A 111,252-nucleotide genomic window follows, 5' to 3' on the forward strand; every position below is an offset into this window, starting at 1 on the left:
CTACAGCCTGGACGGCTATGCCTCGGGCGGTGCGGCTCCGTCGCCCTCGCCGAATGCCTTCACGGAGGTTGGCACGGTCACGGGCCTCGGACGCAATCCGACCTCGATCGCGACGTCCAAGGCTGAGCCGACCAACACCAGCAGCAGCAGCATCGATCCGCTGTCGCAGCAGGTGCTGGTGAGTTCGCGCGGCGACCGCAAGATCTCGTGGGTGCGCTTTGCGTCCAACGGCAACAGCGGCACGATCAAGCGCACCCTGCAGGACACGCGCATGGTCGACCCGATCTCGATCGAGGACGCGGACAACTTCGCCAACTCGAACAACATCGTGAGCGTGGCCGACTACGCCGGCAAGGCCATCAGGAACTACCGCTACGGCCCGGTGATCTTCATCGACGGCAAGGCCTGCCCCGCGCCCGGCGGCTGCCCCGTGACGCCCACGGGCGACATCGGCATCGAGTACGGCGGCTCCATGGCCCTGCCTGGCAAGCCGTTCCACCTCAAGACGGCCAACGTGCCCTGATCCCGTAGAAAGAACGGCCGGCACACCGGCACGCATCGAACGGCCCGCTTCACGCGGGCCGTTTGTCTTGTGCGCTACGCAGGCTTTCCCGGTTCATTCAGCGCCGTGAGACGTTCCGGCGTTCCGACATCGGTCCACGGCCCTGCGTAGAGCTCGGCGCTGATGGCGCCGGCGGCCATGCCGGCACGCAACAGCGGCGCCAAGGCCGCCTTCGTCCCGCAGGCGTTGCCCGACGGTATCGCGCAGAACGGTGGCGCGAACAGGCCGGCCCGATACAGCGCGATGGTCGAGAAGGTGTGTTTTTGCGCCGATTCCGTCAATGCGCTGCCATCGGCGGCGATGCCGAAATCCCCGGATGGGTTGTGCGGCGGATTCGGCACCAGCCAAAGGTGCGCCAGTCGCCCGCTCGCCGCGAAGCGATCGACCGCCTGCCGGGTGAAGGTGAAGTCCGGTGCAAACACGTCGCCCGCGACCACCCAGAACACCTCGCCCAGCGCCGGCAGTGCGCGCACGATGCCGCCCGCGGTCTCGAGCGCGCCGCCGAAGTCGCGGCTTTCGTGCGAGTAGCGCAGCGTGGCCGCGCCATGCCGGCTGCCGAAGCGCGCCTCGATCTGCCCGCCCAGCCAGGCCGTGTTCACGACCAGGTCGGTGAAGCCGCCAGCGGCCAGCGCTTCCATCGGCCACTGCATCAGCGGCTTGCCGCGCACCTCGAGCAGCGGCTTCGGCGTGTGGTCGGTCAGCGGCCGCATGCGCTCGCCGCGGCCGGCCGCGAGGATCATTGCCGGGATACCGCTCATGCCACCACCGCCCCGATCTCGCCGCGCTGCAGGGCATTCCGCTGTGCATGACCGGGCACGAAGAGCGCCTCCAGTGCCGCCATCAGCGCCCGCGCCTTGGCCGAGTGATCGGCGCCGAAGTTGCAGACATAGACGTCGATCGTCACGCCGCGCTGCTCCGGCCAGGTGTGGACGCACAGGTGCGACTCGGCCAGCAGCACGGTGGCCGTCACGCCGCCGGGGCCCTCCGGCGTGGCCGGGAAAGCATGGAACAGCTGGCCGACCACCTGCAAGCCAGCGGCTTCGGCATGCGCGACACAGGCGGCGCCGAGCATGTCGGCGTCGACCAGCCAGGGCGCATCGCAGCGGCAATCGAGGAGGTCGGCGGTGAGGTGAAGGCCCTGCATGGAGCGGCACTCTAGCAGCCCCTTCGGGCCCGTTTCGAGGCCCCTCCACCCCGCCCGTTAAAATACCGGGTTCCCCCTAACCTGCCCCCAGAAAGCCACAGATGGCCAACCAAGCCTTGATGGCCAACGCGATTCGCGCGTTGGCAATGGATGCCGTTCAACTCGCCAACTCCGGGCATCCGGGCGCGCCGATGGGCATGGCCGACATGGCGGTCGCGCTTTGGGGCGACCACCTGCGGCACAACCCGGCCAATCCGCAGTGGTTCGACCGCGACCGCTTCGTGCTGTCGAACGGCCACGCGTCGATGCTGATCTATTCGGTGCTGCACCTCACGGGCTATGCGCTGCCGATCGAGGAACTCAAGCACTTCCGCCAACTGCACAGCAAGACGGCCGGCCACCCCGAGGTCGGCATCACGCCCGGCGTCGAGACCACCACCGGCCCGCTGGGCCAGGGCATCACCAACGCGGTCGGCTTCGCGCTGGCCGAGAAGCTGCTCGCGGCCGAGTTCAACCGCAAGGGCCACGAGATCGTCGACCACCACACCTACGCCTTCCTGGGCGACGGATGTCTGATGGAAGGCATCAGCCACGAAGCCGCCGCGCTGGCCGGGGCCTGGAAGCTCGACAAGCTGGTCGCGCTGTACGACGACAACGGCATCTCGATCGACGGACCCGTCAAGCCCTGGTTCGTCGACGACACCGAGCAGCGCTTCAAGGCCTACGACTGGAACGTGATCGGCCCGATCGACGGCAATGATGCCAAGGAGGTGTCCAAAGCCATCGAAAAGGCGAAGAAGCACACCGGGCAGCCGACCCTGATCATCTGCAAGACGCAGATCGGCAAGGGCAGCCCGAACCGCGCCAACACCGCCAAGGCGCATGGCGAGCCGCTGGGGGCCGACGAGATCGGCCTCACGCGCAGCGCGCTGAACTGGACGCACTCGCCCTTCGAGCTGCCGGTGGCGGTCTACGAGGAATGGGACGCCAAGGCGGCCGGCGCGAAGAACGAGGCGGCCTGGAACGACAAGTTCGCTGCCTACTCGCAGGCCTTCCCCGACCTGGCCGCGGAATTCACGCGCCGCATGAAGGGCGAGCTGCCGAAGAACTTCCACCAGACCGCCTTCGACACCGTGGTGGCCGCTCACACCAAGGCCGAGACCGTGGCTTCGCGCAAGGCCTCGCAGCTGGCGCTGGAAGCCTTCACCGCCGCCCTGCCCGAGCTGCTCGGCGGCAGTGCCGACCTGACCGGCTCCAACCTCACCAACACCAAGAGCACGCCCAGCCTGCGCTTCGACGACCGCGGCGCCGTGGTGCGCAGCGAAGGCAACGAACAGTTCCCGGACGGCCTGCTCGGCCGCCACATCAACTACGGCGTGCGCGAGTTCGGCATGGCGGCCATCATGAACGGCGTCGCGCTGCATGGCGGCTTCATCCCCTACGGCGGCACCTTCCTGACCTTCAGCGACTACAGCCGCAATGCGATCCGCATGGCGGCGCTGATGAAGCAGCGCGTGATCCACGTCTTCACGCACGACTCCATCGGCCTCGGCGAGGACGGCCCGACCCACCAGTCGATCGAGCACGCGGCGTCGCTGCGGCTGATCCCGAACCTCGACGTCTGGCGTCCGGGCGACACCGCCGAGACCGCCGTGGCCTGGGCCGTCGCGCTGCAGAACGCCGATCGCCCGACCGCGCTGCTGCTGTCGCGCCAGAACCTGCCCTACGCGCCCAAGAAGGACCTGAGCGACATCAGCAAGGGCGCCTACGTGCTGTCGGAGCCCGAGGCGGTCGGCCTGAAGAACAAGAAGGTCAAGGCGGTCATCATCGCCACCGGCTCCGAGGTGCAGCTGGCGCTGCGCGCCCAGGAACTGCTGGCGGCCAGGAAGATCGGCGTGCGCGTCGTCTCCATGCCGTCCACCACCACCTTCGACCGCCAGGACGTGGCCTACAAGAAGAGCGTGCTGCCCAAGGGCACGCCGCGCATCGCGGTCGAGATGGGCTGCACCGACGGCTGGTGGAAGTACGGCGTCGCGGCGGTCGTCGGCATCGACAGCTACGGCGAGTCGGCACCCGCGGGCGTGCTGTTCAAGCATTTCGGATTCACGGCAGAGAACGTCGCTGCCACGGTCGAAGCGGCGCTCGCGCGCTGAATTCGGTCGCACCTTCAAGTTTTCAACCATCCAGGAGCATCAGACATGGCTATCAAACTCGGCATCAACGGCTTCGGCCGCATCGGGCGCAACGTCCTTCGCGCGGCGGTTCAGAACTTCAAGAACGACATCGAGGTGGTCGCGATCAATGACCTGCTCGAGCCCGAGTACCTCGCGTACATGCTGCAATACGACTCGGTGCACGGCCGCTTCCAGGGCGAGATCACGGTCGAGGGCAACACCCTCGTCGTGAACGGCAAGAAGATCCGCCTGACCCAGGAACGCGACCCGGCCAAGCTCAACTGGAGCGACGTCGGCGCCGACATCGTGCTCGAATCGACCGGCCTCTTCCTGACCAAGGACACGGCGCAGAAGCACATCGACGCCGGCGCCAAGAAGGTGCTGCTGTCGGCCCCCAGCAAGGACGACACGCCGATGTTCGTCTACGGCGTCAACGACAAGAAGTACGCCGGCGAAGCCATCATCAGCAACGCCAGCTGCACCACCAACTGCCTGGCGCCGCTGGCCAAGGTGCTGAACGACAAGTGGGGCATCAAGCGCGGCCTGATGACCACGGTGCATGCCGCCACGGCGACCCAGAAGACCGTCGACGGCCCGAGCAACAAGGACTGGCGCGGCGGCCGCGGCATCCTGGAAAACATCATTCCGTCGAGCACCGGCGCCGCCAAGGCCGTGGGCGTGGTGATCCCCGAGCTCAACAAGAAGCTCACCGGCATGAGCTTCCGCGTGCCGACCTCCGACGTGTCGGTGGTCGACCTCACGGTCGAGCTGGTCAAGGAAGCCACCTACAAGGAAATCTGCGCCGAAATGAAGGCGCAGAGCGAAGGCGCAATGAAGGGCGTGCTCGGCTACACCGAAGACAAGGTGGTCGCCACCGACTTCCGCGGCGACCCGCGCACCTCGATCTTCGATGCCGAGGCCGGCATCGCCCTGGACGGCACCTTCGTCAAGCTCGTGAGCTGGTACGACAACGAATGGGGCTACTCGAACAAGTGCCTCGAGATGGTTCGGGTGATGGCGAAGTAAGCATCGCCAGACCATGAAAAAACGCGCCCGAGGGCGCGTTTTTCTTTGGCCCGGCCGGGTCAGACGGGTTCAAGCACGTGGATGAGGCGGCTCTCGGTCCAGTCCTTCACCTTGGCGCCGTAGGCCGCCATGTGCGGTGCCGCGGCGTGCGCCTGCAGCGCGGCCAGCGTTTCCCATTTCTCGACCACGACCAGGGTGTCGGGTCCGAAGGAGCCGCGCGAGGCCGGCAAGCCGGCGGCATCCACGGTCGCCGTGTACTCGATGCAACCCTCTTCGGCGAGCACGGCCGGTCGATTGGCGCGGTAGGCCTCGAGGATCAGATCGCGTTGGCCGGGCTTGGCCGTGATGACGGCGACGACGTGAATCATGTTCGGATGCTCCTTTGAAATGAAGCGCCGAATTTAAGAGCAAAGCGCCGTGCCTGCCTGTCGCGTCGGTGCGTGGGGGCTCAGGCCGACGCCGGGCCGGCTGCGGCCCCTCGGGGGGGGCGCGACCCCATTCACATGGGCGCTGGCACCTGCACCATCCATGAGATGCCGAAGCGGTCTTCCACCATGCCGAAGGCCGGCGACCAGAAGGTCTTGCCGAGCGGCATCTGCACCTGGCCACCCTCGCCCAGCGCGGTGAACAGGCGCTGGGCCTCGGCTTCGTCGGCCGCCATCAGCGACAAGGAGAAGCCCTTGAACGTCGGCTGGCCCGAGGCGCGCCCGTCGGACGCCATCAGCGTGGACTCGCCCACGGTGAAACTCGCGTGCATCACCTTGTTCTCGGAGCCCGGCGGGACCATCCCGGGGGGCGCCGGCTCGGGGCTGTCCTTCATGCGCATCAACATCGTGATTTCTGCGCCGACCGCCTTGCGGTAGAACTCGAGCGCCTCCTCGCAGCGGCCTTCGAAGAACAGGTAGGACTGGACTTGCATGACGATCTCCTGGAGTGAGTGAGTGAGTGAGTGGGAGGGTGTGGGGCCGCCTCAGTTCGCGGGCGGCATCGCGTTCGCATCCATGTGCACCAGCTCCCACAGGTGGCCATCGAGGTCCTGGAAGCCGTGCTGGTACATGAAGCCGAGGTCCTGTGGCCGGTTCGGCGTCGTGGCGCCGGCGGCCACCGCCTTCGCGACCATGTCGTCGACCCCGGAGCGGCTGTCGCGGGACAGGCTCAGCAGCACCTCGGTGGTCTGCGTCGCGTCGGCGATCGGCTTGTGCGTGAAGGTCTTGAAGAAGCTCTCGACCAGCAGCATCACGTAGATGTCCTCGCCGACGATCATGCAGGTGGCGTTCTCGTCGGTGAACTGCGGGTTGAATGCGAAGCCGAGCTGCGTGAAGAACGCAACCGACCGGTCGAGGTTCTTGACGGGCAGGTTGACGTAGATCTGGGTCGCCATGGGATTCCTTTGCGAGACTTGTTGTGTACGACGTCCACAAAAATAGCAGAGATAATGGACGCTGTCCACATGAAAGAACCGATGACCGCTCCGCCCGCCACCAGCCCGACCGCGCGCAGCACCTACCGCCATGGCGATCTGCGGCGCGCGCTGCTCGAAGCCGGTGTCGAACTGGCGCGCAACGGCGGCCCGGATGCGGTGGTCCTGCGCGAAGCGACACGGCGCGCGGGCGTGGTTCCGAATGCGGCCTACCGGCATTTCGCAAGCCGGCTGGCGCTGCTGCAAGCGGTGCGCGCCGCGGCCCTGTCGGCCGTCGCACGAGCCATGGAGGCCGAACTGGCGACCTTGAGTCCGTCGCGCCAGCCGGCCGACTACGCCCGCGCCAGCGTGCGCGCGGTGGGCGCCGGCTACCTGCGGTTCGCGCAGGCCGAGACCGGCCTTTTCCGCACCGCCTTCGCCACCCCGGTGGACGTCGATGACGCGCCCGACGAAGCCAAGGGCGGCCAAAGCGGCCTCAACCCCTTCGAATTGCTGGGCGCGGCCCTCGACCGGCTGGTCGCTGCGGGCGCGATGCCGCCGGAGCATCGGCCGGGGGCCGAGTTTCTGGCCTGGTCGGCGGTGCACGGCCTGGCCTTGCTGATCATCGACGGGCCCCTGCGCGGGCTGCCACCGGCGCAGGTGGACGCCTTGGCGCAGCGGCTCCTGGACATGGTCGAAAAAGGACTGTGAAAAACGGGATGTAACCGTCCGGCGCTTGTACTTTGCCTGGCGAGTGGCTACCTTCGATCGCCTCACGGAGCGTTCACGAATGGCGATGCTGATCCTGATGACACCGACCGGCCTGACCACGCAGGTGCCGGTGTCCGAGCCCGGCATGACCATCGGCCGCGCCGAACACAATCACGTGGTGCTGGCCTCGCCGCGGGTGAGCCGCTTCCACGCCAAGCTGAGCACCGAGGGGCCGCTGGTGATCCTGCGCGACCTGGACAGCCGCAACGGCACCTTCGTGAACGGCAAGCGTGTCGTGATGCAGGTGCTCGCCAATGGCGACAACATCGACATCGCCGGCTACTGGATGCGCTTCCTGGCCCCGGAGCAGGAAGTGATCGGCGACGACAGCGTGCGCCTGTTGAGCGAGCGCGGCGGGGTGGTCTGAACCTGCCGGGTGCCTTCAACGCGCATGGTGCACCGGCGCGAGTCCGTGCACAGGTGTCGAAAGGCCCTCCATGCGCGCCTTCAACTGCAGCGCCAGGAACTGCGAGTAGTGGCGCGACTGGTGCAGGTTGCCGCCATGAATCCACAGCTGGGGCACCTGTGTCGGCTTCCACATGTTGCGCAACTCTCCTTCCCAGGGCCCCGGGTCCTTGGGCGTGTCGGAACCCAGGCCCCAGACCTTGCCGACGCGGTCGGCCACCTCCGGCGAGATCAGGTCGGTCAGCCAGCCGTTCATCGAGCCGTAGCCGGTGGCGTAGACGATCAGGTCGGCCGGCAGCTCGCTGCCGTCGCTCAAGGTCACCGACTTCGGGTGGATGCGCTCGATGGTGACACCGCTGCGCAGCTTGATGCTGCCGTTGGCGACCAGTTCCGAGGCGCCGACGTCGATGTAGTAGCCCGAGCCGCGCCGCAGGTACTTCATGAACAGGCCCGAGCCGTCGACCCCGAAGTCGAGCAGGAAACCCGCCTTCTCGAGCCGCGCGTACAGGTCGGCGTCGCGCCGCTTCATCTCGTCGTACACCGGCACCTGCATCGGCGCCATGATCTTGTAGGGCACCGAGGCGAAGATCAGGTCGGCCTTGTCGGTCGTCACGCCGGCCTTGAGCGCGGCCTCGGAATAGAGGCCGCCCAGCGCCAGCTCCATCAGCGAATCCGAGGGCGCGATGTGGGTCGAGCTGCGCTGGATCATCGTCACGTCGGCGCCGTTCTCCCACAGCGCGGCGCAGATGTCGTGGGCCGAGTTGTTGGAGCCGAGCACCACGCACTTCTTGCCGCGCCAGGCCTCCGGCCCCGGGTGCGCGCTCGAGTGATGCTGCTCGCCCTGGAAGGTCTCGGCGCCCGGAATCTTCGGCAGGCTCGGATAGCCCGAGACGCCGAGCGCGAACACCAGCTGCTTGGGCCGCAGCGTGATCTCCTTGCCGTCGCGCTCGACGACCACTTCCCATTCCTGCTTCGCCTCGTCGAAGCGGGCCTTCTTCGCGGTGGTGGAGCCCCAGTAGTTGAGCTCCATCACCCGCGTGTACATCTCGAGCCAGTCGCCGATCTTGTCCTTGGGCGAGAACACCGGCCAGTCCTCGGGGAACGGCAGGTACGGCAGATGGTCGTACCAGACCGGGTCGTGCAGGCACAGGCTCTTGTAGCGCTTGCGCCAGGAATCGCCGGCGCGCGCGTTCTTCTCGACAATGATGGTCGGCACCCCCAGCCGCCGCAGGCGGGCGCCGAGCGCGATCCCGCCCTGGCCGCCGCCGACGATCAGCACGTAAGGCTGCTCGGAATGGCCCAGCGTCTCGGCCTCCTGCTGGCGCCGTTCGAGCCAGGTCTTGCGCTGCGGGTTCGCGCCATGCTCCGCGCCCTTGATGCGCCGCTCGCCCTTGCGTTCCTCGAAGCCCTTGAGTTCGGTCATCGTCGTGAGCAGCGTCCAGGCCTTGCCGCTGCGCAGCCGGAGGTGGCCGCGGCCGCGCGCCACCGCGGTCTCGAAGGTGAACCAGGCGTCGACCACGCCATCGGCCTCCGTCGCGTCGCCCTCGACCGCGAAGGCGGTCGGCCGGGTGTCGGCCAGCCGCGCCTCGAGCATCGCGCGGATCGCTTCGGGGCCTTCCTGCGTGCGGATGTTCCAGGTGAAGGCGACCAGGTCGCGCCAGTAGCAGTCGGGCTCGAACAGCGCCAGCACGGCGTCGATGTCCCGGCGTTCGAGCGCGGATTGGAAATCGGCCAGCCAGGCGCCGGCAACCTGCGTCGGATGGGTGGACAGGTCGGTCATCGTCTTTGTCTCCTTCGTTCGCGTCCCGCGGGCGGGCCGGGCGGCAACCGTACGCCCATCGCCGGCGGACGTCAAACGCCCGGCCACCGGGCCGCGGGAGGCGCGCCTTGACATCCAGGCACCCGGCCTGATCTCATCTTTCCCCGTGCTGCAAGACTTCCACCCCGCCGTCGCGAACTGGTTCCGCGCGACCTTCCCGGGCCCCACCGAGGCCCAGGCCGCCGCGTGGCCGGCGATCGGCGCCGGCCGCCACACGCTGATCGCGGCGCCGACCGGTTCCGGCAAGACGCTCACCGCCTTCCTCGCGGCCCTCGATGGCCTGGTGCGCGAGGGGCTGGCGCCGGCCGGGCTGGCCGATGAAACCACCGTGGTCTACGTCTCGCCATTGAAGGCGCTGTCGAACGACATCGGCCTCAACCTGCAGGCCCCGCTGGCCGGCATCCGGGCCGAACTCGCGAAGCTGGGCCTGCCCGACGTCGATATCCGCACCGCGGTGCGCACCGGCGACACGCCGGCGCGCGAACGCCTGCAGGCGCTGCGCAGGCCGCCGCACGTGCTGGTCAGCACGCCGGAGTCGCTGTATGTGCTGCTGGGCTCGGTGTCGGGCCGCAAGATGCTGTCGACGGTACGCACCGTGATCGTCGACGAGATCCACGCCATCGTCGGCAGCAAGCGCGGCAGCCATCTGGCGCTGTCGCTCGAGCGGCTGCAGTCGATCTGCGCGCAGCCCTTGATTCGCATCGGCGTCTCGGCGACCCAGAAGCCGATCGACGAGATCGCGCGCTTCCTGGTCGGTGCCGGCGCGGTGGTCGAGGGCGTGGCCGACTGCGAGATCGTCGACATCGGCTACGCCAGGCAGCGCGACCTCGCGCTCGCGCTGCCGCCGACGCCGCTGGCCGCCGTGATGTCGAACGAGCAGTGGGAGCAGGTGTATGCGCGCGTCGCCGGGTTGGTGCAGGCGCACCGCACCACGCTCGTGTTCGTCAACACGCGCCGGATGGCCGAACGCGCGGCGCGGCACTTGGGCGAGAGCCTCGGCAAGGAGGTGGTGGCCGCGCACCACGGCAGTCTCGCGAAGGAGACGCGCCTCGATGCCGAGCAGCGCCTGAAACGCGGCGACCTGAAGGTGTTGGTGGCCACGGCCTCGCTCGAGCTGGGCCTGGACATCGGCGACGTCGACCTGGTCTGCCAGCTCGGCTCGCCGCGCTCGATCGCGACCTTCCTGCAGCGCGCCGGACGCTCCGGCCACGCGGTCGGCGGCGTGCCGAAGGCGCGGCTGTTCCCGCAATCGCGCGACGAGCTGGTCGAGTGCGCGGCCCTGCTCGACTGCGTGCGGCGCGGCGAGCTCGACGCGCTCAGCGTGCTGCCGGCGCCGCTCGATGTGCTGGCGCAGCAGATCGTGGCCGAGACCGCCTGCCGGGAATGCGGGGAAGACGAACTCTTCGCGCTGGTGCGGCGCGCCTGGCCCTATGCCGAGCTGAAGCGCGAGGATTTCGCCGCCGTCGTCAGGATGCTGTCCGAGGGTTTCACCACGCGGCAGGGGCCGCGCGCGGCCTACGTGCATCGCGACGCCGTCCATCGCCTGCTGCGCGAGCGCAAGGGCGCACGGATGACCGCGCTGACCTCCGGCGGCACCATCCCCGAGGCTGGCGACTACACCGTGATGCTCGAGCCGCAGGCGCACAAGATCGGCACGGTCAACGAGGACTTCGCGGTCGAGAGCCTGGCGGGCGACGTGTTCCAGCTCGGCAATGCGAGCTACCGGATCCTGAAGATCGAGCCGGGCCGGGTGCGGGTGGAGGACGCGCGCGGCGCCGCGCCCAACATTCCGTTCTGGCTCGGCGAAGCGCCGGGGCGCACCGACGAGCTGTCGTTCGGCGTGTCGCGGCTGCGCGCGGAGATCGAGGAGACGCTGAAGACGAGCGGCGTCGACGGCACGGTCGGCTGGCTGGTGCGCACAGTCGGCCTCGACGCCGAAGCCGCGCGCCAGATCGTCGAGCATCTGGCCCGCTGCGTGCGGGTGCTCGGCGCATTGCCGACCCGGCAGCGGATCGTCATGGAGCGCTTCTTCGACGCCTCCGGCGGCATGCAGCTGGTGATCCACTCGGCGTACGGCAGCCGGCTGAATCGCGCCTGGGGGCTGGCGCTGCGAAAGCGCTTCTGCCGCCAGTTCAATTTCGAGCTGCAGGCGGCGGCCACCGAGGATGCGATCGTGCTGTCGCTGTCGACCAGCCACAGCTTTCCGCTCGAGGAAGTGATGCGCTACCTGCACCCGGCCTCGGCGCTCGACGTGCTGGTGCAGGCGCTGCTCGACGCCCCGCTGTTCGGCGTCCGCTGGCGCTGGAACGCGACCACGGCGCTGGCGCTGCCGCGCTTCGTGGGCGGGCGCAAGGTGGCGCCGCAGCTGCAGCGCATGAAGTCCGAGGACCTGCTGGCGGCGGTCTTCCCGGACCAGGTCGCCTGCGCCGAGAACCTGAGCGGCGCCCGCGAGATCCCGGACCACCCGCTGGTCGCCCAGACCCTGCGCGACTGCCTCTACGAGGCGATGGATGCCGAGGGCTGGCTGCAATTGCTGCGCCGCCTCGAGGCCGGCGAGATCGAGGTCGTGGCGCGCGACCTGCCGGCGCCATCGCCGCTCGCGGCCGAGGCGCTGAACGCGCGACCCTATGCCTTCCTCGACGACGCGCCGCTGGAGGAGCGCCGCACCCAGGCCGTGCAGAACCGGCGCTATGTCGACCCCGAAAGCACGGACGATCTCGGCCAGCTCGATGCGGAGGCGATCGCCAGCGTTCGAGAGGAGGCCTGGCCGCGCGCCCGCAACGCCGACGAGATGCACGAGGCGCTGAACGGCCTCGGTGTCGTCGGCGCCGACGAGCTGCCGGCCAACGCCGGGTGGGCCGACTGGCTGGCTGCGCTGGCGCAGGCGGGCCGGGCCACGCGGCTGATGCCCACGGGTGGCGCGCCCGATGGCGGGCTGTGGGTCGCGGCCGAGCGGCTGGCGCAAATCCGGGTGTTGTATCCCGCTGCCGCGATGCAGCCGGCGATCGAGCCGCCGACCGACTGCGCGCGGGTGCCGGACAGCCCCGAGCAGGCCTTGCGCGAACTGCTTCGCTCGCGGCTGGGCGGCCTGGGGCCGGTGCCGGCGCCTGAACTGGCGGCGCAGCTGAAATTGCCGCGCGCCGACATCGAGGCCGCGTTGTCCGCGCTGCAGGCCGAAGGCTCGGTGCTCCAGGGCCGGTTCACGCCGGGCGCGGAGGCCATCGAATGGTGCGAGAGGCATCTGCTGGCCCGCATCCATCGCTACACCCTGAAGCGCCTGCGGCGCGAGATCGAACCGGTCGAGCCGCGCGACTTCGCCCGCTTCCTGTTCGAATGGCAGCACGTCGGCGCCGCCAGCCGTGTCAGCGGCCCCGAGGCGCTGGCCGGCATCCTGGCGCAGCTCGAGGGCTACGAGGCGCCGGCTGCGCTCTGGGAGGCCGAACTGCTGGCGGCCCGCGTCAAGGACTACGCACCGGCCTGGCTCGACGACCTGTGCACCGCCGGACGGACGCTGTGGACCCGTCTGCGTCCGGCGGCCGCCGAGGGACGGCCGGGGCCGGGCGGCACCTCGCTGCGGTCGACGCCGATCCTGCTGCTGCCGCGCCGCAGCGCTTCGCTGTGGACCGGCCTTGCCCCCGCGCCCGCCGGCGACGCGGCGCTCGGCACGCGCGCCCAGCGCCTGGCGGCCTTCCTGGCCGGGCATGGGGCTTCCTTCTTCGACGAGATGTTGCACGGCACGCGGCTGCTCGGCACCGAGCTCGAGGACGCGCTGTCCGAACTGGTGATGCGCGGCCGCGCGCACTGCGACAGCTACGCGGGGCTGCGCGCGCTGCTGATCCCGCCTTCGAAGCGCTCGTCGGCGTCTGCCGGCCGGCGCCGGCGCAGTCCGTTGTTCGGCATCGAGGATGCCGGGCGCTGGTCGCTGGTGCGCCAGCGCGTCGAGGCCGACGGGCCGCCGGGGCTTGCCGGCGAGGCGATCGAGCAGGTCGCGCGGATCCTGCTGCGCCGCTATGGCGTGGTGTGCTGGCGCCTGCTCGAGCGCGAGGCCGGGTGGCTGCCGCCCTGGAGCGATCTGCTGCGCGCCTGGCGCCGGCTCGAAGCCCGCGGCGACATCCGCGGCGGCCGCTTCATCGAGGGTGTGGCCGGCGAGCAGTTCGCCCTGCCCGAAGCCATCGGCCTGATGCGGCAGGTGCGACGCCAGCCGGCCGACGGCAGCCTGGTGGCCCTGTCGGCCGCGGACCCCGCGAACCTGCTCGGCTCGGTCGTGCCGGGGCCGCGCGTGGCGCGCGTGGCCGGCTCGCGCGTGCTGTTCCGCGATGGCGTTCCGATCGCCACGCTGGCGGCCGGGCAGGTCGAGCTGCTGGAGTCGCTGACGCCGGCAGAGGCGCAAGTGGCTCGACGCGTGCTGATGGATCCCTTGACGCCATGGACATCGACACCCTCGACCATCGCCTGATCGCCCTGCTGCGCCACGATGCGCGCCTGCCCGCGGCCACGCTGGCGCGCAAGCTCGGGGTCTCGCGCGGCACGGTGACCAATCGCCTGCGCAAGCTCGAGGACGGCGGCGTGATCGTCGGCTACGGGGTGCAGCTTCGGCCCGAGAGCCGCAGCGACGAGATCCGGGCCTGGATGGGCATCCTGGTCGAAGGCAACCAGACCCGGCTGGTGATCGCCAGCCTGCTCGGCGAGCCCGGGGTGGCTGCGCTGCACGACACCAATGGCCGCTGGGACCTGCTGGCCGAACTGCGCGCCGCCTCGATGGCGGAGCTGTCGCGGGTGCTGGAGCGGATCCGGTTGCTCAAGGGTATCCGGAGCACCGAGACCAGCATCCATCTGGCGACGTACCGTTGAGCCTGCGCGACCTTCGTTCGATGACTAAGAACCTGTTTGCGATCTCCCTGGGGTCGCGCAGGCGTCTTTTCGGGAGGGGATGCAAGGCGCAGTGCGCCGCCCATAGCATTGCTATGGGCAAGCGCTGCAACGCCGCAGACCGCCCGAAAAGACGCCTGCCCTTCGGGTTGGGGCGAAATCGGGCGATTTTTGCGTGCCGCTGCTTGCATGGGCACCAGCCCATGCGGCGCAACGCCACTTCGAACTCATCCCGATTGCGCCCCAACGCGACCCCAGGGAGATCGCAAACAGGTTCTAAGATGCTCGACTGCCCAGCAAAGTACGGAGCCCTCCCATGAGCATCCCCACCACCCGTCTCGGCCGCACCGGCCTCACCGTCTCGCGGCTCGCGCTCGGCACCATGACCTTCGGCCTGCAGACCGACGAGGCGGTGTCGCACCGGATCCTCGACCGCGCGGCCGAGGGCGGCATCAACTTCCTCGACACCGCCGACGTCTATCCGCTCGGCGGCACCCTCGAGACCGCGGGCCGCACCGAAGAGATCATCGGCCGCTGGCTGCGCGCCAAAGGCGCGAGCCGGCGCGGACAGTTCATCGTCGCGACCAAGGCGGCGAACAAGGTCGGCCCCCAGAGCTGGGACCAGGGCAACTCGCGCAAGCATCTGCTCGATGCGATCGATGCCTCGCTCAAGCGGCTGCAGACGGACCATGTCGATCTCTACCAGCTGCACCATGACGACCGCGAGACGCCGCTCGACGAGAGCCTCGAGGCGCTTGACGTGATCGTCCGCTCGGGGCGCGCGCGCTACATCGGGGTGTCGAACTTCCTGGCCTACCGGCTGGCCCGCGCGATCGGCCGCGCCGAGCTGCACAAGCTCACGCGGCTGGTCTCGGTTCAGCCGCGCTACAGCCTGCTGTTCCGCGAGATCGAGCGCGAGCTGCTGCCGCTGGCCGGGGAAGAAGGCCTGGGCGTGGTCCCCTACAACCCGCTCGCGGGCGGCCTGCTGACCGGCAAGTACAAGCCGGAGGCGAAGCCCGAGGACAACACGCGCTTCACGCTCGGCACTGCCGGCTCGATGTACCAGGACCGCTACTGGAACGAGCGCAGCTTCGCGACCGTGGCGCAGTTGCATCAGCTGGCCGGCGAGGCCGGCGTGCCGCTCGCAACCCTGGCGGTGGCCTGGGTGATGGCGAATCCGCTGATCACCGCGCCGCTGCTCGGCGCCAGCCGGCCCGAGCAGCTCGACGCGACCCTGGCCGCGGCCGAGTACAAGCTCGACGCCGGGCTCAAGCAGCGGCTCGACGAGCTCACCGCCGACTATCGCAAGGGCGATGCTCCGCGCTGAGCGCAGCCGTCAGGCGGCGCTCTTGACCGTCTCGACCTCGGCCACGGCCGGGTCGGCGCGGCGGCGCGCATAGCGCTGCGCCAGCACCGCGCAGACCATCAGCTGCATCTGGTGGAACAGCATCAGCGGCAGCACGATGGCGCCGACCGCATGCGAGGCGAACAGCACCTTGGCCATCGGGATGCCGCTGGCCAGGCTCTTCTTGGAGCCGCAGAACACGATCGTGATCTCGTCGGCCTTGTCGAAGCCCAACGCGCGGCTGGCCCAGGCGGTGATGCACAGCGCGAGCGCCAGCAGCACCGCGCAGACCGCCAGCAGGCCCGCCAACGCGGACATCGGCACCTGCTTCCACAGGCCCTCGATCACGGCCGCGCTGAAGGCGGTGTAGACCACCAGCAGGATCGAGCCGCGGTCGACCAGGGTCAGCACCGAGCCGCGGCGCTTCATCCAGCCGCCGATCCACGGCCGCAGCAGGTGGCCGGCGACGAACGGCACCATCAATTGCAGCAGGATGCGGCCGATGGCGTCGAGCGAGGCGCCGGCGGCGCCGTGCTGCACCACGATCAGGTTGACCAGCAGCGGCGTGACGAAGACGCCGAGCAGCGTCGACGCGGAGGCGCTGCAGACGGCCGCCGGGATGTTGCCGCGTGCCATCGAGGTGAAGGCGATGGCCGACTGCACGGTGGCCGGCAGCACGCACAGGAACAGCACGCCCGTGTAGAGCTCGGGCGTGACCAGCGGCGTCAGCACCGGCTTGAGCGCCAGCCCCAGCAGCGGAAACATCACGAAGGTGGCGGCGAACACCAGCAGGTGCAGCCGCCAGTGCGTGATGCCGCCCAGGATGGCCTCGCGCGACAGCTTGGCGCCGTGCAGGAAGAACAGCAGGCCGATCGCGACCGTGGTCAGGCGCTCGAAGAACTGGGCGGTGGCGCCGCTGGCCGGCCACAGGCTGGCCAGCGTGACGGTGGCGACCAGGGCCAGCGTGAAGTTGTCGGGGAGGTAGCGTGAACGTGCCATGGACCCGATTGGACCGCGCCGACATTCAAAAGAGAAATGGATTTATCTGATAGATATATGATTCTGGCGCATGAATGTGAGCCTGCGCCAGCTGCGCGTCTTCCGCGCCATCGCCGATGGCCGCAACTTCAGCCGGGCCGGCGACCAGATCGGCCTGTCGCAGCCGGCGGTCAGCCGCTCGATCCACGAGCTCGAAGCCCAGCTGGGCCTGAAGCTGCTCGACCGCACCACGCGCGAGGTGGTGCTGACCGAGGCCGGCCAGTCGCTTTCGGTGCGGCTGGCGCGGCTGCTCGATGAACTCGACCAGGCACTGGCCGAGGTCCATGGCATGGCCGGCGCGCGGCGCGGCAAGGTGCGGGTGGCCAGCAGCCCGACGCTGTCGGCCAACCTGATGCCGGCCTGCATCGCCGAATGCGCGCGGCGCGATCCCGAGATCGAGGTCGTGCTGCTCGACCGCATCCAGCAGGACGTGCTCGACAGCGTGCGCGCCGGCGAGGTCGACTTCGGCGTGGTGGTCGAGCCCTCCGACACCGACGACCTGCACTGCGAAGCCATCCTCGACGATCCCTTCTGCCTCGTGATGCCGCCGGGCCATCGGCTGGCGGCCAGGCGCTCCGTGCGCTGGTCGGCGCTCGCGGGCGAGGCGCTGGTGCTGCTCGACCATGCCTCGGGCAGCCGGCGCCTGATCGACGAGGCGCTGGCGCGGCACGGCGTGCGCTGCGAGGTGCGCCAGCAGGTGGGCCATCCGACCACCGCCTTTCGCATGGTCGAGCAGGGCATCGGCATCAGCGTGATGCCGGCGCTGGCGGTGCCGCCGACCGGCTTGCCGGTGCTGGTCATGCGGCCGCTGCTGCCCAGGGTGCAGCGCTCGATCATGCTGGTGCACCGCCGCAACCGCGCGCCGGCGCCGCTGGCGCAGCGGGTCTGGGGCCTGATCAGGGAGATGGCCGCGCAGCGCGTCGTCGCCAGGCGGTAGGCTCTTCATCTTTGCCCTCTGCTGCGATGTCCCTCTTCCCATCTTCTGTCGATTGCGTGGTCGTGGGTGCCGGCGCCGCGGGCCTGTCTGCGGCACGGCGGCTGCAGGCGCTGGGCCGGTCCGTGTGCGTGCTGGAAGCGGGCGCGCGCGTGGGAGGCCGCGCGTGGACCGACGTCCACACCTTCGCGGTCCCGGTCGACCGCGGCTGCTCCTGGCTGCACCAGGCGGATCGCAATCCCTTCACCGCCATGGCGCGGGCGCAGGGACTCACGCTGGTGGACCATGAAGACGCGCCCTGGTCGGTGTATTCCCAAGGGCGGCCCATGCCGCCGTCCGAGCTGCAATCCGTCTCCGCCGCGGTCGACGAACTGAATCGACGCATCGCGCAGCATGCGGGCGCCGATCGCTCGCTGGCAGCGCTGGGCGCTGGCGACTGGGCCATGCAGTGGGCTTGCGACACGATCGGCCCGCTCGACGCCGGCGCCGACAGTGCGCAGCTGTCGGTGCATGGGCTGCAGCAGCAGGGCACGACCGAGCCCAACTGGCTGCTGCGCGAAGGCTTCGGCACGCTGGTGGCCCGGCTCGCCGACGGCGTTCCGGTGGCGCTGGGCGAGCAGGTGCGCGAGATCGACTGCCGGGGGGCGCGCGTTCGGGTGCACACCACGGGCGGTGTGGTGGAGGCGCGTGACTGCATCGTCACCGTGTCCACCGGCGTGCTGCGCGCCGAAGCGATCCGATTCCGGCCCGCCCTGCCGACCGGCACGCTGCGGGCGCTCGAGGCATTGCCGATGGGGCATTTCAACAAGGTGATCCTCGAGTTCGATGCCTGCATTCCCGGGCTGTCGCCGATGGGCTGGGCGACCGAGGCCAGGCCGCCCGCCGGCCGGGCCTTGACCTTTCTCTGCCACCCCTTCGACTCGACGCTGGTCGTGGCCCTGGCCGGCGGGGCCTATGGCGAGGCGCTGTCACGCATGCCGGAATCCGAGGCGGTGCACGAGGTCCTGGGGCGGCTCGATGACTGCATCGGCGGATTGCATGGCAGGCGCGTGGTGCGCAGCGCCGTGACCGGCTGGGCCGCCGACCCGCTGTTCCAGGGCAGCTATGCCTACCTGAAGCCGGGCGGCGGCGAAGCGCGCGCGGCGCTCGCCACGGCCGTCGACGAGCAACTGCATTTCGCCGGCGAGGCGACCTCGCTGGCGCTGGCGCAGACCTGCGGCGGCGCCTTCCTGTCCGGGCAGCGTGCGGCCGACGAGGTGGCCGGGCGAGGGGCTTGAGCCCAGCCGTCGGTCAGGCGCGGCGGGTTTCGCGGTCCTGCGGCTTTTCTTCGCGCCCGCCCGGATGCCGCGCAAAGCGCGCCGGATCCCGCCCATGCACCGGCGCCTGGTCGGGCCAGGGCCAGCCGCCGAACTGCGTGCGGCGGTAGTCGGCCATGGTTTGCGCGATCTCGGCCTGGGTGTTCATCACGAAGGGGCCGTACTGCACCACCGGCTCGCCGATCGGACGACCCTGCAGCACCAGGAACTCGCTCGGCGCGTCGCCATTGACCAGCTCGACCGCTGCGTCGGCGCGCAGCTCGATCGCCGCGTGGCCGTCGATCGACTGTCCCGCGACCGCCACCGAGCGACCCTTGAAGAAGTAGAGGCTGCGGCGCGTGCCCTCGCCGCTGGCCGCCGGCAGCGTCCAGCGCGCATGAGGCTCCATGCGGATCGTCCAGATGGCGACGTCCGCATCGGGTTGCGACGCCCAGGAGTCCGGCGGCGGCGCCAGCGGGCCGCCGGCACCGGGCTCGCCGTCGATCGGCTCGATCCGCCCCGCGATGCTCGCGACCTCGGTCTTGCGGCCCTCGGCATCGGTGGCGGTGAAGCCCGGGATGTCTTCGGCCCAGAACATCGTGAAATGCGGCTCGGCCATCTTGCTGCGCGCCGGCAGGTTGAGCCAGATCTGGAACAGCTCCAGCGGATTGGGCGCCGCCGTATCGAGCAGCGGGAACATCTCGGAATGCACGATGCCCTTGCCGGCCGTGAGCCACTGGACGTCGCCGCCGCCGAAGCGCGCGGCCGCTCCGAGCGAATCGGAATGATCGATCAGGCCCTTGCGCACAATGGTCACGGTCTCGAAGCCGCGGTGCGGATGTCCCGGGAAGCCCGGTACGGGATGGCCGTGGTACATGCTCCAGCCGTCCTTGCGGCTGAAGTCCTGGCCCAGGTCACGGCCCGCAAGCGGGGCGTCCGGGCCCATCTGCGCGTTGGCCTGCGGGTAGGCGTCGTCGTGGTAGACGCAGAACAGGAAGGGGTCGATCGTCTCCCACGGGAAGCCGAGGGCCTTGATCTGGACGATGGGGCTGGTGTTCATGATGGCGCTTTCGTGTGGGCCTGCGAGCGGGCGAATCCCTGGCATATGGGGGTGCGGCCTCGCCGCGAAAGGCCCGGCCATGGGACGCTGTGGCGCGGTCGATGGAACGACCGGAGAAAGACAGTGGCTGCGGGAAATGCGAGCTTTCAGCCTACATGCCGCACTCCATGGTGTCCAGAAAATCGCCGGCTTGTTCCACCCGGACGGATACTTGAATGAACGCCTCGTTCGACGCTGAAGTGAGCACCCTGAGGCACGCCGCGGCCACTGCAACCGACACGCGCCACCTGGCGCAGGAGCGGATCGTCGCGGCCTTTCGCCAGCAACTGCAGGGCGAAGGCCCCGGGCCCTCGGACGCAGACCTGCAGAGCTTCGCGCGCCTGGTGCTGGTCGAAAACGCGTTGCTGAAGGAGCTCGGAGCGGCCGTGGTGCTGGCGGCCTCCCGCCCGCTCAGTGATGGTGCCCGTGATCGCCGTGCACATGGCGATGAGCAATCTCTTCCTCGGTAGCGGCGCGCACGCCGGTCACGGTCACGCTGAATTTCAGCGCCTTGCCCGCGAGCGGGTGGTTGCCGTCGAGGATCACCTGGGGGCCCTTGATCTTCATGACGGTGAAGGCCTGGGGCTCGCCCTGGTCGTTGCGGCCTTCGAGCTGCCCGCCCACCTTGACGCCGGGCGGGAACTCGCTTTTGGGAATGGTGCGCACCAGCGATTCGTCGCGGGCGCCGAAGGCGTCCTCGGGCTGCAGGTTGAGCGTGGTCTGGAAGCCCGCCTCCTTGCCGTCGAGCGCCGCCTCGATCTTGGGGAAGGTGTTGTCGTAGCCGCCGTGCAGATACACCATCGGGTCGCTGCTCTGTTCGATCAGCTTGTGGGTGGTGGCGTCCGCGACTTTGAAGCGGAGGGTGACGACGGAGTCTTTCTGGATTTTCATGGGATGGGTGCTGTAGCCGAGTGATCGCGATGCGCAGCATAAGGGAAGGGCGCGCAGCGGCGCCACGGCGCTGTATATTCATCCAGCCCCATGGCCACCCCGCCCTCCACCTCTTCTGCCGCGCCGTTCACGGTCTCGGTCCGAACGCTGTGCGCGTTCGCCGCCAAGGCAGGCGATCTCGACCTGCGCTTCGTGCCGGCCCCCAGCGCCCAGGAAGGCCAGGCCGGCCACCGGCTGGTGCAATCCCGCCGCGGGCTGGACTACGAAAGCGAGGTCGGGCTGTCGTCGTGTTTCGGTCCACTGCGGGTGCGCGGCCGCGCCGACGGCCATGACCCGCGGCGCCGGCGGGTGGAGGAGATCAAGACCTTCCGCGGCGATTTCGATCGCATCAAGGCCAACCATCGCGCGCTCCATTGGGCCCAGGCCCGCTGCTACGCGTGGATGCTGTGCGAGCGCGACGCGCTGCCCGCCCTCGACGTGGCCCTGGTCTACCTCGACCTCGGCACCGAGAAGGAAGTGGTGCTCGAAGAATCAGCCACGCGCGAAGACTTGCGCCAGCACTTCGAGATGCTCTGCGGCCGCTACCTCGCCTGGGCCGAACAGGAGGCGAGCCACCGCACCGGCATCGACGCGGCTCTCGGCGCGCTGGGCTTCCCGCACGGCGAATTCCGGTCGGGCCAGCGCGAGTTGGCGGAGTCCGTCTACCGCTCGGCGACGTCGGGCCGCCCTCTGCTCGCCCAGGCGCCCACGGGCATCGGAAAGACCGTCGCGACACTTTTCCCGCTGCTCAAGGCGCGGCCGGCGCAGAAGCTCGACAAGATCTTCTTCCTGACCGCGAAGACCTCGGGCCGCGCGGTCGCGCTGGGCGCGCTGCACACCCTGGACCGCGAGCGCGCCCCGTTGCGCGTGCTGGAACTGGCGGCGCGCGAGAAGGTCTGCGAGAACCCGGGCCGGGCCTGCAACGGCGACGATTGCCCGCTGGCACGGGGTTTCTACGACCGCTTGCCCTCCGCCCGCAGCGAAGCCGTGCAGGCCGCCTGGCTCGACCGCGAGGCGCTGCGCGGCATCGCGCTCACGCACCAGGTCTGTCCCTATTTCCTGGCGCAGGAGCTGGTGCGCTGGTGCGATGTGGTGGTGGGCGACTACAACTACTACTTCGACGGCAGCGCCTTCCTGTACGCGCTCACGAAGGACGAGGAATGGCGTGTCGGCCTGCTGGTCGACGAGGCGCACAACCTGCTGGACCGCGCCCGCGGCATGTACTCGGCCGAGCTCGAGGCGCCAGCGCTCGAGGCGGTGCGGGCCAAGGCGCCGCCGACGATCCGGAAATCGCTGGGCAACCTGGAGCGCGAATGGCGCCTGCTGCAACGCGAGCAGGTCGCCGCGTACCAGCCCCACGACCAGATCCCCGAGCGCTTCGCGCGGGCGCTGCAGGAGGCGGTCTCGCTCATGGCCGAGCACTTCGCGGCGCGGCCCGACGAGCCGCCGGGCGCGCTGCAGCAGTGCTTCTTCGACCTGCTCCAGTTCGCCCGGCTGGCCGACAGCTTCGGCAAGCACTCGGTCTTCGAGGCGACGCTCGGCGTCGGCGGCACGCGCGCCCTGGCGATCCGCAACCTGGTGCCCGCGCCCTTCCTCCAGAGCCGTTTCGCCGATGCCGTCTCGGCCGCCTGCTTCTCGGGCACGCTGGCGCCCTTTTCCTTCTACCGCGACACGCTGGGCCTGCCCGAGGACACGGCGACGCTGGACGTCGGCTCGCCCTTTCGCAGCGAGCAGCTCACGGTCCGGGTGGCGATGGACCTGTCGACGCGCTTTCGCGACCGCGACCGGTCGCTGGAGGCGCTCGTGGACATCATCGCGGCGCAGTTCGCGCAGCGCCCGGGCAACTACCTGGCCTTCTTCAGCAGCTTCGACTACCTGGCCAGCGCCTCGGCCGCCTTCGAGGCGCGGCACCCGGCCGTGCCGGCCTGGAGCCAGTCGCGCGGCATGCGCGAAGCCGAGCGCGATGCCTTCCTGGCGCGCTTCGCGCCGGGCGGCCAAGGGGTCGGCTTCGCGGTGCTCGGGGGCGCCTTCGGCGAAGGCGTCGACCTGCCTGGCGACCGCCTGGTCGGCGCCTTCGTCGCCAGCCTGGGCCTGCCGCAGCACAACGAGCCGAACGAAGTGATGCGCGAGCGCATGGACGCGATGTTCGGCGACGGCTACGAATACACCTACGTCTACCCGGGCCTGCAGAAGGTGGTGCAGGCGGCCGGTCGCGTGATCCGCAGCGAGACCGATGCGGGCGTGCTCTACCTGCTGGACGACCGTTTCGCGCGGCAGGAGATCCGCGCGCTGCTGCCGGCCTGGTGGCAGGTGCAGCCGGTGTTCGCCACCCCCCAGGGGGGAAGTCGCAGGCCGCCGGCCTGAAAGCCCCGGCGGATCAGATCACCGGACCGCGCACAGCGGCGCTGCGGCCGATTTTCCTGAGCTTGGCCGACAGTTGCGCCTGGGTCTCGAGCTCGCGTTGCCAGAGCTCGTAGCCGGCGTCGCTCGGATGCAGGCCGTCGCGGGCATTGAGCCGTGCCGGATGGCGCGCGAAAGGGTCGTCCCCCCGTTCCATGAAGAGCGACACATGGCGGGCGCCGTTGGCTTCGGCCACCTCGGCGACGATGGCCTGGAGCCGGCGTGCCCGGTAGGTCATCCACCAGTTCCAGGGCGGCAGGAAGAAGCGCAGGTTGCCGAGGTTGCCGGGCGGCATGAAGACCACCAGCTCCGAGCGCACCCGCGCGCGCTGCGCCACGCGCCGCACGCTGTCGCGCAAGGCGGCGTCGCGCGTGGCGCGGAGCACGTCGCCGGCGCCGCCGAGGATCAGCACCGCGTCGAAGCGCTCGTCACCGTCGAGTTGCGTCAGCATGTCCTCGTAGCGCCCCGCCGGCACGGCCCTGTTGACCACGGTGAGCGACGGGTTGGCACGTGACAGCAGGCCCGGCAGGCTGCGCTCCGGGTCGCTGGCGCCGGCACCTCCCGCCGTGCTGTCGCCAACCACCAGCAGGCGCGCGCCCTCCGGCTCGGCGCAGCGCTCGAACGGATGGGCCCGTCGTGCCAGCCGGTTCGACGCCCGCAGCCGCAGCGCCGCATAGCCCGCGGTGGCAGCCGCGAAGCCGACCAGGATGGAAAGGCCGGCACAGGCGGCCATGTGCTTTCGGTTCACGCTCGCTCCTCGATACGTCGGCTAGCTTAAAGGTAGCCGATCGCGGTCGTTGTAGGAAGCGGCCGAACGGCTTGGCTCACCCCCCGGGTTGGTTCACCCCCAGGTTGGCTCACTTCGTGTAGCCGCCCACCCCCTTCCGGGGGCAACACCAGCGGCCCGGCAAAGCCGGTTCCGCGGTGTTCCTGGTTTGGACACGCCCCTCAGGCCGCGTCGGCGCGCTTGGCGAGCTCGTTGAGCTGCAGTTCGATGCAGAACAGCCGTTCGTTGAGGATCGCGGTCTGCAGCCGCAGCGCCTCGATGATGGCGCGTGTCGGGGCATCGGGGGCGTTGGTCGACAGCTCCTGCAGTTCGTGCAGCTTGTTGCGCAGTTCGTTGCTCATGTCCGGGCTCCATCGGGTCGATGCAACGCATCGTAGTCGGCCTGCGCCAGGACGCGCTGCTATCGTTTTCTCGTAGCTGCTTCAGCCCTCCGCCCGGATGGGCCGCCGTGGCCGGGGCGTCGGCGCGCTAGCCGTGCGGGCTCGGCGGCAGGCTCTTCAGGTACAGGTACAGCGCCCGCACGTCCACGTCATTCATCTCGCGCAGCGATCCGAAGGGCATCACCAGCACCGGCGTGCCGTCGGGGCGGCTGCCGCTCTTGAACAGCTTCTGGAAGGCATCCGCGTCGGCATAGCGCGCCATGGCCGTGCCCTCGCCGGGCGTGAGATTGGCTGCGGCCGGCCAATCGGGCGGGCCGCCGGGGATCTTGCCGCCGTTGAGCTTCTCGCCGTGGCAGCCCAGGCACATGTTCGCGACATAGGCGCCGTGCTTGAGCGTCACGCCTTCGGGCACCGGCTGCTCGGGTGGCCGCGTGTGGTCGATCTTGGCAGCGGCGTCCTGCATCAGGCCGAAGCCGTAGAAGGCCCGCAGCGGCAGCGGCAGGGCGACCACCGGCCCACCGCCGGTCGCGGGCGCCATGTGGCGCAAGTGCGCGACCAGCGCGGCCAGGTCGTCGTCGGTCAGGCGGTTGTAGTCCTCGCTCGGCATCACCATCAGCGCCCGGCCCACGGGATTCACGCCGTGGCGGATCGAGCGCTCCCAGTCGGCCGCCGTGTAGCCGGCCACGACGTTGCCGGGGCCGGGGCTGATGTTGGGCCCCTTGATGAGCATGCCCTTGCCGTCGTCGAGGAACACCTTGCCGCCGCCATGCGCGCCGTGGCAGTCGACGCAGCCGCGCGAGGCGAAGAGGTAGCGCCCGCGTTCGACGGCCGCAGCGTCGTCGCGGAAGGCCACGCCCTTCACTGCGACCTCGACCTTGCGCTGCATTTTCTGGCGGGCGAGCTGGTCGCCGGCGAACAGCGCTGCCGCGGCGAGCGCGACCAGCACCGCCAGCGCCAGCACGATGCGCTTCAGCCAGCGCTTGCTTGCCGCGGTCATCGGGCAACCTGCGCGCCGCGCACGGCGGACGCCATCCTGTGTGGAGGACGGTGCACTTTGAAGACCGGATGAACAAGGCGGAGATCAAGAGGCATGGCAAGTGGCCCATCCAACTAAAAATGGATGATGGCGTAAGTTTCGGCCTACCGTCCATATCACCTTTGCCCGAGGACCTGGCCAAAGGTGTGTGGCGCCCTCCGCATCCCGGCGACTTCGCTCAGGCGCGGCGGACGCTGAGCCGGCCTACGCTGCGCCGGGCTCGCCGAGCGGCGGGCATGGCCAGCCCAGCAGCTCGGCCAGTCGCAGCACGATCCAGCGCGCCTCGCCGCCGGAGACGCCGGCATCGGCCGAATTCAGGCCGTCGTGGATGCGCCGCAGGATCTCGTCTTCCGACGGCACCTCGACGTGGTGCAGCACCTGAGCGTGCTGCACCAGGTGGTTGGCGAGGTCCTCGCAGACCTCGTAGCGCGCGCGCACCACCGCGATCGGTTCGGCCAGGCGCTGCCTGGCGTCGGTGTAGACCGCGAAGAACGAAGGCGGGATGTCGATCTGGTAGTCGTCGGACATGGTTCAGCAAGGCGCCCATGAAAAACGCGCCCGGAGGCGCGTTTCGGCGAGGGGACGGCGCAAGGCGCGCGGCCCGCTCAGGAGGCGTTTCAGCCGCCCTTCTTGGCCCGCTTGCCCGGGTTCTTCTTGCTGCGGGTCGCGGTGCCGCGCTCCAGGCTGACCTTCTGGCCGCCGCCCGACTTGGGGACGTTGTAGCCAGGTTGCGGGACGGGCTTGGGGGTGGCAATGCGGTCTGCCTCGGTGCGGATTTTCTTGGGCATGGAAAGCTCGGATAAAAAGAAATCGAAGGACGTGATTAAGCCACATCGTCGAGCAGCCGCACTTTGACGGTCTTGCCCTTGACGCGGCCGGTGGAAAGCTTGTGCACGGCCTCGCGCGCGATGCGCCGGTCGACCGCCACGTAAGTGGAGAACTCGTTGACGTTGATCTTGCCGACCTGCTCCTTCGCGAAGCCGGCCTCGCCGGTCAGCGCGCCCAGCACGTCGCCGGCGCGGATCTTCTCCTTGCGCCCGCCAATGATCTGCAGCGTGGCCATCGGCGGCTGCAGCGGCGCGGCGCTGTCGGCCGTGAGCTCGGCCAGCGGATGCCATTCGGACTCGCGGCCCTGAAGCTGCTCGATCTTGCCGACGCTGCCCATTTCGTCGAGGCTGGCGAGGTTCAGGGCCAGGCCTTCAGCATCGCCGCGGCCGGTGCGGCCGATGCGGTGGATGTGAATCTCGGAGTCGGGCGTGACGTCGACGTTGATCACCGCCTCGAGGTCGGCGATGTCGAGCCCGCGCGCAGCGACGTCGGTCGCCACCAGCACCGAGCAGCTGCGGTTGGCGAACTGCACCAGCACCTGGTCGCGTTCGCGCTGCTCGAGCTCGCCGAACAGGGCCAGCGCGCTGAAGCCCTGGGCCTGCAGCACCTGGACCAGGTCGCGGCACTGCTGCTTGGTGTTGCAGAAGGCCAGCGTGCTCTGCGGCCGGAAGTGGTTCAGCAGCAGGCTCACGGCGTGCAGGCGCTCGGTGTTCTTCACCTGGTACCAGCGCTGGCGGATCTTGCCTTCCTCGTGCTGGGCCTGCACCGTGATCTGCTGCGGGTTCTTCATGAACTGCGCGCTGAGCTTGGCGATGCCTTCGGGGTAGGTGGCCGAGAACAGCAGCGTCTGGCGCTCCTTGGGGCACAGCCGCGCGACCTTGGCGATGTCGTCGAAGAAGCCCATGTCGAGCATGCGGTCGGCTTCGTCGAGCACCAGCGTGTTGAGGGCCGAGAGGTCCAGGCTGGCGCGCTCGAGGTGATCCATGATCCGGCCCGGCGTGCCGACCACGATGTGGGCGCCGTGCTCCAGGCTCGCGAGCTGCCCGCGCAGCGCGACGCCGCCGCAGAGCGTGACGACCTTGACGTTTTCCTCGGCCCGCGCCAGGCGGCGGATCTCGGTCGTCACCTGGTCGGCGAGTTCGCGCGTCGGGCACAGCACCATGGCCTGCACCGCGAAGCGCCGGGGATTCAGGTTGGCCAGCAAGGCCAGCGCGAAGGCCGCGGTCTTGCCGCTGCCGGTCTTGGCTTGCGCGATCAGGTCCTTGCCGAGCAGCGCCACCGGCAGGCTGGCCGCCTGGATCGGCGTCATCTGCAGGTAGCCGAGCTGCGTCAGGTTCGCCAGCGCCTGCGGCGAGAGCGGCAGCGTGGCGAAGTCGGTGGCGGGACCGGTCACGGAGCGGGTCAGCGGCGCTGCGAGTTGTTGCCGCCGACCGGCGGGGGACCGCGACGTTCCAGGTGGCGGAACGTGATGCGGCCCTTGGTCAGGTCGTAGGGCGACAGCTCGAGCGACACCTTGTCGCCGGCCAGAATGCGGATGTGGTGCTTGCGCATCTTGCCGCCGCTGTAGGCGATCAGCTGGTGGCCGTTGTCGAGCGTGACCCGGTAGCGCGAGTCAGGCAGCACTTCGGTCACTGCGCCGTTCATTTCGATCAGTTCTTCCTTGGGCATGAATTACCTTTTGAATGGGTTGTCGTGATTGGATAGGAAATCGGTGTGCCGAATCAAGCGGCGCAATGCGTGCGCGGCGCGCTGCGCTCGCGAATCCAGCCCAGGCCCTGGTCGACCGCGTAGCGGACTGCGGCGGCGTGGCTGGCAAAACTGGGCGTGAAACGCATCACGCGGTCGTGCGTGCCGCTGCCGCGGCCGGAGCGGATCGAGACCGATGCCGCAAAGCGGCCGTCGTCCAGATCCTTGATGAGCGGCGAGACAAGGTACTTGCCCACTGCGATGCTGTGTTGAATGATGTCCATCGAAAGCCTTGGCATCCCGCGACGCCGCGGAATGCTGAAATTGAGATTGAGTAAAACGAGCGCGGGCCGGCCGGATATGGCGCCCACCGGAGCGGACAGCGCGCTGTTCGCTTCAACAAAGTACGAAGGCAGTGGTGGCAAATCTTGGGCGCCCGGTCTGGCGCTCCAACACACTGTGGGTGCCGGCTTTCAATGTGGGGCCTGGAGATTCCAGGCCGGCCGGCAAGTGACGAAAGTGCTTCGTCGTTAAATCGAAACGAACCCCGGATTCTAACCGATCTGGCACGACAGTTGCTATTTCATCTTTATGACAGGGCTGCGGGTGGCTTCCGCGCCACGTGTCGCCGGGCTTGCGACCGGGTCGCTTGCGGCGCACCATGGCGGGACCACCGTTCCAAGGAGCGCGGCCATGCAAGTCACAGCGCCATCTGCCCGATCGCCGCGTTTCCCATGGCTGACGCCCGCCCGGCTGCGAGCCTTGCTGGGTGCCGCCGCGCTGCTCCTGGCCTTGCCGACACCGCCGGCGGCGACCGCGGCGACCCCTTCCGCTGCCGCCGCGTCCAGCGCCCAGGTGCAGGCCCTCAGTCGCGCCGGCGATGCGGTCGTCGCGCTGAGGGTCGCCGCCACCGAGGGCGCGACTTCGGCCGACAGCCTGGGCCAGCAGCGCTGGGGTTCGGGCGTGGTGATCGGGGCCGACGGGCTCATCCTCACCATCGGCTACCTGCTGCTGGAGGCCGAGACCATCGAGATCGTGACGCAGGACGACCGCACGCTGCCGGCCCGCCAGGTGGCCTATGACCTTGCCACCGGCTTCGCGCTGGTGCGGCCGCTGGTGCCGCTGCGCGGCATCGAGCCGGTGCCGCTGGCGGGTGTCGCGACCCTGAAGGCCGGGGAGCCGCTGCTGGTCGCCACCGGCAGCAACAGCGGCACCGAGGTGGGATTCACGCGCCTGGTCGGGACACGCCCGTTCTCGGGCTACTGGGAGTACCACATCGACGCCGCGATCTTCACCAGCCCGCCGGTCGCCAACCACAGCGGCGCCTCGCTCTTCAATCGCAATGGCGAGCTGCTGGGCATCGGCAGCCTGTTCGTGCTCGAGGCGGCCGGCCCCGAGCGCACCCTGCCGGGCAACATGTTCGTGCCGGTCGATCTGCTGCGCCCGGTGCTGGCCGAAATGCAGTCCACCGGCCGCACGCGCGCCAGCGTGCGGCCCTGGCTCGGGGTTTCCTCCTCGGAGCGCGGCGGCCATGTGGAGATCGTGCGCGTCGATCGCTCGGGACCGGCGCTCGCCGCCGGCCTGCAGCCCGGCGACGTGGTGCTGGAGATCGACGGCGTGCAGGTCACGACGCTCGAGGCCTTCTACAAGCAGCTCTGGACCCGGCCGGACGCCGAGGCGGACGTGGAGCTCACGGTGCAGCAGGGCTCGGAGATCCGGAAGGTCAAGGTGCATGCGGTCGACCGCATGCAGACGCTGCGCAAGCCGCAGGGGATCTAGTGGCTGCTCACGCGGAGACCGCCCCTTTGGCCCGGTCTCGGATCGGCGCTTCGGAATGGGTCGACACCGCATCGCTGAACAGCCGGATCGCGGGCGCGATCCGTTCGGCGGGCGTGTTGCCGAATCCAAAGACAAAGCCTGTCCTGACCGGGTCGGTCATGCAATAGCTGGACATCGCCGGCACGTCGATTCGGTGCTGCAGGAGCGTTTGCGAGACTGCAAGGTCGTCGATCGGTGTCTTCGCGACGGCGGACAGGTGCAGGCCGGCGCCGGTCGTGGACAGCTCGAATGCACTTCCCGCCAGCGTCTTGAGGCAGTGGACGAGCAGGTGGGCGCGTTCGCGGTAGCGGCTGCCCATTCGCCGGATGTGGGCGGCCAGTTGCCCGCTCTCCATGAAATCGGCCACCACGCCCTGCGTCGGGACGGACGCGTGAAAGGAGAAGATCTGGTGCGCCCGCGCGAAGGCGTCGATGAGGCCGGGTGGGACTATGGCGTAGGCGATGTTCAGCGCCGGCGAGATCGAGCGATTGAAGTTCCCGATGTAGACCACCCGGCCGCTGCGATCCAGCGCCGCCAGGGGCGGCAGCGGTCGGCCGCCGAAATGGAAGGCGTTGTTGAAGTCGTATTCGATCACCCACGCATCCCTGGTCTGTGCCCATTGCAGCAGCGAAAGCCGCCGCTCGAGCGGCATCGTGCTGCCGAACGGAAACTGATTCGTCGGCGAGGCGATGACCATCTTCGCGCCCGGCGCGTAGCCGTCGAAGCGGCTGCTGTCCAGACCGTCCAGGTCGATGGGGACGTGCACCAGCTCGGCGCCGGCGCCGATCAGTGCCGCGTGGCGCGTGACATAGCCCGGATCCTCGACGATCACCTGGTCGCCGTGGTCGGTCAGCACGTGCGCAGCCAGCATGAAGCCCTGCGTGGTGCCGCTGACGACAAGGACCTGCTCGGCCAGGCACGGCACCCCGTGCGCTTCGCCCAGGTAGGACGCGATCTGCCGGCGCAGGTCCGGCAAGCCCTGGCTCCCGCCATAGCCCAGATCCGCCGCGGGCGCGGAGCGCCAGTAGTGCGCCGACACCTTGGCGAACTGATCGAACGGCAACTGGTCCAGCGCGGGCACGGTGGGGCTGAGATCGAGCGACCCGCTGCGTTCGGACGGCAGGCGCAGGGGCCGCACCGCCTGCGCACGGCGCGACACGCTGCCCGTGGCGGCCGGACTCGGCGGGGCCGTGGGAAGGGCCTCCTTCGGAGGGTGTCGTTCCTCGGGCAATACCGATGCAATGTAGGTTCCGGCGCCGACGCGGCCACTCACGTAGCCTTCGGCCAGCAGGCGTTCATAGACCTGCACGATCGTGTTGCGCGACACCGCCAGCTCGGCCGCCAGTTGCCGGGTCGGCGGCAGCCGCGAGCTCTTGGAAATCCGGCCCTGGACGATCGCCTGGCGGATCTGGTCGAAGACCTGCACGTGCAGCGGCATCGAGTTGCCCCGGTCCAGGGACAAGGCGCTCCAGGTGGGGTAGTTGAATTTGCGTGCCATGCCCGACTGTCGCACGGCCCGGCGCGCCGGCGGTCAGGCGCCGGCGAGGATGCGCAGCGCCTCCGCGTGTCGCTCGGGACTGCCTGCCGCGATCAGCCGGTTGCCGGAATGGATCGTCAGCGGACGGCCCTCCCAATCCGTGATCATGCCGCCCGCGCCTTCGATGACGGGAACCAGCGCGCAGTAGTCGACCTCCCGATGGCGACCGCAATCGATCGCGATGTCGATCGTGCCGCTCGCGACACATCCGTAGGCATAGCAGCTCGATCCGTAGACGCACCACTTGACCGCCCCACGCAGCGTTTCGAAGGCTTCGCGCTCCCTGGGGCCGAAGGGCTCGGGGTTGCTGCACGAGATGAGCGCACTGGACAGGGAGGCGCACTGGCGGCTGTGGATGCGCTGCCCGTTGAAGGTCGACGGCTGGCCACGCGCGCCGGCCCAGCGATCGTTCGTGACCGGATGGTCGATGATGCCCACGATCGGCTCGCCCCGCCGGGCCAGCGCGATCAGCGTTCCGTAGATCGGAATGCCCGTGATGAACGCCTTGGTCCCGTCGATGGGATCGATGACCCACACGTACTCGGCGTCGAGGTTCTGGCCGTCGAATTCCTCGCCCAGGAGGCCGTGCTCGGGGTAGCGGTGCCGGATCAGGGTCCGAAGCGTCTCCTCGACGTGCTTGTCGGTGTCGGTCACGGGGCTGTCGTCGTCCTTGGATTCGAAGCCCCGCCTGCTGTGCAGGTTTTCCCGCAGGATGGCGCCGCTGGCATCCGCCAGCCCGTGCGCAAAGGCAAGGAATTCGTGGGTCAGCGTGTCGGGAATGGCAGACGTGGGCACTTTTTCTCCGCAATCAGGTGGGCATGGCGTCGCCGACCGGGTGCTTGGCCTCGGCAGCGCGCATGTGGCGTGACATCCGGTGCTCGAGCAGCCGGATCAGGTGGTTGGCCGCGAACGCGAATCCCAGATAGATCAGGGCCGCGGCGACGAAGATTTCGTACGGCGCGAAGGTGCGCGCCACCAGCGTGTTGGCGACCCCGGTCAGGTCGGAGATCGTGATCGCGCTGGCCAGCGAGGTCCGCTTCACGGTCTTGATCACCTCATTGCCGTAGGACGGCAGCGCCAGCAGCACCGCACGCGGCAGGATGATGCTTTGATAGAGCGCCCTGGAGGACAGGCCGAACGCCTGGCCGGCCTCGATCTCTCCGCGCGGCACGGCCTGGATCGCTCCGCGCAGGATGTGCACGGTGTAGGCGGCGGTGTTGAGGGTGAACGTGACGACGGCGCACCAATAGGGCTTGCGCAGATAGGCCCAGGCCCAGCTTTCGCGGACGAATTCGAGCTGCGAGAGGCCGTAGTACACGATGAAGATCTGCACCAGCAGCGGTGTGCCGCGGAAGACCTGGGCGAAGAGCTCGACCGGCCAGCGCAGCCACCAGGCCTTTTGCACTCTGGCGATGGCGAGCGGGAAGGCCAGCAACGTCGCCAGCACCATGGTGATCGCGAAGAGCTCCAGCGTGACCAGGGCGCCGCCCAGCAGCAACGGCAAGCTGTCGCGCATGAGTTGGAGATCCATGGTCAGGCCATCCTTTCGCCGCGCGCGCTGCGCTGTTCGAGCTTGTGCAGGATCAGCGAGCTGACCAGCGTGAGCGCCAGGTAGATCGCGCCGGCGGTCAGATAGAAGAACAGTGCGCGCCGGGTGTCGCTGGTGGCCAGCTCGGACGCCTTCATGAGCTCGCTCAAGCCCACGATGGAGATCAGCGACGTGTCCTTGAGCGTCGAAATCCAGATGTTGCCCAGGCCTGGAAGGGCGAGCCGAAGCATCTGCGGGCACTTGATCGTGAGGAAGATCTGGCGCGCGCTCATGCCGACCGCCTTGCCCGCCTCGATCTGACCGACGGGGATCGCCACCAGCGCCCCGCGAAACACCTCGGCGGCATAGCCGCCGAAGATCAGCGACAGGGCGAAGACGCCCGCGGGGTACGGCGCAATCTCGACCGTGCCGGTCGTGAGACCGATCATCGACATGAGGCGGGTCAAGGCCACCGTGCTGCCGAAATACACCAGCAGGATCAGAAGGAGCTGGGGGGTGCCCCGGATGGCCGTGACGTAGGTGTTGGCCAGGACACGCACCGCGCGCAGCCTGGACAGGCATGCGCTGGCGCCGATGATGCCCAGCAGCGTGCCGAAGACGGCGGAAAGCAGCGCCACCTCGACGGTGGTCCATGCGCCCCTGGCGATCGTCGGTCCCCAACCGCTGAACAGGTCCATGGCATTGCCTTCGGGCATGTCACTTCCAGACGGCCGGAAGCACGCTGAAGCTCCAGTAGTTCTTGTTGATGGCCTTGAAGGTGCCGTCATCGAACATCCCCCGGAGGGCCGCGTTGATCTCGTCGCGTGCCGGGTCGCCCTTGCGCAGGCCGACGGCGACACCGTCGCCGAAGTACTTGGGCATTTCGAGTTCGGGGCTCACGAACTCGTAGTTCTTGCCTTCGGGCTTGTCGAGGAAGTCCATCTGGACCTTGATCGGACTCACCAGCACCAGATCGACCCGACCGGCGACGAGGTCGAGCAGCATGTTTTCCGCCGAGTCGTAGCGGGCGATCTCGACCTCCGGAAGCTCGCCCGCGAGGAAGTTGTCGTTCGTCGTCGCGCGCTGCACCCCCACCGTCTTGCCTTTGAGCGCGGCGGGGTTCGCCTTGTTGTCCGCCGTGACGGGATGCAGGCCGGCGCCCTTTCTGCCGACGAACCTGGCGGTCGAAGCGCGGTATGGGACGGAGAAGTCGATGCTCTTCTTGCGCGCCTCGGTGATCGACAGGCTCGATGCAATGATGTCGATCTTCTTCGAAAGCAGGGCCGGAATGAGCCCGTCGAATCCCAGGCACACGAACTGCATGTCGGCTTTCATGCGCTTGCCGACTTCCCTCGCGATGTCGATCTCGAAGCCCTTGAGCGTCCCGGACGCATCGCGATAGTTGAACGGCGGGTAGGTGCATTGCACACCGACCTTGATCTCTCGTCCGGCGGCGGCCATCGAGCACAGCGCCAATACCCCGGCCAACATCCATTTCGTCATGACAACTCCAGTTTCAACTACAAGACACTCTCAATGAATTTTCGGCAGCGCTCGGTCTCCGGACTGCCGAAAAGCTTTGCCGGCGCGCCGCGTTCCTCGATCCTTCCCTTGTGAAGGAACAGGACGTCGGTCGAGACCTCTCGCGCAAACGCCATCTCGTGCGTGACCAGGACCATGGTCCTGCCCTCTTCGGCGAGCAGCCTGATGACTTTCAGCACTTCGCCCACCAGCTCGGGATCGAGCGCAGACGTCGGCTCGTCGAACAACAGCAGCTTGGGCTCCATGGCCAGTGCCCGCGCGATGGCGCACCGCTGCTGCTGGCCGCCCGAGATGTGCGCCGGATAGTGGTGCATGCGGTCGTGCAGGCCGACTTTCGCGAGCAGCGCCTGGGCTCTCTCCGTGGCCTCGCGGCGCGTCAGGCCCAGCACTTTCATCGGCGGCATGATGACGTTCTCGATCACCGTCATGTGGGTCCAGAGATTGAAGTTCTGGAACACCATGCCGATGCCCGCGCGCAGCCGGTTGACCTGCTTCGAACTGCAGGGCACCGTCTGGCCATCGCGCGTCTTCCTCAGCCCGATGCGCTCGCCATCGATGGCGATGGAACCCGCGTCCGGTACTTCGAGCAGATTGAGACAGCGCAGGAACGTGCTCTTGCCCGAACCGCTGGCACCGATGAGCGTGACCACGTCGTGCTCATGGGCGCTGAGATCGAGGCCGCGCAAGACCTCGAGCGCGCCGAAGCGTTTCTCGATGCCTCTGGCCGCCACGATCTCCCTCGGCTTGGCTCGTTCGAGTTCGCTCAATTGAGTTCTCCTTGTCGCCGCATCCGCGTCAGAACGTGCCCGGATAGGCGCCGCCGTCGAGCAGCAGGTTCTGTCCGGTGATGTAGCCGGCATGCGCGCTGCACAGGAACGCGCAGGCCCGGCCGAATTCCATCGGGTCGCCGAAACGGCCCGCGGGCGTCCGGCTCCGCCATTCGGCCTCCACGGTCTCGAAGGTCCGGCCCGACATGCTCGCCGCGGCCTGCAGGGTCGCGCTCAGGCGGTCGGTGGCGAACGAACCCGGCAACAGGTTGTTGATGGTGACGTTCCGGCCGACGGTCTTGCGCGCCAGGCCGGCGACGAACCCCGTCAAGCCGCTGCGCGCGCCATTGGAAAGGCCCAGGACGTCGATCGGCGCCTTCACGGACGAGGACGTGATGTTGACGATGCGCCCGAACTTGCGCGCCATCATCGCGTCCACGGTCGCTTTGATCATCTCGATCGGTGCGAGCATGCTGGCATCGAGCGCCGCGATCCAGTCCTCTCGCGTCCAGTCCCGGAAGTCGCCGGGCGGGGGGCCGCCCGCATTGTTGACCAGGATGTCCGGCGTGGGGCACGCTGCGAGCGCCAGCGCGCGACCTTCCGCAGTCGTGACGTCCGCCGCCACCGTCTGCACGGCGGCACCCGTCGCGGCGCGAATCTCCTCTGCCGCGGTTTCCAGCGCATCGCGTTGCCGCGCCACAATCGTCAGCGCGGCGCCGTCTTCCGCCAGCGCCAGCGCGCAGGCCCGCCCCAGCCCCTTGCTGGCCGCGCAAACCAGCGCCCGCTTCCCCTTGATGTCCAGATTCATGGTGTGCTTCGCCGCCTCAGAGAAAGCTGGCCTGGACCGAGCCGAAGCGGCCGAACGAGGCGCTCACCCGGGTTCCGATCGAGGCCGGATATTGTTTGGTGAACGAGCCCGACATGACCTGCATGCCGGCGTCCAGCGACAGGTCGAACTCGGCCAGCTTGTTGGCCAGCCAGACGATCGACAGCAGTCCGCCCCCGTCCATGACCGCGGAGCCCGGCGCACTGCCGCTCGGCGTGCCGTCGATTTCGACGGCCACGGTGGCGCGCGCCAGGTCGCGATTCTCCGCCGTGAGCGGGACCGCCGCTCCGGTGACATAGGCTTTCTGCTGGGCGTTGTCGGCCATGGCCAGAGGCAGGTTGCCGGCAAAGGGACCTCGGACCTCCACGATCTCGAGCGCCGGTGCGGCGTGAGTGACGGCATCGACCGCGTCCTCGAAGCTCACGCCCGGTCCGCGCAGGGTCTTGCCCACGGTCAGGCACAACTCGTTCTCGAAACCCGGGGCGATCAACTCGTCGAAGCGATACGCCTTGCCGCTGGCATGCCGTCCGCTTTCGAGCAGGTAGCCGAAGCAGGGCTCGTGCACCTGCTGCTGCACCCGCATCGCCTCGGAGGTCAGGCCGACCTTCCAGCCTGTCTGGCGATCGCCGCTCGCGATGTGCCGGCGCAGCAGTGCCAGTTGCACCGCATAGCCTTGCTGCATGGTGAGCCTGCCGGCCCATTCGGCCGGCATGTGACGGCCTTGCCGCATGGCATCCCAGAGTGCATCGGCAATGGTTTCAATGTCCATGGGGTCCTCGGTGATCAGGTCGGGTGTCTTCGAGATATCGCGCCAGTCGGCGCACGCCCTCGTCGAGACGCTCCGTGCTGCTGGCGTAGCACCAGCGCAGGAAGCCCTCGCCTTCGGGGCCGAACGCCATCCCGGGCGCCAGGCCCAGACCGCCTTCGGCCACCAGCCGCTTGCAGAACGCGAGGCTGTCCGATACGCCGTCGATTCGAAAGAAGGTGTACATGGCGCCGCCGGACGGCGCCGCCAGTTCGATGCCGGCGATGGCCTGGAGGCGCGCAGCCAGGTGGTCTCGACCCCGCCGCAGGCGATCGACCGTTCGCGCGATGGTACTTTCGCCCTGCTCGAGCGCGGCCAGTCCTGCCAGCTGAACGAAAGGCGGTGCGCAGGTGGTGCTGTACTCGATCAGCTTGCCGATGTCGGCAAGCAGCGCGGGCGGCACCACGATCCAGCCCAGTCGCCAGCCCGTCATCAGCCACGCCTTCGAGAACGAGTTGCAGCTGATCACCCGGTCGGTCTCGCCGGCGATGTCGAGAAACGAGGGCGCGCACGGGCCTTCGTAGCAGATGCGCTCGTAGACGTCGTCGCTCACGATCCAGATGCCGTGACGCCGGCAATGGTCGAGGATCGCCTGCTGCGTCTCGCGCGCCAGGGTCCACCCGGTCGGGTTGTTCGGCGCGTTCACCAGCAGTGCGCGGGTGCCGGGTTTCAAGGCATCGAGCAGGCATTGCAGGTCCAGCGCCCAGCCTGTGGACGCGAACGACAGCGGAACGGTCACCACCTCGGCGCCCAGAACCTTGGGCATCTCCACCAGGTTGGGCCACAGCGGCGTCACGGCGACGACGCGGTCGCCGGGGCTTACCAGGGCCTGCACGGCCAGCATCAGGGCACTGGTTCCCGAACTCGTGATGGCGATGCGGTCGGTGGCGATCGGCTGGTGCAGGCGCGACAGATAGTCGGCCACGCCAGTGCGCAGACGGGGGTGGCCCAGGGTCTGCGTGTAGAAGGTCTGGCTGGCTTCGAGCGCCGCGATGGCCGCCGCGCGCACGTAGCCCGGAGTGGCCTCGTCCGGCTCGCCGAACCAGAACGGCAGGACGTCCTCCTGACCCATCCCGGCATTGGCGACCTCGCGAATCTTGGACGAGCGAAGCGCCCGCACTGCGGCGCGCGCGTCTGTCGGAAAGCCAGGCTCGATCTGCACGGTGTCTCCATTCGGTGGCCGGTACGTCGGAATGGAGGCAGTATTGGCCTGCGGCCCTGCTGCAACAAGAACCAATATTGCGATTCGACAGGGACCAATCCGCCGAGCCGCGGCGGCCGGATCACGGGCGCGGCATCGCTGGGGCCGATCAGTCGATGCCGAGCATCTTCCTGTTGGCCGCCGTGTCGGCGCCGCCGCCGCCGGCGAAGTCATCGAAGGCGCGCTCGGCGACGCGGATGATGTGCCGGGCGATGAACTCGGCGCCCTCGCGCGCGCCGTCCTCGGGGTGCTTGAGGCAGCATTCCCATTCGAGCACCGCCCAGCCCGGAAAGTCGTAGGCCGCCATCTTCGAGAAGATGGCCCCGAAGTCGACCTGCCCGTCGCCCAGCGAGCGGAAGCGCCCGGCGCGGTTCAGCCACGACTGGAAGCCGCCGTAGACGCCCTGCTTGCCGGTCGGATTGAACTCGGCGTCCTTCACGTGGAAGATCTTGATGCGCTCGTGGTAGTGGTCGATGTAGTCCAGGTAGTTCAGCTGCTGCAGCACGAAGTGGCTCGGGTCGTACAGCAGGCAGGCGCGCGGATGGTTGCCCACGCGTTCGAGGAACATCTCGTAGGTCACGCCGTCGTGCAGGTCCTCGCCCGGATGGATCTCGTAGCAGACATCCACGCCGGCCTCGTCGAACGCGTCGAGGATCGGCCTCCAGCGCCGCGCCAGTTCGTCGAAGGCCTCTTCGATCAGCCCGGCCGGGCGCGGCGGCCATGCGTAAAGGTACGGCCAGGCCAGCGCGCCCGAAAAGGTCGCGTGCGCGGTCAATCCGAGGTGCGCCGAGGCCTGCGCCGCGTAGCGCAGCTGTTCGACCGCCCACTGCTGCCGCTTGACCGGATCGTTGCGGACTTCGGGCGCCGCGAAGCCGTCGAAGCCCGCGTCGTAGGCCGGATGCACCGCCACCAGCTGGCCCTGCAGGTGCGTCGACAGCTCGGTGATCTCGAGGCCGTGGCCGGCCAGCGTGCCCTTCACTTCGTCGCAGTAGGTCTTGCTCTGCGCGGCCTTCCGGAGATCGAAGATGCGGCTGTCCCAGCTCGGTATCTGCACCCCCTTGTAGCCGAGGCCCGAAGCCCAGCCGGCGATGGCGTCCAGCGAGTTGAAGGGGGCTTCATCGCCGGTGAACTGGGCCAGGAAGATGGCCGGGCCCTTGATGGTCTTCATGCGGGGTCTCCTGGGTCATGAGCGGATGCCGACGATGCTATCGCGGCGTGCGGTCGGACGTCGCGGCCGCTTTGCCGTCGCCATGCACGGGCCTTCGGAACGCTCCACAATGGCCGCTTCAGTTCAACCGAGGGGTGACGCGGCGTGCGCAGCCCCGAACGCGATGTCACAAACCGTTTCCGGACGACTCAAGATCGGCCTGTCGGCCTGCTTTTCCCACGCCGACCCGACGCGCTCGCTGTTCACCAACAAGACGTTGCAGTATGTCGAGCAGTCGATCGCGCACTGGCTGATGTCGGCCGGCGCGATGGTGGTCATGGTGCCCTGCCCGACCGGCGAGACCGCGCGCGGCGACACCAAGCTCTCGCACTACGCCGAATGGCTCGACGGCGTCGTGATGCACGGCGGTGCCGATGTCTGGCCCGGCAGCTACGGCGAGGTGCCGCTCAAGGACGCCTGGATCGGCGACCGGATCCGCGACCTCTACGACCTGGCGCTGGTCGAGGCCTTCGAGCAGGCCGGCAAGCCGATCTTCGGCGTCTGCCGCGGCCTGCAGCTGATCAACGTGGCCTTCGGCGGCACGCTCTACCAGGACATCGAGGCCCAGCATCCCGACGGCCTGCAGCACCGCGACGCCGTGGCCTACGACCGGAACTACCACGAGATCAGCATCACGCCCGGCTCCAGGCTGTCGAAGCTCTATCCGGACATGGAGCGCGCGCGCGTCAACAGCATCCATCACCAGGGCGTGAAGGATCTCGCGCCCGGCTTCGAGGTCGACGCCTGGAGCATCCCCGACCGCATCCCCGAAGCCATCCGGCGCAAGGCCGACCGCGGCCGCAGCTACATCGCCGCCACCCAGTGGCACCCGGAGTTCCACACCTACGGCGCCACCGACACGGTGGACGACACCGCCATCCTGCAGGACTTCCTGTGGGCCTGCGCCACCGCCAAGGTCAGCCCGAAGGGGCCGCTGCGCAGTGCGCCAGGGCGCATCCGCAACCGGGCGGCGCGGCTGCTGCGGCAGGCGCTGCTGATGCGCTGAGCGGCTGCCCGCTTCCGCCTCAGCGGCTCTGGTTCTTGTAGTTGCTGACGCCGGCGTCGATCGTGCCGAACACGGTGATGCCGCTGCCGCCGGTATTGGCCGTGCCGGCGCTGCCGTCCGTGCCGCGCGAGGCGCAGCCTGCCAGCAGGCACACGCTGGCTGCGAACAGGATGGCGATGGTCTTCTTCATGCGAATCTCCTTCATGCGCTCAGGTGCTTGCCGACGATGCCGGCCAGCTCGAACATCGTGACCTGGTCCTTGCCGAACACCGGCTTGAGCTTGGCGTCGGCATTGATGGCGCGCTTGTTGGCCGCGTCCTGCAGGCCGTTGGCCTTGATGTAGTCCCACAGCTTCTTGATGACCTCGGTGCGCGCCACCGGTTCGGCGCCGATCACCGCGGCCAGCGCGTCGCTGGGCTTGAGGCCGGCACCGGGCTTGCGCGGCGCCTTCGGTGCCGCGGCTTTCTTGGCCGCCACCTTCTTCGCCGCCGGGGCCTTCGCGGCCGCCTTCTTCGCCGCGGCTGGCGCCGCCTTGGCGAAGGTCTTGCGCGGCGGGAACTTGCTGGTGCGCGGCTCGAACTCGAACGCCACCTTGCCCTCGTCCTTGTTCCAGGCCAGGAAGGCCTTGAAGGGGCGGCGCGTGCGCATCGAGACGAACTTGTCGAGCAGGTCGGTCTTGCCGGTGGCCAGCAGCTTCTCGACCTGGGCCCGCTCGATCGGCTGCTGCAGGATGATCTTGCCGGTCTTGAAGGTGCAGCTCGGCGTCGGCTGCGCGTTGGTCGGCACCGACTTCTCGCAGACGTAGTTGCTGCCGTGCTCGAACACCGGGGCGCCGCAGACCGGGCACGGGCCCACGGTGTCCTGCTGGCCGAAGTCGACGATCTCGCCGCTCTCGGCGTTCTTGTCGTCGCCGAAGTCGAACTCCAGCTTCCAGTTCTTCGCTTCCTCGTCGAACTTGAGCACGATCTCGGAGGTGAACGGCCAGCCGGCCTTCGAGCGGAAACCTTCCAGCGGTCCGATCTGCTTGTCGCGCAGCAGCGCCTCGGCCTCGGCCACTTCGAAGGTGCGGCCGGCCGGCGACTTGCCGAACGAAAACCCGCAAGGCTCCTGGCCCGGCTTGCCGGTGCAGGTGTAGCGGCGGTAGTTCTCCTTCACCACGCCGCCGCAGTTCGGGCAGGGAGTCGCCAGCGTGGCGTAGTCGCCGGGCACGGTGTCGCGGTCGTATTCCTTGGCCTTCTTGACGATGTGCTCCGTCATCTCGGCGATCTCGCGCATGAAGGCTTCGCGGCTCAGCTTGCCGTGCTCCATCTGAGCGAGCTTGTACTCCCACTCGCCGGTCAGTTCGGCCTTGGAGAGTTCCTCCACGCCGAGCCCGCGCAAGAGCGTCATGAGCTGGAAGGCCTTGGCGGTCGGGATCAGCTCGCGGCCTTCGCGGATCATGTACTTCTCGGCCAGCAGGCCTTCGATCGTGGCCGCCCGCGTGGCCGGCGTGCCGAGACCCTTTTCCTGCATCGCCTCGCGCAGCTCGTCGTCGTCGATGGTCTTGCCCGCGCCTTCCATCGCGCCGAGCAGTGTGGCTTCGGAATAGCGCGCCGGCGGCCGGGTCTTCAGGCCCTTGGGATCGGCCGATTCGACCTTGACCATCTCGCCGGGCTTGACCGGCACCAGGCGCTTGCCGTCCTTGTCGTCTTCCTTCTCGTCGTCCTCGGCTTCCTTGCCCCAGATCGCGAGCCAGCCGGCCTTCACGAGGACCTTGCCGTCGGTGCGGAACGGGTACTTCTTGCCGCCCTGCTCCACCGTGCTGATGCGTGTCGTGACCTGGTATTCGGCGCTCGGGAAGAACACCGACAGGAAGCGCCGCACCACGAAGTCGTAGAGCTTCTGCTCGGCGTCGGACAGGCCGCTCGGGGCTTGCAGGGTCGGGATGATCGCGAAGTGATCGCTGACCTTGGCGTTGTCGAAGATGCGCTTCGACGGCTTCACGTAGTTGTTGTCGATCGCCTGCCGGGCGAAGGGCGCCAGGTGCTTCATGCCGCTGTTGGCCAGCATGCCCATGGTGTCCTTGACCACCGGCAGGTAGTCCTCGGGCAGCGCGCGCGAATCGGTCCGCGGGTAGGTCAGCGCCTTGTGGCGTTCGTACAGGCTCTGCGCCAGCGCCAGCGTGGTCTTGGCGCTGAAGCCGAAGCGGCCATTGGCCTCGCGCTGCAGCGAGGTCAGGTCGAACAGCAGCGGCGAGGCGCTGGTGGTGGGCTTGCTTTCCTCGGTGACGCTGGCCGGCTTGCCACGCGCGGCGTCGGCGATCTCGCGCGCCTCGCGCTCGTTCCAGACCCGGTCGGCGCGCTGCTCGGGGTCGGGCACGCCGTCGGGGCCGGGCGGGGGCTTCTTCCAGTTCGGGTCGAACCATTTGCCCGGGTAGGCACCGGCCTCGGCCAGGAAGCTGCCGTGCACCTCCCAGTAGTCGCGGCTTACGAACTTGCGGATCTTCTCCTCGCGCTCGACCACCACGGACAGCGTCGGCGTCTGCACCCGGCCGACGGTGGTCAGGAAGAAGCCGCCGTCGCGCGAGTTGAAGGCGGTCATGGCGCGCGTGCCGTTGATGCCGACCAGCCAGTCGGCCTCGGAGCGCGAGCGCGCCGCATCGGCCAGGCCCTGCATCTGTTGTTCAGTGCGCAGCTGGTCGAAGCCGTCGCGGATCGCCTGCGGCGTCATCGACTGCAGCCAGAGCCGCTTGACCGGCTTGCCCAGCGGCGCCTTGCCGCCGGCGTACTGCTCGATCAGGCGGAAGATCAGCTCGCCCTCGCGGCCCGCGTCGCAGGCGTTGACGAGCTGGGTCACGTCCTTGCGCTTGGCCTGCTTCACGACCGCGTTGAGCCGGGTCTTGGTCTTGTCGACCGGCTTCAGGTCGAAGCGCGGGGGGATCACCGGCAGGTTCGCGAAGCTCCACTTGCCGCGCTTGACGTCGAACTCCTCGGGCGCCTGGATCTCCACCAAGTGGCCGACGGCGCTCGTGACGACGTATTTTTCGTTCTCGAAGTGCTCGTCGTGCTTGTCGAACTTGCCGGCCACCGGCGTGAGCGCGCGCACGATGTCCTGGGCCACCGAAGGTTTTTCTGCAATCACCAAAGTTTTCATCTGCGAATCCTATTCATTCTTTTCACCCGCCCGCGCCAGACCCTGGCCACCCCGCTCCCCTTGCCGTATGGCAAGGCGGGCACGGGGGGCCAGGCCGCCGCCGGGCCGCCAGCGCGGCGAAGTCCGCGCTTCGCACGTTCGGGCGGCCTGCCGTTCCCCCTCGGGGGGCAGCGAACCACACGAAGTGGGGAGCGTGGGGGCCATCTCTTTACAATCTGGCGCTTCTCGCGTGCGTACGCGCACGCGCATGCGTACATATTCAAACTAACAGACTTCGGCGATGCCATCCAAATCCCCCACTTCCGGCGGCCGCCGAATCCAGACCCGGCGTTCCAGCGTCCATGGCAACGGCGTCTTTGCCGTGCAGGATATTGCGGAAGGCGAAACGCTCATCGAATACAAGGGCGAGGTCATCTCCTGGGAGGAAGCGCTGCGCCGCCACCCGCACGACCCCGCCCAGCCCCACCACACCTTCTACTTCCACATCGATGACGACCGCGTGATCGACGGCAACGTCGACGGCAACGCCTCGCGCTGGATCAATCATTCGTGCGATCCGAGCTGCGAGGCCGACGAGCAGGACGGCCGCGTCTTCATCAAGGCGCTGCGCAACATCGCCGCCGGCGAAGAGCTCAGCTACGACTACGGCCTGGTCATCGACGAGCCCTACACGAAGAAGCTGAAGGCCGATTTCCCGTGCTGGTGCGGCTCGGAGGATTGCCGCGGGACCCTGCTGGCGCCCAAGGACGACGACGAGGGCAAGAAGGGCAAGAAGAAGAAAAGCAAGAAGAAGGACAAGAAGGGCGGGAAGAAGTCCGTGAAGAAGTCCGAAAAGAAGGCCGGAAAGAAAAAGGCCGAAACCGACAAGCACTGAACATGGCCGCACCCTGGTTCGAGGACGAGATCGCGCAGAGCCTGGCACCGTTGCTGCCCGGCCTCCGCGTCGAGGTGGTGGCCGAAATCGACTCGACGAACAGTGAGCTGATGCGCCGTTCGCGCGATGGCGAGACCGCTCCGGTGCTGCTCGTGGCCGAGCGCCAGACCGCCGGGCGCGGCCGGCTCGGCCGGCCCTGGCAGAGCGCGCAGGACGCCGGGGAACCCCCTTCGCTGACCTTCTCGCTCGGCCTGTCGCTGGCGCCGCGGGACTGGTCGGGCCTTTCGCTCGCGGTCGGTGCCAGCGTCGCCCAGAGCCTGGACCCGTCGCGCAGCGCCGGCGTTGCGCTCAAGTGGCCCAACGACCTGTGGGTGCAGGAGCGCAAGCTCGGCGGCATCCTGATCGAGACCGCCCTGCTCCAGCCGGATGCGCTCGAGCGCTACCTGGTGATCGGCATCGGCATCAACATCGGCCCGCGCGAAGCCGCGGGCATGAGCACGCCGCCGGCCTGGCTGAAGGAATGGCGCCCGGCCGCGACGCCCGGCGAGGTGCTGCGCGAGATCGTCGGGCCGCTGGTGCACGACGTGCAGCTCTTCAACGAACGCGGATTCGTGCCCTTCGCGGCCCGTTTCGCCGAGCGCGACCTCCTGCGCGGCCGCGACGTGCGGCTCAGCGACGGCACCGAGGGCCACTGCGAAGGCGTCGGCTGGGGCGGCGAGCTGCTGGTGCGCACCGCCACCGGCGTGAAGACCATCAGCAGCGCCGAGGTCAGCGTCCGCCCGGTGCGCATGCCGCCATGATCCTGCGGCTGGTCGTCGTCGCCCTGCTGGTCGCCAACCTGGGCTATTTCGCCTGGACTCGCGGCGCGCTCGCCCTGTTCGGCGCCGAGCCCGCGCGCTTCAGCGAGACCGAGCCGCAGCGCCTCCAGCAGCAGGTCCGGCCGCAGATGCTGCAGATCCGCAAGACGCCCCCTGCCAAACCCTAGCCGGACCCTACGCGGTCCCGGGCGTGCGGATTGGCATCGATGCGCAGGCTCACCAGGGTCCCCGGCGGCTGCTGGCCCGGGTGCGCGTCTTCCAGCCGCACGACCGCGAAGTGCTGGCGCGCGATCTCGCGCACGATCGGCAGCCCCAGGCCGGAGCCGTCGGCCTCGTTGCCGAGCACCCGGTAGAAGGGCTCGAACACCAGCTCGCGCTCGTGCTCCGCGATGCCGGGGCCGTTGTCCTCGACCTGCAGCACGAGGATGTGGCCGAAGGGGTCGGCCAGCACCCGCGCGGTGATCACGCCGGGCCGCTCGGGCACCGATGGCGTGTAGTTGATCGCGTTGTCGACCAGGTTGCGCACCAGTTCCTTCAGCAGCGTCGGGTTGCCTTCGAACACCACGCCGGGCGAGCCCGCCTCCGCGCCCTCGTAGCCCAGGTCGATGCGCTTGTCGATGGCTCGCGGCACGGCCTCGCGCACCACCTCGATCGTGAGGCGGGCCAGGTCGCAGGGCTGGCGCCCGATGTTGGCGCCGCTGCCCTCCGCGCGGGCCAGCGAGAGCAGCTGGTTGACCGTGTGCGTGGCGCGCACGCTGGCGCGGCCGATCTGCTTGAGTGACTGCTTGAGTTCGTCGGCATTGGCGCCCTCGCGCTGCGCCAGGTCGGCCTGCATGCGCAGGCCCGCCAGCGGCGTCTTGAGCTGGTGCGCGGCATCGGCCAGGAAGCGTTTCTGGGTGCCGATCGAGTCGTTGAGCTTGCTCAGCAGGTCATTGACCGACAGCACCAGCGGCACCACCTCGAGCGGCACCGAGGATTCGTCGAGCGGGCTCAGGTCGCCGGGCTTGCGCTCGCGGATGCGCGCCTCCACCACCGACAGCGGCTTGATGCCGCGCACCAGCGCCAGCCAGATCAGCAGCACCGCCAACGGCAGGATCGCGAATTGCGGCAGCAGCACGCCCTTGATGATCTCGGTGGCCAGCACCGACTGCTTCTCGCGCGTCTCGGCCACCTGCAGCAGCGCGAACGGCGCATCGGGCGTGCTGCCGGCGACCCAGAGCGACGCGATCCGCACCTTGCGGCCGTGCATCTGGCCGTCGCGCAGGTAGACCACGCCCGGTACAGGCGGGTCGTCCGAGCCCGGGAACGGCACATCGCGCTCGCCGCTCAGCAGCGTGCCGTGGCCGTCGAGCAGCTGGTAGTAGACCTGGTCGATATCGTCGCTGCCGAGGATCTCGCGCGCCGGTTGCGGCAGCACGAACTTGATCTGGCCGTTGTCCGCGTCGACCAGCCGGGCCAGGGTCTGGATGTTGGACTCCAGTGCGCGGTCGAAAGGCGCGTTGGCGATGCCCTGCGCCACCAGCCAGGTGACGCCGATGCTGACCGGCACCAGCAGCAGCAGCGGCGTGAGCATCCAATCGAGGATCTCGCCGAAGAGAGAGCGCTGCGCGCGCTGAAAGAGTTTTACCAAGCGTCTGGCCGGACGAAGCGGGACCGGCTACGAGGGAATCTTCTCGAGGCAATAGCCGAGCCCGCGCACCGTGGCGATGCGCACCGGCCCCTTCTCGATCTTCTTGCGCAGGCGGTGGATGTAGACCTCGATCGCGTTGAGGCTCACCTCCTCGCCCCATTCGCACAGGCGCTCGACCAGCTGGTCCTTGCTCACCAGCCGTCCGGCGCGCTGCAGCAGCACCTCGAGCAGGCCGAGCTCGCGCGCCGACAGTTCGAGCATCTTGCCGTCGAAGGTCGCGACCCGCCCGGCCTGGTCGTAGACCAGCGGGCCGTGCTTGATCGCGTTGCTGGTGCCGCCCATGCCGCGCCGCGTGAGGGCGCGCACCCGCGCCTCGAGTTCCTGCAGCGAGAAGGGCTTGGCCATGTAGTCGTCGGCACCGTAGTCCAGACCCTTGACCCGTTCCTCGACGCTGTCGGCCGCGGTCAGCACCAGCACCGGCAGTTGCGAGCCGCGGGCGCGTAGCCGCTTGAGGATCTCGAGGCCGTGCATGTTGGGCAGGCCGAGGTCGAGGATCAGCAGGTCGAACTCCCTGTTGGTCATCAGCGCGGCATCGGCCTGCGAGCCGGTCGCCACGTGGTCGACCGCCGAACCCGAGGTGCGCAGGCTGCGCAGCAGGGCATCGGCCAGAACCTGGTCATCTTCCGCAATCAGAATTCGCATACTAGGCTCACCCCCAGCCTCGCCCACTTCGTGTGGCTCTGCACCCCCTCTCCGGGGGCAACCCCAGCGGCCCGGCGGAGCCGGTTCCGCGGGGTTCCTGGACTTGGTCGCGCCAAGCCCCTTCAGATTCTAGGCCGCCGTGTACGCCTCGAGTCCAATGGTTACCACGGTGGCGATCTCGCTGCCGACGCTGGCGCGGAACTCATCCTCGGCCTGCGCGACGGCATTGCGGAAGGCCTCGAGCCAAGCCAGGCCGTCGGTGGTGAATAGCACCTGCCGCGCCCTCGCATCGAGCGGATCGGGCCCGCGCTGCACCAGTCCCCAGGCCTCGCATTGGTCGACCAGTGCGCCCATCGCCTGCTTGGTCATGCCGGCCCGCTCGGCCAGTTCGGTCAGCCGCGAGCCGTCGCGGGCCAGATGGCGCGTGATGTGGATGTGGGCGGCGCTCACCTGCGCGCGCGCCGCGAGGTTCGACAGCGCCAGCGGCACCTCGGCGTCGTGCGCCATCAACGCCAGCACCCGCTCGTCGAAGCGCCGCATCGCGTGGCCCAGCAGGCGGCCCAGGTGGGTCTGGCGCCAGGCGTCGTGGTCGATCGGAAATTGCGTGCCGGTCATGGGGGTCGATAGTAAAGCAAACTGACTAAAAATGAGGTTTGCCTGGGCCAATACGCCTCTACACTACTGTTCAAGCATCCAGCCTGTAATTAAAAGCAGCGGGATGAATTTCCCGCAACCCGTTGATATTCAAGGAGTTCTCACATGGACGCACTCGTCAAAGGCACCAGCATCTCGGTCCCCAACAGCGAAAAGGCCAAGGCCTTGCAGGCCGCGCTGGCCCAGATCGAAAAGCAGTTCGGCAAGGGCACGATCATGCGACTGGGCGAGGGCGAGGCGCTCGAAGACATCCAGGTGGTCTCCACCGGCTCGCTGGGCCTGGACATCGCGCTCGGCGTCGGCGGCCTGCCGCGCGGCCGCGTGATCGAAATCTACGGCCCGGAATCCTCGGGCAAGACCACGCTCACCTTGCAGGTCATCGCCGAGATGCAGCGCCAGGCCGGCACCTGCGCCTTCGTCGATGCCGAGCACGCGCTCGACGTGCAATACGCCCAGAAGCTCGGCGTCAACCTCTCCGACCTGCTGATCAGCCAGCCCGACACCGGTGAGCAGGCCCTCGAAATCGTCGATTCGCTGGTGCGTTCCGGTGCGGTCGACCTGATCGTCGTCGACTCGGTCGCCGCGCTCACCCCCAAGGCCGAAATCGAAGGCGAGATGGGCGACTCGCTGCCCGGCCTGCAGGCCCGCCTGATGAGCCAGGCGCTGCGCAAGCTCACCGCCACCATCAAGAAGACCAACTGCATGGTCATCTTCATCAACCAGATCCGCATGAAGATCGGCGTGATGTTCGGCTCGCCCGAAACCACCACCGGCGGCAACGCGCTGAAGTTCTACGCCTCGGTGCGGCTGGACATCCGCCGCATCGGCACCATCAAGAAGGGCGACGAGGCGATCGGCAACGAGACCAAGGTCAAGGTGGTCAAGAACAAGGTCAGCCCGCCCTTCAAGACGGCCGAGTTCGACATCCTGTTCGGCGAGGGCATCAGCCGCGAGGGCGAGATCATCGACATGGGCGTCAATGCCAAGATCGTCGACAAGTCCGGCGCCTGGTACGCCTACAACGGCGAGAAGATCGGCCAGGGCCGCGACAACGCGCGCGAATTCCTGCGCGAGAACCCCGGGCTGTCGCGCGAAATCGAGAACAAGGTGCGCGAATCGCTGGGCATTCCGCTGCTGGCCGAGGCGATCGAAAACGCCAACGCACCGGTCGAGAAGGCCGACAAGCCGGAGAAGGCCGACAAGGCCGACAAGAAGTAAACCGGGTGCCATGGCCTTCAGTGCCCCGTCCCTCAAAGGCCGTGCCCTTCGTCTCCTGAGCCAGCGCGAGCACTCGCGCGCCGAACTCGAGCGCAAGCTCAAGAAATACGAGGAAGAGCCCGGCACCCTGGCCCACGCCCTCGACGAACTCGCCGCCAAGGATTTCATCAGCGAGGCGAGGGTGGTGCAGTCAGTGCTGCACCAGCGCGCGGCCCGCATGGGCGCCGCCCGGGTCCGCCAGGAACTGCTGCACAAGGGCATCGCGCCCGAGGCGGTGGCCGAGGCGGTGGCGGGGCTGCAGGAGAGCGAATCGGCGCGCGCCCTCGAGGTGTGGCGCCGTCGTTTCACGGCATCGCCCGCGGATGCGAAGGAATGGGCCCGCCAGTCGCGCTTTCTGCTGTCGCGCGGTTTCTCCAGCGCGATCGTCGCGAAGATCCTGCGCGGAGCCGTCGATGCCGGCAACGAGGCCGACTGAGCCCCCCACGCCTGGCTTCAGACGGGCACTTCGGTGCGGCCCTTCTCGCGCGAGATGAACACCAGCACCAGGATCGTGGCCAGGGACTGCACCACCGCGATCATCGTGAGGCCCTGCGCATACTGTCCGGTGGCGGTCTTCAGGGCGCCCAGCAACTGGGGCGCGAAGTACCCGGCCAGGTTGGCGATCGAGTTGATCACCGCCACGCCCACCACCAGCGCGGTTGCGGAAAGATAGCGACTGGGAATCTGCCAGTAGATCGGGATGGAGCCCATGGTGCCGGCGGCGGACAAGGCCAGCGACAGGATCACGCCCATCGGGCTTTTCTGTCCCAGGAAGTAGGCCGTGAGCAGCAGGCCCAGCGCGCCGATGCCGGCGGCCACGGCCGTGTGCCAGCGCACCTCCTTGGCACGGTCGGAGAGCCAGCCGTTGCCGATCATGCCCAGCCAGCCGCAGGCATAGATGCCGGCCATCACCCAGCCCAGCGTCTTGATGTCCGTGATGCCCACTTCGCGCACGATGCTGGGGCCGTAATAGACCAGGGTGGCATTGCCAGCCACGATGCAGAAGAAGATCAGGATCAGCACCCAGATGCGCGGGTCGCGCAGCGAAGCCATGAAACTGTGTTCGCGCGGGCCGAGCGTCGCCGCCTCGGCCGACAGCTCGTATTGGACGTGCGTCTTCTGCTGTGCGCTCAGCCACTTGGCCTTGGCGGGCGAATCGCTCAGCACGAACCAGGCGGCCAGGCCCGCGAGCACCGACGGGATCCCCTCGACGATGAACAGCCATTGCCAACCCTGGTAGCCGCCGACGCCCTGGAGCGCCGCCATCAGGTAAGCGGCGATCGGGCTGCCCAGCATGAGCGACAGGGCCGACGCGGAGACGAAGAAGGCCAGGGCCTTGCCCCGGCGATGCGCGGGCAGCCAGTACGTCAGATAGAGAATCACGCCGGGCTGCAGGCCGGCCTCGAACGCGCCCATCAGAAAGCGCAGGATGTAGAACTGCGTCGGCGTCTTCACCCAGGCCATGAGCACGCACATCAGGCCCCAGCCGATCGCGATCCGCATGATCGTCTTCCTGGCGCCGATCTTCTGCAGCAGCAGGTTGCTGGGCACCTCGAAGAAGAAGTAGCCGAAGAAGAAGATGCCGGCGCCGGCGCCATACACGGCATCGGACCAGGCCAGGTCGCTCATCATCGTCAGCTTGGCGAAGCCCACGTTCACCCGGTCGGTCCAGGCCAGGAACCAGACCAGCGTGAGAAACGGGATCAGCCGCCAGACAATGCGCCTGAACGTGACGTCGCGCTCCTGCACTGCTTCGATGGACGTCTGCGGGCTCAGCGGAAAGGCATTCGCACTCATGTATTCCTCCAGTAGGGCCGGTGGATAATCCCGGCCTTCGCGCCCGGCGCACAGTCGGCGTCCGTTATATCCCGCATAAACCATGCCCATGCCGCGCAACGGCGAGACCCATGAACGAGCCTGACGAGTCGCTAGACAGCCAGCAGTTGCGGGTGCTGAAGACGCTGCTGAGCGAGCGCAGCGTCACGCGCACGGCCGTCCGTCTGAATCTTTCCCAGCCCGCGGTGAGTGCCAGCCTGCGGCGGTTGAGGGCCGTCTTCGGCGACGAACTGCTGGTTCGCAGCGGCAACGCCATGGTCCCCACGGCGCGCCTGCTGGAACTGGAAGGCGCGCTGCGCGACGTCCTCGACGGCATGGACCGCCTGCTCGCCGACACGCAGCCTTTCGATCCCGCCAGCACGCAATCGACGTTCACGGTGGGCTGCCCGGACTACCTGTCCACGGTGTTCATGGCGGGAGTGGCCCGGGTCATGCGCACCCAGGCGCCTTGCGCGCGATTGCAGGTCCATCCTTTGGGCCCGGATTTCGACTTCGAGCAGGCCTTGGCGCAAGGCGACATGGACGTGGTCATCGGCAATTGGCCCCGGCCCCCGGACGGGCTGCACCTGGCGCCCTTGCTCGACGACCAGATCGTCTGCCTGATGTGCCGGGACCACGCCCTGGCACGCGCTCCCCTGAGCCAGGCCGACTACCTGGCGGCGCCGCACGTCGTGCCGATGCCGTTTTCATCGACGCACCGCGGCGTCATCGACCATCACCTGGCCAGTCTTCGGCTGGCCCGCAATGCGCGCATCACGATCCCTTTTTTCAGCATGGCGCCCCACATGCTGCCGGGGACGGATCTGGTCTTCACGATCAGCCGCCATTTCGCCAACCACTATGCCCGGTTGCTTCCGCTCGCGGTGGTGGATTGCCCCGTCGACTACCCGCCGATGCGCTTCTATCAACTGTGGCATCCGCGCACCCACCACGCAGCCGCGCAGCGCTGGCTGCGGCAGGCACTGTCCGGGGTGGCGCTGCAAATGGGCGTGGCGCCCGCCGAGCCGCAGCCGCGGCGATGACTTCCCGAAGGCGCCGCGAAGACGCGCTCAGAGTCCCAGCATCAGCTTGAGGTTCTGCACGGCGGCGCCGCTGGCGCCCTTGCCCAGGTTGTCCAGCCGGGCGATGACCACCGCATGGCGATGGTCCTCGTTCGGGAACACGCGGATCTCGAGTTCGTTGGTGTCGTTGAGCGCCAGCGCGTCGATCTTGCCGTCGGCCGTGGGCGGCAGCACCTTCACGAACCGTTCCGGCGTATTGCTCTTCGCATAGTGGGCGGCCAGCGCATCGTGCAGGTGCGCCGCGGTCGGGCGGTCGGGCAGGTCGTCCAGGTGCAGCGGCAGCTGCACCAGCATGCCCTGCTTGAAGTTGCCGACCGAGGGAATGAAGACCGGCCGGCGGGTCAGGCCGGTGTACTTCATGATCTCGGGGATGTGCTTGTGCTTGAGCCCCAGCGCGTAGGTCTCGAACAGCGGCGCCTCGCCCTTCTCGTAGGCCTCGATCATGGTCCGGCCGCCGCCCGAATAGCCGCTGACCGAGGGCAGGGCGATGGGGAGGTCCGGCGGCAGCAGCCCGGCGTCGACCAGCGGGCGCACGATGGCAATGGCGCCGGTGGCGTAGCAGCCGGGGTTGGCCACGCGCTCGGCCTTGGCCACCGCATCCGCGTGTCCGGTCACCAGTTCCGGGAAGCCGAACACCCAGCCGGGCGCCGTGCGGTGCGCGGTCGAGGCGTCGATGATCTTGGGGCGGCGGCCGTCCAGCTGGTCGATCAGCGCCACCGATTCGCGCGCCGCGTCGTCATGCAGGCACAGCACGACCAGGTCGACGCCGGCCATCAGCGCGCGCTTGGCGGCCACGTCCTTTCGCAGCTCGGGCGCGATGCTCACGAGTTCGATCTGCGGCATCGTCTGGAGCCGCTCGCGGATCTGGAGGCCGGTGGTTCCGGCCTCGCCATCGATGAAGACCTTGGGCATGTGGAGCCTCTTGTGGCTTGGGAGTAAATACGTATTGACCACAAACACGGGTCAATTGTTGGTGCGGCGCACCATGATACAGTCCCCTGCTGTCCGCCGCCCCCGCCCCCCAGGCGCCGTGGCCCGTGGGCAACAGCCATATTCTCCCGTTCTCCAAACCCCGTTCCGAGAGACACCCTCATGAAGATTCACGAGTACCAAGGCAAGGAAATTCTTGCCAAGTTCGGCGTGCCCGTACCCCGCGGCATCCCGGCGTACACAGTTCAGGAGGCGGTCGAGGCCGCCCAGAAGCTTGGCGGCCCGGTCTGGGTGGTCAAGGCCCAGATCCACGCGGGCGGCCGCGGCAAGGGCGGCGGCGTCAAGGTCGCCAAGTCGATCGAAGACGTCAAGAAGCTCGCCGGCGAGATCCTCGGCATGCAGCTCAAGACGCACCAGACCGGCCCCGAAGGCCAGAAGGTCCGCCGCCTCTACATCGAGGACGGCGCCGACATCCAGAAGGAATACTACGTCTCGGCCGTGACCGACCGCGCGACGCAAAAGGTGGCCTTCATCGCGTCGAGCGAAGGCGGCATGGACATCGAGGAAGTGGCCCACTCCACGCCCGAGAAGATCGTCACCGAGTTCATCGACCCGCTGACCGGCCTCGGCGACGCCCAGGCCAAGAAGATCGCCGACGCGATCGGCATCCCGGCCGACTCCACCGCCCAGGCCGTGGACGTCTTCAAGAAGCTCTACACCTGCTACATGGAAACGGATGCCTCGCTGGTCGAGATCAATCCGCTGAACCGTGACAGCAAGGGCGGCATCATGGCGCTCGACGCCAAGTTCAACTTCGACAGCAACGCGCTGTACCGCCACCCCGACATCGTCGCGCTGCGCGACCTCGACGAGGAAGACGCGGCCGAAGTCGAGGCCAGCAAGTTCGACCTCGCCTACATCAGCCTGGACGGCAACATCGGCTGCCTGGTGAACGGCGCCGGCCTGGCCATGGCCACCATGGACACCATCAAGCTGTTCGGCGGCGAGCCGGCCAACTTCCTCGACGTGGGCGGCGGCGCCACCCCCGAGAAGGTGACCGAGGCCTTCAAGATCATGCTGAAGAACAAGAACGTCGAGGCCATCCTCGTCAACATCTTCGGCGGCATCATGAAGTGCGACACCATCGCCACCGGCGTGATCGCGGCCTGCAAGGCCGTGAACCTGCAAGTGCCGCTGGTGGTGCGCATGAAGGGCACCAACGAAGTCGAAGGCAAGAAGCTGCTGGCCGATTCGGGCCTGCCGATCATCAGCGCCGACACCATGGCGGAAGCGGCCCAGAAGGTCGTGGCAGCAGTCAAGAAAGCCTAAGGAAACGTCATGTCGATCTACATCAACAAAGACACCAAAGTCATCACGCAAGGCATCACCGGCAAGACCGGCCAGTTCCACACCGAGAAGTGCCAGGAATACGCGAACGGCAAGAACTGCTTCGTGGCCGGCGTGAACCCGAAGAAGGCCGGCGAGTCGATCTTCAACATCCCGATCTTCGGCTCCGTCAAGGAAGCCGCCACGCAGACCGGCGCGACCGTGTCGGTGATCTACGTGCCGCCGGCCGGTGCCGCTGCCGCGATCTGGGAAGCCGTCGAGGCCGACCTCGACATGGCGATCTGCATCACCGAAGGCATTCCGGTGCGCGACATGCTCGAAGTGCGCAACAAGATGCGCGCCAAGGAAGCCGCGGGCGGCAAGAAGACGCTGCTGCTGGGCCCCAACTGCCCCGGCCTGATCACGCCCGACGAGATCAAGATCGGCATCATGCCCGGCCACATCCACCGCAAGGGCCGCATCGGCGTGGTCAGCCGCTCCGGCACGCTGACCTATGAAGCCGTGGCGCAACTCACCGAGATCGGCCTCGGCCAGTCGAGCGCGGTCGGCATCGGCGGCGACCCGATCAACGGCCTGAAGCACATCGACGTGATGAAGGCCTTCAACGACGATCCCGACACCGACGCGGTCATCATGATCGGCGAGATCGGCGGACCCGACGAGGCCGACGCCGCGCGCTGGTGCAAGGACAACATGAAGAAGCCGATCGTCGGCTTCATCGCCGGCGTCACCGCGCCTCCCGGCAAGCGCATGGGCCATGCCGGTGCGCTGATCTCGGGCGGCGCCGACACGGCCGATGCCAAGCTCGCCATCATGGAAGAGAGCGGCTTCACGGTGACGCGCAACTTCTCGGAACTCGCCAAGCGGCTCAAGGCGCTGCTCTAAGAAGCTTCGTTTTCTCGCTGAACCACACAAGAGAAAAAGCGCCCGCAACCAGGTTGCGGGCGCTTTTTCAATCAATAACAGTGGAATAAAGAGACATGGAATTCCTTCAAACCACGGACTTCTGGATCGGTCTGCTCAAGATCGTCTGGATCAACATCATCCTCTCGGGCGACAACGCGGTCGTGATCGCGATGGCCGCCCGCTCCCTGCCGCCGCACCAGCAGCGCACGGCCGTGCTGTTCGGCTCCGGTGCCGCGGTGGTGCTGCGGATCATCCTCACGGTGGTCGCGGCCAAGCTGCTGGCGCTGCCTTACCTGCAGATCATCGGCGGCCTGCTGCTGCTGTGGATCGGCACCCAGCTGCTCAGCGGCGAGGAGGAGGGCGATGGGGAAGACAAGGAGTACGGCAGCATGATGGCCGCGATACGCACCATCCTGCTGGCCGACCTGGTGATGAGCCTGGACAACGTGATCGCGGTCGCCGCGGCGGCGCAGGGCAGCATGGTGCTGCTGATCCTCGGCCTGGCGATCAGCATCCCGCTGGTGATCTTCGGCAGCACGCTCATGATCAAGCTGATGGAGCGCTTCCCGATCATCGTCATGCTCGGCGCCGCCTTGATCGGCTGGGTGGCCGGCGAGACGATCGTCAGCGATACCATCCTGCGCGATATGCTCGTGGCCAATCCGTGGCTGCACTACGCGGCGGCAGCGGCCGGCGCGGCGTTCGTGGTGGCCGTGGGAAGATGGCTGCAGAAGCGATCCCACGCCCCCGGCTGAGCGCAGCCAACCAACCTCCTGATCCATGGCGAAATCCGGCACTGAAGTTTCCAACGATCCCGGCGTGCTGGCATGGGATTTCGCCGCGCTGACCGATCCGGGCCGGGTGCGCGCCAACAACGAGGACACCATCGCCTTCGAGCCCTCGCTGGGCCTGGTGCTGCTGGCCGACGGCATGGGCGGCTACAACGGCGGCGAGGTCGCCAGCGGCATGGCGATCGCGCTGCTGCAGGCCAGCTTCGGCCGCTGGCTCGCCCATGCGGGCCCGCACGCCCATGTGAAGGCGGTCAAGCGCGCCCTGCAGGCCGGCACCGACGAGGCCAACGCGGCCATCCTCGAAGCGGGCATCGCGAACGTGCAGCTCCAGGGCATGGGGACCACGCTGGTGCTGGCCGCCTTCGGGCCGCAGCGCGCGATCATCGGCCACATCGGCGACTCGCGCTGCTACCGGCTGCGCGGCGACACGCTGGAGCGGCTGACGCGCGACCATTCGCTGCTGCAGGAGCAGCTCGACGCCGGCGTCATCACGCCGGAGCAGGCCCTGCAGTCGCCGCACCGCAACCTGGTCACGCGCGCGCTCGGCATCGAGCGCCACGTCGACCTCGAGATGCACGAGCACGGCGTGATGCCGGGCGACCTGTTCCTGCTGTGTTCCGACGGCCTGTCCGAAATGGTGCCGGACGCGCAGCTTTTCACAATTTTGTTACAAAATATCGGCTTGCCAGAGAAAGCAACACTTTTGGTTGCAACTGCGAACGACAATGGCGGCCGGGATAACATTTCGGTCGTCCTGGCCCGGGCGGGCGGTAGCAAGGCCCCTGAGGCAACCCCATAGCAGAGGTCAGGAAAACCCATTGTTGCAAGGGCCCCGCCGTGAGCAAGCCAACGAGATCCAGGAGTCGGTCATGCCCAAATTGATCGTGTCGATCGACGGTGTCGTCATCAAGGACGTGACCCTCGCGAAGGACCGGACCACGCTGGGACGGCGGCCCTACAACGACATCGTGGTCGACAATCTCGCGATCAGCGGCGAGCACGCCGTGCTGCACATGATCGGCGGCGATGTCTACCTGGAAGATCTCAACAGCACCAACGGGACCTACGTCAACGGGCGAGCCATCAAGAAGCAGGCGCTCGAGCAGAACGACGTCATCGAGGTCGGCAAGTACAAGATCCGCTTCCTGGCCGGCAATACCGGCGCGGGCGAGAGCCTGGCGCCGGCGCGCACCGTCGTCGCGGCCCCCTCGGGCCCGATTCCGCTGTCTTCCGCGCCCACGGTGCAGTCGCCGCTGGGCGGCGGCACGGCCGGCGCGGCGGTCATGCGGGTGCTGTCCGGCAGCGGTGCCGGACGCGAGCTGTCGCTGCAGAAAGTCGTCACCACCATCGGCAAGCCCGGCGTGGCGGTCGCCGCGGTCACGCGCCGGCTGCACGGCTACGTGGTGGCGCCGATCGACGGCGAGACGGCCCTCAACGGCGAGCCGCTGGGCGGCGAGGCCGTGGCGCTGCAGGACGGCGACCTGCTCGAACTCGGTGGCACGCAGATGCAGTTCGTCATCAGCTGATCCGGCCCTGAATCCACTGCGCTGCCGCCGAAGGCGGGGGTCACATTGAACGCGCTGCGACGCCACGGTGCCCGCATCGCGATCACGCTGTTGCCCGTGGTGCTCGCGCTGGCCCATGTGCTGGGCGCCTGGCAGCTTCCCTTTCTCGAACGGCTCGACCGCTTCATCTACGACGTGCGGCTGCGCGCCACCATGCCGGGCACGCTCGATCCGCGGATCGTGATCGTCGACATCGACGACCCGAGCCTGCAGCAGCTCGGGCAATGGCCCTGGGGCCGCGACCAGGTGGCGCGGCTGACCACCGAAGTCATGGAGCGCCAGCAGGCCCGCGCGCTGGGTTTCGACGTGCTCTTCGTCGAACCCGATGCGGGTTCGGGGCTCGAAGCCCTGCGCCAGCTCGCGAAAGGGCCGCTGAAGGGCCAGGCCGGCCTGGCCGGCGAGATCGAGCGGCTCTCGCCCGGGCTCGACCATGACGCCGCCTTCGCGCGCACGCTCGCTGGCCGGCGGGTGGCGCTCGGCTTCTACTTCACCCGTACCGCCGAGCCGCGCGCCAAGGGGCAATTGCCCGCCCCCGTCCTGCCGGCCGGCGCCTTCCCCGAGGGCAGCGAGCACACGACGCGCTGGAACGGCTTCGTCGGCAGCATCGAGCTGCTGGCCGAGGCGGCACCGGCCGGCGGTTTCCTGAACGTGGTGCTCGACCGGGACGTGGACGGCGTGGTGCGCTCCGTGCCGCTCATCGCGCGCTACGAGGGCGACGACGCCCAGCCCGGCTATTACGAATCCCTGGCGCTGGTCGTCCATCGCCTGGCCGCCGGGGTCGTGGGCCTGGTGCCGGTGCTGGCGCCCACCGGGTCGGCCGGCGGCCCGCCGCCGCTGGAGGCCCTCATGCTGTCGACCGGCACGGCGCAGCTGCGGGTCCCGGTGGACCGCACGGCGAGCGTGCTGGTGCCCTTTCGCGGCCCGGGCGGCCCGCGCGGCGGCTCCTTCCGTCACGTTTCGGCGGCCGAGGTCATCCGGGGCGCGCTCGCGCCCGGCGAGCTGAAAGACAAGATCGTGCTCGTCGGCTCCACCGCGCCGGGCCTGACGGACCTGCGTTCGACCCCGGTCGGGGCCGACTTCCCGGGTGTCGAAGTGCACGCCAACATCGTCTCTGGGCTCCTGGACTCGAGGATTCCGGCCGTTCCAGACTACGCCGTGGGCTACGAGCTGGTCATGCTGATCGCGGCCGGGCTCGCGCTCGCCTTCGGCCTGTCGCTGAGCACCGCGCCGCGCGCGGTGGGGGCCGCGGTGCTGATTTCCGCCGCGCTGATCGGTGTCAACACCTGGCTCTACCTCGGCGCCGGCCTGGTGCTGCCGCTGGCCGCCTCGCTGGTGATGGTCGCGCTGTCCTTCGTGCTCAACATGAGCTGGGGCTACTTCGTCGAGGCCCGGTCCAGCCGCGGCCTGGCCGCGCTGTTCGGCACCTATGTGCCGCCGGAACTCGTGGACGAGATGCGGGCCGATCCGCGGCGCTACACCATGCGGGCCGAGAACAGGGAACTCACCGTGATGTTCTGCGACATGCGCGGCTTCACGCGGCTGGCCGAGCAGATGGCGCCGGCCGACCTGCAGGCCTTCCTGAACACCTTCTTCAGCCGCCTGAGCGAGGTCATCAGCGCCCACCGCGGGACCGTCGACAAATACATGGGCGACTGCGTCATGGCGTTCTGGGGCGCGCCGGTCGAGGCCGCCGACCACGCCGAACTGGCGGTCCAGGCCGCCATCGAGATGGCGGCCGCGGTGCACGAGCTGAACGGCCGCCATCGCCTGAGCGGCCTGCCGCAGATCAACGTCGGCATCGGCATCAACACCGGCGTGATGAGCGTCGGCGACATGGGCTCGGCCGTCCGCCGCAGCTACACCGTGGTGGGCGACGCGGTGAACCTCGCGTCGCGGCTCGAGGGCCTGGGCGTGCACTACGGCGTCGAGATCGTCGCCAGCGAGGCCACCCGGCGCGCCGCGCCCGGATTCGCCTGGCAGGAGCTGGACAGCGTGCGGGTGCAGGGCAAGGCCCGGACGGTCCGGATCTTCACCCCCGTCGGCCGGCAGGCCAGCGTCGGCCCGCAGGCCCGCCTGGAACTCCAGCAGTGGGAAAACGCACTTTCAGCGTACCGCCTACAAGATTGGTTACAAGCTCAGGCTATCCTATCGCCCCTGCTCGCCGCAGATGCCAAAAAAGTCCTTTACCAGCTGTACGCACAGCGATTAGCCTCGATGTCGTTGCAGCCCAAAGACCCGCAATGGGACGGCGCAACCCGGTTCGATTCGAAGTAGCGGCCCTACGGGCTGAAAGTCAAAGGTCTCGCGAAAATGCAGGTGCGTGTATTGGGGTGCTCCGGTGCCATCGCCAAGGACTGCCGCACGACCTCTTTCCTGGTCGACAGCGATCTGCTGGTCGACGCCGGCACCGGTGTCGGCGACCTCACTCTCGACGAGATGTCCGCCATCGACGACGTGGTGCTGACCCACTCGCACCTCGATCATGTCGCCGCGCTGCCGCTGATGCTCGACGCCATCGCCAGCCGCCGCACCCGGCCGCTGCGCGTGCATGCGCTGCGCGCCACCATCGAGGCGCTGCGCGCCCACATCTTCAACAACGTCATCTGGCCCGATTTCGCCAGCATCCCGAGCCGGGAGTCGCCTTTCGTGAGCTTCCATGAAGTCGTGATCGGCCAGCAGCTGCAGCTCGGCACCCAGGCGCCCAAGCAAATCGAAGTGCTGCCGGCGGTTCACACCGTGCCGGCCTGCGGCTACGCCGTGCGCTGCGCGCAGGGCAAGGGCCATTGGGTCTTCAGTGGCGACACCGAGCGCAATGCACCCTTCTGGGCGCGCGTGAACCAGCTGGAGGTCGCGATGCTGGTGATCGAGACCGCCTTCAGCAACCGCGAACAGGCGCTGGCGCAGCGCAGCCGGCACCTGTCGCCCGCCACCCTGGCGGACGAACTGGCCCAGATTGCACCCGGGCGAAGCTATCCGATCTACATCACGCACACGAAGCCGGCGGAGACGGAAGAAATCATGAGCCAGATCGACAACATCGCCGACGGGTCGCTGATCAGCAGCGGTGGGAAGCAGGCGTGGGACATCCGGTGGCTGCAGGCGGCGGAGGTGCTGCAGGTCTGATTTGCTATCTATATGTTGCACTTCCTGTCTCATAAAGAATAATGCAACATATGGATAGCAAAGCCGCCGCGTCAATCTCCTCGCTGTCCGAGGTCGGGGCGGTCATTCGCAGTGCGCGCCGCCACAAGAAGCTCTCCCAGGCCGCATTGGGCGAGCGCGCCGGCCTGTCGCGCATGCCGGTCTACCGGCTCGAGGCCGGCAAGGACGTCTCCCTCGCCTCGCTGCTCGCCATGCTCGCGCCGCTCGGCCTGGCGCTGAGCCTGGACCCGCGCGAGCCGGGCCCGCTGCGCGCGGCCGACCTGGCGAAGGCATTCGCGCACCTGCAAGAGCCCGACGACACGTGACGGCGCTGCCCGAAAAACTGCGGGACCTGCAGCTCGCTGTTCATGGCCAGCCGCAGGCCCTGCTCGCCAAGCGGTCGATCTATTCGCTGGTCTACGAAGGCGAGGCGCGCCACCAGGTCGGCCTGGGCCTTCCGATCGCCGACCGCGTGTTCCAGGACGGCGACCTCTTCGCCGCCCTCGACATGAACCTTCCCGAGGGTTATCTGTTCGAGCGCATCCTGGCGCGCTTCGGCAAGTTCCAGGTCACGAAGATGCACCTGCTGGCCCTGATGGGCGCCGGCGCCATCGGCCGCGTGGCCTACCAGATGCCCGGCGAAGCGCCGCTGGGCGCGGGGGCCGGCGGCCTGGTCTCGCGCGACGACCTGCTCGCGGGCGGACGCAGCGAGGCCTTGTTCGAGGAACTGGTCGACGCCTTCATGGGCCCGGGCACCGGCCTGGCCGGCGTCCAGCCCAAGATCATGGTGCCGGTGGCCGACAAGGCCGTGGTGCCCGGCCCCAACGCCATCGTCAAGGCCGAGGGGCCGCGCTACCCCGGCCTGAGCGCCAACGAGTGGCTGTGCCTCGAAGCCGCGCGCCACGCCGGGCTGCCCGTGCCGCGCGCCGACCTCTCGGCCGACGGCAAGCTGCTGGTGCTCGACCGCTTCGACATCCGTCCCGACGGCAGCCGCCTCGGCTTCGAGGACATCGCGGCGGTCATGCAGCTGCGCGTGCGGGAGCGCCTGTCCAGCCGCAAGTACATCGGGAGCTACGAAGACGTGGCGGCGGCGCTGCGCCTGGTGTGCAGCGAACCCGCGCCGGCCCTGCACCAGTTCTTCAAGCTGCTGGTGCTGACGGTGCTGGTGCGCAATGGCGACGCCCATCTGAAGAATTTTGCGGTGCTGTACGACGACGATCGGGTCTGGCCCAGCCCGGTGTACGACCAGGTGAGCACCGTGCTCTATGCCTACGAGCGGCCGGGCGGCATCGAGACCGTCGACCACACGCTGGCGCTCAAGTGGCGGCGCGGCGGCCGCAGCGGMGACAAATCCCCGGCCCGCAGCTACCCGAACCGGGCCGAACTCGAGGCCTTCGGCCGCGATGTCTGCGGCGTCCATCATCCGGGCGCGGTGATCGAGCACAGCTGCGAGGCGATGAGCGCCGCGCTGGCCGCTCCGCATCCGGCGGTGCCGCTGGAGTTGCTGCAGCGGATGACGCAGGTGTGGGATGGGGCGCGGGCTTGGATGCGGGTGGAGCGGGCGGGGAGTGCGGCCGGCCGGGAGCCGCGGGGATGACGCGGGTTGGCAGGGAGATGACAAAAATGTCACCCCGCGTCTGTAAGGGGCAACAGTTCTCGTCACATGTTGTAACTAGAACGTGAACAACTGCACGGGAAAAGCGGGCTGGCACGGGCAAAACCGGGGTGGCATGGATGCTGCGGTGACATGAGCGCACCGGGGGCCTCCTCGGGCTCCCAAAACCAACCTGGAGTGAATGAATGAACCGTCGGAACATCGCACGTAACGTGCAAAAGGGTTTCACCCTGATCGAATTGATGATCGTTGTGGCGATCATCGGTATCTTGGCTGCTGTGGCGCTGCCGGCTTATCGTGACTACACGGTTCGTGCGAAGGTCAGCGAGTTGATTCTGGCCGGCTCTTCGGCCAAGACCAATATCGCGGAATTTGTGAATACCAACGGCATGATGCCTGATACGGCGTCGATCACGATCGACGCTCAAATAACCAAGTATGTCGCCTCGGTCAGTTACGTAGGCACGGATGCGTCGAAGGGTTATGTTGAGGTGACAGCGTCGGCCGCCGAACCTGCGATCAGCGGCAAGAAGCTTAGCCTCAGTGGGGTGGCGTCCGGCGGCCAGGTTCTTTGGACGTGCGCTGCCTCAGGGACTGGCGGAATCGATCCGAAGTTTCTCCCCTCCAGCTGCAAGTAATTTCGTGCTAAAACGATCCTTTGACATCTGAAGAGGAAAAGGCTCCTGTAGGAGCCTTTTTTCTTGGCATGCGCGACTTCTGGTCGGTGGCATAGCCTGACCTAGTGCTCCGGGAGAAGGTATTGCGAATGGATATTTTCCTGGTCAACCGCAGCGACCGACCTGCAGGCGCTGCGATGCAAGTGGATCGAACTTGGGGGGCGTGGGCGCGAGCCTTCATGCGGCCAATCGAGTTGCCCTTCAATCCGTGGTGGTTGTTGTGGACGTTGACGATCGCTGGCGCCTGGCTCTTGCCGACTCATTTCATACCCTGGGCCGCCTTTCATGCCGATCTGGCGATGGTACTGGCGTTGCTGCCGGGCGCCTTCTGGATCGTGTCGCGCAGTCCGAAGCCACTTTCACTGAACGTGAGTGTGATCGTCGCGCTGCTGTCCGCATGTGTGCCGCTTCTGCAATTTGCCTCAGGACTGATCTATTTCGCGGGCGACGCGTGGATCGTCAGCGCCTATCTTTTCGGATTTGCACTCGCTCTGCTGGTTGGTGCGCGTTTTCAACAATTGGCTCCGGGTCAGCTGGCTGACTCACTGCTCTTTTCGATTGGCGTGGCGGCACTGCTCTCTACCGCGCTCATTCTCTATCAGTTGTTGAGCCTATCGGGATTGGGGTTGCTGGCGCTTAATTTGCCAACTGGCTATCGCCCTTTTGCCAACCTTGGGCAACCCAACCATGTGGCTACGCTGCTAGTGTGGGGCTTGGTGGCAATTTGGTGGGCCTACCTTTCCAGAAGAATGCGCGGCTGGATCGCAGTGCTAGCCGCTGCCTTTCTGATGGTCGGCATTGTCGCGACGCAATCGCGCACCGCCTGGCTCGAGATCACTTTGCTCGGTATTGGCGCCGTGCTCTACCGTCGGCCTCTGGGGACTCGGCGCTATGCCCCGACCCTTGTGGCGCTGGCTGCGTTCTTTGCCCTGATGGTGGTGACTTGGCAGTCCATAAACCATGCGCTGCATTTCGATGCTGCGCGGACTGTCTCAGACGAAATGTCGCCCGGACTACGTCCCGCCGCGTGGGAACTGTTTCTGAACGCCTTGACTCTCCGCCCGTGGACAGGATGGGGTTGGAATCAATTGTCCGTCGCCCAGTCCGCGGTCGCGCTCGAGCATCCAAGTCTCCGCTACACCTTTCAGAGCGCCCACAACCTGGTGCTCGATCTGCTGGTTCAGAACGGAGTATTGTTGGGCGGATTGATGACGGCGGCGCTAGCCTTGTGGCTAACTGTCAAGGCGTTGCGCGTAAATACCGCCGAAGGCTGCCTCTTGCTGTTTGCAATTGGCGTATTGCTGACGCACTCACTGCTCGAATTCCCGCAAACCTACGCCTATTTTCTTCTTCCCGCGGGACTGATGATGGGCGCACTCGATGAGGAGTGCACCAAGCGTCGAGCCTTGGCTCTGGGTCGCTGGCCTGCTGTCGCAATGCTGAGTGTGGGGGCTGCCCTTACTTCATGGATTGCGATCGAATACAACCTGGCAGAGCGCAGTCTGGAGCGCGTGCGCTTCGAGCGCAACAGGGTAGGCCCATCACGCAACAGCAAGCCCCCGGAATTGGTGATGCTGACCCAATTGCGTGAATTCCTATGGTTCTTGCGCCTGAAAGCCGGCGAAAAGGTTAGTCCGAGCCAGCTTGAAGCAATGCGCGCAATTGTTGAACGCTATCCGTCTGATGGAAACCAATTGGTCTATGCCATGTCGGCGGCGCAAAACGGCCACGCCGACACTGCTCGCGATGCTTTGACGCGCATGTGTCTGATGGTTCCCCGAGCGCGTTGCGAGGCAGCACTCAACACTTGGCGGGAGATAGCTGTGTCCTCGCCGGTGCTGTCGGCGATCGAAATGCCAAAGGTGTCGCGCCCGCGCTATATAGCCATACCAACTGCCATAGCCGCTCCCGAGAAACAGCGATGAGGTCAATGTAAAGAGTTTGACAGTTGATTGGTTTTTTTAGATCAAATATTTGCTTCACCTCTTTGACGTTACTTCATCGACCTACCGATCTCGATATCGCGGAAATATTACGCAAATGCGCGATGTATTGAACTGGCCTCGCCACCGCAAACAGCTTGCCGTTGTTGTGCTCGATGGTGTCTTGGCATGTTTGTCTACTTGGCTGGCATTCACGCTTCGGTTGGATGCCTTGCATCGACCGGTCGGGGCGGAGTGGTTGGCATATATTATTGCCCCGGTTCTGGCTATTCCTATTTTTGTGAAATTTGGTCTTTACCGTGCGATATTTCGCTATACGGGCGTTGCTGCGATTCTGGCTACCGGTCGGGCTGTGGTTTTGTATGGATTGGCGTTACTTCCATTTGTATGGCTGCTGTATCACTGGGAAGGTATTCCTCGTAGCTTGATAATTCTTCAGCCACTCATTTTTTTGCTCCTCGTAAGCTCCAGTCGAACGCTGGCGTGGCATTGGCTGGCGGGAAGAACAAACAAATTGAGCAATAGGCTGCTTATATACGGCGCGGGGAGCGCCGGCGCCCAGACCGCCGCGGCCTTGGTCAATACGCGGCAATATTTGCTATTAGGATTCTTGGATGACGATCCCGGAAAATTCGGGGGAAGCATCAATGGCGTGCCTGTCTTTTCCGCGGCGCAGGCGCCGGATGTCGTCGGGCGGCTGCAAGTCAACGACATCCTGTTGGCTTTGCCGAGCGCAAGTCGCGAGCGCCGCAATCAGATCATCGGCCAGTTGCAGTCCCTGCCGGTTCGAATTCGCTCACTCCCGGGCCTCGCGGATCTTGCGAGTGGTCGTGTGACGGTCGACGACTTTCGCGACCTCGACGTGGAAGACCTGCTCGGGCGCGAAGCCGTGGCGCCACGGCCGGAACTGTTGGTTGGGACCCTGGCGCAAAAGGTGGTTTTGGTGACCGGCGCCGGCGGCAGCATTGGCAGTGAGCTCTGCCGCCAGATCGCGAGCGTGGGGCCGAGTCAGTTGATTCTGGTCGACCACAGCGAATTCGCGCTCTACCGTATTCACCAGGAACTGGCATCGCAGATCAAGCGCGACGCGGCGGATGTTCTTCTGTTGCCGCTACTGGCCGATGTATGCAATTTCGAACGTATCTCCGCTATCTGCCGCAAGCACCAGCCAAAGGTTGTTTATCACGCGGCGGCCTACAAGCATGTGCCTTTGGTCGAGGCCAATCCCGGTGCCGGCGTCGTTAACAACGTGCTCGGTACCTTGAACACGGCGCGCGCCGCCATCGAGGCGGCTGCCGAGCGCTTTGTGCTGATTTCCACGGACAAGGCCGTCCGCCCTACCAATGTCATGGGCGCCAGCAAGCGGGTGGCTGAGCTTGTCCTGCAATGTCTCGCCGCCGGTGACGGCGATCCGTTCGACGAAGGCGCCAGCCGTAAGATCCAGGGATCGCGTGCGACCTGCTTCTCGATGGTGCGCTTCGGCAACGTGCTGGGCTCCAGCGGCAGCGTCGTGCCGTTGTTTCGCTCCCAAATCGCTGAAGGCGGGCCGCTCACCATCACGCATCCTGAGGTCACGCGCTACTTCATGACGATTCCGGAGGCGGCGCAACTCGTCTTGCAAGCGGGGGCGATGGCCGAGGGTGGCGACCTCTTCGTGCTCGACATGGGCATGCCGGTGCGAATCCTGGACCTGGCAAAGCGGATGATCGCGCTGTCGGGGCACACGATCCGAGATGCGACGCGTCCTACTGGAGACATCGCGATCACCTTCACTGGTCTTCGACCCGGCGAGAAGCTCTTCGAAGAGCTTCTCATCGGAGAGAATCCGCTGCCTACGGAACATTCCCGGATCATTCGCGCGAAAGAAGATTTCATGACATGGCCTGTGCTCAAGGATCTCCTTCAGCGGCTTCTCAGCGCCGCCCGCAGCGATGATGTCGAAACGATGACAGCGCTGCTGTGCACGATGGTGCCTGGCTACACGCCCGATGCGGCGCGGTCGTCATGACGGACGAGGAAATCAGAATTGCGATTGTCGGTCTCGGCTACGTCGGCCTGCCGCTGGCGGTGGCCTTCGGGCATCAGATGCCGGTCGTCGGGTTCGACACGAATCAGCGCCGGATCGAAGAGCTCGAAGCCGGGCGCGACCGAACCCTCGAAGTCCCCTCCGAGGACCTGCACGGCGCGACGCAATTGAGTTTCAGCGCGAATGCGGCCGATTTGCGCGACTGCAACGTCTTCATCGTGACCGTACCGACGCCGGTCGACAGCGCGAACCGGCCGGACCTATCGCACTTGCTGAATGCCAGTGAAACGGTGGGTCGGGCAATGCCACTCGGCGCCATCGTGATCTACGAGTCGACGGTTTATCCGGGCGCGACGGAGGAAGTCTGCGTGCCCGCACTCGAACGCGCCAGCGGTCGACGATTCAACGAAGGCTTCTTCTGCGGCTACAGTCCGGAGCGGGTCAACCCGGGCGACAAGGTCAATACGCTGGCGAAGATCCGCAAGATCACCAGCGGCAGCACGCCGGAGGTGGCGCAGACCGTCGACCGTCTGTACAACCGCGTCGTGACGGCCGGCACCTACAAGGCGCAAAGCATCAAGGTCGCCGAGGCGGCAAAGGTCATCGAGAACACGCAGCGCGATCTCAACATCGCGCTCATGAACGAGCTGTCCGTCCTGTTCGACAGGCTGGATATCGACACGATCGAAGTCCTCGAAGCTGCCGGCAGCAAGTGGAACTTTCTGCCGTTTCGCCCCGGCCTGGTCGGAGGCCACTGTATCGGGGTCGACCCGTACTACCTGACGCACAAGGCGGAGCAGGTCGGCTACATCCCGCAGATCATCCTGGCCGGCCGTCGAATCAACGACAACATGGCTCGCTACGCGGCGCGAAACACGATCAAGCTGATGCTGCAGGCCGGGATGGACGTGCCGCGCTGCAGGGTCGGCGTGCTCGGCATCACGTTCAAGGAAAACTGCCCGGACATCCGCAACAGCAAGGTGGTCGACCTGGTGCGCGAACTGGAGGCCTGGGGGGCGCAAGTCGTCGTGGCTGATCCGTGGGCCAGTCACGCCGAGGTGCAAGACGAATACGGGTTGCAGATCGGCACCGTCGATGAAACCAATCCGGTAGACGCGCTGGTCGTTGCGGTAGGACATACCGAATACCGGGCGCTCACGCCCTCGGCATTGCGACGCTATTGCCGACATGCGGCGCCCGTGCTGACCGACGTCAAGTCGCTGTACGACCGCCACGAGGCAGCAAGCGCCGGCTTCACCGTGTTCAGGCTTTGAAGCTATGAAGAACTTCGCACTCGTCGGCGCCGCCGGCTTTGTCGCACCGCGGCACATGCGTGCCATCAGGGATACGAGCAACACGCTCGCCGTGGCCTACGACATCAACGACTCGGTCGGCATCATCGACAGCTTCGCACCACAGTCGGCCTTCTTCACCGATTTCGAGTCGTTCTATGAACACGGCCAGCGCCTGCGTCGGTCGCCCTCGACCGCGCTGGACTATTTCTCAGTGTGCTCGCCCAACCATCTGCACCATGCGCACATCGCCGCGGGGCTGCGTCTGGGGTGCGATGTGATCTGTGAGAAGCCGCTCGTGCCGACGCCGGACCTGCTCGATGAACTCGTACGGGTGGAATCCGAAACCGGCCGCTGCGTCTACAGCATCCTCCAGTTGCGCCACCATGAAGCGATCCTGCAGTTGCGTGAAAAGGTGAGACAGGCGCGGCTGGATCGCAAGTTCGACGTGACGCTGACCTACATCACCTCGCGTGGCAAGTGGTATGCGGCGAGTTGGAAAGGCGACCCGCGCAAATCCTTCGGTGTGGCGACCAACATCGGTGTGCACTTTTTCGACATGCTGCACTTCATCTTCGGCGCGACCCAGCGCAACGTTGTGCACCTCAACGAGGTCGACAGGGCCGCCGGTTTCCTGGAACTCGAGCACGCACGCGTGCGCTGGTTTCTTTCGATCGATGCCGGCGACCTGCCGGAGAGCGTGCGCGGCCAGAAGACGACCTACCGATCCATCGATGTGAGCGGCGAAGCGCTCGAATTTTCTGAGGGCTTCACCGATCTTCACACGGTGAGCTACCGCGAGATTCTGGCGGGACATGGATTCGGACTGGAAGAATCCCGTCGCGCCATCGAGACAGTGCAACTGATCCGGACTGCGCAGCCGGTTGCTGTTCCTGCCGATGCCCATCCCTTTGTGCGACGGATGGCAACGTGACCGCGACCGTTCATCCCACGGCGATCGTCGACGCGGGTGCCCGAATCGGCGCCGGCACGCACATCTGGCATTGGGTGCATGTTTGCGCCGGTGCGACGATTGGGCAGAACTGTTCGCTGGGTCAGAACGTCTTTGTGGGCAACGACGTGCGCATCGGCAGCAACGTCAAGATCCAGAACAACGTCAGCGTCTATGACGCCGTCACGCTCGAAGATGATGTGTTCTGCGGCCCCAGCATGGTCTTCACCAACGTGTACAACCCGCGTTCGGCCGTCAGCCGCAAGAATGAATACCGACGCACGCTTGTGCGTCAGGGCGCCACGTTGGGCGCCAACAGCACGATCGTCTGCGGAACGACCGTGGGCCGCTACGCGTTCATCGGCGCGGGTGCTGTGGTCAATCGTGATGTGCCCGATTTCGCGTTGATGCTTGGCGTGCCTGCCCGGCAAGTCGGTTGGATGAGCAAGCATGGTGAGCGACTGGTGTTTGCGGAAGGGCGCGCGACATGTGCAGCCACCGGCGAAACCTACTTCTTGCAAGGTGACGTCTGCACGCCCGAAAGCGAGGTGGTGGCGTGAACGAAAGAATGGAGTTCGTCGACCTCAAGGCGCAATACAGGGCGCTCAAGTCGCAGATTGACGAGCGCATTCACCGGGTGCTCGACCATGGTCAGTACATCATGGGCCCCGAGGTCCGGGAGCTGGAAGAAAAACTGGCGGCCTACACGGGTGCCAAGCACTGCATCACCGTGGCCAGCGGGACCGAGGCGTTGTTGATCGCATTGATGGCGATCGGCCTCAGGCCTGGAGACGAGGTCATCACTACACCATTCACCTTCGCGGCTACGGCGGAGGTGATCGTGTTGCTGGGCGGCGTGCCGGTGTTTGTGGACATCGAACCGGACACCTGCAATATTGATGTGAGCCTGATCGAGGCAAGGGTGACGTCGCGCACGCGAGCCATCATGCCGGTGAGCTTGTACGGTCAATGTGCGGACATGGACGAAATCAATGCCATCGCCGAGCGGCAAGGACTGGCAGTGATCGAGGACGCGGCACAGAGCTTTGGCGCGAGCTACAAGGGGCGGAAGAGCTGCAACCTGAGCACGGTTGGCTGCACGAGCTTTTTTCCGAGCAAACCATTGGGCTGCTATGGGGATGGTGGGGCGATGTTCACCAATGACGATGCGCTGGCGCAGGCGTGCCGGGAGATCCGAGTGCACGGGCAAAGCGCGCGGTACACGCATATGCGCGTCGGTGTGGGGGGGCGCATGGATACGTTGCAGTGCGCTGTGGTGCTGGCGAAGCTGGAGCGGTTTGAATGGGAGCTTGAAAGGCGCTCGGTACTTGCATCCCGCTACTCCGCGTTGCTTGATGACCAACGCATTGGCTTACCAGCAGTGCGCAGTGATCGTTCATCAGCATGGGCACAGTACACCGTACGCATCCACAGCGGAGCCACGACTAGCCGAAGCACTGTGCAGGCCCGCCTGGCCTCTGAAGGCATTCCCACCGCCATTCACTATCCGATTGCGCTGCATCAACAGCCGGCATTTGCCGACGTATCTATTGTTCAAGCATGTTCAGCCAGTGAGCTTGCCGGCCAGCAGGTCATTAGTTTGCCGATGGGGGCTGATTTGACCGCTTCCGAACAGGACCGAGTCGTCGCTGCACTGACCTCTGCCCTACGAGCAGAGATCAAGTGAAGGCCGCGATGAACTGTGTCGGTTCGCCAACGATCGCAGTCAAGGTGAATCGACGGGCCGCAGTTCTACAACCGCCCGATAGGCGTCGATCATGCACTCCAGTGAGTGCTCCCAGGTGTAGTGCTTCAAGACGTGCTCCCTGCCAGCACGCCCCATTCCTGCACGCAATGCGGGATCGGCGGCAAGTCGCAGGATGGCCTGCGCCGCCGCCGTCGGATTTTCGCGTGGGACAACGATTCCAGTCACGCCGTCTTGCGTGACTTCGGCCAGTCCCTCGACATCCGAGACGACAACCGGCTTGCCACATGCGGCTGCCTCGACCGCCGCCACGCCGAAGCTCTCCGAGTCGTCGCGGCTGAGCGCGGCGAAGATGTCGAGGCGATGGAGCATCCTGGGCACATCGTGATGCGCAACAGCGCCATGAAAGACGACCCGATCAGAGAGACCAAGGCGGTCGACCCGGCGCTGAAGCGACGCTTGGTCGGGTCCGCCGCCGGTGATCTCGAGCCGCAGGCGCGCCGCCGCGTCGCCGCCGCCACTCGTCGCCTGCGCGAAGGCATCAATGAGCACGTCGATGCCGTACTTCCGGCTCATCGTCTTGACTGTACCAACCACGATGGAGTCGGAATCCCGCCCGCTCGGCGCAGGGGTGAAGATCTTCTCATCGACCCCGAATGGCGTGATGAAGACGCGCAGTTTTGGATCCAGCGATGCCACCTGCCTAGCCATGCAGTGGCTGGTCGACGCAATCGCCGTTGCCGCACGCAGATTTGCCTGCACCAGCATGCGGTGCAACGGTGTGTTGCACGGAAAGTCATACACGTCGCTGCCCCAGACCGAGAGCAGCAGCGGCTCGAATCGGCTGGCGCATGCGAGCGTTCCGTAGCCGGTGGCGTAGTGAGCGTTGAGAACATCTGGGGCGATCTCACGCAGCAGCCGGCGCAAGGCCGGCCCGGCCAGCAGGTAGCCCGCCGGAGCGGACCAGCCAAGCCGATGTATCCGGACGCGTGGGTCGATGTCCCGCAGCGGCTCATGAATGCTGATCAGGTGCACATCGAGGCCTCGACCGGCCAGGCCATTGACCCACCGCATCGTATGCACTGCCGAAGCAGCTGCCAGGATCGCCACTCTCATCGCGACGCTCCGATCAGGTCCGAGACGACCTGCTGCGCACGCGCCTGCCAGGTGTGCAGGGGGCGAATCCGTAGCAGCGCGTCTCGCTTGGGTGCGAGGAGGCTGCGGTTCTCGCTCAGGCGTCTCAGCAGCGCCGTGATCGCCTCGTCGGTGTAGGGCAGCGTCCAGCCGATGTCGTGTTGCGCGACGAAGCCACCGGCGAGCGTCCCTGCGCTCGCGATCACCGGACGTTCCGCACCGATGTACTCGTACAGTTTCACCGGCGCGGCGAACTCCCAGTACGCTTGCGGCTCGACGAACAGGAGGCATGCGTCGGCTTCCTCGAACAAGGCCTGAAGCTCCGGCCCCGCACGGTGGACCACGTTGACGTTGCCAGCTGGCGGGAGCGAGTACTCTCGACACACCGCCTGCCACTCGGCTTCGCGCGTGCACAGTGTGAGGTGAACCTCTGGCAGCGCGTGCAGCGCGCGGAACAGAGCGTGCATCCTGTAGTGCGAGCCGAGACCACCGATATAAAGCAGCCTCAACGTTCCGTCCGGGCGTCGCACCGGCGATCGATCGATGTGGCCAGGTGGCAGCGCCGCCATGGAATCTGGTCGGATCCATGGCACATGCCTAGCCATTTCCATCGACGGCAGGTACAAGCGGTCGAGGAGCCGGCGGTACTGGAACAGGTCGTACCGATACATCAGGCGTGCGGCGCCGCGCTTCCAAGGCGCCAGCGCCGTGCCGTACTCTGGAAAGCGCCAGTAGATGTCACGGTAGAACAGCCCGAGCGGAATGCCGCGCGCTTTGAGCCGGGAGAAGAAGCCGAAGTCGAGGAGCGGCTGGGTCGGCAAGTGATGCCGCTCGGTCAGCAGGGTCGGTTCCGTCGAACTCTCGCCGTACATGAAGGCGTAGCGCTCGCCCCGCCGGATCCTCGCGTCCACCACTTCGATCGCGCGCGCCCGGTCGGCGGCGTACCCGCACACCGTGTCGACTTCGTAGCCGAGCGAACGGAACGCCTCGATCATCTGAAAAGGGCGGATCCCACTGGCGGAGCTGGCATCCGCGCGGATCGGCAAAGGGTGGTGGAAGACTATCCGCATCGGCTATGTCCGCGATCGTACCCAACGAGATGCGCGCGACTCTGTACTTGGACGCCGGCGCTCAACTTGCCACCCGATCGTAGAGGGCCATGAACTGCCGCATGTTGTTGGCCAGCAGGGCACGCTGCGTGACCATGAGTTCGTTCGTCAGGCGACTCTCTTTGTCCCATTGTCCCGAGGCCCACCACTGCATGCCCCGTGACAACGCCGTGCCGAGTTTGGCCAGATCGCTCACGAGCAACCCTGTGCGCCCGTCCTGAACCCACTCCCGGTTCGCCGCCAAGTCGCTTAGTACCGGCAGGCAGCCCGCCGCCATCGCCTCCAGTAGGCTGACGGCCGTACCGTCGGATTCGGGCACGCTCACGAACAGTGCGCTGCGGCGGTAGGCGCGCGCCAACTCGGTCGCCGACAGCATGCCGGTGAATTCCACACGTCCGTCCAGACCCAGGTGTCGGGCGAGTTGTTGCAACTCGGCCGACTGATCCCCTGCGCCGGCCACTTCCAGAATCCAGTCGTCACGTGCCTCTGGAAGGCCGGCGAATGCGCGCAGGATCGCATCGATGCGGTACAGCGGCTTGTGCAATCGGCAAGACAGCACGCGACGCTCGCGCTGCACCACGCCGATCGCCGGCGGCGGATCGATGCCGATCGGGATCCACTCGCGCAGGGGTGCCGCCTTCGGGTGGCAGATCCGTTCTGCAGTGGAGAGCAAAATCGGAGCATCGGCAGTCCACGCTGACGCCGCGCGGAGCGTGCTGCGCATGAGGTGCCGATACAGCCAGTTCCATTCGTGCAGCCTGAGGACGTCCGAGCCCCAAAGTGTCAGCACCAGCGGCAGCCCGCCATGGCGAGCCGCGCGCCCCGCATGCCAAGCCACGTTGCTGGCCTGATGGGCGTGCACCAGTTTCGGCCGCCACTGCTCAATGCATCGTTGCACGACGCCGGTGGCAGCTTTCCGCCGCATCGTAAAGTCCGCTGCCTGCTGGTCGAGCAGTAAGGGGTGATCGACCAGGCGCTCCGCCGACTCGGTTACGAGCACGACGGACTGACCCGCCTCGCAGAGCCCGGCGACAAATCGCCGGACGTGAATCGACGCCGTACCGACCACGAGTACTGGCGACTCGCTGCTCACTGGTTTACTCCCGCGACTGACCACGTTGAAGCGCATGATCGACCCATGAACATCTCAGGGTGCGCCTCGCTTGGTTGCGACGATGCAGAGTTCGTAGTACGTCAAAAGCTGTAGGCGCTCGGGGGTCAAGTTTTCGGCGATGGACGCCTCACGCCGCGCCAACAGCCCTTCGATGGAACTGCGCAAGGGCAGGCGTTCGCCGTGCTGGATGAAGAGCGAACTCAACCGCGACAGGTTGCCGCAACGGATGCGGCGAACTTCGGTAACGTCAAAGTGGCTGGCCAGCGCGTCCCGATAGTCTTGCTCGGTGGCTGCTTCCGATACAGATCCGGAGCATCCTTCTGAAGCGCTCGCCTGCTCGATCAGCAGCAACTCACCATCGGTCGTCAGTACCCTGGCCAGCTCCGCGACCGTTCTGTGCAACTGGGCTCCGTCGGAAGTTTTCAGATACTGAAGCACATAGACGGTCAGGCAGCCGTCGAAACTGCCCGCGTCGAACGGCAGCGTTGGGCCGTCCACTCGCTTGAAGACCGCAGGTCCGTCGCCGTGCAGTCGCCGCGCCACCTCGATCATCTCCTGCGATGCATCGGCGCCGTGATAGAGCACGCCCGTCCGCGCGATCCGCTCCGCAAAACGACCGACGCCGCAGCCGAAGTCGAGCACGCTCTTGCGGCGACCGACCCACTCATGGATCTGGCTCCATTGGATGCGATCGATCAAGGCGTTCTTCAGTCCAGACTTGTCTCCCGGATCGATCACGGCCTGATGCGCGACGCCTTCCTTGGCCCGCGAATCCCAGTCAACTTTTACCATCGGACTTACTCCCTGCAAGCGGCACGGCCCGTCGCACGCGATCCGCAATACGCCAGATTGGTGATCGAAACGTCAGCGACGCATACGTCTTTGGCAGCGCGCCAAATCCCTCCTTGAACCGCTGCACGTTGGGCAATCCGCCGCTGGCCCCGAGGTTGAGGACCGGGACACCCCGCTGCACGAGATCCTGCAAGACCGCGTCCATGAGCTTAACCATCGGATAGGCCGGCTTTTGGTCACCGTCGATCCTGGAGACCCCTTGCCAATACAGTGCATAGGAGCGACTGTACAGAACGACCATGGCACACGCCAGGCGGTCCTCGACATAGTGCATCCAGAAGCGGACTGCGGGTGACGACAGCAGATTTCGGAACAGGTCGGGCGGATAGACGAATCCATTGCGGCCCCAGCGCATCAGCGACGCAGCGTAGACCGAAAAGTAATCGTCCAAATCCCTCACGTTGTCGGCGACGCGTATCAATGATCGAATCCTGACTTCGCGTAGCGCTTCGTAGCGCTTGGTGCTGTGGTACTTCGCGCGCATGGCGTCAATCGAAGGGCCAATCGGAAGCAAGTGGGCCTGGTTCATGACCACGCCGTATCCGCGTGAGGCAGCGTACGAAATCAAGTCCCCCGAGTGCGTCTCCAGCGGGTTCAGGTTGATCCTCACGTTGTTGCGTAGGGAAAGCCGCTCGCTATCGATGAAGCGGCGCAACGCCGCCAGCCGGGCATCGTCAGCGCACAACGACGCATAGAAGCCGATCGGAGCGACCTCCACGCGCCGCATCCCAAAACGGCTGCGCTCGAAAAACCAGCCCGTGTCCGACTGGGACCCATGCCCGGTCACGATTAGGGGTCTGGCGCGCATTTGGAGGGAGCGCTCAAACGCGGACCGGATCGACACCTCGTCGAAAATGTCGTCATGCATGCTCGTTCTCCCGACCGATGACGACGGCGAATTCGAGAAAGGTCGACGCAACGAAATACAGCGCCATGCCCAGCGACAAAGCCCACATCGTTGCGAGCACCGAGGTTGAGGTGGCCCAAGCGACGCCGAAAATCCCGAACGCAAGTACAGAGCCTCCCAGCGCAAGGACAAGAACTAGCGCCACGCGACCCTTGAGCAGATATAGCACACCCATTGGACCAACCACGAACGACGTCAGGATCCACGGGGACAGGGCGCGCAGATAGCTGCCGATGCCGCTCCAGGACTCTCCGAAGGCAAGCCGATAGGCAGAGTCGGGGATCAGCAGCAGCACCGGTTGAAAGAAGCACGCAGCAGCGCCCAGCACCTTGAGTATGCCAAGGGCGTCTTGTCTGAGCCTGGAGTGGTCGTTGCGATGCGCAGCCGCCCTCGGGTAATAGACCTGCGAAATGGCGCTGCCGATCAGATTCAACGGCGCCTTCAACAATCGCATCGAGAATGAGTAGTAGGCCGCCGCCTGGGTTCCGAACATGACCGCGATGACAAGCGGGATACCCGACGCCTGGGCGGCATCGGAAAGAACGTGGGGCACATTGAATACGGCGATTCGGCGGAAGTACCTGAGCATGCGAAATACCTGACGGGCTTTCACATCAAACGCGAACCCGGACGCACGGAGTCCCGTCAGCAGAACCACCAGCGCGACTGCCTGCCCTGCGAGCGTCGCCACGACGAGCATGCTGGCATCTGCGTCGTATGTTCGCGCCAGGCCAATCGACAGTAGCGCGGCGACGGTCGACTGCACGATGCGCGCCGCAGACAGGCGTGCGTAGTCCCGTGTCCGTGCGCTCCAGTTGGTGAAGACTTGTTGCGCCCCTGCCAGCAGCACGTAGAGCGCAAGGCCTAACGCGACGGCTTTGCCGGAGCCGATCGTCCCGGCGCCGAAGACGAGTATCGACGCGGCGGTCAGCACTGCCGCAAAGACAGCCGTCGCGAGACTGCCCAGCGCAACCGCCGACGCGCCGCGGTTGTTCTTGGGGAGCGCGATTGCGGCGTCAAACCGGCCACACGCGATGGGCCCGACGAACCCGCCATACGCGAGGAAGACAACAAAGAGTCCATAGACGTCTGGAGAGTACAGCCTCGTGATGAACGGGAACGAGACGAGAGCGATCGCCTGCGCAATCGCCGAGCCTCCAGCCACGGTGAGCACGCTCGCGACAAATGACTTTCCCATCGGTTTCGGCCAGGCCTACGCAATCCACCCGGCCCAAGTGTCGAGGCGACTTGGGAGTGGCCCCTCACAGCCAGCGCATGCGGACTCGATCGCCTGCGCCGGATGGAGGCTGCTCGGCATGGCCAGGATGGTGCACTCCGCCTGGGTGGCGGCCAGCGTCTTCGGCAGATTCGCATGCTCACGGGCGCCAGTGCGGGCCACCGCCGCGGTCAGCGGGGCCGGGGCGCACACGTCGGTCAGCCCGCGGCCAGCGGCGCGCGCCTTGCTGGCATCAAAGTGGTTCCCCTCGAAGTGGCCGCAGCCGACCTGGCCGAAGCGGGACTTGCGATCGAGAGCGGGCCGTCGGACGTGCATGGGGAGAATGTGCCTAGGTTGCTAAACCCCTGGGAACCGGGGGGGGCGCAAGCGCGACGGATTTTACGAGATGGCCGACCATCCAAAATCTGCGGCTCTCGAAAGCAGCCGGCACTTGCCTCCGGCGTTACGCGCCTCGCTTGTCCTCAGCCATTCAGGAAAGGTCTGAAAACACCCGACAATCCGACCGTCCTGCTCGGAGGAGTTTGCCCGGCCACAGGTGATCGGACGGCAGCGCTTTGTATGATTGCGGGGGCACCCGAAAGGACCTCTCCCGGTTTGTGACCAGCATGCAATTGAAATGACCACTTCCACAGAGACCAGTTCAAGCGTGGCGCGCATCGTGAGCATCATCGTGCCTTGTCGCAACGAGTCTGCATACATCGAGCGCTTCTGCCAAAGCGCCTTGGGGCAGACAATGCCGGCCGATTGGGCACTTGAGCTGGTCATTGCCGATGGAATGAGTGACGACGACACGCGGGACCGCTTGGGGCACTTGGCGAGCGCTGACTCTCGTGTTGTGTGGATCGACAATCCACACAGAATAACTTCCTCCGGCCTGAACAGGGCCCTGGCCCGCGCAGCAGGGTCCGTCATTGTCCGAATGGACGTGCATAGCGAGTACGCGCCTGACTACGTAGAGCAGTGCCTCGCTGTGCTGGCTGAAACCGGCGCATCGAACGTCGGTGGAGCGTGGAAGGCTGAGCCTGAAGAAGGCGCAGGTTCAATGCAGCAGGCGGTTGCGATGGCGTTTCAGTCTCGATGGGTGGCCGGCGGCGCCCTGTCTCGGCGTCTCGACTACGACGGCTGGGTCGATACCGTTTACCTTGGCTGCTGGCCGCGTTTGACCTTTGAGCGGTTCGGTAATTTTGACGAGTCGCTGGTACGAAATCAGGATGACGAGCACAACTTGCGGATCGTTCGAGGCGGAGGACATGTCTGGCAGTCGTCGCGAATCCGGAGCGTCTACAGGCCCAGGCGAAGCCTCAGTCAAGTCTTCCGGCAGTATGCCCAGTACGGGTACTGGAAACCCTTTGTCATGAGGAAATTTGGTCAACCTGCCGCGTGGCGTCAACTTGTTCCAGGAACGCTGGTACTCGGATTGACCGTCTCTGTGGGACTGGCAGCGTTCGGCGCGCCCATCTGGTCTTGGTTAGGACTACCGATCGCCTATGGCGCAGCGCTGATCGCGGTCGCGATAGCACTCGCAATCGAACAAAAGCCGAAGGTCGGCGTGTTGCTGCGCCTTCCCGTTGTCGTTGCGGCATACCAGCTCGGCTATGGATTGGGTTTCATCGCCGGCTGTTGGGACGCTCTGAGGAAGAGTGCCGCGCGAGATCGCTTTGCAGCGTTGACGAGGTAGCTGGGTGGATCAACGGGAGCTCCAGCATCAGGCCGAACTGGACGCCGTGCATAAGCGGTATGCTGCACGGGAGGTCAAGGACTTTCGCTATCAGGTGACGGATGCGGCGGCTCTTCTGTCGCTTCAAGAGCGTCATCGCGTCGCAATTTCGCTGCTGCAATCCGCCGGCCTTTCGCAGATGGCAAGGCTCAGCCTTGTCGAAGTCGGGTGCGGCGATGGATCGAATCTCCTGGATTTTCTGCGCTGGGGCTTCGCTCCGCATCACCTCACGGGCATCGAGCTTTTGGCTGACAGGGTCGATTTGGCGAGGGAGAGACTGCCGAGTGCGCTTACCGTGCTCGCGGGAGACGCTACGGTGGCCCCAATCGCCGAACATAGCACCGACATCGTCTTCTCATCGACGGTGTTCTCGTCGGTGCTCGACGACGCCGTTCAGCAGTCCTTGGCCAATGCAATGTGGTCATGGGTCAAACCCGGCGGCGGCGTGCTTTGGTACGACTTCGTCTACGACAATCCCTCCAACAACGACGTCCGGGCCGTACCACTCCGTCGGGTGAAAGCCCTCTTCCCTCAAGGGCGCATGACGGCACGTCGCGTGACCCTCGCGCCACCGATCAGCCGCCGCGTCTGCCGCCTTCACCCGGCCGCATACCATCTCTTCAACCTCATGCCTTTCCTGCGCACCCACGTGCTGTGCTGGATCGCCAAGGATTGACCCCATGTCAGAGAAGCCTTCATTCCTCCCATTCGCACTACCCGATATCGGCGACGAAGAAATTGCCGAGATGGCCGATACGATGCGTTCGGGCTGGATCACGACGGGCCCCAAGACGAAGCGCTTCGAAGACGACTTCGCTGCGTTCCTCGGTGACCCCGCGCTGCTATGCATGGCCGTCAATTCGGCCACCGCCGGTCTGCATCTAGCACTCGAGGCCCTCGGCATCGGCCCCGGTGACGAGGTGATCACGACCACCCACACCTTCACTGCGAGCGCCGAAGTCGTTCGCTATCTCGGAGCGGATGTCGTGCTCGTCGACGTCGATCCCGTCACGCTGTGCATCGACGTGCGCGGGATCGAAGCTGCGATCACGCCGCGCACGAAGGCCATCATTCCGGTGCACTATGCCGGGCTGGCCGCCGACATGGAGGCGCTGCTCGCACTGGCCCAAACGCGCGGCTTGAAGGTGGTGGAAGATGCCGCCCATGCACTGCCCACTACCTGCGGTGGGCAACTGATCGGCACGCTGCAGTCCGACGTCACCGTGTTCAGCTTCTACGCCAACAAGACCATGACGACCGGCGAGGGCGGCATGGTGGTCACGCGCGACGCCGAACTGGCCAAGCGCATCAAGGTGATGCGCTTGCACGGCATCAGCCGCGATGCGTTCGACCGGTTCCAGTCGACGACGCCCGCCTGGTACTACGAGATCGTTGCGCCCGGCTTCAAGTACAACCTGACGGACGTTGCCGCGGCCATGGGCCTGCATCAACTGGCGAAACTGCCGCGCTTCCTGGAGCGGCGCCAGTATCTTGCCGCGCGTTACCGCGAGCAGCTGTCGCGCTTGCCGTTGATGCTCCCAGCGGAAGCTCCGGCCGGCGATGTGCATGCGTGGCATCTGTATGTCATTCGCCTTGATGCGTCGGCCAAGGTGACGCGCGACGAAGTCATCCAGGGTTTGTCGGACCGCGGAATCGGCACCAGTGTTCACTACGTGCCGCTGCATCGGCAGCCCTATTGGCGGGACCGCTATGGCCTCGAACCCGAAATGTTTCCGCATTCGGAGGCGGCCTATCAGGCCATGCTCAGCATTCCGCTGTTCACAGCGATGAGCGACGCCGACCAGGATCGGGTGATCTCGGCGCTGCGCCAGATCCTGATGTGATGCTCAAGCGGGCGTTCGACCTGTTGGTCGCATCCTGCGCGCTGTTGGTGTTCGCGCCGCTGCTGCCGATCATCCTGGTTTGGATCAAGCTGGATTCGCCCGGCCCCGTCTTGTTCTGTCAGGACCGCGTCGGCTTGCGCGGACGGGTGTTCTCCATCTACAAGTTCAGGACCATGTATGCCGCCTCGGCGGCAGGGCGCGGTGCACAGATCACGGTGGGCACCGATCCGCGTATCACTCGGGCCGGCCGCTTTCTGCGCCGTCACAAGCTCGATGAGCTCCCCCAGTTGATCAACGTCCTGAAGGGCGAGATGAGCGTTGTCGGGCCTCGCCCGGAAGTGCCGCGCTACGTGGCGCTGTATCCGCCAGAGATGCGTGAGTTGATCCTGAGCGTGCGTCCCGGAATCACCGATCTCGCCTCCATCGCATACAGGGACGAGAACGCTCTTCTCGCCAAGGCGGACGATCCCGAGGCGTTCTATGTCGAGTTCGTCCTTCCTGCAAAGCTCGAGTACTGCGTCCAATATGTGCGCACGCGCAGCGTCGGGTTGGACCTGGTCATCCTGGGGAGAACGGCCAAGGCGCTGCTTGGTCTGTGAGCGAGCGCAGGCTGAGCCCCGTCGCTATACTCGGTTCGTCACGCCAAGAACGGCGTGATCGGGATTGGCGTCCCGAAGCAGTTCTGCGACGCAAGCCGCAGTGGTTACCGCAGTAGCTCTGCGGCTTCGTCGTTCGTGCCTCCATTTTTTGGCGGCTCGAGCGGGGAGCCGCAAGGCTCGCCGGTTCTCGCAAGAGCTGCCCGGTACGCCAACCTGTTCGAGTCGCCGCCTCCGATTGGCGTCGGGCGCGGCGGTTTTTGCCAACCGCAGCTCTTGGAGGCCACTCATGGCTAAGTCCCCCCGCGCACCCGCGCCATCCCCACGCAAGGCCGCATCCGCCGCCCTACGGATCATCGACGAATTCTGCAACCTGAAGGAAGTGCATCGCGCGTTCGCCTGCCTCCACGGCCTGCTCTCGCCGATCCATCGAGCGCCTCGCTACGAAGAGTTCAGCATCGAGCCAGGTGATCTGCGCGCCTTGATGGCGGTGATCAACATCGAACTGGAGCGCCGCACCGAGCCTGTCGAAGAGGCGATTCGTTCGTTGCGCAAGGCGCTCAAGGCCAAGGTCCGCTGAGCTCGCTGCGCGCCAATATCCTGAGCGGGCCAATCGACGATGCTCGGCTTCGAGCCCTGCAGGCGTCCGGCTCTATGGCGGTGATGCTGCGCCGTTGAACTTCACCTCCACCCGTACCCTCGACTTGACCGCTCGCCCGTCGATTCGACCCGGCGAGTAGCGGGCGGCCAGGAATGCCTCACGTGCAGCCTGTTCATATTCGGCGGGCAGGGAGGGGGCCTGACCCACGACCTCCTGCACTCGGCCTTCCTCGTCGATGTACAGCGCCAGGATGCCGGTGCGGACGCCGATCGATGGCGCCAGAAGGGATGGTTCCGCAATCACCACGGGGGTTTGAACAACGGGCGGCTCAGTAAGCATCGACCTGGGCACGTAGCCATCGAGTTCGCCTGCGGGTATGGGTACGGAGTCTCGGGCGGCGCGCGCTTCAACGGATTGCTCGTCGGACCGCTCCGGTGCGGCTGGCGCCGGTGACGTGGCCTGCAGGTTGCGGCTGGAGGAGGCCTGAACCACGTCCGGCTGTGCGGATACCGCCTTCGGCGACGGAGGAGGGGGCGCCGGCGGCGCAGGAAGTGGTTTCGGCAATTGCGCCTCAGCCGGGCTGAAAAGTCGCGCCTGGAGAACGGTTGGGCCGGAGGCTGCCTTGGTCCCCCGCATGGCAGCGGGCTGGGACCACGGTGCCAGCAACATCACGTGCAGCCCAACTGAGAGCGCAACGCAAACGCCGAATGCCAGGCGCGGGCCCGGCACCGGCTTGCGCATCAGTCGGCCAGTTCGCGCCACGAGGTGCGCTGGGGAATGATGGTGGAATTGGTGCCGGCCGGTGACTTGGCGATGACCGTGGTGCCAGTGCTCATTTGGCGCAGAAGCCGGAGCGTGCCATCGGCCATCCTGACGAAGCTTTGACCGACGATCAGCGCATTGGCGTCCACTAGGGTACCTGCCACATTCTCGAGCGCCGCGCCGCTGTTCGCGTTCAGGAAGTAGTTCCACGAGCCACCGCCCGATTCGCAAGCGTCGCCCGTTGGAATGGCTGTGGCGATGGCCAGCACGCCACTCTGCAGGGCGATGTCGGTCGCCACCCGTTCGCCGCTGTGCGGAAGGTCCACCCACCAGCCGTTATTGGTTCCCCAGTTGACCGCGTTGGTGGTGATGGTGGCGGTCTTGGCAGCCACATTGGCCTCGCTGGTGATGTCAAAGGTCTGTTTGACCAGGGTATTGTTGTTGCGCACATCGCCGAGGCTGGCGTTGGTCAGCGAGTCCTTGACGACGTAAAGACTCTGTGTGGAGGTATCGGTGATATCTCCTGTGTCCAGGTATCGGCCGGTGCCCACGACGATCACCGGCGTGTTCGACGCCGCTTCGGCGAGCCGGGGCCGTGTCGTGATGGGCTGCGGCGTGGAGTCAACGACGAAGCTGGCCAATTGGAGCGCCGCGTTCTTGGGCTCAACCAGGCCGTCGATGTCGAAGCGCCACAGATTGCCCAGCAGGTCGCCGCCGTAGATGCGCTTGGATGTGTTGTCCGATTCCAGGTCGATCCAGCCGTTGATCTTGTCCAGGCCGCTCGGCGTTTCGGTGTTGCCTGCGCTGGTGGCAATGTCGGTGCGCGCCCTGACGCCGGTATTGGCGTTCAGCACGAACAGGCGGCCCACGCCATCGCCGGGGCTGACATTGTTGTAGCCCGAGGAGAACGCCACTACCCAGGTGCCATTTGCGCGCTTGGTGATGACCGGGTTGCCGAAAGTCAGGCCGAGGTTGTCGTCGTTGAACTCCCACAGGGCTTGCGGGTTGGCAGGGTCGGTGATGTCCAGCGCGTAGTAGCTGCGCCCTCCTTTGCCCAGGCCGCCGACCAGGATGGTCTTCCAGTGGCCGTCCACGTAGATGTCGCCCACCACCGGCGCTCCGTCCACGAAGTAGCGATGCTTCGACCTGTAGTTTGAATCCGCCAGCCTGTAGAGTTCCGGCATCACGGCGGTTGGCACGAAGGCCCACAGTTCCGTGCCGCCGGTGCCGTCACTGGTATCCGCAGAAAAGGCGTGCAGCATGCCGTCATTGGCGGCCACGTAGATCATGGGCTTGCGGTCCTTTTGGGCCTGTACAAAGTCCGTGTAGCCGGCGTCGGTGTAGTTGAACGAGGGCTTGCTCACGAACTTGGGTGCCCCGTTGATGATGTCACCCAGCAGGGCCGTGCGCGCACGATAAAGCGGCTGCGTGGTGGTGGGTGTAGCAGTGCTGGCGGTCTGGTAGGTCTTGTCGCCGCTCAGGAAGTTCACCAGCCGGGCGCCGTCGTTGGCCGCGGTCTTTTCGGCAGCGCTCAGGGAGGCGCATTGCGACGCGGCCGGCCCCTCCGCGGGGCACAGGTGGGTGAAGTAGCTTCCGAAGCCATCGGCGTTCAGGTTGCTCCAGTTGAATGCCAGTAGCGTGGCCGTCGATGGCTTGCGGTAGTAGATTCTGCGATCTGCGTAGTTCCGATTCTTGAGCTTGGTCTGCGCCGACCAGACGGGGGCGGTGGTGTCGATCGCCCCCGAGTCGCCGTCGAGTGTCAAGGCCTCCAGGTCGCCTACCCATGTGCCGGTGGTGTAGCTGGCCCGATAGACCTGGTTGTTGGTGCCCGTGACCAGTTCCAGCGTGCTGGTTGTTGCGGCCGAAGACGAGCCCAACTTCTCGCCGATGCTGTCCGTCACGCCCTTGATGGCATCGGCCAACTGGGCGGCATTGAGCGCGGAGTAGTACTGGCCTCGCCCGTTGACGGCGGCGTGCCACAGGTCGTCGATGCTGCGGGCATCGCCGCCATTTTTGGTTTCCGCCGGGACCGGCCAAGTGATGGTGCCGCTCGTGAGGTCGGCATATGCACCGCCGGTCGTGGCGGTCTGTGTAAGGTAGTTTCTGTCGTAGGCGAGCGTACCGCTCACGCCCAGTCCAATGGTGAAGGTCGTCATGTGCTGGTGCTTTGCCGTGTCGCGGCCCGCGGCCTCGACCACATTGCTGCACACTTTCTGGCTCGTGCCCGAGGCCGTGGATGTGCAGTTGTCCAGCGCATCGGTGCGCAGGTCGGTCTTGTAGTAGTACTCGGCCACGTCGGCAAGCGTGTTGGATGCGCCGCCGGTGGTGACCGTGCCGGTGGTGACGGCGGATGCGACGGTGGTCCCGGCAAGGCTGGAAGCCGCCTGTCCTTCAATGGTGTAGTTGGCGTCCCTGCAGGTTCCGCTTGAGAGCGCAGGCGGAGCGGGCGACCAGGTCACGTTGTTCGACGAGGTCTGCGCCGTCTTCGTGACCCTGTATTGACCGTTCTTGCAACTGTTGCCGTTTCTCGTACCGACTTGATACAGGTCGCGGCTGTAGACGGTGGAAGTGATCGTACCGTCATGCATGGGGCGATCTTCGGTGCCATCCTGATTGCCCACTTCGGCGCCGGAAAGGTCAAATGGACCGTAGGTGGTGCTCTCGGAGCCCGTGTTCCAGTATCCGTCGGTCGACAGCAGCAGGTAGTTGCGTTGGCAGGCGTATTCGACAGGGTCGCTCTGACCACTGTACCGCTTGGCGTAGTAGCGGCCTATCTTCGACACGGCGCCGCGCAGCGGTGTCGAGCCGCCGGTGCCCGCTCCGTAGAGCTTGGTATACAGCGTTTCCTTCTGCGTGCCGCCGAAAACGCCCACGGACTGAAAGCCGTCCGAGTCTGTGACGCTGGAGCTGCTGATGGTGGAAAAGCCGACGCGGTATTCATCGGTCAGGCCCTTGAATGCGCGACCCACCGCGGTCCGCATCAGCAGCGTACGTGTTCGGTAGTACGCGTACCAGTTGGCGTACTTCTGCGCTTCGGCGGAGGCGCTCGTCACATTGACTTTCGTAAACACCCCACTGCCCGGAGTGCTGCCGATGGCGCTCATGCATTGGTTGTAGAAGGTGTTCGCGACCGGGCCACTGCTGGTGTAGGCCCATCCCATCTTGGGCTGTTTCGTGGTGGCTGTGTAGGAATAGTAGAAGCTCGTGACCTTGCGAGTGATGACCCAGCTGTTTCCGGAATTGTTGTTTCTTCCGGTTTGGGAGTCGACGACATTGACCTCGAGTTTTTTGGTGCTGGCGTTCCAGCTGGTGACAGTGCCGGTCATCCATCTGTTGTCGTTGTCGCTGAGCGTCAGCGTGATGGTTTGGCCCGCGGCGAATGTGCCGGCGGTGAGGCCGGTGTTCGTGAACACGAAGGATTTGGTGCCGTTGCCGACAGTGACATCTTTGTCGGTGGTGAAAGTTCCGACCGATTCAGTGGCGCCAAGAGAAAGATCGGTCGTCGCGCCGGATTGCGCGAAGCCATCGACCCAGGCGGCCGAGAAGCTGGCGTTCCCCTTCGAGGTCCCGTCGGCATTCACCGGTGGGTCGTAGGTCACGTTGGGGTCGGGGTCATAGGCCACGCCGTTGCATTGCGAGGACCAGTAGCCGTACTTGCCGGTGTCGCTCATGGTGTCGGGCATGTAGGCACTCTCCATGCTCCCCGAATCGTCGAGGACGAACATCAGGTTCGGCTTGGCGTGGAATTCTTTGCTGGTGATCAGCGGCATGTCGGCGATCTGGGTCTGGCCCGCCTGACCGACGATGCCCGCGCCGCCCAGCGCGAGCAGGGCGGCAGCACGAAGAAGATGACGGCCCAGGCCTGTATGGTGGGCGGCGGTCCACGATGGGACTGAGAAGTGGCGTTGCATGGTCGGCGGTTCCTTGTGCGTCGGCGCGCTACGCTAGAGTTGAACGATGGTTTCGATGAAGCTCACGGAGTTGCGTGAGCCGCGCACTCGCACTACCACGCGGTAGTAAGCACCAGAGGTGCTTAGCTTGGGGTATGTCACACCCGCCTCGTGGCCGTTTCCGGTGGCGCCGGACGGCGTGGCGCAGTTGTTGGCAATTCCACTGGCCTGGGCGGCTGCATCCGTTTTCTCGCACAGGCGAAAGATCGTGTAGCGCATCTGGCTGTTGCCGTTCGGCGTCTTTCCCGCGTCCCTGGATGTCAGCGAGCAGTTGCCCGACGAGGCAAATTTGCAGTTGTCCCCATCCCAGTCGATCAACTGGCGTTGCGCATTGCCGGGTTGTTGCTGGCCGGTGGGGTCAACCGGCTTGGTGGGGTCCGATTCCATCGTGCTGGCGTAGTAGCCTTGGCCGACCTGGTTGGCCCCGAGCGCCGAGCCGGTCTGGCTCTTCAGCCACAGGAAGGCGGTGCGTACCGCCTGGTCGCCAGACACCGTGGCGTCCTGCTTGAAGCTCACGTTGCCCAGCAGCAGGGCGCCGGTGTCCACCGAGCGCACCAGTGCCAGCGTAGCGAGGCTCAGCACGAGCAGCGTGAGCAACGCGAAAACCAGGGAGGCGCCGAATTCGCGACGACGACGGAGGAGGGGTGGCTTGTGCATGCTCAACTCGCGGTGTTCCACAGCACGTTGCGCAGCGGAATGATGGTGTCGTAGACCTTGTACCGGTAGTGCCGCCAGTCCGGAACCTGGTCGATCTTGAGCACCAGGCATTTGCTGCCTCCATGGCAATCCTCCGCGCCCGCGATCGTGCTGCTGGCTCCGAGGTCCCACAGGGGCTCTTTCTGTGTAACGGCGTCCGACTCGTCGGCCAAGCTTTTCTCGTACTGCGTGCTGCGCGCGACGATGGCGATGCGCACGGTCAGCACTTGCTTCCATTGGACGTTGTTGAGGGGCGTGGTGCTGTCGTAGGTGTCGACCACGCCATCATTGTTGGTGTCCTTGCCGTACAAGGCCTGCAGGTTGACGATCTGCGGGAAAAGATCCGAGGTCGCGCTGGGAGCAGTGGCGGTGCGGGTGGTAACTTGAAGCGACTGGTTGCCGCCAATCGAGAATTCGCTGAAGCCCAGGCTGCCCAGGTTGAGCAGGTAGCCGGCGGTGCTGAGGGCGAGCTTGGTGTTGTCGTTCCAGGAAGGATTGCCACCTTCCGCGTGTGGCACGCGAAGCGGCGACAGGCCGGTATTGCTGGTAGAGCCGAGTCCGTCGTCGGTCACGCTGAACAGGCGGCACGGATTGGCCGTACTCCAGGGATTGGGGACGGCGATCATGAGGTCGCCGGCCTGGGCCCCGAGGGAGGACAGGACTGTGAAGTTGTCGGAACTCTGCGCGCTCACAACGATTGGCACCGAGAAGCCGTTCTTGCGACTTTGCAGCACCGTCAGCCGGTCGGGAGCTCCGCTGGCGCCGTCGGTGATGACGATCGGGGCCAAGGTGGCCGCGAAGGCTTCCGAAACAGCGGGCGAACCGGTTGCCTTGTAGGTGCCCTCGATGGGGCAGCCCAGCGCCTCCGGCTTGTTGGCAAGACCATAGCCAGCCATCTGCAGTTCGCGCTGCAGCGTGTACAGCGCCAATGCGCCATTGGTTTGCGCGTCGCTGCCTGAGGCGATGGTGCGCTTTTTGCCCTCCGACATTGCCAGCACTTGCGTGATGACCAGCACCGTGAGCATGCCCAGCAGCAGCCCCACCATGAGTTCGACCAGCGTAAAGCCACCCGCGCGCGTGCGCTTGCCTAGCCTGGACGCTGCCAGGGCGCGATGTGAGGAATGTGTGCGCATGTCAGGTGGCCGACTTGGCGGAAATGTTGCTCTGGGTCTCGTACTGGTGGGTGATGCCGCCGGGCAGAGTCCAGCCGAGCTTGATCGAAACGTTGCCGGTGGCAGCGTCCACCGCGATCGACGCCGTGCCACCGGGCAGCACCTGCTGCATCTTGGTGCGCCATTCGATGCAGCCGGTGGCCGTGCAGCTGTCGGTGCCCGCGTAGCCGCTCAGGTGGCCGATGTCGGACCACATGCGGCCAATGACCTCGTTCGACAGGTAGGCGGCGTTGGCGCGCAGGTCCGCTTCGGACTGCACCCTCGTGAGGCTGGTCTGCAGGCCGATGAATCCCAGGATGCCCAGCAAGAAGATCAGCAGGGCCACCATCACCTCGATCAGGACCACGCCCCGGACGGCGGCCCGGCCGGACGCGCCAGCATGCCTGCGTCGAAGGACTGGGAGCTTAGGCCGCATGACGGTTTGTCCTTTCAGCATTTGCGGGGGTCGGTGGCGCCGATCGTGGACCGCGGGTCGCACATCCGAACGCCGCCGCCTGAATCGACGATGAGCATCAGATCCATGTAGGTGGTGTTGTCGGAGGGGCCGGTGATCTTGATCCGGTTGATGGCGGTGTCCGTGTTGGCGATGCGGCCAAAACCGTTGAAGGTCACCGTCGTGGCGGAGCTGCCAAGCGTCGTCTTGTTCGTGTTGTCGGTCGAATGTCCGGCCGTGACGCGAACCTGGCCGCCGGCATCGCCGACGGGACGCGATGCCAGTGCTGCGGCGCCCGCGCACTTGCCGGCCGGTGAGGCTGTGCTGATCACCCATGACCCGCTGGCCGACGAAAGGGCGCAACTGTTGTCCATGGTGTTGGGATCGCTCAGCGAGACCAGGTAGAGCGACACGTTTTGATTGCGCCGCACGGCCTCCAGCCGTGCGGTCTGCAGGCCGGCCTGGAGCGACTCCGTGGCACTGCGGATGCGCGAATTGTTCAGCCAGACGCCGATACTGGGCATGGCGATCATCAACAGCAAGGCCAGCACAGCCATGGTGATGGCCATTTCGACCAGAGTGAAGCCTCGGGCTCGCATGGCGGACTTCGTCCTGTGGATCAGCACGTGCTGCCTTTGGTCAGCCAGCACGGGGCCGAGACCTCAGCGCCCTTGAAGTTGGAGGTCGTGCGGTTGCCGTTCTGATCGATGGCATAGGCATCGCCGTTGACCGCGCCCGAGGCGCCGGTGGCAGTGATGCTGTAGGCCTGCTGCCCGCTCGCGTCAGTAATCGTGCAGACGTATTTGAAATGGTCGGTCGCGGCGAATCCGTTCCAGCTGTTCGCAGTCGAATCGCTGGCACAGGTGGTGCCGGCGCCGTACTTGCGGTTGTCCTGGTAGTACTGCTCCATCCTGGCGCGGAAGTTGGACAGCGAATTGAATGCTTCCGCCTGCTGACCGCGCCGAACGTAGTTCTGGTACGAAGGCAGGGCAACCGAGGCCAAGATTGCAATGATGGCCACAACGATCATCACTTCAATGAGCGTAAAACCCGCCGAACGGCAACGAAGAGGGGAGACGTTTTGCACTGTGATGACCTCAGCCCGCATGTTTTATAAAGGTCACAAATTGTCACCGGCACCCCTTTTTCCGCATTGCCGCCTGTCAGCGCCTGCCTTCCTTTCGTCGCCCTCGGGCGGCTAATCTGTGAACATTCCCACGCATGCGCGCAGTCTTTAGTTTTCGTTTTGGTGACGCGAGCGAGGTGGCATCCGCTTCGCGGACCGTCGCATTGGCGGTGCTGTTCGCGCTCCCGTTTCTGTTCCCGTTCGTGGTCGGTCCGTCGGTCAATGTGCTGCAGCAATTGGCGGCGTGGGTCTGCGTCGCCCTGGCTGTGGCGCTCGGGCCCATTGCGTTGCCGTCGAGGGCCGTGCTGGGCTGGCTGGCCGTGACAGCCCTGGCTGTGCTGGCGGGACAGGGGCGAGCCCCGGCATTCGACGGGTCGGCCGGTCTCGCCGTGGTGGCGGTCGGCATGGCGGCCTTTGTGGGTGCCGGCTTGGCGCACGCGCGGTCCCCGGCGCCCTTCGCCTGGGCCCTCCTCGCCGCCGGCCTGATCAATGCCGTGCTGGGCCTGCTCCAGTACTACGGCCTCGCCCACCCCCTGGTCCCCTGGACCACCGCCCCCGAACTCGGCCAGGCCTACGGCAACCTGCGCCAGCGCAACCAGTTCGCGACGCTGATCAGCATGGCGCTGGTCTCGGCGCTGTGGCTGCATGCGGCCGGCGGCCGCCGCGTGCGCGCTGCGCTGGTGCCGGCGGCGGCGCTGCTGGTGGTCGCTGCGGCGGCGGCCACCTCGCGCACCGGCCTGCTGCAGCTCCTGCTGATCGTCGGCGGGGCGGCTTTCCTGGCTTGGCGGGAGCGTCGCGAGCCGGCCAGCCTTCATCGCCTTCCCCATCCCTGGCTGCTTTTGGCCACAGTGCCCGCTTACTTCATGGCCTCCTGGATGCTGCCCCAGCTCGCCAGCCCGGGCGTCGAGGACATGGTCACGCGCCTGCGCGACGGCGCCCCGGCGGCCCACGGTCGTCTCCTGCTCTGGCACAACGTTCTCGACCTCATCGCCCAGCGCCCCTGGGCCGGCTGGGGCTGGGGCGAGCTGAAGTTCGCGCACTACAGCACCCTCTACGCCGGCCCGCGCTTCGTCGAGATCCTCGACAACGCGCACAACCTGCCCCTGCATCTCGCGGTCGAGCTCGGCATTCCGGCGGCGCTGCTGATCTGCGGCGGCTTCGGCTGGCTGGTGCTCGCCGCCCGTCCGTGGCGCGAGAGGGATCCGGCCCGGCTCATGGCCTGGGGCCTGCTCGGCGCGATCGTGCTGCACAGCCTGCTCGAATACCCGCTCTGGTACGGGCCGTTCCAGCTCGTCTTCGGGCTGTGCCTCGGCTTCTTGTGGCCGGCGCCGCCGGTGGGAGCTCGCGCTGCCCGGGTTCGCTGGCAGACGGCGAGCGCACTGGCGATGGCCGCCGTGCTGGCCCTGATGGTGATCGTCGGCTACGCCGGCTGGGACTACACCCGCATCAGCCAGGTTTTTCTGGAGCGCGACCGGCGGCTGCCGGCCTACCGCGACCACCCGCTCGAGGTGGCGCAGGGCTCCTGGTTGTTCAAGGCGCCGGTCGCCTTCGCCAGGCTGACCCTGACGCCAGTCACCCGCGCCAACGCCGCCGAGGTGCACGCGCTTGCGCAGCGCGTGCTGCACTTTTCGCCCGAACCGGCCGTGATCGTCAAGCTGATCGAGAGCGCGATGCTGCTGGGCGACGAAGAAGAGGCCTTTGCGCAGGCCACCCGATTCAGGGCCGCCTATCCGGCCGAGTACGCCCGCTGGGTCGGCGGCCAGCCGGCGGGAGAGGGTCGGGCCGAGTAGGTCTAGGTCCGACTGTTGCGTGCGACGTCCGAAGACTGCAAGGAGTTGTTTCGAGATACATTCCGTTCTTCTCGACTCTGTCGGGACAGTCGCGGAACAATGGATCACACCTAACGCAGACAGGCCATGACTCACTACAGCTTTGTGCATCTGGAGTTTGGAAATGGGCGACGGGAACCTTCCGTCGAGCTGCTCTCCCGGTTTCGCGAGGCGTTCGCGAAGCCCGGCGACCGGGTCACACTGGTCGTCGTCGACAACGCCCGGACGACCGGCGAAGAGACCTACACCGGGTTCGGCTTCGAGGCGCGGGTGATCCCGGGAGACAACTCGAACCGCGAGTTCTCCGGCTGGGATGCCGGCGTGGCCGCCGTCCTGTCACGCAGCGACGAGCCCGACGTCTGGATCTTCACGAATGACACGGTCGCCAGGCACCAGGGCTGGAGTCCCCAGCGAGCGGCTCGATTCGGGCAGGAGATCGAGAAGCTCAGCGTCCATTCCGGCCCCTGGATCCTCGGGGAAGTCCACGACTATGTGCGTTCCGTCAGGACGCCATTGGGGCCGCAGCTCGAGTACATCGTCACCTATGGCTTTGCGATGAACAACACGCTGCGCAAGGGGCTGGTGACCCTCTCCCCGGGCAACGAGTTCCTGGATTCCCTCGTGCACGACAGCTTCGAGCCGGCCCGCAAGCTGTTCCGGGACCACGTCGATCCCGGCTACGCCCAGACGCGCCTGGTCTTCATGGTCGCGGATCCGGACGAGATGGCGCAGACGAAGCGCAAGTTCAAATGGAGCGGCGGCTGGTACAAGGCCAGCCCGCTGACCGCGGAAACATTCGAGGACATGCGCATGAAGGTGCGCTGCGTTCTCTCCGAGACGCTGCTCAGCGTGCGCGCCAGGCAGCTGGGCGCAGACATCCGGTCGCCCTACGACGCCCGCAATGGGCGCGATCGCGTCCGCAGGACCGTGCAATTCTTCGCGGACAAGCTCTGGGAGCGTCGATTCATCCGCAGATTGAAAAAATCTGCCGGCTAGCCTGCCACCCAGCTCCCCGACTTTCCCCCGTGCTTTTCCAGCACGTGCACGCCGTTGATCGTCATCCCGCGATCCACCGCCTTGCACATGTCATAAATCGTAAGCAGCGCCACCTGCACGGCGGTCAGGGCTTCCATCTCGACGCCGGTGGGGCCGACCGTTTCGACCGTCGCGGTGCAGGCCACCTGCGGCGTGGCGCCGTCGACCAGCGCAAAGGCCACCGCCACGCGCGTGAGTGCCAGCGGGTGGCACAGGGGAATCAGGTCGCTGGTCTTCTTGGCGGCCTGGATGCCGGCGATGCGCGCGATGCCGAGCACATCGCCCTTCTTGGCGGTGCCCGACTCGATCAGGGCCAGGGTCGAGGCCAGCATCTCGATGCGGCCGGTCGCCACGGCCACGCGATGGGTCGCGGGCTTGCCCGCCACGTCGACCATGTGCGCCTGGCCCTGAGCATCGAAATGGGTAAGAGAACTCATCTGTGAACGTTCCGCGGAGTGCAGCATCATACGGGGCCGAGCCAATGGACGAGGAATGCCGCGCTTGACTCCTTTTGACAACTCCACCTCATCGCGACCGCCAGTCGCCCGACTGCTGCGCGGTTTGTGCGCCGGGCTGCTGATCGCCGCGCAGATCGCGCTGCCGTTCCGGGCGCAGGCCCAGCTGCCCGGCATGGGCGACGGCGGCGAGATGACCGCCAGCGCCGAGCGCCACCTGGGCGACCAGATCGCCCGCGAGCTCTACCGCGACCCGGACTTCATCGACGACCCGGTGCTGGTCGAGTACGTGCAGGACATCTGGCAGCGCCTGCTCGCCGCGGCGCGGCTGCGCGGCGAACTCACGCCCGAGCTCGACGAGCGCTTCGCCTGGGCCATCCTGCTCGGCCGCGACCGCAACATCAATGCCTTCGCGCTGCCCGGGGGGTATCTGGGGCTCAACCTGGGGCTGATCGCCGTGGTCGGCAGCCGGGACGAACTCGCCACCGTGCTCGGGCACGAGCTGTCCCACGTCACGCAGCGCCACATCGCGCGCATCATGACCAAGCAAAGCCAGCAGATGCCGCTGATGCTGGCCGCGCTGGTGCTGGGCGTGATCGCCGCCAGCAAGAGCCGCAGCGGCGATGCCGGCCAGGCGATGATCATGGGCAGCCAGGCGATGTTCATGCAGAACCAGCTCAATTTCTCGCGCGACATGGAGCGCGAGGCCGACCGTATCGGCTTCGGCGTGATGACCCAGGCCGGCTTCGCGCCGCAGGGCGCGGCCACGATGTTCGAGAAGCTCCAGTACGCCTCGCGGCTCAACGACAACGGCTCCTATCCCTATCTGCGCAGCCACCCGCTCAACAGCGAGCGCATCGCCGACATGCAGGGCCGTTTCCAGGCCAAGCCCGGCGCGACCGGGCCGCTGCCGCTGGTGATGGACCACGCCATGATCGCCTCCCGCGCGCGGGTGCTCACGCGCCCCGGGGTCGACGTGCTGCGGCTGTGGGTCGATGCGGCGGGCAGTGGAGAGTTCGCGCGCAGCTCGCCGGCGCAGCAGGCCGGCACGCTCTATGCGGCGGCGCTCTCGGCCAGCGAGCTGCGCGACTTCAAGGCGGCGCGCGCGCTGGCCCAGCAGCTGGTCACCCGAACGGCCGGCGACGCGCCGTCGGCACGGCTGGCACGGCTGCTCTCGGCCGAGATCGAACTCGCGGCCGGTGCGGCGCCGGCGGCCGCGGCCTTGCTGAATCCCAAGGCCAAGGACCGGCCCGAAATGATGCTGGCGGCGCAGGCCGCGGTCGCCACGCGCAATCCGGCGCCGATGATTCCGGCGCTGCGCGACTGGGTCGCCACCCACCCGCGCGACGCCAGTGCCTGGCGCATGCTCGCCAACCTGTATGGCGCGAACAACGAGCCGGTGAGCGCGGTGCGCGCCGATGCCGAGGCCAACGTCGCCACGCTCGACTACGCGGCGGCGCGCGACCGCTTCAAGGCGGCGCAGGACCTTATCCGCAAGAGCGCGCAGGGCCAGCCCGGCGCCGGTCCGGTCGACCACTACGAGGCGTCGATCATCGACACCCGCGCCCGCGCCATCGACGCGCTCCTGAGGGAGCAGGCCGCCGAGGCGAAAGTCAGGTAGGAAGAAGCAGGGGGCGCGCGCGTCAGCCCTGCTTGGTGAACAGCCCGCCGAGCGCGGACTCGATCAGCATGCCGAGCAGCGAATAGATCAGCGAACCGACCAGCGCCGCGAAGAAGCTGTTGACGTGAAAGCCCGACAGCAGCCCCGAGGCGGCCCAGAAGAGCAGGGCGTTGATCACGAACAGGAACAGGCCCAGCGTGACGATCGTGACCGGCAAGGTCAGCACCACCAGCACCGGCCGCACGAACATGTTGAGCAGGCCGATCACGGCCGCAGCCAGCAGCGCCGAGCTGTAGGTGGTGACCTGGACGCCGCTGTAGAGATAGGCCACCGCGAGCAGCGCGAGCGCGCTGAGCAGCCATTTGATGAGGAGTCGCATCCCGCGCGGGCCCGGCGGGTTACTCGGACAGCTCGTTGGCCAGCACCAGCAGCGCGCCCATGCCCATCACCGCGCCCGGCAGCGCCCAGCTCGACTGTCCGGCCGGCGTCATGTCGGGTGCCACGGGTTCGAGGTCGACCCCGATCTTCGGCCGGCGGGCATCGACCACCCGCGCGGCACCGTGCTCCAGCTTCAGGCGCTGCGTCAGTTCGGTCAGCGGGCCCTTGGCCAGCACCGGCGTCACCTGCGCATCGCCGAGCGTCAGCACGGGCAGCAACTGCTCCTGCACCTTGGCGAACCACTTGGCGCGCCAGTTCTCGCGCGCGCTGTGGCTGACCCACTTGCTGATGCGGTGGGTCATGCGCGGTGCGCAGGCCACCAGCACCCACTGGCGGGGCCCGGCGGCGCCGGCTTCCGCCGGTGCCTTGGCGAGGAACTCGCGGGCATAGGCCGCGTCGTCCACGTACAGAATGACCTTTTCCATGGTTGCTCCTTCTATGTTGGTTGGAGTGGGAGAGACATTGGCAAGGGAAGATCAGGCGGCGACCGTGTCGGCCGGCTTCGGGCGGCGCGCGGCGACCCACTTGCCGATCACGAGCACCAGCAGCGCGCCGATGACGCCGGCGGCGTAGCGCACCAGGTCGGTTTGCGGCAGCTTCGGCACCCAGTTCCAGGCGGCCGGGTTGGCCACCGACGGATCGGACACGGCCATGGTTCCGGCGATCCAGCCCAGCAGCATGCCGCCCAGCGTGATGATCATCGGGAAACGGTCCATCAGCTTGATCACCAACTGGCTGCCCCAGACGATGATCGGGATGCTGACCAGCAGACCGAAGACCACGAGCGGCATCTGGTGGCCTTCGCCGGCGCCCTGTGCGGCACCCGCGATCGCGATCACGTTGTCCAYGCTCATCACCAGGTCGGCCACGATGACGGTCTTGACCGCGGCCCAGAGCTTGTCGCTCGCCGCGATGTTGCCGTGGGCATCGTCGTGCTCGGGCGCCAACAGCTTGACGCCGATCCACAGCAGCAGGATGGCGCCGGCCAGTTTCAGGAACGGAATCGCCAGCAGCGTCAGTGCGAAGAAGATCAGGACGACGCGCAGCACGATGGCGCCGGCGGTGCCCCAAAGGATGCCCTTGGTGCGCTGGGCCGGCGGCAGCTTGCGGCAGGCCAGTGCGATCACGACCGCGTTGTCGCCACCCAGCAGGATGTCGATCATGATGATCTGGCCGACGGCGACCCAGAATTCGGGGGTTAGAAATTGCTCCATGAAGTCCTCTCTGTTTTCGTTTCACTCCCGCTCGCGTGGATCGGACGAGGCGTTGACTGAGAGAACGGAGTCTCCGGGGGGCTTGCAACGCTTCGATCAAACCCGCGAGGGCTCATATCGAAGGTCTTGCATGACAGCACGCGGCTGCCCGACAGGCCGGAAGTGTTTTGCTTCGTATTGACGACCTGGCGAACCCACTCCCTGGAGAGCGAGTGGGAGCTACTCCCCTTCGTGAGCGGAATTAGAGCATCGTGGCCGGGGTGTTGCAACCAGACTCGTCTCACTCCATAAAGAGAATGGGCCTGGAGTCCGCGTGAACTGGAGCATCGTTGCTATTGATTTCGGAGCGAACAATTCCTTCAAGGGCTGCGGGACATTGCCCGGACTATGATGCGCGCTCGCATTTTTTCGTCTTCCCCATGGCCGCCATTCACATCACCGACATCGAGGCCGCCATCAACTTCTGGCGCGCGAGGAAGCCCTCGCCCGACGGCATCACGCTGGCCCCCGAACTGCGGGCGTTGGCCGAGGTCTACGCGCTGATGGTGTTCCACCACGAGGACGAGGTCGACGAGGTCGGCTTCCCCGCCGAGGCCTGGGCCGCCTGGCTGGCCTGGTACCAGGGCACGCCCGACACCCCCTGCATCGCGATCTGCTCCACCAGCCAGGGCGACGACCAATGCAAGGGCTGCGGCCGCAGCTTCGACGAGGTGCAGCACTGGCCGGCGATGTCGCCGGCCGAGAAGCGCTCGACCTGGCGCCGCATCACGATGCAGGACACCGCCTGGCGCTTCAACAAATATGCCGAGCGCGCGCGCGAGACCGAGCAGGTCTGGCCGGAAGACGCGCCGCCCGACCCGGCCGGCTGACGCCATGCGACGCCTGGCCCAAGCGCCGAACCTGGCCATCGCGACGCTGTGGGTGCAGATGCTGCGCGACGACGGCATCGGCGCCTCGGTGCAGCGGGAGTATCTGGGTGCCGCGGCCGGGCAATTGCCGCCCGACCAGTGCCTGCCCGAGATCTGGATCGAGGACGACGCCCAGTTCGAATTCGCCGAGCGGCTGCTGCACGAACTCAGGCATCGGCCGCAGCGCCGCTGGCAGTGCAGCTGCGGCGAACTGGTCGAGGGCGGCTTCGAACAGTGCTGGCAGTGCGGCGCGCCGATGCCCTAGCGGCTAGCGCAGTCGTACGGGCTCGATGTCGATGCTGTCCTTGCCGTCGCCCAGCATCAGCGCGCCCTCCTGGATCGTGGCCTGCAGCTGCATCGAGCGCTGCGCCAGCGCCGCCAGCGACTGCGAGGCCGCGGTCGGCACGCGGAACACGCTGAGATTCTGCGGCCGCGTCAGCTTGGTCTCGATGCCGCGCCACCAGATCTCGGCGGCATGGTTGAAGCAGTAGACGATCACCTCGTCGGCCTTGCCGCAGGCCTTGATCACCGGCTTGTCTTCGGGTTGGCCGACCTCGATCCAGAGCTTCACCTGGCCGGTGAAGTCGCGCAGCCAGACGTCCGGCTCGTCCGGGTTCGACAAGCCGGCACCGAAGGCCAGCGTGCCGTCGCCATTGCACACGTCCTGCAGCTTGTGGGCGTTGAGCGCCAGCGCCACCAGCCGGATCATCATCCGCTCGTCGGTTTCGCTGGGGTGGCGCGCCAGGGTCAGCGCGTGGTCTGCGTAGTAGTTGTGGTCGATGTCGGCGACCGCGAGACTGGCCTTGAAGATGGTCGATTTGAGAGCCATCAGATTCGCCGCCGGGCCGCCCCAAGGCGAATCAGCCCCCTCGGGGGGCAGCGAGGACACGAAGTGCCGAGCGTGGGGGCCTTCATACTCGCCGGGCCAGTTCGGCAGCCTTGCCGATGTAGCTGGCGGGCGTCATGGCCAGCAGGCGTTCCTTTTCGGCTTCCGGAATGGCGAGCGAGCGGATCAGCCCGTGCAGCGCCTCGGCGGTCACGGTCTTGCCGCGCGTGACTTCCTTCAGCTGCTCGTAGGCGCCCTGCACGCCGAAGCGCCGCATCACGGTCTGGATCGGCTCGGCAAGCACTTCCCAGGAGCTGTCGAGGTCGTCGGCCAGTGCTTCCTGGTTGAGTTCGAGCTTGCCCAGGCCGGTCGCGAGGCTGGCGTAGGCGAGCGTGGCATAGCCGAAGGCGACGCCGATGTTGCGCAGCACCGTGCTGTCGGTGAGGTCGCGCTGCCAGCGGCTGATCGGCAGCTTCTCGCTCAGGTGGCGCAGCACGGCGTTGGCCAGGCCCAGGTTGCCCTCGGCGTTCTCGAAGTCGATCGGGTTGACCTTGTGCGGCATCGTCGAAGAGCCGATCTCGCCGGGCTTCAGGCGCTGCTTGAAGTAGCCCAGGCTCACGTAGCCCCAGATGTCGCGCGAAAAGTCGACCAGGATGGTGTTGGCGCGCGCCACGGCATCGAACAGCTCGGCCATGTAGTCGTGCGGCTCGATCTGGATGCTGTAGGGCTGGAAAGCCAGGCCCAGGCCCAGCGGCGCGGGCGTCTCGACGACCTTGCGGCTGAAGGCTTCCCAGTCGAAGTCGGGCCAGGCGGCCATGTGGGCGTTGTAGTTGCCGACCGCGCCGTTCATCTTGCCCAGCAGTTGCACGGCCGCGATCTGCTCGCGCGCCTTGGCGAGCCGCACCGCGACGTTCGCGAGCTCCTTGCCGACGGTGGTCGGACTGGCGGTCTGGCCGTGGGTGCGCGAGAGCATGGCCACGTCGGCGAACTTGCCGGCCATGTCGCGCAGGGTCGTGATCAGGCCGTCGATCGCCGGCAGCATCACTTTTTCGCGCGCGGCCTGGATCTGCAGCGCATGGCTGGTGTTGTTGATGTCCTCGCTGGTGCAGGCGAAATGGACGAATTCGGAGGCGGCCAGCAGTTCCGGGCGGGCCTCGAACTTCGACTTGATCCAGTATTCGACCGCCTTCACGTCGTGATTGGTGGTCTTCTCGATCTGCTTGATCGCGACCGCGTCGGCCTCGGAGAAGTTGGAAACCAGGCCGAGCAGGTATTTGCGGGCGCCGCCCGTGAGAGGCTTGAATTCGGCGAAGCCGCAGTCCGAGAGGGCGATGAACCACGCCACCTCGACCTGCACTCGCCGGTGCATGTAGCCCTGTTCGCTCATCAGCGGGCGCAGCGCCGAGAGCTTGGCCGCATAGCGGCCGTCGAGGGGGGAAAGGGCGGAGACGGTAGAGAAACTCATGGACCAATTTTAGGTGGCGGCCCGGCCGAAGCAATTTCGCTTCGGAACGCGGGGCCCGCACGGGATCTCGCGCTGCCCGCCTTCCCCTAGAATCAAAGCGCTACAACGATGACCCTGATGGGGGGAATGCCCGCATGAAACTGATCGGATCCGCTGCCAGCCCTTACGTGCGCAAGGTGCGCGTGGTCATGGCCGAAAAGCGGCTCGACTACCAGTTCGTGATCGAAGACGTCTGGTCTGCCGACACCACGATTTCCAGTTCCAATCCGCTCGGCAAGGTGCCCTGCCTGATCATGGACGGCAGCGAGGCCATGTTCGACTCGCGCGTGATCGTGGAATACCTCGACACCCTGTCGCCGGTCGGCAAGCTGATCCCGCAGCAGAGCCGCGAGCGCGCCGAGGTCAAGACCTGGGAGGCGCTGGCCGACGGCGTGATGGACGCCGGCGTGCTGCTGCGCATGGAAGCCACCTGGACGCTGCGCGCCGACAGCGAGCGCAGCCAGGCCTGGATGGATCGCCAGCGCGCCAAGGTGATGGCCGGCATCGCCGCCATGGCCAAGGGCCTGGCCGACAAGCCCTTTTGCAGCGGCATCCACCTGAGCCTGTCCGACATCGCCGTCGGCTGCGCCCTGGGCTGGATCGGCTACCGTTTCCCCGAGATCGACTGGCGCGCCGACCATTCCAACCTGGTGCGCCTCTACGACAAGCTGATGCTCCGCCCCAGCTTCGCCGATACGCAACCCTGACAAAAAGCCCCGCACTGCGGGGCTTTTTGTTTTGCGAGGCCGGCGAAGCCAGGCCCGTTGGTGAAACACCGCGGAACCGGCTCTGCCGGGCCGCCGGTGTTGCCCCCGGTAGGGGGTGGGCGGGCTACACGAAGTGAGCCCAACCTGGGGGCGAAATAAAGATGTTGCGAGGCGCCCCGGACGAAGGAGGGAGGGAGGGAGGAGGAGAAGAATCGCCTCGGGATTTCAACCTGACGGCAAGCGCCTGGAAGACCTCGCAACATGAAAAGCGGCCGAGCCATTCGTGCCCAGAAACGGTATGAGCCCGCGTCGGCGACACGGTTCCCGGTCGAGTAGTAAGCGTTTGTGACTAGTTCGAAAGTGTTGCGGAATCCGACTTGCTGGCCGCCGCGAGCGGCGCTGCGCTCAGCTGCTTTTCGATCTCCCGCACGAAGGCGCGGTCGTCGGGCGAGGTCATGCTCGAATAGGAATCCACCACCTTGCCGTCGCGGCCGACCAGGTATTTGTAGAAGTTCCACTTGGGCGTCGTTCCGGAGAGCTGCGCCAGTTGCTTGAACAGCGGATTGGCGTCCGGCCCCCGGACCGACGATTTCGCGAACATCGGGAATTTGACGCCGAAGGTACTTTCGCAGAAGTCGGCGATCTCCTTGTTCGAGCCCGCCTCCTGGGCAAAGTCGTTCGAGGGGAAACCGAGGACCACCAGCCCGCGCGCGCGGTATTTGCTGTCGAGCGCCTCCAGGCCCTTGTACTGCGGCGTGAAGCCGCAAAAGCTCGCGGTATTGACCACCAGCACCACTTTGCCGGCGTACTGGCACAGCGCCTGGGGCTTTTCGTCCTGCAGCCGCGGGAAGCTGTGCTGCAGGATGGCGGGACAGGCGGGTGCGGCGGAGGAAGGGGCCTGCGGGGGGACGTTCTGGGCCGCGGCCGGGACCAGGCACGCCGCGATGGCGAGCGCAGGAACGAGAAGCACTGTCGAGCGGATGGGCATTGGCATTTGCGATTCCCCGAGTGAAAAGAGCGCGGGAATTCTGTTTCTGGCGCTGGATGAAGCCGGATCATCGCCGCCTGTCACGGGCGTGTCCGGCCGGCCGACTAAAATCCCGTGGCTTAAGAAAGACATTGATGCTTTATCCGGAACTCTTCAGACAACTCGAATCTGTCCGCTGGGACATGGACAAGGATATTCCTTGGCAGTCTTTCGACGCAACCCGGCTCACCGAAGAGCAGGCGCAGACCATCAAGATGAACGCGATCACGGAATGGGCGGCGCTGCCGGCCACCGAGATGTTCCTGCGCGACAACCGGCATGACAGCGACTTCTCGGCCTTCATGTCGATCTGGTTCTTCGAGGAACAGAAGCACTCGCTGGTGCTGATGGAATACCTGAAGCGCTTCAGCCCGCAGCACGCGCCGACCGAGCAGGAACTGCACGATGTGCGCTTCGATTTCGACCCGGCTCCGCCGCTCGAGACGCTGATGCTGCATTTCTGCGGCGAGATCCGCCTCAACCACTGGTACCGCCGCGCGGCCGAGTGGCACACCGAGCCGGTCATCAAGCACATCTACACCACGCTGAGCCAGGACGAGGCCCGCCACGGCGGCGCCTACCTGCGCTACATGAAGCGCGCCATGGAAAAGTTCGGCGACGAAGCCCGTTCGGCCTTCACCAAGGTCGGCGTGCTGATGGCCAGCGCGCGCCGCACCGCGCAGGCGCTGCACCCGACCAACCTGCACGTCAACAAGGCGCTGTTTCCGAACGACACGATCCAGAGCCGCGTGCCCGACCCCGACTGGCTCGAGCACTGGCTGGACAAGCAGATCAAGTTCGACGCCACCTGGGAAACCAAGGTCGGCGAGCGCATCCTGCACAACCTGAGCCTGCTGATGAACCGAAGCTTCAAGACGGTGCAGGAGCTCAATCGGTACCGCAAGGAACTGGCCGCCTCCCTGGGGCCCAAGCCCGAATACCAAGGCGCATAAGGCAGCTCGCCCCCAGGTTGCCCGGCACTTCGTGTCCGGGCGCCCACCCCCTACCGGGGGCAACACCAGCGGCCCGGCGAAGCCGGTTCCGCGGTGTTTCACCAACGGGCCTGGCTGCGCCGGCCGGTGAATACCTGCGCTGTGGTTTGTCTTCGGCTGCGCGCAGCGCGCCCGTTGGTGGGCAGTCGCGGAACCGGCTTCGCCGGGCCGCTGACTGCGCCCCCGGTAGGGGGTGGGCGGCTACACGAAGTGAGCCAACCTGGGGGCGAGCCTGATCACCGCCGCTCGACGATCACCGGCGCCAGCTGCAGGCCGTTGCGGACCTGCTCGACCGTGTCGCGCGCCAGATCGCGCGATGCGAAGGGACCGGCCTGCAGCCGGTGCGTGCCGCTCTCGCTGAAGACGGCGAGGTTGCCGGACAGCGTCGGCATCTCGCGCGCCACCTGCTGCTGGAAGCGCAGCGCGCCGTCGCGCTGGCTGAAGGCGCCGAGCTGGACCCAGAAGCCGGACCCGGCGGCGGCCGCACGCGGCGCCGGCGCGGCGCCTTGAGCCGACGGCGCGGCGGCGAGCGGGGCCATCGGCGGCAGCGCCGTGACCTCCATGGCGTCGTAGCGCGAGGTGGCGACCACGGGCGCGGTCAGCGTCGACGGCACCGCGACACTGTCGGATGCAGCCGCCGGCGCGACCGCCACGACGGCCGGAACCGTCTGCTGCGCCAGCACGGGCGCATCGCCGCGCCGCCAGGCGCCGGTGCGGATGTCCTCGTTGGTGATGCGCTCGATCTCCACCGGCGCGACGCCGCGCAGCAGGTCGAGCTTGAGCGCCGCGGTGTAGCTCAGGTCGATCACGCGGTCGTCGTGGAAGGGCCCGCGGTCGTTCACGCGCACGATCACCTCGCGTCCATTGGCCGGGTTGCGCACCCGCACGTAGCTCGGCAGCGGCAGCGTCTTGTGCGCGGCCGTCATCGCGTACATGTCGTAGGGTTCGCCGCTGGCGGTCGACTGGGCGTGGAACTTGGTGCCGTACCACGACGCGAGCCCGCTTTCGCGAAACGGCCGGTCGTCGACGATCGGCGTGTAGGAACGGCCGAGCACCACATACGGCTTGCTGGTGCCGCCGCTGCTGCGGATCGCCTCGACGCGGGGTTCGGCGTCGGGCACCTGGCCGAGGCCGGACGGCGGATTGGCCGCGGCACCGTCGCGTCCGCCGCGCGGGCCGCTGGCGCAGCCGGCCAGCAGGACCAGCGTCGCCGCCGCCATCCACGCGAGCGCGCGTGGCGACGCATTGTTCCGCCTAGCCAAATACCGCCCTCCACAAGGCCAGCATGGCCTCGCGCTCGACCACCAGCGAGGTCATCGGCACGTGCGTCGGTTCCTCGTTGAGCCGGGCCCGGTGCTGCACCCGGCGCAGCTCGCGGTAGGCGGAGGCGGCGGCCTGGCCGACGCCCGCGGGCAGCAGGCCCGCCGCCTCGGCCCGCAGCAGCAGCGCGATGTTGCCGACATTGGGCACCAGTTCGGGATGCGCCTCGGCCGCCGACAGCACCAGGAACTGCACCGCGAACTCGGCGTCGACCATGCCGCCCGCGCTGTGCTTGACGTCGAAGCGGTCGGGCTTGACCGGGCGCGCGGCGCGCACCTTCTCGCGCATCGCGACGATCTCGGCCTTGAGTGCGTCGCGATCGCGCGGCGCGGTGATCACGGCCTCGCGGATGCGGTCGAAGCGCTCGCCGAGCGCCGGCGCGCCCAGCACGAAGCGGGCGCGGGTCATGGCCTGGTGCTCCCAGGTCCAGGCGGTGTTGCTGCCGCGGCCGAGCTGGTACTTCTCGTAGGCCTCGAAGCTGGTGGTCAGCAGGCCCGAGTTGCCGTTGGGGCGCAGCGCGGTGTCGATCTCGAACAGGTCGCCTTCGCGGGTCTTGACCGTGAGCCAGTTGATCAGCTTGCGCACGTAGGCCGCGTAGACCTCGCCGGCGCGCTCGTCCTCGTCGTCGTAGACGAAGACGATGTCGAGGTCGCTGCCGTAGCCCAGCTCCTTGCCGCCGAGCTTGCCGTAGCCGATGATCGCGAACTGCGGCTGCTCGCGGTGCGGGTTGCGCACCTGCGGCCAGCACCAGCGCGCGGTGACCCGCAGCACCGCATCGGCCAGCGCGCTCAGGTCGTCGGCCACCTGCTCGACCGTGATCCGCCCATCGACGTCGCGCGCCAGCGTGCGAAACAGCTCCGCATGGTGCGCATGGCGCAGCAGGTTGAGCAGGCGCTCCTCGTCGGCCTCGCCGGTGCGCGTCAGCGACTGGTGGCGGTCCTCGAGATCGCGTTCGAACTCGGCCGCGACGAAGCGGCCGCTCAACATCTCGTTGCTGGCCAGCTCGTCGATCACGCCGGGATGCTGCATCAGGTAGCGCGCCGGCCATTTGGCCGAGCCCAGCAGGCGCAGCAGCCGCTCCTGCACCGCGGGCCGCTCGACCAGCAGCGCGATGTAGCTTTCGCGGCGCAGCAGCGGCTCGATCCAGTCGGCCCAGCGCAGCGCGGCGTCGACGTGGTGGGCAATGCGCCCGGGCGCCTCGCTGTCGGGCTCGCGCAGCCATTGGCCGGTGCGCTGGATCAGCTGGCGCAGGCGGGCTCGCGTGTCGTCGCGCAGCGCCAGCACGCGCGGGTTCTCGCTCCAGCCGCGGATGCGTTCGGCGAACGGGCCGGGCAGGGTGTCGATCAGGTCGTGCATGTCCACCGCTGCCGGGCCCGGCGCCCCGCCCTTGCAGCCGGTGCAGGGCGCCTTGCCGCCGAGCAGCTTGTCGAACTCCTGGGCGACGAATTCGCGGTGGGTGTCGAGTTGGGCCAGGAAGGCGCAGCAGTCGGCGTACCCGAGGGTGTGCGCGATCCAGCGCAGATCGTCGTCGTTCACCGGCAGCACGTGGGTCTGCTGGTCGTCCAGGTACTGGATGCGGTGCTCCACCCGGCGCAGGAACTCGTAGGCCGAGGCCAGCGCATCGGCCGCTTCCTGCGGCATCAGGCCGGCGCGCGCCAGGCGCTGCAGCGCATCGAGCGTGGGCCGGGTGCGCAGCTCGGGGAACTGGCCGCCGCGCACCACTTGCAGCAGTTGCACCGTGAACTCGATCTCGCGGATGCCGCCGCGCGACAGCTTGACGTCGTTGGCGCGTTCGGGCCGGCCGGCGCTGCGGCGCGCCGCCTGTTCGCGGATCTGCCGGTGCAGCGTGCGCAGCGAGTCGAACACGCTGTAGTCCAGGTAGCGGCGGAAGACGAAGGGCAGCACCACCCCGCGCAGCGCCTGTGCCGAACTGTCGGCCACCACCGACGCGGGCGCCACCACGCGGCTCTTGAGCCAGGCGAAACGCTCCCATTCGCGGCCCTGGACCTGGAAGTACTCCTCGAGCGCATCGAGCGAGACCACGCTCGGCCCCGAGTTGCCGTTGGGCCGCAGCGCCAGGTCGACGCGGAACACGAAGCCGTTCCCGGTGGTGTCGCCCACCAGCGCGTAGATGCGCTTGACCGCGCGAGCGAAGTACTCCTGGTTCGCGAGCCGCGCATGCCCATCGGGGCCACCGGCGGTTTCGCCGTCGTGGTCGTAGAGATAGATCAGGTCGATGTCGCTCGACACGTTGAGCTCGCGCGCGCCGAGCTTGCCCATGCCGACGACCCAGAGCTGGGCGCGCCGGCCGTCGGCCGCGAGCGGCGCGCCGTGCACCTCGTCGAGTTCGGCGCAGGCTTCGCGGCAGGCGACGTCGAGCGCGAATTCGGCCAGTTGCGTGACCGCGGTGGTGACCACCGCCAGCGGCGCGTGCTGGTCGCAGTCGAGCGCGATCAGCCGCTCCATCACCAGCTGGCGCACGATGCGCAGGGCGTCGGCGACGGTGTCGCCGCGCGCGCGCAGCGCCTGGTAGGCCTCGGCCATGTGGGCGCGCACCGGTTCGCCCGGCGGCAGCAGCGGCAGTTCGACGGCGTAGCGGCGGCGAAGTCGCTGAACGAAGCGCGAATAGGCCGACAGTGGCGGCGAATCGGATGGCTGCAGCGATCGCTGCATCGCAGCATCGGCGCCGATGGAACCCGGCTGGGAGCTGGCGGTCATAATTCCTGACACAGCGCGATCCTCAATGAACGACACGACGTCTTCCCCTTCACGTCTGCTCAAGATCACCGCTGCGACGGCGCGCTGGTTGTTGGGTTTGCTGATCGGTGCATGGCTCCTGCTTGCGCTGTCAGTCGTTGTCCTACATCTCTGGATTGTGCCGCGAATCGGCGACTACCGTGGCGCGCTGGAAGCGCAGGCCACGCGGGCCATCGGCGTGCCGGTGCGCATCGGTTCGATCGGCGCCCGGTCGGGCGGCCTGTTTCCCACGGTCGAGCTGCGCGACGTGGTGCTCCTGGACGCCAGCAACCAGGAGGCGCTGCGCCTCGAGCGGGTGGTGGCCAGCGTGTCGCCGCGCTCGCTCTGGAACCTGAGCTTCGAGCAGCTCTACATCGAGCGGCCGCAGGTCGAGGTCCGGCGCGATGCGCTCGGCAAGCTCCACGTTGCCGGCCTCGACATGTCGAACCAGACCAGCGGCGGCGGCGACGGTGCCGACTGGTTCTTCGCCCAGCGCGAGGTCGTGGTGCAGGGCGGCACGGTGCGCTGGACCGACGAACGGCGCAAGACCGGGCCGCTGCTCCTGACCGACGTCCAGTTCGTCGCCCGAAACGGCGGCCGCCGCCACGCGATGCGCCTCGACGCCACGCCGCCGGCCGGCTGGGGCGAGCGCATCACGCTGCGCGGCCGGTTCCGCCAGCCCCTGCTGTCGGTGCGCAGCGGCAACTGGCGCACCTGGGACGGCCAGGCCTATGCCGACCTGCCGTACATCGACGTCAAGCGGCTCGGCCGCTACGTCGACCTCGACGCCAGGATCCGCGAAGGCTCGGGCGGGCTGCGGATCTGGGCCGACGTCAATGACGGCGAGGTCACGGGCGGCGCGCTCGACCTGGCCTTGACCCGCATCGACGCCTCGCTCGGCAAGGAGCTCGAGCCGCTGGTGCTGCGCGACGTCACCGGACGCCTGACCGGCAAGCGCAGCGACGGCATGCTGGAGTTTGCAACCAGCCGGCTGCAGTTCGACACCGCCGACCAGATGCGCTGGCCCGGGGGCAACCTGTGGTTCCAGCACGCGCCGGCCAAGGGCCGTACCGCAGAGCGCACGGCGCTGCGAGCCGACCGGCTCGATCTCGCGGCGCTGGCGATGATCGCCGACCGGCTGCCGCTGGGCGAGGCGGCGCGCAAGCGGATCGAGACCTACCAGCCGCGGGGCCTGGTCGAACACATCGAGGCCAGCTGGCAAGGTTCGGCCGGCGAACCCGACCGCTATCAGTTCAAGGGGCGCATGAGCGGCTTCAGCGTGGCGTCGCAGCCGGGTGCGCCGGCCACGGCCCCGGTGCCCGCGACCGCGGCGCCGCCGCACGAGCCGGTCGGAACGCCCGGCGTGAGTGGCGCCACGGTCGACTTCGATGCCAGCCAGGCCGGCGGCAGCGCCACGCTGTCGATCGCCAACGGCGCGCTCGATCTGCCCGGCGTGTTCGAGGAGCCGGTGGTGCCGATCGAGCGGCTGTGGACCCAGCTCCAGTGGAAGCTCGAGGGGGGCGCGGCCCACTTGCAGGTCTCCAACCTGCGCTTCGCGAATGTCGATGCCGAGGGGGAGGCCGAGGCCAGCTGGCGCACCAGCGATCCCGCGGTATCGCGCGGCGCCGACCGCTATCCCGGCGTGCTCGATCTGCAGGGCAAGCTGACACGGGCCGACGGCACCCGGGTCTGGCGCTATCTGCCGCTTCACATCCCGAAGCACACCCGCGACTACGTGCGCGACGCGGTCACCAAGGGCACCGCCAGCGTGGTCGACTTCAAGGTCCGGGGCGATCTCTGGGACATGCCCTTCATGGACCCGAAGCACGGGGATTTCCGCATCGCCGCGAAGGTCGCCGACGTCAGCTATGCCTATGTGCCGCCGACGCCGGGGGAGACCAAGGTCTGGCCAGGGCTGACGGGCCTGTCGGGCGAGCTGGTGTTCGAGCGCGCGGGCATGCTGGTGCGCAATGCGCGCGGGCGCATCGCCGGCGCGCAGGGGATCGAGGTCTCGAAGGCCGAGGCCCAGATCGCCGACATGTCGCACCATGCGCCGGTGCTCAAGCTCGATGCGCAGGCCCGAGGTCCGCTGGGCGAACTGCTGCGCGTCGGCGGGCCGCTCGCCGGCGAAGTCGGCGCCACGCTGGCGGACATGCGCGCGACCGGCAATGCCGACTACAAGCTGCGCCTCGAGCTGCCGCTGGAGGCGATGGACAAGGCCAAGGTGCAGGCCGGCATCGTGCTGGCCGACAACGAGCTGCAGCTCGCGTCCGCCGCACCGGCGCTGACGCAGGCACGCGGCACGCTGAGCTTCACCGAGAGCGGCTTCTCGCTGGCCGGCGTGCAGGCCCGCGGGCTCGGCGGCGCGATGCGCTTCGAGGGCAGCGGCCGCTTCGGCAGCAAGCAGGAGCTGGACATCCGCGTCCAGGGCACGGCGAGCGCCGACGGCCTGCGCGCGGCGCGCGAGGTCGACTGGCTGGCGCGACTGGCCAGGAACGCGACCGGCAGCACGCCGTACGCGGCCCGTTTTTCGGTGCGCGAGGGCGCCTCCGAGTTCCTGCTCACGAGCAGCCTGCAGGGCCTGGGCCTGCAGCTGCCGGCGCCCATGGCCAAGGAGGCCGACCAGATCATGCCGCTGCGGGTCGAGAAGAAGGTCGTGCTGCGCGAAGCCCGGGCCGCAGGCGCCGCGCCGCTGGTCCACGACCAGATTGCGTTCGAGCTCGGCAAGGTCGGCTCGGCCAGCTACGTGCGCGACATCTCGGGCCGCGAGGCGCGCGTGCTGCGCGGCGGCATCGGCATCGGGCTGGAAGCCGGCGAATCCGCGCCGTTGCCGGAGCGCGGCGTGTTCGCGAACATGCGCTTCGCCCGGCTCGACTTGAGCGCCTGGCAGGCGCTGTTCAGCGAGACCACCGGCAAGGCGCCCGAAGCGGTGGCCAGCGTCGACAGCGGCGACGACGCGCTCGCCTACCTGCCCACGGTGATCGCGCTGCGCGCGCAGGCGCTGGCGTTCGGCGGCCGCACGCTGAACGACGTGGTGCTGGGCGGCACGCGCGATGGCCAGCTCTGGCGCGCCAACATCGACGCCACCGAGCTCAGCGGCTACGCCGAATACCGCCATGCGCAGGCCGGGCGGCTGTACGCGCGGCTCGCGCGACTCAAGATCGCCCGCAGCGAAGCCACCGCGGTCGAGTCGCTGCTCGACGAGCAGCCGAGCACGCTGCCGGCCCTCGACATCGTGGTCGACGACTTCGAACTGCTGGGCCGGCGGCTCGGCCGAGCCGAGATCGACGCGGTGAATCGCGGCGGTGTCGGGCGCGAATGGCGGCTCAACAAGCTGACCCTCACCAACCCCGACGCCACCTTCAATGCCCAGGGCAGCTGGGCGGCACCGCCTGGCGGCAGCGGCGGGCGCGAGCAGCGCCGCACCGCCATGGATTTCAAGCTCGACATCACGGATGCCGGCGCGCTGCTCAATCGCTTCGGCATGAAGGACGTGGTCCGGCGCGGCCGGGGCCGGCTCGAGGGCGAGGTGAACTGGACCGGCTCGCCGTTCTCGATCGACTACCCGAGCCTGGGCGGGCAACTGCAGATCGACGTCGAATCGGGACAGTTCCTGAAGGCCGATCCGGGCATCGCCAAGCTGCTCGGCGTGTTGAGCCTGCAGGCCCTGCCGCGGCGCCTCACGCTCGACTTCCGCGACGTGTTCAGTGCCGGCTTCGCCTTCGATTTCCTGCGCGGCGATGCCACGATCGTCAAGGGCGTGGCATCCACCAACAACCTGCAGATGAAAGGCGTCAACGCCGCCGTGCTGATGGATGGCTCGGCCGACATCGCGCGCGAGACGCAGAACATCCGGGTGGTGGTCGTGCCAGAGATCAGCGCCGGCACGGCGGCGCTGGTGGCGACCGCGATCAATCCGGCGATCGGCCTCGGGACCTTCCTGGCGCAGATGGTGCTGAGCCGGCCGCTGATCGCCGCCGCCACGCAGGAGTTCCAGATCGACGGCACCTGGACCGACCCGAAAATCACCCGGGTGGCGCGCCGGTCGACTCCCGCGGCCCAGGCTGCGCCGGCCGAGCCTTCGATTCCCCGATAAAACATGGCCCCCACGCTCATCACTTCGTGTATCGCTGCCCCCCGAGGGGGTGCAGTCCGCCCTTGGGGCGGCCCGGCGGGCGGCCTCAACGAGTTCAGGAGACAACCGCCATGAAAGTCGCAGCGATCCAGATGGTGTCGACCATCGCCCGCGAGGCCAACCTGGCGCGCGCCCACGACCTGCTGGCCCAGGCCTCGGCCGCGGGCGCCGAACTCGCGGTGCTGCCCGAGTACTTCTGCATGATGGGCCGGCGCGACACCGACAAGCTGGCGCTGC

Annotated in this window: 105 protein-coding genes and 1 pseudogene (1 of these 106 only partly in view); 50 read left to right on the forward strand and 56 right to left on the reverse strand. The window is 67.0% G+C overall.

The window, feature by feature from the left end; genetic code table 11:
- Positions 1-523: pseudogene (locus AB4Z46_RS14465) on the forward strand (hypothetical protein); the annotation flags it as partial.
- 74 nt (positions 524-597) lie between these two features.
- Here the strand turns inward: AB4Z46_RS14465 and AB4Z46_RS14470 are convergent.
- Together AB4Z46_RS14470 and AB4Z46_RS14475 are read right to left on the reverse strand one after the other, a co-directional pair.
- Positions 598-1,320, reverse strand: coding sequence for a nucleotidyltransferase family protein (locus AB4Z46_RS14470; RefSeq protein ID WP_442284198.1), 723 nt, complete (start codon positions 1,318-1,320; stop codon positions 598-600).
- Positions 1,317-1,706, reverse strand: a complete 390-nt coding sequence (locus tag AB4Z46_RS14475; RefSeq protein WP_442284199.1) for an S-adenosylmethionine decarboxylase family protein — start codon at positions 1,704-1,706, stop codon at positions 1,317-1,319. Before AB4Z46_RS14475 ends, AB4Z46_RS14470 begins: the two co-directional genes overlap by 4 nt.
- A gap of 101 nt (positions 1,707-1,807) precedes the next feature.
- Here AB4Z46_RS14475 and tkt point away from each other — a divergent pair, with 101 nt between their 5' ends.
- Together tkt and gap are read left to right on the forward strand one after the other, a co-directional pair.
- Complete coding sequence (gene tkt, locus AB4Z46_RS14480; RefSeq protein WP_442284200.1) at positions 1,808-3,859, forward strand: transketolase; 2,052 nt, start codon at positions 1,808-1,810, stop codon at positions 3,857-3,859.
- A gap of 45 nt (positions 3,860-3,904) precedes the next feature.
- Entirely contained in the window at positions 3,905-4,906 is a 1,002-nt protein-coding gene (gene gap / locus AB4Z46_RS14485; RefSeq protein WP_442284201.1) for a type I glyceraldehyde-3-phosphate dehydrogenase, read from the forward strand.
- A 59-nt stretch (positions 4,907-4,965) separates the two neighbouring features.
- Here gap and AB4Z46_RS14490 read toward each other — a convergent pair whose 3' ends face one another.
- The 3 genes from AB4Z46_RS14490 to AB4Z46_RS14500 form a co-directional block, all read right to left on the reverse strand.
- Positions 4,966-5,274 carry a putative quinol monooxygenase gene (locus AB4Z46_RS14490; protein WP_442284202.1) on the reverse strand — a complete coding sequence of 103 codons (309 nt, stop codon included), beginning with the start codon at positions 5,272-5,274 and terminating at the stop codon, positions 4,966-4,968.
- Positions 5,275-5,405: 131 nt separating this feature from the next.
- On the reverse strand, positions 5,406-5,825 hold the full coding sequence (locus tag AB4Z46_RS14495) for a VOC family protein (protein ID WP_442284203.1): 420 nt from the start codon (positions 5,823-5,825) through the stop codon (positions 5,406-5,408).
- A gap of 51 nt (positions 5,826-5,876) precedes the next feature.
- Positions 5,877-6,287: a VOC family protein gene (locus AB4Z46_RS14500; RefSeq protein ID WP_442284204.1), complete on the reverse strand. Its 411-nt coding sequence runs from the start codon at positions 6,285-6,287 to the stop codon at positions 5,877-5,879.
- An 81-nt stretch (positions 6,288-6,368) separates the two neighbouring features.
- On the opposite strand from AB4Z46_RS14500, the gene AB4Z46_RS14505 reads away from it, so the two are divergent.
- Both AB4Z46_RS14505 and AB4Z46_RS14510 read left to right on the forward strand, forming a co-directional pair.
- On the forward strand, positions 6,369-7,016 hold the full coding sequence (locus AB4Z46_RS14505; RefSeq protein ID WP_442284205.1) for a TetR/AcrR family transcriptional regulator: 648 nt from the start codon (positions 6,369-6,371) through the stop codon (positions 7,014-7,016).
- Positions 7,017-7,095: 79 nt separating this feature from the next.
- Positions 7,096-7,443, forward strand: a complete 348-nt coding sequence (locus tag AB4Z46_RS14510; protein WP_442284206.1) for an FHA domain-containing protein — start codon at positions 7,096-7,098, stop codon at positions 7,441-7,443.
- Between the two features lie 15 nt (positions 7,444-7,458).
- Here AB4Z46_RS14510 and AB4Z46_RS14515 read toward each other — a convergent pair whose 3' ends face one another.
- Complete coding sequence (locus AB4Z46_RS14515) at positions 7,459-9,261, reverse strand: NAD(P)-binding domain-containing protein (RefSeq protein ID WP_442284207.1); 1,803 nt, start codon at positions 9,259-9,261, stop codon at positions 7,459-7,461.
- On the opposite strand from AB4Z46_RS14515, the gene AB4Z46_RS14520 reads away from it, so the two are divergent.
- From AB4Z46_RS14520 to AB4Z46_RS14530, 3 genes are all read left to right on the forward strand, one after another.
- Positions 9,245-13,756 carry a DEAD/DEAH box helicase gene (locus AB4Z46_RS14520; RefSeq protein ID WP_442284208.1) on the forward strand — a complete coding sequence of 1,504 codons (4,512 nt, stop codon included), beginning with the start codon at positions 9,245-9,247 and terminating at the stop codon, positions 13,754-13,756. The genes AB4Z46_RS14515 and AB4Z46_RS14520 overlap by 17 nt on opposite strands.
- Positions 13,726-14,151: an Lrp/AsnC family transcriptional regulator gene (locus AB4Z46_RS14525; RefSeq protein ID WP_442284209.1), complete on the forward strand. Its 426-nt coding sequence runs from the start codon at positions 13,726-13,728 to the stop codon at positions 14,149-14,151. Before AB4Z46_RS14520 ends, AB4Z46_RS14525 begins: the two co-directional genes overlap by 31 nt.
- Positions 14,152-14,485: 334 nt before the next feature.
- On the forward strand, positions 14,486-15,496 hold the full coding sequence (locus AB4Z46_RS14530; protein WP_442284210.1) for an aldo/keto reductase: 1,011 nt from the start codon (positions 14,486-14,488) through the stop codon (positions 15,494-15,496).
- A 9-nt stretch (positions 15,497-15,505) separates the two neighbouring features.
- Here AB4Z46_RS14530 and AB4Z46_RS14535 read toward each other — a convergent pair whose 3' ends face one another.
- Positions 15,506-16,513, reverse strand: a complete 1,008-nt coding sequence (locus AB4Z46_RS14535) for a bile acid:sodium symporter family protein (protein WP_442284211.1) — start codon at positions 16,511-16,513, stop codon at positions 15,506-15,508.
- Between the two features lie 70 nt (positions 16,514-16,583).
- Between AB4Z46_RS14535 and AB4Z46_RS14540 the strand changes: the two genes are divergently transcribed.
- On the forward strand, positions 16,584-17,489 hold the full coding sequence (locus AB4Z46_RS14540) for a LysR family transcriptional regulator (RefSeq protein ID WP_442284212.1): 906 nt from the start codon (positions 16,584-16,586) through the stop codon (positions 17,487-17,489).
- 26 nt (positions 17,490-17,515) lie between these two features.
- Entirely contained in the window at positions 17,516-18,763 is a 1,248-nt protein-coding gene (locus AB4Z46_RS14545; RefSeq protein ID WP_442284213.1) for a flavin monoamine oxidase family protein, read from the forward strand.
- Between the two features lie 13 nt (positions 18,764-18,776).
- Here the strand turns inward: AB4Z46_RS14545 and AB4Z46_RS14550 are convergent, their stop codons facing one another.
- Positions 18,777-19,841, reverse strand: coding sequence for a pirin family protein (locus AB4Z46_RS14550; protein ID WP_442284214.1), 1,065 nt, complete (start codon positions 19,839-19,841; stop codon positions 18,777-18,779).
- Between the two features lie 215 nt (positions 19,842-20,056).
- On the opposite strand from AB4Z46_RS14550, the gene AB4Z46_RS14555 reads away from it, so the two are divergent.
- On the forward strand, positions 20,057-20,350 hold the full coding sequence (locus tag AB4Z46_RS14555; RefSeq protein WP_442284215.1) for a hypothetical protein: 294 nt from the start codon (positions 20,057-20,059) through the stop codon (positions 20,348-20,350).
- Here the strand turns inward: AB4Z46_RS14555 and AB4Z46_RS14560 are convergent.
- Positions 20,292-20,771 carry an FKBP-type peptidyl-prolyl cis-trans isomerase gene (locus tag AB4Z46_RS14560; RefSeq protein ID WP_442284216.1) on the reverse strand — a complete coding sequence of 160 codons (480 nt, stop codon included), beginning with the start codon at positions 20,769-20,771 and terminating at the stop codon, positions 20,292-20,294. The genes AB4Z46_RS14555 and AB4Z46_RS14560 overlap by 59 nt on opposite strands.
- A gap of 90 nt (positions 20,772-20,861) precedes the next feature.
- Here AB4Z46_RS14560 and AB4Z46_RS14565 point away from each other — a divergent pair, with 90 nt between their 5' ends.
- Positions 20,862-23,174 carry an ATP-dependent DNA helicase gene (locus AB4Z46_RS14565; protein ID WP_442284217.1) on the forward strand — a complete coding sequence of 771 codons (2,313 nt, stop codon included), beginning with the start codon at positions 20,862-20,864 and terminating at the stop codon, positions 23,172-23,174.
- Between the two features lie 13 nt (positions 23,175-23,187).
- On the opposite strand, the gene AB4Z46_RS14570 is transcribed toward AB4Z46_RS14565, so the two are convergent.
- The 8 genes from AB4Z46_RS14570 to AB4Z46_RS14605 form a co-directional block, all read right to left on the reverse strand.
- Positions 23,188-23,958 carry an SGNH/GDSL hydrolase family protein gene (locus AB4Z46_RS14570; RefSeq protein WP_442284218.1) on the reverse strand — a complete coding sequence of 257 codons (771 nt, stop codon included), beginning with the start codon at positions 23,956-23,958 and terminating at the stop codon, positions 23,188-23,190.
- A gap of 200 nt (positions 23,959-24,158) precedes the next feature.
- Positions 24,159-24,338, reverse strand: a complete 180-nt coding sequence (locus AB4Z46_RS14575) for a hypothetical protein (RefSeq protein WP_442284219.1) — start codon at positions 24,336-24,338, stop codon at positions 24,159-24,161.
- Between the two features lie 127 nt (positions 24,339-24,465).
- On the reverse strand, positions 24,466-25,374 hold the full coding sequence (locus AB4Z46_RS14580; protein ID WP_442284220.1) for a c-type cytochrome: 909 nt from the start codon (positions 25,372-25,374) through the stop codon (positions 24,466-24,468).
- 243 nt (positions 25,375-25,617) lie between these two features.
- On the reverse strand, positions 25,618-25,941 hold the full coding sequence (locus AB4Z46_RS14585) for a hypothetical protein (protein ID WP_442284221.1): 324 nt from the start codon (positions 25,939-25,941) through the stop codon (positions 25,618-25,620).
- An 89-nt stretch (positions 25,942-26,030) separates the two neighbouring features.
- The gene (locus AB4Z46_RS14590; protein WP_286371840.1) at positions 26,031-26,201 is read right to left on the reverse strand and encodes a hypothetical protein; all 171 of its coding nucleotides are present in this window, start codon (positions 26,199-26,201) and stop codon (positions 26,031-26,033) included.
- Between the two features lie 35 nt (positions 26,202-26,236).
- Positions 26,237-27,634 carry an ATP-dependent RNA helicase DbpA gene (dbpA, locus tag AB4Z46_RS14595; protein ID WP_442284222.1) on the reverse strand — a complete coding sequence of 466 codons (1,398 nt, stop codon included), beginning with the start codon at positions 27,632-27,634 and terminating at the stop codon, positions 26,237-26,239.
- 8 nt (positions 27,635-27,642) lie between these two features.
- Positions 27,643-27,909: a translation initiation factor IF-1 gene (gene infA / locus AB4Z46_RS14600; RefSeq protein WP_286371838.1), complete on the reverse strand. Its 267-nt coding sequence runs from the start codon at positions 27,907-27,909 to the stop codon at positions 27,643-27,645.
- A 53-nt stretch (positions 27,910-27,962) separates the two neighbouring features.
- Complete coding sequence (locus AB4Z46_RS14605) at positions 27,963-28,211, reverse strand: hypothetical protein (RefSeq protein WP_442284371.1); 249 nt, start codon at positions 28,209-28,211, stop codon at positions 27,963-27,965.
- Positions 28,212-28,620: 409 nt separating this feature from the next.
- On the opposite strand from AB4Z46_RS14605, the gene AB4Z46_RS14610 reads away from it, so the two are divergent.
- Positions 28,621-29,706, forward strand: a complete 1,086-nt coding sequence (locus AB4Z46_RS14610; RefSeq protein ID WP_442284223.1) for a S1C family serine protease — start codon at positions 28,621-28,623, stop codon at positions 29,704-29,706.
- 7 nt (positions 29,707-29,713) lie between these two features.
- Here the strand turns inward: AB4Z46_RS14610 and pdxR are convergent, their stop codons facing one another.
- From pdxR to AB4Z46_RS14660, 10 genes are all read right to left on the reverse strand, one after another.
- Positions 29,714-31,243, reverse strand: a complete 1,530-nt coding sequence (gene pdxR, locus AB4Z46_RS14615) for a MocR-like pyridoxine biosynthesis transcription factor PdxR (protein ID WP_442284224.1) — start codon at positions 31,241-31,243, stop codon at positions 29,714-29,716.
- A 33-nt stretch (positions 31,244-31,276) separates the two neighbouring features.
- Entirely contained in the window at positions 31,277-32,077 is an 801-nt protein-coding gene (gene hisN / locus AB4Z46_RS14620) for a histidinol-phosphatase (RefSeq protein WP_442284225.1), read from the reverse strand.
- Positions 32,078-32,090: 13 nt separating this feature from the next.
- A complete protein-coding gene (locus tag AB4Z46_RS14625) occupies positions 32,091-32,813 on the reverse strand; it encodes an ABC transporter permease (RefSeq protein ID WP_442284226.1) in 723 nt (240 codons plus the stop codon).
- A gap of 2 nt (positions 32,814-32,815) precedes the next feature.
- Positions 32,816-33,526, reverse strand: coding sequence for an ABC transporter permease (locus AB4Z46_RS14630; RefSeq protein WP_442284227.1), 711 nt, complete (start codon positions 33,524-33,526; stop codon positions 32,816-32,818).
- A 1-nt stretch (position 33,527) separates the two neighbouring features.
- Complete coding sequence (locus AB4Z46_RS14635; protein WP_442284228.1) at positions 33,528-34,313, reverse strand: transporter substrate-binding domain-containing protein; 786 nt, start codon at positions 34,311-34,313, stop codon at positions 33,528-33,530.
- 17 nt (positions 34,314-34,330) lie between these two features.
- Positions 34,331-35,119: an ABC transporter ATP-binding protein gene (locus AB4Z46_RS14640; protein WP_442284229.1), complete on the reverse strand. Its 789-nt coding sequence runs from the start codon at positions 35,117-35,119 to the stop codon at positions 34,331-34,333.
- Between the two features lie 28 nt (positions 35,120-35,147).
- Positions 35,148-35,927, reverse strand: a complete 780-nt coding sequence (locus AB4Z46_RS14645) for an SDR family oxidoreductase (protein WP_442284230.1) — start codon at positions 35,925-35,927, stop codon at positions 35,148-35,150.
- A 16-nt stretch (positions 35,928-35,943) separates the two neighbouring features.
- Positions 35,944-36,714 carry a 2-keto-4-pentenoate hydratase gene (locus AB4Z46_RS14650; RefSeq protein ID WP_442284231.1) on the reverse strand — a complete coding sequence of 257 codons (771 nt, stop codon included), beginning with the start codon at positions 36,712-36,714 and terminating at the stop codon, positions 35,944-35,946.
- Positions 36,704-37,912, reverse strand: a complete 1,209-nt coding sequence (locus tag AB4Z46_RS14655; protein WP_442284232.1) for a pyridoxal phosphate-dependent aminotransferase — start codon at positions 37,910-37,912, stop codon at positions 36,704-36,706. Before AB4Z46_RS14655 ends, AB4Z46_RS14650 begins: the two co-directional genes overlap by 11 nt.
- Positions 37,913-38,060: 148 nt before the next feature.
- Positions 38,061-39,119 (reverse strand): sugar phosphate isomerase/epimerase family protein, encoded by a 1,059-nt coding sequence (locus AB4Z46_RS14660; RefSeq protein WP_442284233.1) that lies wholly within the window; start codon positions 39,117-39,119, stop codon positions 38,061-38,063.
- A 163-nt stretch (positions 39,120-39,282) separates the two neighbouring features.
- Between AB4Z46_RS14660 and AB4Z46_RS14665 the strand changes: the two genes are divergently transcribed.
- Positions 39,283-40,164 carry a gamma-glutamyl-gamma-aminobutyrate hydrolase family protein gene (locus AB4Z46_RS14665; RefSeq protein WP_442284234.1) on the forward strand — a complete coding sequence of 294 codons (882 nt, stop codon included), beginning with the start codon at positions 39,283-39,285 and terminating at the stop codon, positions 40,162-40,164.
- Positions 40,165-40,183: 19 nt separating this feature from the next.
- Here AB4Z46_RS14665 and AB4Z46_RS14670 read toward each other — a convergent pair whose 3' ends face one another.
- Positions 40,184-40,354 carry a hypothetical protein gene (locus AB4Z46_RS14670; RefSeq protein WP_442284235.1) on the reverse strand — a complete coding sequence of 57 codons (171 nt, stop codon included), beginning with the start codon at positions 40,352-40,354 and terminating at the stop codon, positions 40,184-40,186.
- A gap of 11 nt (positions 40,355-40,365) precedes the next feature.
- Positions 40,366-43,296 (reverse strand): DNA topoisomerase III, encoded by a 2,931-nt coding sequence (locus tag AB4Z46_RS14675; protein WP_442284236.1) that lies wholly within the window; start codon positions 43,294-43,296, stop codon positions 40,366-40,368.
- Positions 43,297-43,576: 280 nt separating this feature from the next.
- On the opposite strand from AB4Z46_RS14675, the gene AB4Z46_RS14680 reads away from it, so the two are divergent.
- The 3 genes from AB4Z46_RS14680 to AB4Z46_RS14690 are packed head-to-tail and all read left to right on the forward strand — an operon-like array spanning position 43,577 to position 45,155.
- Entirely contained in the window at positions 43,577-44,170 is a 594-nt protein-coding gene (locus AB4Z46_RS14680; protein WP_442284237.1) for an SET domain-containing protein, read from the forward strand.
- Between the two features lie 2 nt (positions 44,171-44,172).
- Positions 44,173-44,970, forward strand: coding sequence for a biotin--[acetyl-CoA-carboxylase] ligase (locus AB4Z46_RS14685; RefSeq protein WP_442284238.1), 798 nt, complete (start codon positions 44,173-44,175; stop codon positions 44,968-44,970).
- Positions 44,967-45,155, forward strand: coding sequence for a sporulation protein (locus AB4Z46_RS14690; protein WP_442284239.1), 189 nt, complete (start codon positions 44,967-44,969; stop codon positions 45,153-45,155). The genes AB4Z46_RS14685 and AB4Z46_RS14690 overlap by 4 nt, the downstream gene beginning before the upstream one ends.
- Here the strand turns inward: AB4Z46_RS14690 and AB4Z46_RS14695 are convergent.
- The 3 genes from AB4Z46_RS14695 to AB4Z46_RS14705 form a co-directional block, all read right to left on the reverse strand.
- Entirely contained in the window at positions 45,152-46,561 is a 1,410-nt protein-coding gene (locus tag AB4Z46_RS14695; RefSeq protein ID WP_442284372.1) for a sensor histidine kinase N-terminal domain-containing protein, read from the reverse strand. The genes AB4Z46_RS14690 and AB4Z46_RS14695 overlap by 4 nt on opposite strands.
- A gap of 84 nt (positions 46,562-46,645) precedes the next feature.
- Positions 46,646-47,320 carry a response regulator gene (locus AB4Z46_RS14700; RefSeq protein WP_442284240.1) on the reverse strand — a complete coding sequence of 225 codons (675 nt, stop codon included), beginning with the start codon at positions 47,318-47,320 and terminating at the stop codon, positions 46,646-46,648.
- 129 nt (positions 47,321-47,449) lie between these two features.
- Positions 47,450-47,935, reverse strand: coding sequence for a MarR family winged helix-turn-helix transcriptional regulator (locus AB4Z46_RS14705; RefSeq protein ID WP_442284241.1), 486 nt, complete (start codon positions 47,933-47,935; stop codon positions 47,450-47,452).
- Positions 47,936-48,079: 144 nt separating this feature from the next.
- Between AB4Z46_RS14705 and recA the strand changes: the two genes are divergently transcribed.
- Both recA and recX read left to right on the forward strand, forming a co-directional pair.
- Entirely contained in the window at positions 48,080-49,192 is a 1,113-nt protein-coding gene (recA, locus tag AB4Z46_RS14710; RefSeq protein WP_442284242.1) for a recombinase RecA, read from the forward strand.
- A gap of 10 nt (positions 49,193-49,202) precedes the next feature.
- Positions 49,203-49,667, forward strand: coding sequence for a recombination regulator RecX (recX, locus tag AB4Z46_RS14715; protein WP_442284243.1), 465 nt, complete (start codon positions 49,203-49,205; stop codon positions 49,665-49,667).
- Between the two features lie 17 nt (positions 49,668-49,684).
- On the opposite strand, the gene AB4Z46_RS14720 is transcribed toward recX, so the two are convergent.
- Entirely contained in the window at positions 49,685-51,028 is a 1,344-nt protein-coding gene (locus tag AB4Z46_RS14720; protein ID WP_442284244.1) for an MFS transporter, read from the reverse strand.
- Positions 51,029-51,138: 110 nt separating this feature from the next.
- On the opposite strand from AB4Z46_RS14720, the gene AB4Z46_RS14725 reads away from it, so the two are divergent.
- Complete coding sequence (locus AB4Z46_RS14725; RefSeq protein WP_442284245.1) at positions 51,139-52,089, forward strand: LysR family transcriptional regulator; 951 nt, start codon at positions 51,139-51,141, stop codon at positions 52,087-52,089.
- Positions 52,090-52,116: 27 nt separating this feature from the next.
- Here the strand turns inward: AB4Z46_RS14725 and argC are convergent, their stop codons facing one another.
- The gene (argC, locus tag AB4Z46_RS14730) at positions 52,117-53,040 is read right to left on the reverse strand and encodes an N-acetyl-gamma-glutamyl-phosphate reductase (RefSeq protein ID WP_442284246.1); all 924 of its coding nucleotides are present in this window, start codon (positions 53,038-53,040) and stop codon (positions 52,117-52,119) included.
- Between the two features lie 180 nt (positions 53,041-53,220).
- Between argC and sucC the strand changes: the two genes are divergently transcribed.
- The 16 genes from sucC (at position 53,221) to AB4Z46_RS14810 (ending at position 71,000) form a co-directional block, all read left to right on the forward strand.
- Positions 53,221-54,387: an ADP-forming succinate--CoA ligase subunit beta gene (gene sucC / locus AB4Z46_RS14735; RefSeq protein ID WP_442284247.1), complete on the forward strand. Its 1,167-nt coding sequence runs from the start codon at positions 53,221-53,223 to the stop codon at positions 54,385-54,387.
- A gap of 9 nt (positions 54,388-54,396) precedes the next feature.
- A complete protein-coding gene (gene sucD, locus AB4Z46_RS14740) occupies positions 54,397-55,290 on the forward strand; it encodes a succinate--CoA ligase subunit alpha (protein ID WP_442284248.1) in 894 nt (297 codons plus the stop codon).
- 95 nt (positions 55,291-55,385) lie between these two features.
- Positions 55,386-56,066 (forward strand): TerC family protein, encoded by a 681-nt coding sequence (locus AB4Z46_RS14745; RefSeq protein ID WP_442284249.1) that lies wholly within the window; start codon positions 55,386-55,388, stop codon positions 56,064-56,066.
- Positions 56,067-56,091: 25 nt separating this feature from the next.
- A complete protein-coding gene (locus AB4Z46_RS14750; RefSeq protein ID WP_442284250.1) occupies positions 56,092-56,901 on the forward strand; it encodes a Stp1/IreP family PP2C-type Ser/Thr phosphatase in 810 nt (269 codons plus the stop codon).
- Positions 56,902-56,971: 70 nt separating this feature from the next.
- Positions 56,972-57,628, forward strand: coding sequence for an FHA domain-containing protein (locus AB4Z46_RS14755; protein WP_442284251.1), 657 nt, complete (start codon positions 56,972-56,974; stop codon positions 57,626-57,628).
- Positions 57,629-57,673: 45 nt separating this feature from the next.
- Complete coding sequence (locus AB4Z46_RS14760) at positions 57,674-59,941, forward strand: CHASE2 domain-containing protein (protein WP_442284252.1); 2,268 nt, start codon at positions 57,674-57,676, stop codon at positions 59,939-59,941.
- Between the two features lie 36 nt (positions 59,942-59,977).
- The gene (locus AB4Z46_RS14765) at positions 59,978-60,790 is read left to right on the forward strand and encodes a 3',5'-cyclic-nucleotide phosphodiesterase (RefSeq protein WP_442284253.1); all 813 of its coding nucleotides are present in this window, start codon (positions 59,978-59,980) and stop codon (positions 60,788-60,790) included.
- A gap of 50 nt (positions 60,791-60,840) precedes the next feature.
- The gene (locus AB4Z46_RS14770) at positions 60,841-61,134 is read left to right on the forward strand and encodes a helix-turn-helix domain-containing protein (RefSeq protein ID WP_442284254.1); all 294 of its coding nucleotides are present in this window, start codon (positions 60,841-60,843) and stop codon (positions 61,132-61,134) included.
- Positions 61,131-62,405, forward strand: a complete 1,275-nt coding sequence (locus tag AB4Z46_RS14775; RefSeq protein ID WP_442284255.1) for a type II toxin-antitoxin system HipA family toxin — start codon at positions 61,131-61,133, stop codon at positions 62,403-62,405. Before AB4Z46_RS14770 ends, AB4Z46_RS14775 begins: the two co-directional genes overlap by 4 nt.
- Before the next feature lie 203 nt (positions 62,406-62,608).
- A complete protein-coding gene (locus tag AB4Z46_RS14780; protein ID WP_442284256.1) occupies positions 62,609-63,061 on the forward strand; it encodes a pilin in 453 nt (150 codons plus the stop codon).
- Positions 63,062-63,189: 128 nt separating this feature from the next.
- On the forward strand, positions 63,190-65,025 hold the full coding sequence (locus tag AB4Z46_RS14785; RefSeq protein ID WP_442284257.1) for a Wzy polymerase domain-containing protein: 1,836 nt from the start codon (positions 63,190-63,192) through the stop codon (positions 65,023-65,025).
- 115 nt (positions 65,026-65,140) lie between these two features.
- Complete coding sequence (locus AB4Z46_RS14790; RefSeq protein WP_442284258.1) at positions 65,141-67,051, forward strand: polysaccharide biosynthesis protein; 1,911 nt, start codon at positions 65,141-65,143, stop codon at positions 67,049-67,051.
- Positions 67,048-68,343, forward strand: coding sequence for a nucleotide sugar dehydrogenase (locus AB4Z46_RS14795; RefSeq protein ID WP_442284373.1), 1,296 nt, complete (start codon positions 67,048-67,050; stop codon positions 68,341-68,343). Before AB4Z46_RS14790 ends, AB4Z46_RS14795 begins: the two co-directional genes overlap by 4 nt.
- 4 nt (positions 68,344-68,347) lie before the next feature.
- Positions 68,348-69,295: a Gfo/Idh/MocA family protein gene (locus tag AB4Z46_RS14800; RefSeq protein ID WP_442284259.1), complete on the forward strand. Its 948-nt coding sequence runs from the start codon at positions 68,348-68,350 to the stop codon at positions 69,293-69,295.
- A complete protein-coding gene (locus AB4Z46_RS14805) occupies positions 69,292-69,873 on the forward strand; it encodes an acyltransferase (RefSeq protein WP_442284260.1) in 582 nt (193 codons plus the stop codon). The genes AB4Z46_RS14800 and AB4Z46_RS14805 overlap by 4 nt, the downstream gene beginning before the upstream one ends.
- Before the next feature lie 8 nt (positions 69,874-69,881).
- Positions 69,882-71,000 carry a DegT/DnrJ/EryC1/StrS family aminotransferase gene (locus AB4Z46_RS14810; protein ID WP_442284261.1) on the forward strand — a complete coding sequence of 373 codons (1,119 nt, stop codon included), beginning with the start codon at positions 69,882-69,884 and terminating at the stop codon, positions 70,998-71,000.
- Between the two features lie 39 nt (positions 71,001-71,039).
- Here the strand turns inward: AB4Z46_RS14810 and AB4Z46_RS14815 are convergent, their stop codons facing one another.
- From AB4Z46_RS14815 to AB4Z46_RS14840, 6 genes are all read right to left on the reverse strand, one after another.
- Positions 71,040-72,134 (reverse strand): glycosyltransferase, encoded by a 1,095-nt coding sequence (locus AB4Z46_RS14815; protein ID WP_442284262.1) that lies wholly within the window; start codon positions 72,132-72,134, stop codon positions 71,040-71,042.
- Positions 72,131-73,222, reverse strand: a complete 1,092-nt coding sequence (locus AB4Z46_RS14820; RefSeq protein WP_442284263.1) for a hypothetical protein — start codon at positions 73,220-73,222, stop codon at positions 72,131-72,133. The genes AB4Z46_RS14815 and AB4Z46_RS14820 overlap by 4 nt, the downstream gene beginning before the upstream one ends.
- 61 nt (positions 73,223-73,283) lie before the next feature.
- Positions 73,284-74,354 (reverse strand): glycosyltransferase family 4 protein, encoded by a 1,071-nt coding sequence (locus AB4Z46_RS14825; RefSeq protein WP_442284264.1) that lies wholly within the window; start codon positions 74,352-74,354, stop codon positions 73,284-73,286.
- A gap of 54 nt (positions 74,355-74,408) precedes the next feature.
- Positions 74,409-75,167 carry a class I SAM-dependent methyltransferase gene (locus tag AB4Z46_RS14830; RefSeq protein WP_442284265.1) on the reverse strand — a complete coding sequence of 253 codons (759 nt, stop codon included), beginning with the start codon at positions 75,165-75,167 and terminating at the stop codon, positions 74,409-74,411.
- Positions 75,154-76,095, reverse strand: coding sequence for a GNAT family N-acetyltransferase (locus AB4Z46_RS14835; RefSeq protein ID WP_442284266.1), 942 nt, complete (start codon positions 76,093-76,095; stop codon positions 75,154-75,156). Before AB4Z46_RS14835 ends, AB4Z46_RS14830 begins: the two co-directional genes overlap by 14 nt.
- On the reverse strand, positions 76,088-77,332 hold the full coding sequence (locus AB4Z46_RS14840) for an oligosaccharide flippase family protein (RefSeq protein ID WP_442284267.1): 1,245 nt from the start codon (positions 77,330-77,332) through the stop codon (positions 76,088-76,090). The genes AB4Z46_RS14835 and AB4Z46_RS14840 overlap by 8 nt, the downstream gene beginning before the upstream one ends.
- A gap of 655 nt (positions 77,333-77,987) precedes the next feature.
- On the opposite strand from AB4Z46_RS14840, the gene AB4Z46_RS14845 reads away from it, so the two are divergent.
- The 5 genes from AB4Z46_RS14845 (at position 77,988) to AB4Z46_RS14865 (ending at position 82,108) form a co-directional block, all read left to right on the forward strand.
- Positions 77,988-79,049 carry a glycosyltransferase family 2 protein gene (locus AB4Z46_RS14845; RefSeq protein ID WP_442284268.1) on the forward strand — a complete coding sequence of 354 codons (1,062 nt, stop codon included), beginning with the start codon at positions 77,988-77,990 and terminating at the stop codon, positions 79,047-79,049.
- Positions 79,050-79,053: 4 nt separating this feature from the next.
- On the forward strand, positions 79,054-79,764 hold the full coding sequence (locus AB4Z46_RS14850; protein WP_442284269.1) for a class I SAM-dependent methyltransferase: 711 nt from the start codon (positions 79,054-79,056) through the stop codon (positions 79,762-79,764).
- Positions 79,765-79,768: 4 nt separating this feature from the next.
- Positions 79,769-80,932 (forward strand): DegT/DnrJ/EryC1/StrS family aminotransferase, encoded by a 1,164-nt coding sequence (locus AB4Z46_RS14855; protein WP_442284270.1) that lies wholly within the window; start codon positions 79,769-79,771, stop codon positions 80,930-80,932.
- Positions 80,932-81,531, forward strand: coding sequence for a sugar transferase (locus AB4Z46_RS14860; RefSeq protein WP_442284271.1), 600 nt, complete (start codon positions 80,932-80,934; stop codon positions 81,529-81,531). The genes AB4Z46_RS14855 and AB4Z46_RS14860 overlap by 1 nt, the downstream gene beginning before the upstream one ends.
- A 286-nt stretch (positions 81,532-81,817) precedes the next feature.
- On the forward strand, positions 81,818-82,108 hold the full coding sequence (locus AB4Z46_RS14865; protein WP_442284272.1) for a hypothetical protein: 291 nt from the start codon (positions 81,818-81,820) through the stop codon (positions 82,106-82,108).
- 72 nt (positions 82,109-82,180) lie between these two features.
- On the opposite strand, the gene AB4Z46_RS14870 is transcribed toward AB4Z46_RS14865, so the two are convergent.
- The 7 genes from AB4Z46_RS14870 to AB4Z46_RS14900 form a co-directional block, all read right to left on the reverse strand.
- Positions 82,181-82,870: a hypothetical protein gene (locus AB4Z46_RS14870; RefSeq protein WP_442284273.1), complete on the reverse strand. Its 690-nt coding sequence runs from the start codon at positions 82,868-82,870 to the stop codon at positions 82,181-82,183.
- Positions 82,870-86,802 (reverse strand): pilus assembly protein, encoded by a 3,933-nt coding sequence (locus AB4Z46_RS14875; RefSeq protein WP_442284274.1) that lies wholly within the window; start codon positions 86,800-86,802, stop codon positions 82,870-82,872. Before AB4Z46_RS14875 ends, AB4Z46_RS14870 begins: the two co-directional genes overlap by 1 nt.
- A gap of 33 nt (positions 86,803-86,835) precedes the next feature.
- On the reverse strand, positions 86,836-87,498 hold the full coding sequence (locus AB4Z46_RS14880; protein ID WP_442284275.1) for a hypothetical protein: 663 nt from the start codon (positions 87,496-87,498) through the stop codon (positions 86,836-86,838).
- A 2-nt stretch (positions 87,499-87,500) separates the two neighbouring features.
- On the reverse strand, positions 87,501-88,583 hold the full coding sequence (locus tag AB4Z46_RS14885; protein ID WP_442284276.1) for a PilW family protein: 1,083 nt from the start codon (positions 88,581-88,583) through the stop codon (positions 87,501-87,503).
- 88 nt (positions 88,584-88,671) lie between these two features.
- Positions 88,672-89,124, reverse strand: a complete 453-nt coding sequence (locus AB4Z46_RS14890; RefSeq protein WP_442284277.1) for a type IV pilus modification PilV family protein — start codon at positions 89,122-89,124, stop codon at positions 88,672-88,674.
- A gap of 14 nt (positions 89,125-89,138) precedes the next feature.
- Positions 89,139-89,741, reverse strand: a complete 603-nt coding sequence (locus tag AB4Z46_RS14895) for a GspH/FimT family pseudopilin (RefSeq protein WP_442284374.1) — start codon at positions 89,739-89,741, stop codon at positions 89,139-89,141.
- A gap of 20 nt (positions 89,742-89,761) precedes the next feature.
- On the reverse strand, positions 89,762-90,229 hold the full coding sequence (locus tag AB4Z46_RS14900; protein ID WP_442284278.1) for a type IV pilin protein: 468 nt from the start codon (positions 90,227-90,229) through the stop codon (positions 89,762-89,764).
- A 134-nt stretch (positions 90,230-90,363) separates the two neighbouring features.
- On the opposite strand from AB4Z46_RS14900, the gene AB4Z46_RS14905 reads away from it, so the two are divergent.
- Positions 90,364-92,058 (forward strand): PglL family O-oligosaccharyltransferase, encoded by a 1,695-nt coding sequence (locus AB4Z46_RS14905; RefSeq protein ID WP_442284279.1) that lies wholly within the window; start codon positions 90,364-90,366, stop codon positions 92,056-92,058.
- A gap of 126 nt (positions 92,059-92,184) precedes the next feature.
- Positions 92,185-93,093 (forward strand): hypothetical protein, encoded by a 909-nt coding sequence (locus AB4Z46_RS14910; RefSeq protein WP_442284280.1) that lies wholly within the window; start codon positions 92,185-92,187, stop codon positions 93,091-93,093.
- On the opposite strand, the gene moaC is transcribed toward AB4Z46_RS14910, so the two are convergent.
- The gene (gene moaC, locus AB4Z46_RS14915) at positions 93,090-93,569 is read right to left on the reverse strand and encodes a cyclic pyranopterin monophosphate synthase MoaC (RefSeq protein ID WP_442284281.1); all 480 of its coding nucleotides are present in this window, start codon (positions 93,567-93,569) and stop codon (positions 93,090-93,092) included. The genes AB4Z46_RS14910 and moaC overlap by 4 nt on opposite strands.
- A gap of 55 nt (positions 93,570-93,624) precedes the next feature.
- Here moaC and AB4Z46_RS14920 point away from each other — a divergent pair, with 55 nt between their 5' ends.
- Complete coding sequence (locus tag AB4Z46_RS14920) at positions 93,625-95,208, forward strand: M48 family metalloprotease (RefSeq protein WP_442284282.1); 1,584 nt, start codon at positions 93,625-93,627, stop codon at positions 95,206-95,208.
- Between the two features lie 22 nt (positions 95,209-95,230).
- Here the strand turns inward: AB4Z46_RS14920 and AB4Z46_RS14925 are convergent, their stop codons facing one another.
- Genes AB4Z46_RS14925 through AB4Z46_RS14935 form a run of 3 tightly spaced genes read right to left on the reverse strand, consistent with a single transcriptional unit; the run spans position 95,231 to position 96,860 of the window.
- Complete coding sequence (locus AB4Z46_RS14925) at positions 95,231-95,587, reverse strand: phage holin family protein (protein ID WP_442284283.1); 357 nt, start codon at positions 95,585-95,587, stop codon at positions 95,231-95,233.
- 19 nt (positions 95,588-95,606) lie between these two features.
- Positions 95,607-96,071 carry a hypothetical protein gene (locus AB4Z46_RS14930; protein ID WP_442284284.1) on the reverse strand — a complete coding sequence of 155 codons (465 nt, stop codon included), beginning with the start codon at positions 96,069-96,071 and terminating at the stop codon, positions 95,607-95,609.
- Between the two features lie 51 nt (positions 96,072-96,122).
- A complete protein-coding gene (locus AB4Z46_RS14935) occupies positions 96,123-96,860 on the reverse strand; it encodes a TerC family protein (protein WP_442284285.1) in 738 nt (245 codons plus the stop codon).
- A gap of 419 nt (positions 96,861-97,279) precedes the next feature.
- On the opposite strand from AB4Z46_RS14935, the gene AB4Z46_RS14940 reads away from it, so the two are divergent.
- Complete coding sequence (locus AB4Z46_RS14940) at positions 97,280-97,729, forward strand: DUF3717 domain-containing protein (RefSeq protein WP_442284286.1); 450 nt, start codon at positions 97,280-97,282, stop codon at positions 97,727-97,729.
- A gap of 4 nt (positions 97,730-97,733) precedes the next feature.
- Positions 97,734-98,033, forward strand: a complete 300-nt coding sequence (locus AB4Z46_RS14945) for a DUF2007 domain-containing protein (protein WP_442284287.1) — start codon at positions 97,734-97,736, stop codon at positions 98,031-98,033.
- 3 nt (positions 98,034-98,036) lie between these two features.
- Here the strand turns inward: AB4Z46_RS14945 and AB4Z46_RS14950 are convergent, their stop codons facing one another.
- Together AB4Z46_RS14950 and purB are read right to left on the reverse strand one after the other, a co-directional pair.
- Positions 98,037-98,597: a YaeQ family protein gene (locus AB4Z46_RS14950; protein WP_442284288.1), complete on the reverse strand. Its 561-nt coding sequence runs from the start codon at positions 98,595-98,597 to the stop codon at positions 98,037-98,039.
- Positions 98,598-98,679: 82 nt separating this feature from the next.
- Positions 98,680-100,059 carry an adenylosuccinate lyase gene (gene purB / locus AB4Z46_RS14955; protein WP_442284289.1) on the reverse strand — a complete coding sequence of 460 codons (1,380 nt, stop codon included), beginning with the start codon at positions 100,057-100,059 and terminating at the stop codon, positions 98,680-98,682.
- A gap of 134 nt (positions 100,060-100,193) precedes the next feature.
- Here purB and AB4Z46_RS14960 point away from each other — a divergent pair, with 134 nt between their 5' ends.
- Positions 100,194-100,805 carry a glutathione S-transferase N-terminal domain-containing protein gene (locus AB4Z46_RS14960; protein ID WP_442284290.1) on the forward strand — a complete coding sequence of 204 codons (612 nt, stop codon included), beginning with the start codon at positions 100,194-100,196 and terminating at the stop codon, positions 100,803-100,805.
- 349 nt (positions 100,806-101,154) lie between these two features.
- Here AB4Z46_RS14960 and AB4Z46_RS14965 read toward each other — a convergent pair whose 3' ends face one another.
- Positions 101,155-101,793, reverse strand: coding sequence for a glutathione peroxidase (locus tag AB4Z46_RS14965; RefSeq protein ID WP_442284375.1), 639 nt, complete (start codon positions 101,791-101,793; stop codon positions 101,155-101,157).
- Positions 101,794-101,927: 134 nt separating this feature from the next.
- Between AB4Z46_RS14965 and AB4Z46_RS14970 the strand changes: the two genes are divergently transcribed.
- Entirely contained in the window at positions 101,928-102,785 is an 858-nt protein-coding gene (locus AB4Z46_RS14970; protein WP_442284291.1) for a ferritin-like domain-containing protein, read from the forward strand.
- Positions 102,786-103,060: 275 nt separating this feature from the next.
- On the opposite strand, the gene AB4Z46_RS14975 is transcribed toward AB4Z46_RS14970, so the two are convergent.
- Complete coding sequence (locus AB4Z46_RS14975) at positions 103,061-104,044, reverse strand: septal ring lytic transglycosylase RlpA family protein (protein ID WP_442284376.1); 984 nt, start codon at positions 104,042-104,044, stop codon at positions 103,061-103,063.
- A gap of 34 nt (positions 104,045-104,078) precedes the next feature.
- A complete protein-coding gene (gene glnE / locus AB4Z46_RS14980) occupies positions 104,079-106,817 on the reverse strand; it encodes a bifunctional [glutamate--ammonia ligase]-adenylyl-L-tyrosine phosphorylase/[glutamate--ammonia-ligase] adenylyltransferase (RefSeq protein WP_442284377.1) in 2,739 nt (912 codons plus the stop codon).
- Positions 106,818-106,887: 70 nt separating this feature from the next.
- Here glnE and AB4Z46_RS14985 point away from each other — a divergent pair, with 70 nt between their 5' ends.
- Both AB4Z46_RS14985 and AB4Z46_RS14990 read left to right on the forward strand, forming a co-directional pair.
- Positions 106,888-110,976 carry a YhdP family protein gene (locus tag AB4Z46_RS14985; protein ID WP_442284292.1) on the forward strand — a complete coding sequence of 1,363 codons (4,089 nt, stop codon included), beginning with the start codon at positions 106,888-106,890 and terminating at the stop codon, positions 110,974-110,976.
- 110 nt (positions 110,977-111,086) lie between these two features.
- Positions 111,087-111,252: the start of a carbon-nitrogen hydrolase family protein gene (locus AB4Z46_RS14990; RefSeq protein ID WP_442284293.1), read on the forward strand. 650 nt of this gene lie beyond the right edge of the window; only the first 166 of its 816 coding nucleotides appear in the window; the start codon lies at positions 111,087-111,089; the stop codon falls past the right edge of the window.

Origin of the sequence: Variovorax sp. M-6, assembly GCF_052114385.1 — a bacterium.
Taxonomy (GTDB): domain Bacteria; phylum Pseudomonadota; class Gammaproteobacteria; order Burkholderiales; family Burkholderiaceae_C; genus Variovorax.

Excerpts from the sequence above, each read along its gene's own strand:
- AB4Z46_RS14470 (WP_442284198.1), bottom strand. The coding sequence starts at position 1,320 with ATGAGCGGTATCCCGGCAATGATCCTCGCGGCCGGCCGCGGCGAGCGC.
- AB4Z46_RS14475 (WP_442284199.1), bottom strand. The coding sequence starts at position 1,706 with ATGCAGGGCCTTCACCTCACCGCCGACCTCCTCGATTGCCGCTGCGAT.
- tkt (WP_442284200.1), top strand. The coding sequence starts at position 1,808 with ATGGCCAACCAAGCCTTGATGGCCAACGCGATTCGCGCGTTGGCAATG.
- gap (WP_442284201.1), top strand. The coding sequence starts at position 3,905 with ATGGCTATCAAACTCGGCATCAACGGCTTCGGCCGCATCGGGCGCAAC.
- AB4Z46_RS14490 (WP_442284202.1), bottom strand. The coding sequence starts at position 5,274 with ATGATTCACGTCGTCGCCGTCATCACGGCCAAGCCCGGCCAACGCGAT.
- AB4Z46_RS14495 (WP_442284203.1), bottom strand. The coding sequence starts at position 5,825 with ATGCAAGTCCAGTCCTACCTGTTCTTCGAAGGCCGCTGCGAGGAGGCG.
- AB4Z46_RS14500 (WP_442284204.1), bottom strand. The coding sequence starts at position 6,287 with ATGGCGACCCAGATCTACGTCAACCTGCCCGTCAAGAACCTCGACCGG.
- AB4Z46_RS14505 (WP_442284205.1), top strand. The coding sequence starts at position 6,369 with ATGACCGCTCCGCCCGCCACCAGCCCGACCGCGCGCAGCACCTACCGC.
- AB4Z46_RS14510 (WP_442284206.1), top strand. The coding sequence starts at position 7,096 with ATGGCGATGCTGATCCTGATGACACCGACCGGCCTGACCACGCAGGTG.
- AB4Z46_RS14515 (WP_442284207.1), bottom strand. The coding sequence starts at position 9,261 with ATGACCGACCTGTCCACCCATCCGACGCAGGTTGCCGGCGCCTGGCTG.
- AB4Z46_RS14525 (WP_442284209.1), top strand. The coding sequence starts at position 13,726 with ATGGACATCGACACCCTCGACCATCGCCTGATCGCCCTGCTGCGCCAC.
- AB4Z46_RS14530 (WP_442284210.1), top strand. The coding sequence starts at position 14,486 with ATGAGCATCCCCACCACCCGTCTCGGCCGCACCGGCCTCACCGTCTCG.
- AB4Z46_RS14535 (WP_442284211.1), bottom strand. The coding sequence starts at position 16,513 with ATGGCACGTTCACGCTACCTCCCCGACAACTTCACGCTGGCCCTGGTC.
- AB4Z46_RS14540 (WP_442284212.1), top strand. The coding sequence starts at position 16,584 with ATGAATGTGAGCCTGCGCCAGCTGCGCGTCTTCCGCGCCATCGCCGAT.
- AB4Z46_RS14545 (WP_442284213.1), top strand. The coding sequence starts at position 17,516 with ATGTCCCTCTTCCCATCTTCTGTCGATTGCGTGGTCGTGGGTGCCGGC.
- AB4Z46_RS14550 (WP_442284214.1), bottom strand. The coding sequence starts at position 19,841 with ATGAACACCAGCCCCATCGTCCAGATCAAGGCCCTCGGCTTCCCGTGG.
- AB4Z46_RS14555 (WP_442284215.1), top strand. The coding sequence starts at position 20,057 with ATGAACGCCTCGTTCGACGCTGAAGTGAGCACCCTGAGGCACGCCGCG.
- AB4Z46_RS14560 (WP_442284216.1), bottom strand. The coding sequence starts at position 20,771 with ATGAAAATCCAGAAAGACTCCGTCGTCACCCTCCGCTTCAAAGTCGCG.
- AB4Z46_RS14565 (WP_442284217.1), top strand. The coding sequence starts at position 20,862 with ATGGCCACCCCGCCCTCCACCTCTTCTGCCGCGCCGTTCACGGTCTCG.
- AB4Z46_RS14575 (WP_442284219.1), bottom strand. The coding sequence starts at position 24,338 with ATGAGCAACGAACTGCGCAACAAGCTGCACGAACTGCAGGAGCTGTCG.
- AB4Z46_RS14580 (WP_442284220.1), bottom strand. The coding sequence starts at position 25,374 with ATGACCGCGGCAAGCAAGCGCTGGCTGAAGCGCATCGTGCTGGCGCTG.
- AB4Z46_RS14585 (WP_442284221.1), bottom strand. The coding sequence starts at position 25,941 with ATGTCCGACGACTACCAGATCGACATCCCGCCTTCGTTCTTCGCGGTC.
- AB4Z46_RS14590 (WP_286371840.1), bottom strand. The coding sequence starts at position 26,201 with ATGCCCAAGAAAATCCGCACCGAGGCAGACCGCATTGCCACCCCCAAG.
- infA (WP_286371838.1), bottom strand. The coding sequence starts at position 27,909 with ATGCCCAAGGAAGAACTGATCGAAATGAACGGCGCAGTGACCGAAGTG.
- AB4Z46_RS14605 (WP_442284371.1), bottom strand. The coding sequence starts at position 28,211 with ATGGACATCATTCAACACAGCATCGCAGTGGGCAAGTACCTTGTCTCG.
- AB4Z46_RS14610 (WP_442284223.1), top strand. The coding sequence starts at position 28,621 with ATGCAAGTCACAGCGCCATCTGCCCGATCGCCGCGTTTCCCATGGCTG.
- pdxR (WP_442284224.1), bottom strand. The coding sequence starts at position 31,243 with ATGGCACGCAAATTCAACTACCCCACCTGGAGCGCCTTGTCCCTGGAC.
- AB4Z46_RS14625 (WP_442284226.1), bottom strand. The coding sequence starts at position 32,813 with ATGGATCTCCAACTCATGCGCGACAGCTTGCCGTTGCTGCTGGGCGGC.
- AB4Z46_RS14630 (WP_442284227.1), bottom strand. The coding sequence starts at position 33,526 with ATGCCCGAAGGCAATGCCATGGACCTGTTCAGCGGTTGGGGACCGACG.
- AB4Z46_RS14635 (WP_442284228.1), bottom strand. The coding sequence starts at position 34,313 with ATGACGAAATGGATGTTGGCCGGGGTATTGGCGCTGTGCTCGATGGCC.
- AB4Z46_RS14645 (WP_442284230.1), bottom strand. The coding sequence starts at position 35,927 with ATGAATCTGGACATCAAGGGGAAGCGGGCGCTGGTTTGCGCGGCCAGC.
- AB4Z46_RS14650 (WP_442284231.1), bottom strand. The coding sequence starts at position 36,714 with ATGGACATTGAAACCATTGCCGATGCACTCTGGGATGCCATGCGGCAA.
- AB4Z46_RS14660 (WP_442284233.1), bottom strand. The coding sequence starts at position 39,119 with ATGAAGACCATCAAGGGCCCGGCCATCTTCCTGGCCCAGTTCACCGGC.
- AB4Z46_RS14665 (WP_442284234.1), top strand. The coding sequence starts at position 39,283 with ATGTCACAAACCGTTTCCGGACGACTCAAGATCGGCCTGTCGGCCTGC.
- AB4Z46_RS14670 (WP_442284235.1), bottom strand. The coding sequence starts at position 40,354 with ATGAAGAAGACCATCGCCATCCTGTTCGCAGCCAGCGTGTGCCTGCTG.
- AB4Z46_RS14675 (WP_442284236.1), bottom strand. The coding sequence starts at position 43,296 with ATGAAAACTTTGGTGATTGCAGAAAAACCTTCGGTGGCCCAGGACATC.
- AB4Z46_RS14680 (WP_442284237.1), top strand. The coding sequence starts at position 43,577 with ATGCCATCCAAATCCCCCACTTCCGGCGGCCGCCGAATCCAGACCCGG.
- AB4Z46_RS14685 (WP_442284238.1), top strand. The coding sequence starts at position 44,173 with ATGGCCGCACCCTGGTTCGAGGACGAGATCGCGCAGAGCCTGGCACCG.
- AB4Z46_RS14690 (WP_442284239.1), top strand. The coding sequence starts at position 44,967 with ATGATCCTGCGGCTGGTCGTCGTCGCCCTGCTGGTCGCCAACCTGGGC.
- AB4Z46_RS14695 (WP_442284372.1), bottom strand. The coding sequence starts at position 46,561 with ATGCTCACGCCGCTGCTGCTGCTGGTGCCGGTCAGCATCGGCGTCACC.
- AB4Z46_RS14700 (WP_442284240.1), bottom strand. The coding sequence starts at position 47,320 with ATGCGAATTCTGATTGCGGAAGATGACCAGGTTCTGGCCGATGCCCTG.
- AB4Z46_RS14705 (WP_442284241.1), bottom strand. The coding sequence starts at position 47,935 with ATGACCGGCACGCAATTTCCGATCGACCACGACGCCTGGCGCCAGACC.
- recA (WP_442284242.1), top strand. The coding sequence starts at position 48,080 with ATGGACGCACTCGTCAAAGGCACCAGCATCTCGGTCCCCAACAGCGAA.
- recX (WP_442284243.1), top strand. The coding sequence starts at position 49,203 with ATGGCCTTCAGTGCCCCGTCCCTCAAAGGCCGTGCCCTTCGTCTCCTG.
- AB4Z46_RS14720 (WP_442284244.1), bottom strand. The coding sequence starts at position 51,028 with ATGAGTGCGAATGCCTTTCCGCTGAGCCCGCAGACGTCCATCGAAGCA.
- AB4Z46_RS14725 (WP_442284245.1), top strand. The coding sequence starts at position 51,139 with ATGAACGAGCCTGACGAGTCGCTAGACAGCCAGCAGTTGCGGGTGCTG.
- argC (WP_442284246.1), bottom strand. The coding sequence starts at position 53,040 with ATGCCCAAGGTCTTCATCGATGGCGAGGCCGGAACCACCGGCCTCCAG.
- sucC (WP_442284247.1), top strand. The coding sequence starts at position 53,221 with ATGAAGATTCACGAGTACCAAGGCAAGGAAATTCTTGCCAAGTTCGGC.
- sucD (WP_442284248.1), top strand. The coding sequence starts at position 54,397 with ATGTCGATCTACATCAACAAAGACACCAAAGTCATCACGCAAGGCATC.
- AB4Z46_RS14745 (WP_442284249.1), top strand. The coding sequence starts at position 55,386 with ATGGAATTCCTTCAAACCACGGACTTCTGGATCGGTCTGCTCAAGATC.
- AB4Z46_RS14750 (WP_442284250.1), top strand. The coding sequence starts at position 56,092 with ATGGCGAAATCCGGCACTGAAGTTTCCAACGATCCCGGCGTGCTGGCA.
- AB4Z46_RS14755 (WP_442284251.1), top strand. The coding sequence starts at position 56,972 with ATGCCCAAATTGATCGTGTCGATCGACGGTGTCGTCATCAAGGACGTG.
- AB4Z46_RS14765 (WP_442284253.1), top strand. The coding sequence starts at position 59,978 with ATGCAGGTGCGTGTATTGGGGTGCTCCGGTGCCATCGCCAAGGACTGC.
- AB4Z46_RS14770 (WP_442284254.1), top strand. The coding sequence starts at position 60,841 with ATGGATAGCAAAGCCGCCGCGTCAATCTCCTCGCTGTCCGAGGTCGGG.
- AB4Z46_RS14780 (WP_442284256.1), top strand. The coding sequence starts at position 62,609 with ATGAACCGTCGGAACATCGCACGTAACGTGCAAAAGGGTTTCACCCTG.
- AB4Z46_RS14785 (WP_442284257.1), top strand. The coding sequence starts at position 63,190 with ATGGATATTTTCCTGGTCAACCGCAGCGACCGACCTGCAGGCGCTGCG.
- AB4Z46_RS14790 (WP_442284258.1), top strand. The coding sequence starts at position 65,141 with ATGCGCGATGTATTGAACTGGCCTCGCCACCGCAAACAGCTTGCCGTT.
- AB4Z46_RS14795 (WP_442284373.1), top strand. The coding sequence starts at position 67,048 with ATGACGGACGAGGAAATCAGAATTGCGATTGTCGGTCTCGGCTACGTC.
- AB4Z46_RS14800 (WP_442284259.1), top strand. The coding sequence starts at position 68,348 with ATGAAGAACTTCGCACTCGTCGGCGCCGCCGGCTTTGTCGCACCGCGG.
- AB4Z46_RS14810 (WP_442284261.1), top strand. The coding sequence starts at position 69,882 with ATGGAGTTCGTCGACCTCAAGGCGCAATACAGGGCGCTCAAGTCGCAG.
- AB4Z46_RS14815 (WP_442284262.1), bottom strand. The coding sequence starts at position 72,134 with ATGAGAGTGGCGATCCTGGCAGCTGCTTCGGCAGTGCATACGATGCGG.
- AB4Z46_RS14820 (WP_442284263.1), bottom strand. The coding sequence starts at position 73,222 with ATGCGGATAGTCTTCCACCACCCTTTGCCGATCCGCGCGGATGCCAGC.
- AB4Z46_RS14830 (WP_442284265.1), bottom strand. The coding sequence starts at position 75,167 with ATGGTAAAAGTTGACTGGGATTCGCGGGCCAAGGAAGGCGTCGCGCAT.
- AB4Z46_RS14835 (WP_442284266.1), bottom strand. The coding sequence starts at position 76,095 with ATGCATGACGACATTTTCGACGAGGTGTCGATCCGGTCCGCGTTTGAG.
- AB4Z46_RS14840 (WP_442284267.1), bottom strand. The coding sequence starts at position 77,332 with ATGGGAAAGTCATTTGTCGCGAGCGTGCTCACCGTGGCTGGAGGCTCG.
- AB4Z46_RS14845 (WP_442284268.1), top strand. The coding sequence starts at position 77,988 with ATGACCACTTCCACAGAGACCAGTTCAAGCGTGGCGCGCATCGTGAGC.
- AB4Z46_RS14855 (WP_442284270.1), top strand. The coding sequence starts at position 79,769 with ATGTCAGAGAAGCCTTCATTCCTCCCATTCGCACTACCCGATATCGGC.
- AB4Z46_RS14860 (WP_442284271.1), top strand. The coding sequence starts at position 80,932 with ATGCTCAAGCGGGCGTTCGACCTGTTGGTCGCATCCTGCGCGCTGTTG.
- AB4Z46_RS14865 (WP_442284272.1), top strand. The coding sequence starts at position 81,818 with ATGGCTAAGTCCCCCCGCGCACCCGCGCCATCCCCACGCAAGGCCGCA.
- AB4Z46_RS14870 (WP_442284273.1), bottom strand. The coding sequence starts at position 82,870 with ATGCGCAAGCCGGTGCCGGGCCCGCGCCTGGCATTCGGCGTTTGCGTT.
- AB4Z46_RS14875 (WP_442284274.1), bottom strand. The coding sequence starts at position 86,802 with ATGCAACGCCACTTCTCAGTCCCATCGTGGACCGCCGCCCACCATACA.
- AB4Z46_RS14880 (WP_442284275.1), bottom strand. The coding sequence starts at position 87,498 with ATGCACAAGCCACCCCTCCTCCGTCGTCGTCGCGAATTCGGCGCCTCC.
- AB4Z46_RS14885 (WP_442284276.1), bottom strand. The coding sequence starts at position 88,583 with ATGGTGGGGCTGCTGCTGGGCATGCTCACGGTGCTGGTCATCACGCAA.
- AB4Z46_RS14890 (WP_442284277.1), bottom strand. The coding sequence starts at position 89,124 with ATGCGGCCTAAGCTCCCAGTCCTTCGACGCAGGCATGCTGGCGCGTCC.
- AB4Z46_RS14895 (WP_442284374.1), bottom strand. The coding sequence starts at position 89,741 with ATGCGAGCCCGAGGCTTCACTCTGGTCGAAATGGCCATCACCATGGCT.
- AB4Z46_RS14905 (WP_442284279.1), top strand. The coding sequence starts at position 90,364 with ATGCGCGCAGTCTTTAGTTTTCGTTTTGGTGACGCGAGCGAGGTGGCA.
- AB4Z46_RS14910 (WP_442284280.1), top strand. The coding sequence starts at position 92,185 with ATGACTCACTACAGCTTTGTGCATCTGGAGTTTGGAAATGGGCGACGG.
- moaC (WP_442284281.1), bottom strand. The coding sequence starts at position 93,569 with ATGAGTTCTCTTACCCATTTCGATGCTCAGGGCCAGGCGCACATGGTC.
- AB4Z46_RS14920 (WP_442284282.1), top strand. The coding sequence starts at position 93,625 with ATGCCGCGCTTGACTCCTTTTGACAACTCCACCTCATCGCGACCGCCA.
- AB4Z46_RS14925 (WP_442284283.1), bottom strand. The coding sequence starts at position 95,587 with ATGCGACTCCTCATCAAATGGCTGCTCAGCGCGCTCGCGCTGCTCGCG.
- AB4Z46_RS14930 (WP_442284284.1), bottom strand. The coding sequence starts at position 96,071 with ATGGAAAAGGTCATTCTGTACGTGGACGACGCGGCCTATGCCCGCGAG.
- AB4Z46_RS14940 (WP_442284286.1), top strand. The coding sequence starts at position 97,280 with ATGGCCGCCATTCACATCACCGACATCGAGGCCGCCATCAACTTCTGG.
- AB4Z46_RS14945 (WP_442284287.1), top strand. The coding sequence starts at position 97,734 with ATGCGACGCCTGGCCCAAGCGCCGAACCTGGCCATCGCGACGCTGTGG.
- AB4Z46_RS14950 (WP_442284288.1), bottom strand. The coding sequence starts at position 98,597 with ATGGCTCTCAAATCGACCATCTTCAAGGCCAGTCTCGCGGTCGCCGAC.
- purB (WP_442284289.1), bottom strand. The coding sequence starts at position 100,059 with ATGAGTTTCTCTACCGTCTCCGCCCTTTCCCCCCTCGACGGCCGCTAT.
- AB4Z46_RS14960 (WP_442284290.1), top strand. The coding sequence starts at position 100,194 with ATGAAACTGATCGGATCCGCTGCCAGCCCTTACGTGCGCAAGGTGCGC.
- AB4Z46_RS14965 (WP_442284375.1), bottom strand. The coding sequence starts at position 101,793 with ATGCCCATCCGCTCGACAGTGCTTCTCGTTCCTGCGCTCGCCATCGCG.
- AB4Z46_RS14970 (WP_442284291.1), top strand. The coding sequence starts at position 101,928 with ATGCTTTATCCGGAACTCTTCAGACAACTCGAATCTGTCCGCTGGGAC.
- AB4Z46_RS14975 (WP_442284376.1), bottom strand. The coding sequence starts at position 104,044 with ATGGCGGCGGCGACGCTGGTCCTGCTGGCCGGCTGCGCCAGCGGCCCG.
- glnE (WP_442284377.1), bottom strand. The coding sequence starts at position 106,817 with ATGCAGCGATCGCTGCAGCCATCCGATTCGCCGCCACTGTCGGCCTAT.
- AB4Z46_RS14985 (WP_442284292.1), top strand. The coding sequence starts at position 106,888 with ATGAACGACACGACGTCTTCCCCTTCACGTCTGCTCAAGATCACCGCT.